Annotated in this window: 107 protein-coding genes, 2 tRNA genes, 1 pseudogene and 2 riboswitches (2 of these 112 cut by a window edge); of the genes and pseudogenes, 54 read left to right on the plus strand and 56 right to left on the minus strand. The window is 75.1% G+C overall.

The window, feature by feature from the left end; translation table 11 throughout:
- The 3 genes from O2V63_RS00530 to O2V63_RS00540 all read right to left on the minus strand — a co-directional run.
- A protein-coding gene (locus O2V63_RS00530) for a hemolysin family protein (RefSeq protein ID WP_269165631.1) crosses the window boundary here: on the minus strand, positions 1–15 show its 5' end (the start). The gene continues 1,377 nt to the left of window position 1, outside the view; the window shows 15 of its 1,392 coding nt (coding positions 1–15); the start codon lies at positions 13–15; the stop codon falls past the left edge of the window.
- Between the two features lie 102 nt (positions 16–117).
- A tRNA-Pro gene (locus O2V63_RS00535) sits at positions 118–194 on the minus strand.
- Between the two features lie 63 nt (positions 195–257).
- Positions 258–1,163, minus strand: a complete 906-nt coding sequence (locus O2V63_RS00540; RefSeq protein ID WP_269165632.1) for a metallophosphoesterase — start codon at positions 1,161–1,163, stop codon at positions 258–260.
- Between the two features lie 66 nt (positions 1,164–1,229).
- Between O2V63_RS00540 and O2V63_RS00545 the strand changes: the two genes are divergently transcribed.
- The gene (locus O2V63_RS00545) at positions 1,230–1,682 is read left to right on the plus strand and encodes a GatB/YqeY domain-containing protein (protein ID WP_269165633.1); all 453 of its coding nucleotides are present in this window, start codon (positions 1,230–1,232) and stop codon (positions 1,680–1,682) included.
- Between the two features lie 74 nt (positions 1,683–1,756).
- On the opposite strand, the gene O2V63_RS00550 is transcribed toward O2V63_RS00545, so the two are convergent.
- From O2V63_RS00550 to O2V63_RS00565, 4 genes are all read right to left on the minus strand, one after another.
- A complete protein-coding gene (locus O2V63_RS00550) occupies positions 1,757–3,979 on the minus strand; it encodes a transglycosylase domain-containing protein (RefSeq protein WP_269165634.1) in 2,223 nt (740 codons plus the stop codon).
- 100 nt (positions 3,980–4,079) lie between these two features.
- Complete coding sequence (locus O2V63_RS00555) at positions 4,080–5,198, minus strand: fatty acid desaturase (RefSeq protein ID WP_269165635.1); 1,119 nt, start codon at positions 5,196–5,198, stop codon at positions 4,080–4,082.
- Positions 5,199–5,341: 143 nt separating this feature from the next.
- Positions 5,342–6,565: an ArsA family ATPase gene (locus tag O2V63_RS00560; protein ID WP_269165636.1), complete on the minus strand. Its 1,224-nt coding sequence runs from the start codon at positions 6,563–6,565 to the stop codon at positions 5,342–5,344.
- Positions 6,562–7,533, minus strand: a complete 972-nt coding sequence (locus tag O2V63_RS00565) for an ArsA-related P-loop ATPase (protein ID WP_269165637.1) — start codon at positions 7,531–7,533, stop codon at positions 6,562–6,564. Before O2V63_RS00565 ends, O2V63_RS00560 begins: the two co-directional genes overlap by 4 nt.
- 112 nt (positions 7,534–7,645) lie before the next feature.
- On the opposite strand from O2V63_RS00565, the gene O2V63_RS00570 reads away from it, so the two are divergent.
- The 3 genes from O2V63_RS00570 to O2V63_RS00580 are packed head-to-tail and all read left to right on the plus strand — an operon-like array spanning position 7,646 to position 9,094.
- Positions 7,646–7,819 carry a hypothetical protein gene (locus tag O2V63_RS00570; protein WP_164700913.1) on the plus strand — a complete coding sequence of 58 codons (174 nt, stop codon included), beginning with the start codon at positions 7,646–7,648 and terminating at the stop codon, positions 7,817–7,819.
- Between the two features lie 7 nt (positions 7,820–7,826).
- A complete protein-coding gene (locus O2V63_RS00575) occupies positions 7,827–8,294 on the plus strand; it encodes a RidA family protein (protein WP_269161326.1) in 468 nt (155 codons plus the stop codon).
- Positions 8,291–9,094 (plus strand): NUDIX hydrolase, encoded by an 804-nt coding sequence (locus O2V63_RS00580; protein ID WP_269165638.1) that lies wholly within the window; start codon positions 8,291–8,293, stop codon positions 9,092–9,094. The genes O2V63_RS00575 and O2V63_RS00580 overlap by 4 nt, the downstream gene beginning before the upstream one ends.
- 202 nt (positions 9,095–9,296) lie before the next feature.
- On the opposite strand, the gene O2V63_RS00585 is transcribed toward O2V63_RS00580, so the two are convergent.
- Both O2V63_RS00585 and O2V63_RS00590 read right to left on the minus strand, forming a co-directional pair.
- Positions 9,297–9,971 (minus strand): Crp/Fnr family transcriptional regulator, encoded by a 675-nt coding sequence (locus O2V63_RS00585; protein ID WP_036335203.1) that lies wholly within the window; start codon positions 9,969–9,971, stop codon positions 9,297–9,299.
- Between the two features lie 165 nt (positions 9,972–10,136).
- On the minus strand, positions 10,137–10,430 hold the full coding sequence (locus tag O2V63_RS00590; RefSeq protein ID WP_269165639.1) for a hypothetical protein: 294 nt from the start codon (positions 10,428–10,430) through the stop codon (positions 10,137–10,139).
- Positions 10,431–10,584: 154 nt separating this feature from the next.
- Here O2V63_RS00590 and nth point away from each other — a divergent pair, with 154 nt between their 5' ends.
- The 5 genes from nth to O2V63_RS00615 are packed head-to-tail and all read left to right on the plus strand — an operon-like array spanning position 10,585 to position 14,468.
- Positions 10,585–11,397, plus strand: a complete 813-nt coding sequence (nth, locus tag O2V63_RS00595) for an endonuclease III (RefSeq protein ID WP_164700915.1) — start codon at positions 10,585–10,587, stop codon at positions 11,395–11,397.
- The gene (locus O2V63_RS00600) at positions 11,394–11,990 is read left to right on the plus strand and encodes a TlpA family protein disulfide reductase (RefSeq protein WP_269165640.1); all 597 of its coding nucleotides are present in this window, start codon (positions 11,394–11,396) and stop codon (positions 11,988–11,990) included. Before nth ends, O2V63_RS00600 begins: the two co-directional genes overlap by 4 nt.
- Positions 11,987–12,751: an NUDIX hydrolase gene (locus O2V63_RS00605; protein ID WP_269165641.1), complete on the plus strand. Its 765-nt coding sequence runs from the start codon at positions 11,987–11,989 to the stop codon at positions 12,749–12,751. The genes O2V63_RS00600 and O2V63_RS00605 overlap by 4 nt, the downstream gene beginning before the upstream one ends.
- On the plus strand, positions 12,748–13,239 hold the full coding sequence (locus O2V63_RS00610; protein ID WP_269165642.1) for a plastocyanin/azurin family copper-binding protein: 492 nt from the start codon (positions 12,748–12,750) through the stop codon (positions 13,237–13,239). Before O2V63_RS00605 ends, O2V63_RS00610 begins: the two co-directional genes overlap by 4 nt.
- Before the next feature lie 47 nt (positions 13,240–13,286).
- Positions 13,287–14,468, plus strand: a complete 1,182-nt coding sequence (locus O2V63_RS00615) for a MarP family serine protease (RefSeq protein ID WP_269165643.1) — start codon at positions 13,287–13,289, stop codon at positions 14,466–14,468.
- Positions 14,469–14,543: 75 nt separating this feature from the next.
- Here O2V63_RS00615 and O2V63_RS00620 read toward each other — a convergent pair whose 3' ends face one another.
- The 3 genes from O2V63_RS00620 to acs all read right to left on the minus strand — a co-directional run bounded on the left by O2V63_RS00620 (position 14,544) and on the right by acs (position 18,311).
- Positions 14,544–15,467, minus strand: a complete 924-nt coding sequence (locus O2V63_RS00620; protein WP_269165644.1) for an alpha/beta fold hydrolase — start codon at positions 15,465–15,467, stop codon at positions 14,544–14,546.
- An 80-nt stretch (positions 15,468–15,547) separates the two neighbouring features.
- Positions 15,548–16,078 carry a phage holin family protein gene (locus O2V63_RS00625; protein WP_269165645.1) on the minus strand — a complete coding sequence of 177 codons (531 nt, stop codon included), beginning with the start codon at positions 16,076–16,078 and terminating at the stop codon, positions 15,548–15,550.
- A 265-nt stretch (positions 16,079–16,343) separates the two neighbouring features.
- Positions 16,344–18,311, minus strand: coding sequence for an acetate--CoA ligase (gene acs, locus O2V63_RS00630; protein WP_269165646.1), 1,968 nt, complete (start codon positions 18,309–18,311; stop codon positions 16,344–16,346).
- A 128-nt stretch (positions 18,312–18,439) separates the two neighbouring features.
- Between acs and O2V63_RS00635 the strand changes: the two genes are divergently transcribed.
- Entirely contained in the window at positions 18,440–19,165 is a 726-nt protein-coding gene (locus O2V63_RS00635; protein ID WP_269165647.1) for a (2Fe-2S)-binding protein, read from the plus strand.
- A 39-nt stretch (positions 19,166–19,204) separates the two neighbouring features.
- Here O2V63_RS00635 and O2V63_RS00640 read toward each other — a convergent pair whose 3' ends face one another.
- The 12 genes from O2V63_RS00640 to O2V63_RS00695 form a co-directional block, all read right to left on the minus strand.
- Entirely contained in the window at positions 19,205–20,536 is a 1,332-nt protein-coding gene (locus O2V63_RS00640) for an esterase (RefSeq protein WP_269165648.1), read from the minus strand.
- A gap of 110 nt (positions 20,537–20,646) precedes the next feature.
- On the minus strand, positions 20,647–21,513 hold the full coding sequence (locus O2V63_RS00645) for an alpha/beta fold hydrolase (protein ID WP_269165649.1): 867 nt from the start codon (positions 21,511–21,513) through the stop codon (positions 20,647–20,649).
- A gap of 40 nt (positions 21,514–21,553) precedes the next feature.
- Positions 21,554–22,750, minus strand: coding sequence for a uroporphyrinogen-III C-methyltransferase (gene cobA / locus O2V63_RS00650; RefSeq protein ID WP_269165650.1), 1,197 nt, complete (start codon positions 22,748–22,750; stop codon positions 21,554–21,556).
- 32 nt (positions 22,751–22,782) lie between these two features.
- Positions 22,783–23,871: a nicotinate-nucleotide--dimethylbenzimidazole phosphoribosyltransferase gene (gene cobT, locus O2V63_RS00655; protein ID WP_269166931.1), complete on the minus strand. Its 1,089-nt coding sequence runs from the start codon at positions 23,869–23,871 to the stop codon at positions 22,783–22,785.
- The gene (gene cobC / locus O2V63_RS00660; RefSeq protein ID WP_269165651.1) at positions 23,868–25,277 is read right to left on the minus strand and encodes an Rv2231c family pyridoxal phosphate-dependent protein CobC; all 1,410 of its coding nucleotides are present in this window, start codon (positions 25,275–25,277) and stop codon (positions 23,868–23,870) included. Before cobC ends, cobT begins: the two co-directional genes overlap by 4 nt.
- A complete protein-coding gene (locus O2V63_RS00665; RefSeq protein ID WP_269165652.1) occupies positions 25,274–26,119 on the minus strand; it encodes an energy-coupling factor ABC transporter ATP-binding protein in 846 nt (281 codons plus the stop codon). Before O2V63_RS00665 ends, cobC begins: the two co-directional genes overlap by 4 nt.
- On the minus strand, positions 26,116–26,850 hold the full coding sequence (gene cbiQ, locus O2V63_RS00670) for a cobalt ECF transporter T component CbiQ (protein ID WP_269165653.1): 735 nt from the start codon (positions 26,848–26,850) through the stop codon (positions 26,116–26,118). Before cbiQ ends, O2V63_RS00665 begins: the two co-directional genes overlap by 4 nt.
- Positions 26,847–27,176: an energy-coupling factor ABC transporter substrate-binding protein gene (locus O2V63_RS00675; protein WP_269165654.1), complete on the minus strand. Its 330-nt coding sequence runs from the start codon at positions 27,174–27,176 to the stop codon at positions 26,847–26,849. The genes cbiQ and O2V63_RS00675 overlap by 4 nt, the downstream gene beginning before the upstream one ends.
- A complete protein-coding gene (locus O2V63_RS00680) occupies positions 27,173–27,889 on the minus strand; it encodes an energy-coupling factor ABC transporter permease (protein WP_269165655.1) in 717 nt (238 codons plus the stop codon). Before O2V63_RS00680 ends, O2V63_RS00675 begins: the two co-directional genes overlap by 4 nt.
- Complete coding sequence (locus O2V63_RS00685) at positions 27,876–29,264, minus strand: cobyrinate a,c-diamide synthase (protein ID WP_269165656.1); 1,389 nt, start codon at positions 29,262–29,264, stop codon at positions 27,876–27,878. Before O2V63_RS00685 ends, O2V63_RS00680 begins: the two co-directional genes overlap by 14 nt.
- A gap of 103 nt (positions 29,265–29,367) precedes the next feature.
- Positions 29,368–29,982, minus strand: coding sequence for a cob(I)yrinic acid a,c-diamide adenosyltransferase (cobO, locus tag O2V63_RS00690; RefSeq protein ID WP_269161352.1), 615 nt, complete (start codon positions 29,980–29,982; stop codon positions 29,368–29,370).
- A gap of 1 nt (position 29,983) precedes the next feature.
- Positions 29,984–32,062, minus strand: a complete 2,079-nt coding sequence (locus O2V63_RS00695) for a putative cobaltochelatase (RefSeq protein ID WP_269165657.1) — start codon at positions 32,060–32,062, stop codon at positions 29,984–29,986.
- Between the two features lie 46 nt (positions 32,063–32,108).
- Positions 32,109–32,220: riboswitch (adenosylcobalamin (AdoCbl) riboswitch) on the minus strand.
- Between the two features lie 78 nt (positions 32,221–32,298).
- Between O2V63_RS00695 and O2V63_RS00700 the strand changes: the two genes are divergently transcribed.
- The 7 genes from O2V63_RS00700 (at position 32,299) to O2V63_RS00730 (ending at position 36,643) form a co-directional block, all read left to right on the plus strand.
- Positions 32,299–32,745 (plus strand): hypothetical protein, encoded by a 447-nt coding sequence (locus O2V63_RS00700; RefSeq protein ID WP_269165658.1) that lies wholly within the window; start codon positions 32,299–32,301, stop codon positions 32,743–32,745.
- Between the two features lie 29 nt (positions 32,746–32,774).
- Positions 32,775–33,224: a hypothetical protein gene (locus tag O2V63_RS00705; protein ID WP_269165659.1), complete on the plus strand. Its 450-nt coding sequence runs from the start codon at positions 32,775–32,777 to the stop codon at positions 33,222–33,224.
- A complete protein-coding gene (locus O2V63_RS00710) occupies positions 33,224–33,724 on the plus strand; it encodes a hypothetical protein (RefSeq protein WP_269165660.1) in 501 nt (166 codons plus the stop codon). The genes O2V63_RS00705 and O2V63_RS00710 overlap by 1 nt, the downstream gene beginning before the upstream one ends.
- Positions 33,721–34,014, plus strand: a complete 294-nt coding sequence (locus O2V63_RS00715; protein WP_269165661.1) for a transcriptional regulator — start codon at positions 33,721–33,723, stop codon at positions 34,012–34,014. The genes O2V63_RS00710 and O2V63_RS00715 overlap by 4 nt, the downstream gene beginning before the upstream one ends.
- 85 nt (positions 34,015–34,099) lie before the next feature.
- The gene (locus tag O2V63_RS00720; protein ID WP_269165662.1) at positions 34,100–35,164 is read left to right on the plus strand and encodes an AbrB family transcriptional regulator; all 1,065 of its coding nucleotides are present in this window, start codon (positions 34,100–34,102) and stop codon (positions 35,162–35,164) included.
- Between the two features lie 66 nt (positions 35,165–35,230).
- The gene (locus O2V63_RS00725) at positions 35,231–36,295 is read left to right on the plus strand and encodes an AI-2E family transporter (protein ID WP_269165663.1); all 1,065 of its coding nucleotides are present in this window, start codon (positions 35,231–35,233) and stop codon (positions 36,293–36,295) included.
- Positions 36,296–36,439: 144 nt separating this feature from the next.
- Entirely contained in the window at positions 36,440–36,643 is a 204-nt protein-coding gene (locus O2V63_RS00730) for a hypothetical protein (RefSeq protein WP_269161360.1), read from the plus strand.
- Between the two features lie 12 nt (positions 36,644–36,655).
- Here the strand turns inward: O2V63_RS00730 and O2V63_RS00735 are convergent, their stop codons facing one another.
- Positions 36,656–37,261, minus strand: a complete 606-nt coding sequence (locus tag O2V63_RS00735) for a type II toxin-antitoxin system PemK/MazF family toxin (RefSeq protein ID WP_269165664.1) — start codon at positions 37,259–37,261, stop codon at positions 36,656–36,658.
- A 230-nt stretch (positions 37,262–37,491) separates the two neighbouring features.
- Here O2V63_RS00735 and O2V63_RS00740 point away from each other — a divergent pair, with 230 nt between their 5' ends.
- On the plus strand, positions 37,492–37,692 hold the full coding sequence (locus tag O2V63_RS00740; RefSeq protein WP_052090506.1) for a hypothetical protein: 201 nt from the start codon (positions 37,492–37,494) through the stop codon (positions 37,690–37,692).
- 48 nt (positions 37,693–37,740) lie between these two features.
- On the opposite strand, the gene O2V63_RS00745 is transcribed toward O2V63_RS00740, so the two are convergent.
- Both O2V63_RS00745 and O2V63_RS00750 read right to left on the minus strand, forming a co-directional pair.
- The gene (locus O2V63_RS00745) at positions 37,741–38,166 is read right to left on the minus strand and encodes a VOC family protein (RefSeq protein WP_269161362.1); all 426 of its coding nucleotides are present in this window, start codon (positions 38,164–38,166) and stop codon (positions 37,741–37,743) included.
- 33 nt (positions 38,167–38,199) lie between these two features.
- Positions 38,200–38,820, minus strand: a complete 621-nt coding sequence (locus tag O2V63_RS00750; protein WP_269161363.1) for an MSMEG_1061 family FMN-dependent PPOX-type flavoprotein — start codon at positions 38,818–38,820, stop codon at positions 38,200–38,202.
- A gap of 53 nt (positions 38,821–38,873) precedes the next feature.
- Here O2V63_RS00750 and O2V63_RS00755 point away from each other — a divergent pair, with 53 nt between their 5' ends.
- Positions 38,874–39,263, plus strand: a complete 390-nt coding sequence (locus O2V63_RS00755; protein ID WP_269165667.1) for an acyl-CoA thioesterase — start codon at positions 38,874–38,876, stop codon at positions 39,261–39,263.
- On the opposite strand, the gene O2V63_RS00760 is transcribed toward O2V63_RS00755, so the two are convergent.
- The 5 genes from O2V63_RS00760 to O2V63_RS00780 form a co-directional block, all read right to left on the minus strand.
- Positions 39,250–40,764 (minus strand): cobyric acid synthase, encoded by a 1,515-nt coding sequence (locus O2V63_RS00760; protein ID WP_331253823.1) that lies wholly within the window; start codon positions 40,762–40,764, stop codon positions 39,250–39,252. The two genes, O2V63_RS00755 and O2V63_RS00760, sit on opposite strands and share 14 nt — an antisense overlap.
- Entirely contained in the window at positions 40,746–41,402 is a 657-nt protein-coding gene (locus O2V63_RS00765; protein ID WP_269165669.1) for a lysophospholipid acyltransferase family protein, read from the minus strand. The genes O2V63_RS00760 and O2V63_RS00765 overlap by 19 nt, the downstream gene beginning before the upstream one ends.
- 89 nt (positions 41,403–41,491) lie before the next feature.
- Positions 41,492–42,214: a PAS and ANTAR domain-containing protein gene (locus tag O2V63_RS00770; RefSeq protein ID WP_269161367.1), complete on the minus strand. Its 723-nt coding sequence runs from the start codon at positions 42,212–42,214 to the stop codon at positions 41,492–41,494.
- Between the two features lie 206 nt (positions 42,215–42,420).
- Positions 42,421–43,884 (minus strand): MocR-like transcription factor YczR, encoded by a 1,464-nt coding sequence (yczR, locus tag O2V63_RS00775; RefSeq protein ID WP_269165671.1) that lies wholly within the window; start codon positions 43,882–43,884, stop codon positions 42,421–42,423.
- 257 nt (positions 43,885–44,141) lie between these two features.
- A complete protein-coding gene (locus O2V63_RS00780; protein ID WP_269165672.1) occupies positions 44,142–45,095 on the minus strand; it encodes a cobalamin biosynthesis protein in 954 nt (317 codons plus the stop codon).
- Between the two features lie 45 nt (positions 45,096–45,140).
- Between O2V63_RS00780 and def the strand changes: the two genes are divergently transcribed.
- Genes def through cobM form a run of 3 tightly spaced genes read left to right on the plus strand, consistent with a single transcriptional unit; the run spans position 45,141 to position 47,643 of the window.
- The gene (def, locus tag O2V63_RS00785) at positions 45,141–45,698 is read left to right on the plus strand and encodes a peptide deformylase (RefSeq protein WP_269165673.1); all 558 of its coding nucleotides are present in this window, start codon (positions 45,141–45,143) and stop codon (positions 45,696–45,698) included.
- Positions 45,695–46,906 (plus strand): precorrin-6y C5,15-methyltransferase (decarboxylating) subunit CbiE, encoded by a 1,212-nt coding sequence (gene cbiE / locus O2V63_RS00790; RefSeq protein WP_269165674.1) that lies wholly within the window; start codon positions 45,695–45,697, stop codon positions 46,904–46,906. Before def ends, cbiE begins: the two co-directional genes overlap by 4 nt.
- Entirely contained in the window at positions 46,903–47,643 is a 741-nt protein-coding gene (gene cobM / locus O2V63_RS00795; protein WP_269165675.1) for a precorrin-4 C(11)-methyltransferase, read from the plus strand. The genes cbiE and cobM overlap by 4 nt, the downstream gene beginning before the upstream one ends.
- A 56-nt stretch (positions 47,644–47,699) precedes the next feature.
- Here cobM and O2V63_RS00800 read toward each other — a convergent pair whose 3' ends face one another.
- Positions 47,700–48,782 carry a cobalt-precorrin-5B (C(1))-methyltransferase gene (locus tag O2V63_RS00800; protein WP_269165676.1) on the minus strand — a complete coding sequence of 361 codons (1,083 nt, stop codon included), beginning with the start codon at positions 48,780–48,782 and terminating at the stop codon, positions 47,700–47,702.
- 101 nt (positions 48,783–48,883) lie between these two features.
- On the opposite strand from O2V63_RS00800, the gene O2V63_RS00805 reads away from it, so the two are divergent.
- From O2V63_RS00805 to O2V63_RS00825, 5 genes are all read left to right on the plus strand, one after another.
- On the plus strand, positions 48,884–49,621 hold the full coding sequence (locus O2V63_RS00805; protein WP_269165677.1) for a cobalt-precorrin-6A reductase: 738 nt from the start codon (positions 48,884–48,886) through the stop codon (positions 49,619–49,621).
- Between the two features lie 178 nt (positions 49,622–49,799).
- Positions 49,800–51,740, plus strand: coding sequence for a family 43 glycosylhydrolase (locus O2V63_RS00810; RefSeq protein ID WP_269165678.1), 1,941 nt, complete (start codon positions 49,800–49,802; stop codon positions 51,738–51,740).
- 129 nt (positions 51,741–51,869) lie between these two features.
- On the plus strand, positions 51,870–52,331 hold the full coding sequence (locus O2V63_RS00815; RefSeq protein WP_269165679.1) for a hypothetical protein: 462 nt from the start codon (positions 51,870–51,872) through the stop codon (positions 52,329–52,331).
- Between the two features lie 53 nt (positions 52,332–52,384).
- Positions 52,385–54,085, plus strand: a complete 1,701-nt coding sequence (locus O2V63_RS00820) for an ABC transporter (RefSeq protein ID WP_269165680.1) — start codon at positions 52,385–52,387, stop codon at positions 54,083–54,085.
- Positions 54,082–55,674, plus strand: coding sequence for a YfjP family GTPase (locus O2V63_RS00825; protein WP_269165681.1), 1,593 nt, complete (start codon positions 54,082–54,084; stop codon positions 55,672–55,674). Before O2V63_RS00820 ends, O2V63_RS00825 begins: the two co-directional genes overlap by 4 nt.
- Here O2V63_RS00825 and O2V63_RS00830 read toward each other — a convergent pair.
- The 6 genes from O2V63_RS00830 to O2V63_RS00855 all read right to left on the minus strand — a co-directional run bounded on the left by O2V63_RS00830 (position 55,671) and on the right by O2V63_RS00855 (position 61,520).
- On the minus strand, positions 55,671–56,909 hold the full coding sequence (locus tag O2V63_RS00830; RefSeq protein WP_269165682.1) for an MFS transporter: 1,239 nt from the start codon (positions 56,907–56,909) through the stop codon (positions 55,671–55,673). The two genes, O2V63_RS00825 and O2V63_RS00830, sit on opposite strands and share 4 nt — an antisense overlap.
- Positions 56,910–57,024: 115 nt before the next feature.
- A complete protein-coding gene (locus tag O2V63_RS00835; protein WP_269165683.1) occupies positions 57,025–57,429 on the minus strand; it encodes a VOC family protein in 405 nt (134 codons plus the stop codon).
- Positions 57,430–57,472: 43 nt separating this feature from the next.
- The gene (locus tag O2V63_RS00840) at positions 57,473–59,002 is read right to left on the minus strand and encodes a precorrin-2 C(20)-methyltransferase (protein ID WP_269165684.1); all 1,530 of its coding nucleotides are present in this window, start codon (positions 59,000–59,002) and stop codon (positions 57,473–57,475) included.
- Positions 58,999–59,619 (minus strand): precorrin-8X methylmutase, encoded by a 621-nt coding sequence (locus O2V63_RS00845; RefSeq protein WP_269165685.1) that lies wholly within the window; start codon positions 59,617–59,619, stop codon positions 58,999–59,001. Before O2V63_RS00845 ends, O2V63_RS00840 begins: the two co-directional genes overlap by 4 nt.
- The gene (locus tag O2V63_RS00850; protein WP_269165686.1) at positions 59,619–60,821 is read right to left on the minus strand and encodes a precorrin-3B synthase; all 1,203 of its coding nucleotides are present in this window, start codon (positions 60,819–60,821) and stop codon (positions 59,619–59,621) included. The genes O2V63_RS00845 and O2V63_RS00850 overlap by 1 nt, the downstream gene beginning before the upstream one ends.
- Positions 60,822–60,887: 66 nt before the next feature.
- Positions 60,888–61,520: a DUF4383 domain-containing protein gene (locus O2V63_RS00855; protein ID WP_269165687.1), complete on the minus strand. Its 633-nt coding sequence runs from the start codon at positions 61,518–61,520 to the stop codon at positions 60,888–60,890.
- A 214-nt stretch (positions 61,521–61,734) separates the two neighbouring features.
- On the opposite strand from O2V63_RS00855, the gene O2V63_RS00860 reads away from it, so the two are divergent.
- Positions 61,735–62,064 carry a tetratricopeptide repeat protein gene (locus tag O2V63_RS00860; RefSeq protein WP_269161388.1) on the plus strand — a complete coding sequence of 110 codons (330 nt, stop codon included), beginning with the start codon at positions 61,735–61,737 and terminating at the stop codon, positions 62,062–62,064.
- Between the two features lie 48 nt (positions 62,065–62,112).
- On the opposite strand, the gene O2V63_RS00865 is transcribed toward O2V63_RS00860, so the two are convergent.
- The 6 genes from O2V63_RS00865 to O2V63_RS00890 form a co-directional block, all read right to left on the minus strand.
- A complete protein-coding gene (locus O2V63_RS00865; protein WP_269165688.1) occupies positions 62,113–63,474 on the minus strand; it encodes an MFS transporter in 1,362 nt (453 codons plus the stop codon).
- A gap of 83 nt (positions 63,475–63,557) precedes the next feature.
- Entirely contained in the window at positions 63,558–65,153 is a 1,596-nt protein-coding gene (locus tag O2V63_RS00870; protein ID WP_269165689.1) for an alanine/glycine:cation symporter family protein, read from the minus strand.
- Positions 65,153–65,590, minus strand: a complete 438-nt coding sequence (locus tag O2V63_RS00875) for a universal stress protein (protein WP_269161394.1) — start codon at positions 65,588–65,590, stop codon at positions 65,153–65,155. The genes O2V63_RS00870 and O2V63_RS00875 overlap by 1 nt, the downstream gene beginning before the upstream one ends.
- A 145-nt stretch (positions 65,591–65,735) precedes the next feature.
- Positions 65,736–66,497, minus strand: a complete 762-nt coding sequence (locus O2V63_RS00880) for an energy-coupling factor transporter transmembrane component T family protein (RefSeq protein ID WP_269165690.1) — start codon at positions 66,495–66,497, stop codon at positions 65,736–65,738.
- Positions 66,497–68,245 (minus strand): ABC transporter ATP-binding protein, encoded by a 1,749-nt coding sequence (locus tag O2V63_RS00885; protein ID WP_269165691.1) that lies wholly within the window; start codon positions 68,243–68,245, stop codon positions 66,497–66,499. The genes O2V63_RS00880 and O2V63_RS00885 overlap by 1 nt, the downstream gene beginning before the upstream one ends.
- Positions 68,242–68,859, minus strand: coding sequence for a hypothetical protein (locus O2V63_RS00890; RefSeq protein WP_269165692.1), 618 nt, complete (start codon positions 68,857–68,859; stop codon positions 68,242–68,244). Before O2V63_RS00890 ends, O2V63_RS00885 begins: the two co-directional genes overlap by 4 nt.
- A 228-nt stretch (positions 68,860–69,087) precedes the next feature.
- Here O2V63_RS00890 and O2V63_RS00895 point away from each other — a divergent pair, with 228 nt between their 5' ends.
- Both O2V63_RS00895 and O2V63_RS00900 read left to right on the plus strand, forming a co-directional pair.
- On the plus strand, positions 69,088–69,582 hold the full coding sequence (locus O2V63_RS00895) for an FKBP-type peptidyl-prolyl cis-trans isomerase (protein ID WP_269165693.1): 495 nt from the start codon (positions 69,088–69,090) through the stop codon (positions 69,580–69,582).
- 11 nt (positions 69,583–69,593) lie between these two features.
- Complete coding sequence (locus O2V63_RS00900) at positions 69,594–70,019, plus strand: VanZ family protein (protein ID WP_269165694.1); 426 nt, start codon at positions 69,594–69,596, stop codon at positions 70,017–70,019.
- Between the two features lie 307 nt (positions 70,020–70,326).
- On the opposite strand, the gene O2V63_RS00905 is transcribed toward O2V63_RS00900, so the two are convergent.
- From O2V63_RS00905 to O2V63_RS00930, 6 genes are read right to left on the minus strand one after another with little or no spacing between them, the layout of a single operon-like run.
- A complete protein-coding gene (locus O2V63_RS00905) occupies positions 70,327–70,899 on the minus strand; it encodes a GNAT family N-acetyltransferase (protein ID WP_269165695.1) in 573 nt (190 codons plus the stop codon).
- Positions 70,896–73,022: a penicillin acylase family protein gene (locus O2V63_RS00910; RefSeq protein ID WP_269165696.1), complete on the minus strand. Its 2,127-nt coding sequence runs from the start codon at positions 73,020–73,022 to the stop codon at positions 70,896–70,898. Before O2V63_RS00910 ends, O2V63_RS00905 begins: the two co-directional genes overlap by 4 nt.
- Positions 73,019–74,860, minus strand: a complete 1,842-nt coding sequence (locus O2V63_RS00915; protein WP_269165697.1) for an IucA/IucC family protein — start codon at positions 74,858–74,860, stop codon at positions 73,019–73,021. Before O2V63_RS00915 ends, O2V63_RS00910 begins: the two co-directional genes overlap by 4 nt.
- Complete coding sequence (locus O2V63_RS00920; protein WP_269165698.1) at positions 74,857–75,450, minus strand: GNAT family N-acetyltransferase; 594 nt, start codon at positions 75,448–75,450, stop codon at positions 74,857–74,859. Before O2V63_RS00920 ends, O2V63_RS00915 begins: the two co-directional genes overlap by 4 nt.
- Entirely contained in the window at positions 75,447–76,808 is a 1,362-nt protein-coding gene (locus O2V63_RS00925; RefSeq protein WP_269165699.1) for a lysine N(6)-hydroxylase/L-ornithine N(5)-oxygenase family protein, read from the minus strand. The genes O2V63_RS00920 and O2V63_RS00925 overlap by 4 nt, the downstream gene beginning before the upstream one ends.
- Positions 76,805–78,313, minus strand: a complete 1,509-nt coding sequence (locus O2V63_RS00930) for a pyridoxal phosphate-dependent decarboxylase family protein (protein ID WP_269165700.1) — start codon at positions 78,311–78,313, stop codon at positions 76,805–76,807. Before O2V63_RS00930 ends, O2V63_RS00925 begins: the two co-directional genes overlap by 4 nt.
- A gap of 108 nt (positions 78,314–78,421) precedes the next feature.
- On the opposite strand from O2V63_RS00930, the gene O2V63_RS00935 reads away from it, so the two are divergent.
- The 6 genes from O2V63_RS00935 to O2V63_RS00960 all read left to right on the plus strand — a co-directional run bounded on the left by O2V63_RS00935 (position 78,422) and on the right by O2V63_RS00960 (position 86,948).
- A complete protein-coding gene (locus O2V63_RS00935) occupies positions 78,422–79,153 on the plus strand; it encodes a siderophore-interacting protein (protein WP_269165701.1) in 732 nt (243 codons plus the stop codon).
- Positions 79,150–80,394, plus strand: a complete 1,245-nt coding sequence (locus O2V63_RS00940) for an MFS transporter (protein ID WP_269165702.1) — start codon at positions 79,150–79,152, stop codon at positions 80,392–80,394. The genes O2V63_RS00935 and O2V63_RS00940 overlap by 4 nt, the downstream gene beginning before the upstream one ends.
- Entirely contained in the window at positions 80,391–81,731 is a 1,341-nt protein-coding gene (locus tag O2V63_RS00945; RefSeq protein WP_269165703.1) for an MFS transporter, read from the plus strand. Before O2V63_RS00940 ends, O2V63_RS00945 begins: the two co-directional genes overlap by 4 nt.
- 27 nt (positions 81,732–81,758) lie before the next feature.
- Positions 81,759–81,839, plus strand: a riboswitch (cobalamin riboswitch).
- Between the two features lie 51 nt (positions 81,840–81,890).
- Positions 81,891–85,508 carry a cobaltochelatase subunit CobN gene (cobN, locus tag O2V63_RS00950; RefSeq protein ID WP_269165704.1) on the plus strand — a complete coding sequence of 1,206 codons (3,618 nt, stop codon included), beginning with the start codon at positions 81,891–81,893 and terminating at the stop codon, positions 85,506–85,508.
- A 79-nt stretch (positions 85,509–85,587) separates the two neighbouring features.
- Complete coding sequence (locus tag O2V63_RS00955; protein ID WP_269165705.1) at positions 85,588–86,667, plus strand: WD40/YVTN/BNR-like repeat-containing protein; 1,080 nt, start codon at positions 85,588–85,590, stop codon at positions 86,665–86,667.
- The gene (locus O2V63_RS00960; protein WP_269165706.1) at positions 86,664–86,948 is read left to right on the plus strand and encodes a MoaD/ThiS family protein; all 285 of its coding nucleotides are present in this window, start codon (positions 86,664–86,666) and stop codon (positions 86,946–86,948) included. Before O2V63_RS00955 ends, O2V63_RS00960 begins: the two co-directional genes overlap by 4 nt.
- A gap of 279 nt (positions 86,949–87,227) precedes the next feature.
- Here O2V63_RS00960 and O2V63_RS00965 read toward each other — a convergent pair whose 3' ends face one another.
- Genes O2V63_RS00965 through O2V63_RS00975 form a run of 3 tightly spaced genes read right to left on the minus strand, consistent with a single transcriptional unit; the run spans position 87,228 to position 89,142 of the window.
- Positions 87,228–88,022, minus strand: coding sequence for an adenosylcobinamide-GDP ribazoletransferase (locus O2V63_RS00965; protein WP_269165707.1), 795 nt, complete (start codon positions 88,020–88,022; stop codon positions 87,228–87,230).
- Positions 88,019–88,582 carry a bifunctional adenosylcobinamide kinase/adenosylcobinamide-phosphate guanylyltransferase gene (gene cobU / locus O2V63_RS00970; protein ID WP_269165709.1) on the minus strand — a complete coding sequence of 188 codons (564 nt, stop codon included), beginning with the start codon at positions 88,580–88,582 and terminating at the stop codon, positions 88,019–88,021. The genes O2V63_RS00965 and cobU overlap by 4 nt, the downstream gene beginning before the upstream one ends.
- Entirely contained in the window at positions 88,579–89,142 is a 564-nt protein-coding gene (locus O2V63_RS00975; protein WP_269165710.1) for a histidine phosphatase family protein, read from the minus strand. Before O2V63_RS00975 ends, cobU begins: the two co-directional genes overlap by 4 nt.
- Before the next feature lie 76 nt (positions 89,143–89,218).
- On the opposite strand from O2V63_RS00975, the gene O2V63_RS00980 reads away from it, so the two are divergent.
- Both O2V63_RS00980 and O2V63_RS00985 read left to right on the plus strand, forming a co-directional pair.
- Positions 89,219–90,016, plus strand: a complete 798-nt coding sequence (locus O2V63_RS00980) for an oxidoreductase (protein ID WP_269165711.1) — start codon at positions 89,219–89,221, stop codon at positions 90,014–90,016.
- A 51-nt stretch (positions 90,017–90,067) separates the two neighbouring features.
- Positions 90,068–91,057, plus strand: a complete 990-nt coding sequence (locus tag O2V63_RS00985; protein ID WP_269165712.1) for an aldo/keto reductase — start codon at positions 90,068–90,070, stop codon at positions 91,055–91,057.
- A 20-nt stretch (positions 91,058–91,077) separates the two neighbouring features.
- Here the strand turns inward: O2V63_RS00985 and O2V63_RS00990 are convergent, their stop codons facing one another.
- Positions 91,078–91,935 carry an HAD family hydrolase gene (locus O2V63_RS00990; RefSeq protein ID WP_269165713.1) on the minus strand — a complete coding sequence of 286 codons (858 nt, stop codon included), beginning with the start codon at positions 91,933–91,935 and terminating at the stop codon, positions 91,078–91,080.
- A 125-nt stretch (positions 91,936–92,060) separates the two neighbouring features.
- Between O2V63_RS00990 and ssd the strand changes: the two genes are divergently transcribed.
- The 7 genes and pseudogenes from ssd to O2V63_RS20760 form a co-directional block, all read left to right on the plus strand.
- A complete protein-coding gene (gene ssd / locus O2V63_RS00995; protein WP_269165715.1) occupies positions 92,061–93,155 on the plus strand; it encodes a septum site-determining protein Ssd in 1,095 nt (364 codons plus the stop codon).
- A complete protein-coding gene (locus O2V63_RS01000; protein ID WP_269165716.1) occupies positions 93,152–94,306 on the plus strand; it encodes a TadA family conjugal transfer-associated ATPase in 1,155 nt (384 codons plus the stop codon). Before ssd ends, O2V63_RS01000 begins: the two co-directional genes overlap by 4 nt.
- On the plus strand, positions 94,303–95,100 hold the full coding sequence (locus O2V63_RS01005) for a type II secretion system F family protein (RefSeq protein ID WP_269165717.1): 798 nt from the start codon (positions 94,303–94,305) through the stop codon (positions 95,098–95,100). The genes O2V63_RS01000 and O2V63_RS01005 overlap by 4 nt, the downstream gene beginning before the upstream one ends.
- The gene (locus O2V63_RS01010; RefSeq protein WP_269165718.1) at positions 95,097–95,831 is read left to right on the plus strand and encodes a type II secretion system F family protein; all 735 of its coding nucleotides are present in this window, start codon (positions 95,097–95,099) and stop codon (positions 95,829–95,831) included. The genes O2V63_RS01005 and O2V63_RS01010 overlap by 4 nt, the downstream gene beginning before the upstream one ends.
- Before the next feature lie 141 nt (positions 95,832–95,972).
- The gene (locus O2V63_RS01015) at positions 95,973–96,209 is read left to right on the plus strand and encodes a DUF4244 domain-containing protein (protein ID WP_269165719.1); all 237 of its coding nucleotides are present in this window, start codon (positions 95,973–95,975) and stop codon (positions 96,207–96,209) included.
- A 6-nt stretch (positions 96,210–96,215) separates the two neighbouring features.
- Positions 96,216–96,602, plus strand: a complete 387-nt coding sequence (locus O2V63_RS01020; protein ID WP_269165720.1) for a TadE family type IV pilus minor pilin — start codon at positions 96,216–96,218, stop codon at positions 96,600–96,602.
- An 8-nt stretch (positions 96,603–96,610) separates the two neighbouring features.
- A pseudogene (locus tag O2V63_RS20760) lies at positions 96,611–96,946 on the plus strand (Rv3654c family TadE-like protein); the annotation flags it as partial.
- A 51-nt stretch (positions 96,947–96,997) separates the two neighbouring features.
- Here O2V63_RS20760 and O2V63_RS01025 read toward each other — a convergent pair.
- Positions 96,998–99,511, minus strand: coding sequence for a DEAD/DEAH box helicase (locus tag O2V63_RS01025; protein WP_269165721.1), 2,514 nt, complete (start codon positions 99,509–99,511; stop codon positions 96,998–97,000).
- 196 nt (positions 99,512–99,707) lie between these two features.
- Here O2V63_RS01025 and O2V63_RS01030 point away from each other — a divergent pair, with 196 nt between their 5' ends.
- The 9 genes from O2V63_RS01030 to O2V63_RS01070 all read left to right on the plus strand — a co-directional run.
- Positions 99,708–101,969, plus strand: a complete 2,262-nt coding sequence (locus tag O2V63_RS01030) for a sodium-translocating pyrophosphatase (protein ID WP_269165722.1) — start codon at positions 99,708–99,710, stop codon at positions 101,967–101,969.
- A 121-nt stretch (positions 101,970–102,090) separates the two neighbouring features.
- Complete coding sequence (locus O2V63_RS01035; protein ID WP_269165723.1) at positions 102,091–102,405, plus strand: hypothetical protein; 315 nt, start codon at positions 102,091–102,093, stop codon at positions 102,403–102,405.
- Positions 102,402–103,931: an alpha/beta hydrolase gene (locus tag O2V63_RS01040; RefSeq protein WP_269165724.1), complete on the plus strand. Its 1,530-nt coding sequence runs from the start codon at positions 102,402–102,404 to the stop codon at positions 103,929–103,931. Before O2V63_RS01035 ends, O2V63_RS01040 begins: the two co-directional genes overlap by 4 nt.
- A 196-nt stretch (positions 103,932–104,127) precedes the next feature.
- Complete coding sequence (gene topA, locus O2V63_RS01045) at positions 104,128–106,992, plus strand: type I DNA topoisomerase (RefSeq protein WP_269165725.1); 2,865 nt, start codon at positions 104,128–104,130, stop codon at positions 106,990–106,992.
- 26 nt (positions 106,993–107,018) lie between these two features.
- Complete coding sequence (locus O2V63_RS01050; protein WP_269165726.1) at positions 107,019–107,762, plus strand: class I SAM-dependent methyltransferase; 744 nt, start codon at positions 107,019–107,021, stop codon at positions 107,760–107,762.
- Positions 107,763–108,110: 348 nt separating this feature from the next.
- Positions 108,111–110,279 carry a dTMP kinase gene (gene tmk / locus O2V63_RS01055; protein WP_269165727.1) on the plus strand — a complete coding sequence of 723 codons (2,169 nt, stop codon included), beginning with the start codon at positions 108,111–108,113 and terminating at the stop codon, positions 110,277–110,279.
- Positions 110,280–110,334: 55 nt separating this feature from the next.
- Positions 110,335–111,513, plus strand: coding sequence for a DNA polymerase III subunit delta' (locus O2V63_RS01060; protein WP_269161430.1), 1,179 nt, complete (start codon positions 110,335–110,337; stop codon positions 111,511–111,513).
- Between the two features lie 71 nt (positions 111,514–111,584).
- A tRNA-Thr gene (locus tag O2V63_RS01065) sits at positions 111,585–111,657 on the plus strand.
- Between the two features lie 401 nt (positions 111,658–112,058).
- On the plus strand, positions 112,059–112,479 hold the 5' portion of the coding sequence (locus O2V63_RS01070) for a TIGR04255 family protein (protein WP_269165728.1). The gene runs 335 nt beyond the window's last position; only the first 421 of its 756 coding nucleotides appear in the window; the start codon lies at positions 112,059–112,061; its stop codon lies off the right edge, out of view.

The raw sequence follows: 112,479 nt of genomic DNA on the forward strand, positions 1-112,479 counted from the left end.
CAGCCATTCGGTCACCGATGGGCAGGTGCCCGCCCCGGGGCCAGCGGAAACGGTGCGGGCGAGTGACGTGGGCCCGAACGCACTCAGGGACCGCCGGATCGGCGGTCCCTGAGTGGCTGGTCGGGGTGACAGGATTTGAACCTGCGGCCTCGTCGTCCCGAACGACGCGCGCTACCAAGCTGCGCCACACCCCGCGGTGCGTCGACAACTGTAACCGACGCACTCGTCGGCGTTGCGACCCCCTGCAGCGGGGCCTCCTACCGTGCGGTGAGGGTGAGCAGCGTCGCCTCCGGGGGGCAGGCGAACCGCACGGGCGCGTACGGACTGGTGCCCAGCCCGGCCGAGACGTGCAGCCAGGTGCCGTTCGGGGCGGCGTCGGAGGGCTGGGCCCACTGGTGGAGCCAGCGCACGTGCTCGCGGTCGATGCCGCAGTTGGTGACCAGGGCACCGTGGAACGGCACCCGCAGCTGCCCGCCGTGCGTGTGCCCGCACAGCAGCAGGTCGTACCCGTCGGCGGTGAACCGGTCGAGCACCCGCGGCTCGGGGGAGTGCACCAGCCCGATCCGCACGTCGGCCGTGGGGTCGGCCGGGCCGGCGACGTCGTCGTACCGGTCCAGCTTGAGGTGCGGGTCGTCGACGCCGGCCAGGGCGATCCGGACGCCGCGCACGGTGAGCGTGCCGGTGTGGTTGGTGAGGTCCAGCCAGCCCTGGGCGGTCATGCCGTCGCGGAGCTCCCGCCACGGGAGCTCGTCACCGTGCACCCGCTTGTGCTCGGTCTTGAAGTACTTGAGCGGGTTCTTCGGCCGAGGCGCGTAGTAGTCGTTGCTCGCCAGCACGAAGGCGCCGGGGAGCTCCATCAGCGGCTCCAGTGCCCGCAGCGTCGCCGGGACGGCGTCCATCCCGGCCAGGTTGTCGCCGGTGGTGATGACGACGTCCGGGTGCAGCGCGGCGAGCCCGGCGACCCAGGCCTGCTTGCTGTGCTGGCCGGCGGTCATGTGCAGGTCGGACAGCTGCAGGACGGTGAGCGGCCGGGAACCCGGTGGCAGCACCGGGACGTCGAAGCGCCGCAGGGTCCAGTGGGTGCGCTCGACGAGGCCGGCGTAGGCGACGGTGGCGGCGCCGGTGGCCAGCAGGGCGGCAGGGACGGCGGTGGTCGCGCGCATCCTCTGAGCGTAGGGGGAGGGGAACTGCGTCGTCCTGGCCCGGGCGGAGGTGGCAGGCTCTGCACCGTGCCTGAGCTGAAGGACCGACTGCGCGCCGACCTGACCACCGCCATGAAGAGCCGCGACGAGCTGCGCACCGCGACGCTGCGCATGGTGCTCGCCGCCGTGACCGCCGAGGAGGTCTCCGGCAAGGAGGCCCGCGAGCTGAGCGACGAGGAGGTGCAGGCGGTGCTGCGCCGGGAGGCGAAGAAGCGCCGTGAGGCGGCCGACGCCTTCGCCGGTGCCGGCCGCGCCGACCAGGCCGAGCGGGAGAAGGCCGAGGAGGGCGTGCTGGCCACGTACCTGCCCGCCCAGCTCGAGGACGCAGACCTGACCGCGCTCGTCGCCGACGTGATCACCACGACCGGTGCGACCGGGATGAAGGACATGGGCAAGGTCATGGGCGCCGTGCAGGGCCGGGTGGCCGGTCGGGCCGACGGCGGCCGGGTGGCCGCAGAGGTGCGCCGACAGCTCGGCTGAGCGAGGGGGCGGGGCTCCGCCCCCAGGAACGGTGAAGGGGCCGGGCCCGCAGGCCCGGCCCCTTCACCGTTCGATCAGCCGCCGTTCGACTCCGGCTGCGGAGCCGCGGGATCCGCAGCCGGCGCCGACTCGGTCGTCGGCGCCGACTCGGTCACGGTGTCGGCGCTGCTGCGGCTCGACGTCTGGTTCCTGCGGCGCGAGTCGTCGTCGTCCCGGTCGTCGGAGGACCCGGTGCGCGCCGGCGGCGCGTCCACCCCGCGCCCGGCGTACTTCGGGTCGGCCTCCGGGAACGCCGTAGGAGCCTGGTTGCTCAGGATCGGCAGCATCGCGTCGTGCCAGATGGTGGCCGGCTTGCCGCCGCCGTAGCCGCCGACGCTGTCGTCGCCGAGGGGGTTGAACACCATCACGCTGGCGGTGTAGTCCGGGGTGGAGCCGACGAAGGTGACCGAGTCGTTGGCGTTCACGGTGCCGGTCTTGCCGGCGATCTGGTGACCGGGGATGTAGGCGGCCCGGCCGGTCTGCATCCGGTTGCCCGGCTCGACGTCCTTGCGCAGCATCTGGTTCAGCGTGTTCGCGATGCCGGGCTCGATGACCTGCTCGCACTGGGAGTCGGGGACCACCGGCTGACCGTCCTCGTCGGTGACCGGCTCGCCGTTGCGGTCGGTGATGCTCAGGACCGGCAGGGGAGCGCACTTCACGCCGCCGGCGGCGATCGTGGCGTAGGCGTTGGCCAGGTCGAGCGGGCTCACCCCGTCGGTGCCGAAGGCGAACGAGGGGCGGTTCTCGGCGATGATCTTCTCGGCGGGGGTCTGGGTCACCGAGTAGTCGAACGTCATGCCCAGCCGCTGCGCCATCGTGACGGCCGGCTCGATGCGGCCCAGCGCGTCCTCCAGCGCCAGGAAGTAGGTGTTGGAGGACATGTACAGCGCCTGGGTCATGGTGAGCGTGTTCGGGTAGTTGTTCCCCACGTTGCCGAGCGAGTACGGCTTGTACTTCCCGGTGTCGGTGTCGAAGTCCTGGTAGACCCGGCTGGTGTAGGGCTCGCTGGTGGTGATGGTGTGGCTGGCCGGCAGCCCCTGCTCCAGCGCTGCCGCGGCGACGAAGGTCTTGAACGTCGAGCCGGAGCCCTTGGTGGGGATGGTGGCGAAGTTGACCGACTCGCAGCCGGCCGCCGGGTCACCGCAGCCGAACCGCCGGTTCACGCTCATCGCCAGCACGTGCCCGGTGCCGGGCTCGATCGCGTCGTAGACCCCGACCACCGGGGCGCCCATGCCCACGGTGTTGAGCACGGCCTGGTCCCCGGCGACCTGCATGTCCGGGCGGAGGGTGGTCTGGATCGTCCAGCCGTTGTCCTTGACGTCGTCCATGCTGAGCCCCAGCGTGCCGGTCAGGTAGCTCGTGACGTAGTCGCAGAAGAAGCCGCCGATCGCGGCGTCGATGCACCCGTTCGGTGCGTTGCCGCCGGGGGCCAGTGGGATGGGGGCGGCGGAGACCTCGGCGAGCTCCTGGTCGGTGATGTGCTCGAGCTGGTGCATCCGGTTCAGCACCTGGTCGCGCCGGGCCGTCGCCTCCGCCGGGTAGGAGATCGGGTCGAACTTGGGGCTCTGCACCAGGCCGGCGAGCACCGCTGCCTGCGGCAGCGTCAGGTCGACGGCGTTCACGCTGAAGTACTTCTGCGCGGCCGACTGGATGCCGTAGGCGCCCTGGCCGAAGTAGGCGATGTTCAGGTATCGGGTGAGGATCTCGTCCTTGGAGTACTCCTCCTCCAGCGCGAGGGCGAGGCGGGCCTCCTTGAGCTTGCGGCCGACCGACTCCTCCTCGGCAGCGGCCCGCTCCTCCGCGTTGTCCGCGGTCTGCAGCAGGGTCTGCTTGACCAGCTGCTGGGTCAGCGTCGACCCGCCCTCGAGCACCTCCCCGGCGGCGAGGTTCTTCGCCAGTGCCCGCGTCGTGCCCTCGACGTCCAGCCCGTTGTGCTGGTAGAAGCGCGAGTCCTCGATGTCGACGATCGCCTGCTTCATCACGTCGGAGATCTGGTCGTGCGTCACCGGCGTGCGGTTGTTGTCGTAGAACTGGGTGATCGGCGTCCCGTCGGCGGCCACCATGGTGGCGTTGCCGTTCGGCGTCTCGTCGGTGAGCTCGACCGGGAGGGCGTCGAGCAGGCTGGCGGAGTTCCGGGCGACGAGCCCGGTCCCCCCGACCCAGGGCAGCAACATGGCAGCGACCAGGGCGCCGGCCACGACGATCGTGACGGCCAGCTTGACCAGGGCACCGAGGCGGGGGCTCGCGGAGTCGGACATCGCAGGCCAAGGTACCTGCCCGGAGGGCGCCCGTCCCGTGCCTCGGACGCAACGCGCGGAGCGGCCCCCGACGACGTCGGCAGGCCGCTCCGCACGGTCGTCAGGACATCTGGTAGCGGTTCGCCCGCTTGAAGGTGCCCATGTCGTTGAACCGCACCCCGTTGGCGGCCAGCACCGGGTGGATGTCCCGCTCCATCAGCTGCCGCACGTAGAACGGGTCGGCCACGTAGAAGTGGTGGATCGGGTGGGTGCTGCCGAAGTTCAGGCAGAAGACCTGGAAGGGCACCAGGTACCAGCGGTTGAACACCTGGGTCTGCTGCAGGACGTTGCCCTGCTCGACGTCCCCCTGGTAGTGCATGTTGCTGCTGATGAAGTGCAGGCAGAAGCCGCGCCAGACGTTCGGGCCGACCCAGACGACGGTCAGCACGGTGAGCACCTGCAGCCAGGACGTCGGCACGGCGGCGCCCAGCCAGCTCGCCACGTGCAGGCCGAGGAACGCGTACCAGATGGTGATCGCCACCGGGGTCAGCCCGATGCTGGCCTTGAGGATGGTGCGGCGCCAGAGCGCGTCCTCGGCGTCCTTCGGCCGGGTGGTGACGATCCGGATCAGCGCGGGCACGTAGGGGTCGAGCAGGCTGTAGAGCCGGACTGCGCCCCACGGCTTCCCGTTGGTGATCGACACCTCCTCGATGTCGTCGGGCAGCCCCGAATAGGCGTGGTGCCGCAGGTGCAGCCGGATCCGGTAGACCGGGTTGATCGTGTACGGCCGGATGGCCCAGACGCCGAAGAGCAGCGCGTACCGCACGGCCTTGCGGCGGCGGAAGTAGAGGGCGTGGATCAGGTCGTGCTCCACCTCGTGCCCGACCGCGGCGAAGGCCGCCGACAGCAGCAGGGTCACGTACCAGGGCAGCGCGCCGGTCAGGTAGAGGGCGCCGCTGCCGACGAAGCCGAGGACGGCGACGGAGAAGGCGGTCAGCCCGAGGGCGTCCTGGTGCCGCAGCACCGGGTGGTCGCGCCGCAGCTCCTGCGACCGACGGCGGATCGCGCTGGTGATGACCTTGGTGCGGGCCTTGTCGTCGGGGGAGAGCCCGACGGTGTCGACCGGGATCTCGACGGGGAGGTCGGCGGCGGCGGGGACGGCGATGCCGGTGCCGAAGAGGCCGGCCGGCTCCGGCGACGTCGTCGCGGTGGTGCGGTCGAGCTCGGGTGCGGTGCTCATGCCTGGTGTGTCATCCCTCCGACGGAACGGTCGGGCGGACGCTAACGGAGCGTCACGACCACGACCAGGCCCTGGGATGACGTGGACACGAACGGGTGACCGGCGCGCCCCTCCTGCCCCTCGAGCCCCACGGAGGGGTGGGGTCAGCCGGCCTGGGAGCGCACCGGCAGCACCCGACTGCGCGGCGTGCCCGTCCCGGTGTCGTCCTCCGCGGCGAGCAGCGCCTCGCCCATCACCCGCAGCCCGTCCAGGTCGTGCACGTCCCCGGCCGCGGCCGGCACCGTCCGCACCGGCACCTCCGGGTGGGCGCTGGTGAACCGGTCGGCCAGCCGCTGCTCGCGGGTCGCGACGGTCATCCGATCGGCGTGCACCCGCAGCGCCCCCGCGGCCAGCTTCGACCCTGGGCCCCCCGCCTCGGTGACGGCCTCGGCGGCACCCTCGGCGCGGGTGGCGGACAGGGCCGTGGTGGCCGGCGGGTGGGTGCGGTTGAGCACCAGCCCGGCCAGCGGCATGCCCTCGGTGGAGAGCCGGTCGACGAAGTAGGAGGCTTCACGCAGCGCATCCGGCTCCGGGGCCGCGACGACGACGAACGACGTCCCCGGCTGGCGGAGCAGCTCGTAGGTCGCGTTGGCCCGCTCCCGGAAGCCGCCGAACATGGTGTCGAGGGCGGAGACGAACGCCGAGATGTCGTTGAGCAGCTGGCCGCCCAGGATCTTGCTGATGATCCGGCTGAACAGCAGGAAGCCGGCCCCCACGAACCGGACCCCCGCCCGCCCGCCGGCCCGCGCCGGGGCGGTCAGCAGCCGGATCATCGTGCCGTCGAGGAAGCGGCTCATCCGGTTCGGGGCGTCCAGGAAGTCCAGCGCCGACCGGGACGGCGGGGTGTCGACGATCACCAGGTCCCAGCGGTCGCTGGCCCGCAGCTGCCCGAGCTTCTCCATCGCCATGTACTCCTGCGTGCCGGCGAAGGAGGAGGAGAGCGCCTGGTAGAAGGGGTTCTCGAAGATCACCTGCGCCCGCTCGGGCGTCGAGTGCGCGGAGACGACGTCGTCGAACGTCCGCTTCATGTCCAGCATCATCGCGTGCAGCTCACCCGGGGCACCGGGCGTCTCGACCAGCCGCGGCTCGTTGTCGAGCTCGACCAGGCCCAGCGACTGGGCCAGCCGGCGGGCCGGGTCGATGGTCAGCACGACGACCTCCCGCCCGGCCTCGGCCGCGGCCAGCGCGAGCGCCGCCGAGGTGGTCGTCTTGCCCACGCCACCCGAGCCGCAGCACACGATGATCCGCGTGCTCCGGTCGCTGACCAGCGCGGCCAGGTCCAGGGGCGGTGCGGGGGTGGGCCGCCGCGGCGGCTGGGCGGCGGTCACGCCGCGACCTCGGCGCGCAGGTGCCCGTCGAGCCGATCGGCCAGCTCGAACAGGCAACCCAGGTCGATCGGGGACGACGACAGCGGCAGCTCCACCAGCGGGCGGCCCAGCGCCTCGACGTCCCCGCGCAGCGCGTCCTGGGCGATCCAGCGACGGGCGTGCTCGACCGCCTCGGCGACCAGCCCGTCCGCCAACCCGTCGACCCCGGCCAACTGGGCCGCGGCCAGCGCGGGCACCAGGTCGGCGCCGGTGAGCCGGCCCTCGGCGGTGCGGGCCAGGCTGGCGGCCGGGAGGAGCGGCTCGGTCGCCATGTTGACGATCACCGACCCGACCGGCAGCCCGGCCGCGGTCAGCTCGGTGATCGCGTCGGCGGTCTCCTGCACCGGCATGTCCTCCAGCAGGGTCACCACGTGCACCGCCGTCTGCGGTGAGCGGAACACCGCCATCACCCCGTCGCTCTGTGCCCTGATCGGGCCGGACCGGGCCAGCCCGGCCACCTCGTTGGTCACGTTCAGGAACCGGGTGATCCGGCCGGTCGGTGGTGCGTCGACGACGACGGCGTCGTAGACCAGTCGGCCGTTCTCCCGCCGGGTCACCGCTTCCTTGATCTTCCCGGTCAGCAGCACGTCGCGGAGCCCGGGCGCGATCGCGGTGGCGAAGTCGATCGCGCCCATCTTGCGCAGCGCCCGCCCGGCCCGCTTCAGGTTGTAGAACATGTCGAGGTACTCGAGGAAGGCAGCCTCGACGTCGATCGCCAGTGCCTTCACCTCACCGCCCCCGCGGGCCACGGCGACCCGCCGCTCCTCGTAGGGGAGGGGTGGGGTGTCGAAGAGCTGGGCGATGCCCTGCCGCCCCTCGGTCTCCACCAGCAGCACGTGGCCGCCGTCGGCGGCCAGCGACAGGGCGAGGGCCGCGGCGACCGTCGTCTTCCCGGTGCCGCCCTTCCCGGTGACGACATGGCACCGCACGGGCACCGTTCCTGCGCGCGACGGTTCCCGGTGCACCGGCTCTGAGCTCACCCGCACCAGCCTACGAGCGGTGACCGACTCCGGCGCGTCTCGGCTGCGCTAGCGTCGCGGCATGAGTGATTCGGCCCGTCGGACCTGGGAGTACGCGACCATCCCGCTGCTCACCCACAACACCAAGGCGATCCTGGACTCCTGGGGCGTCGACGGCTGGGAGCTGGTGGCCGTCGTCCCCGGCCCGGGCGGCGGCGACCAGCTGGTGGCCTACCTCAAGCGCCCGACCAGCTGAGGCCACGATGACCACCCCCGTCTCCTGGCACGCCCGGCTCGCCGAGCTGGGTGTCCGGCTCCCCCCGGTGGCCGCGCCGGTCGCCGCTTACGTGCCGGCCATCCGCACCGGTCAGCTGGTCTTCACCTCCGGCCAGCTGCCGTTCGTGGACGGCGGGCTGCGCCGCACCGGCAAGGTCGGCGGTGCCGTCGACATCGAGGACGCCGCAGCCGACGCGAAGGTGTGTGCGCTCAACGCGCTGGCCGCGATCGACGACCTGGTCGGCCTGGACTCCGTGGCCCGGATCGTGCGGGTCGTCGGCTACGTGGCCAGCGCCGAGGGCTTCTCCGGCCAGCCGCGGGTCGTCAACGGCGCCAGCGAGTTCCTCGGCCGCGTCTTCGGTGAGGCAGGGCAGCACGCCCGCAGCGCCGTCGGCGTCGCCGAGCTCCCGATGAACGCCCCCGTCGAGGTCGAGCTCACCGTCGAGCTGAGATGACCGGGCCGGCGCCGATCCGGCAGGCGGCGACGGTGTTGCTGTTGCGGGACGGCGCCGGGGGACCGGAGGTCTACCTGCTCCGGCGCACGCGGGGCATGCCGTTCGCCGGTGGGATGACCGCCTACCCCGGCGGTGGGGTCGACGACCGGGACGGCGACACGGAGCTGGCCTGGGTGGGGCCGCCGCCGGCCCACTGGGCGAGCGCCTTCGGCTGCGACGAACGACTGGCTCGTGAGCTGGTGTGCGCCGCCGTCCGGGAGACGTTCGAGGAGGCCGGCGTCCTGCTGGCCGGTCCGGCGGACGGCTCCGGGGTCGTCGTGCCCGACGTCTCCGGCGACGACTGGGAGGCGCAGCGGCAGGCCCTGATGGCCCACGACCTCTCCCTCGCCGAACTGCTGGCCGGTCGCGGGCTCGCGCTGCGGGCCGACCTGTTGCGGCCGTTCGCGCACTGGATCACCCCGCCACCGGAACGGCGGCGGTACGACACCAAGTTCTTCGCCGCGCTGCTGCCGGTCGGGCAGGAGGCGCGCGACGTGTCCGGCGAGGCGGACGAGGCGGTGTGGACGACGCCGGCCGCCGCGCTCGCCGAACACGCCGCAGGCACCCGGCCGATGCTGCCGCCCACGATCCACACGCTCGGCCAACTGGTGCCCTTCGCCGACGCCGCGGCGACCCTGGCCGGCTCGCCGCCGGCCCCGCTGGAGCCGATCAGTCCCACCTTCGAACAGGGGCCGGACGGGAACTACGCGGTGCTGCCCGACGGCACCCGGATCCGGATGGTCGCGGCTCTGCCTTCGTGATCCTGGCGGATCACACCGCGGCCAGGAGGCGGTGCCGCCTGCGTTGAGCTGTTGGCCGTGGCCCGGTGAGGGACCCTCCGGGCCCCGTCCCCGGGCCACCCCTCGCTTCGCTCGGGTCCGTACCGGTGGTCGCTCGCCTTGGCCTTGACGCGCGAGGGCCCCGTCCGGTGAACCGGACGGGGCCCTCGTCAGCGCGGTGGTGTCAGCGGGCGCGGCGGCGGAGGCGTTCCTCGTCGAGGACCACCACCGACTTGCCCTGCAGCTGGATCCAGCCGCGGTGCACGAAGTCGGCCAGCGCCTTGTTCACCGTCTCGCGGGAGGCGCCCACCAGCTGGGCCAGCTCCTCCTGGGTCAGGTCGTGCTTGACGCGGAGGCCGTCGGTCTCCCGGCTGCCGAAGCGGTCGGCCATCTGCAGCAGCGCCTTGGCCACCCGGCCGGGGACGTCGGTGAAGATGAGGTCGGCGACCGAGTCGTTGGTGCGCCGCAGCCGCCGGGCGAGCACCCGCAGCAGCTGCTCGCCGATCTCCGGGTGGGCGGTGATCCACGGCCGCAGCATGGTGTTCGGCATCTTGGCCAGGCGCACGTCGGTGACGGCGGTGGCGGTCGCGGTGCGCGGCCCCGGGTCGAACACCGAGAGCTCACCGAACTGGTCGGAGGGCCCCATCACGGCGAGGACGTTCTCCCGGCCGTCAGGCGCGCGGCGGGAGATCTTCACCTTGCCGGACAGGACGACGTAGAGGCTGTCGCCCGACTCGCCCTCGTTGAAGACGACCCGGCCGCGGGGCAGCACCACCGTCTCCAGTGCGCTGGCCACCGGCTCGGCAGCATCCTCCGACAGCCCCTGGAAGAGACCGGACTGGGCAAGGACCTCGTCCACGTGCACCTCTCGCAACGTCCTCACGGGTGCGATGGCGACCCGCGTTACTCGGAGAGTCTAGGGCCTGTGGCCCGCCTCACCAGTGCACTCAGTCAGGGACCTGCCCACTCTGAGTGGTTGCGGGGTCGTGACGGCTTCCTGACGTGCAGGTCGTGTGCCTGGAGGTCAGTCCTCGTCGACCGGGTCGATGTCGTCGTCGGCCGGCCCGTGGGCCGACTCGGTCAGCACCGGACGGGGGGCGCTGCGGGCCCGGCCGCGGCGGCGGGCCCGCCAGCGGCTCATCGCGCGACGGATGCCCGAGTTGGCCAGCGTGCCCACCTCGCCCGGGGTGGCGGAGCCGAGGAAGTCCTCGACCTCCCGCTGCGAGGTCGGGCGTCGCAACGGCTCCTCCACCCGCTCCATGACCAGCAGGAACGCGATCAGCAGCGGAGGGAACAGGATGACGATGAGGGCGACCACGAGCACCTCCTCGGGAGGACGCCCCCGGCGGGGAGGCCGGGTGGGGACCAGGTCGTCGAGCGGTCGGGGCGCGCTCCCGGTCACCGGCCGGGTGTGCACCGCCACCGAGTATGACGGGCGGTGGCTGTCAGCGGAGACGCCTACCCTCACACGCGTGTCCCGGCCCGCCACCTCACCCGACGCCCCGCCGGCCTACACGCGGCCGGCGCGCGCCCGCCGCCCCGCACGCGCCGCCCGGCTGGGCGTGTCCCCGTTCGACCCCGAGGAGAGTCCGCTGGCCCGCACTCGCCGGGCGCGGCGGATGGCCCGCGAGCTGGCGGTCATCCACCCCGACGCGCACTGCGAGCTGGACTTCACCACGCCGCTGGAGCTGCTGGTCGCCACCGTCCTGTCCGCGCAGACCACCGACAAGACGGTCAACAAGGTCACCCCGGTGCTGTTCGCCCGGTACCCCGACGCCGCTGCCTACGCCGGGGCCGACCGGGCCGAGCTCGAGGAGGTGCTGAAGCCCACCGGCTTCTTCCGGGCCAAGGCCAACTCGGTGATCGGCCTGGGGCAGGCGCTGGTCGAGCGCTTCGACGGCGAGGTGCCCGGCCGGCTGGCCGACCTGGTGACCCTGCCCGGGGTCGGCCGCAAGACCGCCAACGTGGTCCTCGGCAACGCCTTCGGCGTGCCGGGCCTCACCGTCGACACCCACTTCGGCCGGCTGGTCCGCCGGTTCGGCTGGACCGCGGAGGAGGACCCGGTCAAGGTCGAGGCCGAGATCGCGGAGGTCATCCCCAAGAAGGAGTGGACGATGTTCTCCCACCGGGTGATCTTCCACGGCCGGCGGGTCTGTCACGCCAAGAAGCCGGCCTGCGGTGCCTGCGGTCTGGCGGCCTGGTGCCCGTCCTACGGGGTCGGCCCGCTCGACCCCGAGGCCGCGGCCAAGCTGGTCAAGACCCCGGCCGCCTCGGACACCGAGTGAGCCGCGCACTGCGCTCCCTCGGCGCACTCGGCCTGCTGGTGGGCGTGCTCACCGGGTGCACGTCCGAGGACGCCGCGACCGAGGAGACCGTCGCGTCCCCGGCCGGCAGCGACGTGGGCACGGTGGAGACCGACCTCGAGCCGTGCCCGGAGCAGGCCGACGTCCCGGCCGCCGACAGCGACCTGCCGGCCACCGTCTTCGACTGCTTCGGCGGCGGCACCCTCGACCTCAGCCGCGCTCCCGGCGTGCCCACGGTGCTCAACCTGTGGGCCAGCTGGTGCGGCCCGTGCCGGGAGGAGCTGCCGCTGGTCCAGCAGCTCGCCGACGCCGCCGGTGACCAGGTGCGGGTGCTGGGCGTGGTCTCCGTGGACCGGGTGCCCGCGGCGGCCGCCTTCGCCGACGACGCCGGGGTGACCTTCCCCAGCGCGTTCGACGCCGACGGCGAGGTGATGGCCGGCATGGGGGTCAACAACCTCCCGTACACCCTCTTCCTGGCCGCCGACGGGTCGGTCGCCCACGTCCAGGTCGGCCCGGTGCACTCGCTGGAGGAGTTCGAGGGGCTCGTGGCCGAACACCTCGGGGTGCAGCTGTGACGGTCTCCGCCGCAGAGCTCGAGGAGCTCCCCGAGCACCTGCAGCGGCTGGTGGCCAACGCCGGGCAGCTGCCGCTGTGGCACCGGCACGGCCAGGCCTCCGACAGTGCGCGTCGCTCGGCGGTGCTCATCCTCTTCGGCGAGGGCCCGGCCGGGCCCGACGTGCTGCTGATCGAGAAGTCGGCGCACCTGCGCAGCCACGCCGGCCAGCCCGCCTTCCCCGGGGGCGGCGCCGACCCGGGCGACGACTACCCGGTGGGGACGGCGCTGCGCGAGGCCCACGAGGAGGCCGGCGTCGACCCGGCCGGCGTGCGCGTGCTGGCCACCCTGCCCGCGCTGTTCCTCGGCCCGTCGGACAACCTCGTCGTCCCGGTGCTGGGCTGGTGGGACGACCCCCGCGACGTCACCACCGGCGACCCGCGGGAGGTGGCGCGGGTGGCCCGGGTGCCGCTGAGCGAGCTGGTCGACCCGGCGAACCGCTTCCGCGTCCGGCACCCCGCCGGCTACGTCGGCCCGGCGTTCGGGGTGGCCGACATGGTCGTCTGGGGCTTCACGGCGGCCCTGCTGGACGCCGTCCTGGAGGCCGCCGGGCTGCACCAGCCGTGGGACGACGGTGACGTGCGCCCCCTCGCCGTCCCGCCGGTGCGGCCCGGCGACGTGCCGGTGGAGCCGGTCGACTCCGACGTCGCCGACCGCGCCGCGCCGACGGTGGCCGAGGACGCCGGGCAGAGCAGCTCCGCGCGTACCGTTCCTGGGCGATGACCACGGCCCCCTCGGGCGCCGGAGGCGTACGACGCCACCGGCCCGCCCGCCCGCTGCCCGGCCCGCTGCTGGCCCTCACCCTCGCCTCGGCCCTGCTCGCGGGCTGCAGCAACTCCCAGCCGGTGCAACCGGAGGTGACCCGCGTCGCCAGCGCCGAGGCCGGGACGGTGCGCACCGCCGCCGACGGCGTCCAGGAGATCACCGTGGAGACCGGCGACGACTACGAGTTCACCCCCGACACCTTCACCGTGGCCCCCGGCGAGGTGCGGCTGACGCTGCTCAACTCGGGGGAGCAGATGACCCACAACCTCCTGTTCACCGAGGGGGCGGGCCCGACCGAGATCACCGAGCAGATCCCGGTGCTCGGCCCAGGGCTGAGCGAGACGATCGAGTTCACCGTCACCGAGCCCGGCGAGTACCCCTTCGAGTGCAGCTTCCACGTGGCACTGGGCCAGGTCGGCACGATGACGGTGAGCTCCCCGGGATGACGGTGCAGGGAACGGGCGGGCTCGCGATCGACCGGGGGCGCTGAGCGATGTCCCTGGTCGACCTGACCCTCATCGTGCTCGCACTCGTCTTCGCGCTGTCCGGGTTCCGGCAGGGCCTGATCATCTCCGCCACCTCGTTCGTGGGGTTCTTCGGCGGTGCCGTGATCGGCGCCCAGCTCTCCGGCCCGATCGCCGACGACCTGGCCAACTCCTCGGTGACCCGGGTGTTCGTCGCCCTCGTCGTCGTCCTGGCCGGCGCGCTGATCGGCCAGCTGCTGGCCGGGCTGATCGGCCGAGCCGTGCGCAGGTGGGTCACCTGGGAGCCGGCCAAGGTCGTCGACTCGGTGGCCGGGGCGGTGGTCTCCGCCCTCGCCGTCCTGCTCGTCGCGTGGATGGTGGCCATCCCGCTGGCCAGCTCCCCGTTCCCCGGCGTGGCCGGCCAGGTGCGCCAGTCGTCACTCGTCCAGGCCGTCGACCGCACCGTGCCCGACGAGGTCCGCACCCTCTACGACTCGCTGCGCGAGGCGATCGACCGGCAGGGCCTGCCCGACGTCCTGGACCCGCTGACCCCCACCCAGGCACGCGACGTCCCGGCACCGGACCAGGCGTTGCTGGCCAGCCCGGTGGTCGACCAGGTGCGGGGCTCGGTGGTGCAGATCCGGGGGATCGCGGCCTCCTGCTCCCGGCAGATCGACGGCTCCGGCTTCGTCTTCGCCGAGGACCGGGTGATGACCAACGCCCACGTGCTGGCCGGGGTCACGGATCCGAAGGTCATCGCGGAGGGTGAGTCCTACGACGCCGTCACCGTGTACGTCGACGAGCCCACCGACGTCGCCGTGCTGGCCGTCCCCGGGCTCCCGCAGGAGCCGCTGGACTTCGCCGACGTACCCGTCGACACCGGCGCGGACGCGATCGTCATGGGCTACCCCGGCGGCGGGCCCTTCTACGTCGGACCGGCGCGGGTGCGCGACCGCGGGGACATCAGCGGCCCGGACTTCCGGGCCACCCGCACCGTGCAGCGCGACGTCTACGCCCTCTACGGGCAGGTGCGGGCGGGCAACTCCGGCGGCCCGCTGCTGGCGGCCGACGGATCGGTGCTCGGCGTGGTCTTCGCCTCGGCGATCGACGACCCCGAGACCGGCTACGCGCTGACCGCCGAGGAGGTGTCCGAGGCCGTGACGGTCGGTGGGGCGGCGGTCGCCGAGGTCGACACCGGCGCCTGCGAGTGAGAGTCGAAGGACCCCGCTGCCCCTCACCACTCGCGAGCTCGCGGCGGGACCCTGCAGCGGGGCCGTTCCAGTGGGCTACCTCGCCCAGGCGGCGATGGCGGCGGTGACCTCGTCGGGGGCCTCCTCGTGCGGGAAGTGCCCTACGCCGGGGAGCTCCCGCCACTCGTAGGCGCCGGCCACGTAGCGGCCCGACCCGCGTGCGGTCGAGGGCAGCACCGCACGGTCGAGTGCCCCGTGCAGTTGGAGGGTGGGGGCGGTGACGGGTGCGGCCATCCGCCGGGCGAAGCGCCACCCGTCCGGGCGCAGCTGCGAGCGACCGGCCCAGCGGTAGTACTCCATCGCCCCGTAGGCCGCCTGGGGGATGCGGCTGGCCGACCGGTACCGGCCGACGGCCTCGGCGAAGTCGGCCGTGTGCACCCAGGAGGGGCCGGCCCAACGGCGCATCAACTCGGCCACCGGGTCGTCGTCGGGCCGGGTCAGGCGCCGTTCGGGCAGCCGGGGGAGCTGGAAGGGCAGCGCATAGGCCAGGGCCCGCCGCTGCCGGGGGTCGGAGACCGAGCTGCGCAGCCGACGGGGGTGCGCGGCTGACACGACGACGAGACTGCGCACGCTCCGGGGGTGCAGCGCGGCCATGGTCCAGGCGACCAGACCGCCCCAGTCGGCGCCGACGACCACCGCCTCCTCCTCGCCGAGCGCGCGCACCACTGCGGCGGCGTCGGCGGCGGCGGTCGGCAGGTCGTACCCCCGGGGCGGCTTGTCGCTGGCCCCGTAGCCCCGCAGGTCGGGGGCGACCACCCGGAGCCCGGCGGCGGCCAGCCCGGTCAGCTGGTGCCGCCAGGACCACCAGAACTGCGGGAACCCGTGCAGCAGCAGCACCAGCGGGCCGCTGCCGGCCTCGGCGGCGTGCAGCCGGACGCCGTTGGCCGAGACGTCCCGGTGCGCCCACGGCCCCGGGAGCAGGACGCTGGTGGCGTCGGGCTGCTCCTCGGGCACCGTCACGGCCGCCGCCGGGCGTTGCTCGGCTCCGGGCGCCACACGGTCGCCGCGCCCGGTGAGGCGGCGGGCCCGCTCTCGCGGGTTCAGCGCAGCGGGGCGTGCGCGTCCTGGCGGACGACCTGGCCGTTCCGCACGGTCGGCAGGTCGTGGGTCCGCCGGCCGGGGGCCTCGCGACGCATCACGTCGGGGAGGTCCTGCAGCGTCTCGATGGTGCGCTCGGGCTTCTTGATCTTCTTGACCAGTCGCCAGCCCACCAGGCCGACGATCGCCGCCACCAGGACCAGCAGGGCGAACACGATGAGGAACGCCGCCCACCGGGGGAGCCAGACCGCGAGCAGTTCGGCGAGGAAGAAGAAGAAGAAGAAACCGGCGAAGGCCAGCATCACGCCGGCTGCGGCGAACGCGGCGGCGCCGGCCCCACCCCGCTTGACCGAGGTGCCGATCTCGGCCTTGGCGAGCTCGATCTCGCTGCGCACGAGGGTGGACACGTCGGCCATGGCGCTCTTGGCGAGCGTGCCGACCGAGGGCTCGGCAGGCCCGGCGGGACGACCTGCGAGCGGGGTCGCCCCGGCGGGACGACCCGCCGGCGGAGTCGTCGAGACACTGTGGGCCACGGATGGCTCCTCCCTGGTCGGTGCCGATCGGACGACGCGGCACGGTGCTGTCCCGGTGATCGTGCCGCATGCGCGTTCCGGCCGCCGTCCCGGATGCCCCGAAGGGGTCCCCGGGGGTGCGTCGTGCACCCCCCGGGGACCCCCTCAGGTCGATCCCCGGACAGCCCCTCGCAGAGGCCCGCCGCGACCGTGCGAACGGCGAGGTCGGGCCCCGTCCAGGGGCCCGGCCCGAGCTCGCGAGGGTCGGGGAGGACGGGCTCCTTCCTCAGTCCTCGCTGGGGGCGGCGGGGAGCTTGGAGCTGATCAGGTCCATCACCGAGGAGTCCGTCAGGGTGCTGACGTCGCCCAGCTCCCGGTTCTCCGCGATGTCCCGGAGCAGCCGGCGCATGATCTTCCCCGAGCGGGTCTTGGGCAGCTCGGCGACGACCATGATCTGGCGCGGGCTGGCGATCGGCCCGATCTCCTTGCGGACGTGCTGGCGCAGCACCTTCACCAGGTCCTCGCCGGAGTCGACGGCGTCCCCGCGCAGGATGACGAACGCCACGATGCCCTGCCCGGTGGTGGGGTCGGTCGCGCCGACGACCGCTGCCTCGGCCACCGTCGGATGGCTGACCAGCGCGGACTCCACCTCCGTGGTGGAGATGCGGTGCCCGGAGACGTTCATGACGTCGTCGACCCGGCCGAGCAGCCAGATGTCGCCGTCCTCGTCGAGCTTGGCGCCGTCGCCGGCGAAGTAGATCCCTTGGCCGTACCGGCTCCAGTAGGTGTCCTTGTAGCGCTCGTCGTCGCCCCAGATGGTGCGCAGCATCGCCGGCCAGGGCTCGGTGAGCACCAGGTAACCGGTGGCGCCGGGCTCGATCGGCTTGCCCTCCTCGTCGACCACGCTGGCCGCGATGCCCGGGAACGGGCGCTGGGCGGAACCCGGCTTCAGGGTGGTCGTGCCCGGCAGCGGGGTGATCATGTGGCCGCCGGTCTCGGTCTGCCACCAGGTGTCCACGATCGGGCAGCGGCTGCCGCCGATGTTCTTGTGGTACCAGAGCCAGGCCTCGGGGTTGATCGGCTCACCGACCGAGCCGAGCAGTCGCAGCGAGGAGAGGTCGAAGCCGGCCGGGACGTCGTCGCCCCACTTCATGAAGGTGCGGATCGTGGTCGGGGCGGTGTACAGGATCGTGACCCCGTACTCCTGCACGATCTCCCACCAGCGGCCCCGGTGCGGGGTCTCCGGGGTGCCCTCGTACATCACCGAGGTCGCCCGGTTGGCCAGCGGCCCGTAGACGATGTAGCTGTGCCCGGTGACCCAGCCGACGTCGGCCGCGGTCCAGAAGACGTCGGTGTCGGGCTTGAGGTCGAAGGTCGCCCAGTGGGTGTACGAGACCTGGGTGAGGTAGCCGCCCGAGGTGTGCAGGATCCCCTTGGGCTTCGCGGTCGTGCCCGAGGTGTACATGATGTAGAGCGGGTGCTCGGCGTCGAAGGCCTCCGCCTCGTGCTCGGCCGACTGACCGGCGACCAGCTCGTGCCACCAGACGTCGCGGCCCTCGGTCCACTCGACGTCGGTCTCGGTGCGCTTGACCACGAGCACGCTGCGCACGCCCTCGGTCTTGGTCAGCGCCTCGTCGACGTTCGGCTTGAGCGGGCTGGGCGCACCCCGCCGGTACCCGCCGTCGGCGGTGATGACCACCTTGGCGTCGGCGTCGGTGATCCGGCTGGCCAGGGCGTCGGGGGAGAAGCCGCCGAAGACCACCATGTGGACGGCGCCGATGCGGGCGCAGGCCAGCATCGAGATCACCGCCTCCGGGATCATCGGCAGGTAGATCGCCACCCGGTCACCGGCGGTCACCCCGAGCTCGGTGAGCGCGTTCGCCGTGCGGCAGACCTCGTCCTTGAGCTGGGCGTAGGTCAGCGTGCGGGTGTCGCCGGGCTCGCCGACCCAGTGGTAGGCCACCTGGTCGCCGTGGCCGGCGTCGACGTGCCGGTCGACGCAGTTGACCGCGACGTTGAGCTTTCCGCCGACGAACCACTTGGCGAACGGCGGGTTGCTCCAGTCCAGCGCCTGCTCCCAGGGCTCCGCCCAGTCCAGGCGGCGGGCAGCGTCCTCCCAGAAGCCGATCCGGTCGGCGGCAGCACGCTCGTGGACGTCGGGTCCGGCGTTCGCGGCCGCGGCCAGCTCGGCCGGGGGCGGGAAGCCACCCTCGGGCAGTTGGTCGGACAGGGCCTGGTCAGTCGTCTCACTCATGCGCACCTCCGTGGTCGGGCGCCGCCTGGACTTCGCGGCGCTGCCTCAGTGCACAACCTATGGCCCCGGTCACCCTGTCGTCAGGTCAGTGCCGCACGCGGTCGGCACGAGGTGGGCAGACTGGGCGGGTGAGCGACGACGGTGCCCAGGCGCTGGTGGTGTCCCGGCTGCCCGGGGCCGCCGCCCTGGGGCTGCTCGCCCCGCCGTCGGCGGCCGTCGTCCCGGGGCCACTGCTGGCCGACCCGGGATGGACGGCGCAGCTGCTCACCACCCGCGCCGTACGGCAGCGGACCGATGACCGGCGGGTGCTGGCCACCGTGTGGTGGTACTCGCTGTCCAGCGTGCTCCTCACCCCCGTGCTGGCCGGGCTGGTGACCGGCGTGGGCCTCTCCGCACGGCTGGTGGACACCACGGTGCACGCGCTGGCCGGTGGGGTGCCGGTCGCGGCGACCACCCGTGGGGGCTCGGGCCCGGACCTGGCCGGCGACCTGCGGACGACGATCGACGCGGTCGTGGCCGCGGTGGCCGAGGCCGGCGGGACCCGGGAGCGGCCGCTGTGGGCGATCGCGACCGACTCGCTGGCCAACCGGCTGCTCGCCCTCGGCCGCGCGGTCGGCGACGTCGCCACGGTGACCGCGCTGGCGGGGCCGCTGGCCGCCGCGATCGGGGCGCCGCTGCCGGTGCCGCGCTACGTTGACGTCGGCCGGCCCGACGGCGGCGCGACCCGGTTCACCCGGCGTGCCTCCTGCTGCCTGCTCTACCGGGTGCCGCACGAGGTGCTCTGCACCTCGTGCCCGCGCCGGGACCCCGGGGAGCGTCAGGTGCTGCTCGAGGACCTGGCCGAGCGGATGTGACCGGTACGGGGGCGCCACGCGGCGCCCCCGTACCGCTGATCAGCAGGCGCCGACGTCGTAGACGCGCAGCGGCACCGTGAAGCGGCAGCCGTACTGCGGGTCGGCGACCACCTCGGCGTCCAGCACGTCGTCGCCGGCCGGCCGCACGCCGTCCTCGACCCAGGCGACCAGGTCGGTGAACGCCTGCTGGTACTCCTGCGCGCTGAAGTCGCAGTGCGCGACGGAACGGATGGCCCGCTGCACGAGCAGGTCGCTGTTCCCCCGGGCCGCGGCGTCGCGGGCGTACTCCTGCTCCATGCTGAACGGCACGAACAGGTCGCCCAAGCCGTGCAGCGAGAGCACGGGGACGTCGAAGCGCCCGTCGATGGTGGGCACCCCGGAGAGGCCGTTGCTGCCGCGGTCGGCCCGCACCCGGAGGACCTCCTCGTTGAGCGCCTGCTCCTCGGCCGTCAGCTGCGGGTCGCCGTCCAGCTGGTAGACGGTGTCGGCGTTGCCGCCGACGGCGCCGCGCTCCTCCCCGAGGCCCGGGAAGACCGGGTACACGGTGAAGAGGAAGTCGGCGAAGGCGCTGAACCCCAGCTCGAACAGCGGCCGGTCCCCGCCGGTCCGCTGCTCGGTCAGGGCGCGCAGGTCCTCGCCGGCCTCGGTGAGCACGTACGGGTAGGGGGTGCCCAGCTCCGCCTTCATCTCCGGCACGGTGGTGGTCAGGTAGTCGGCCGGTGCCGGGTAGACCGGCGGGGTGTCGGTGAGCGCCTGCGCGGCGGCGTTGTAGTCCAGGAACGTGTCGAACAGCCGCCGGTCGCCCATCACGCCGCAGGCCGGCAGCGCGCCGTCGTAGGCGTTCGGGTACTGCTCGATGCTCACCCCGGTGACGTGCCCGCCCATCGAGACCCCGGACAGGTAGGTCAGGTCGGCCTTGCCCACGGTCTTCTCGAAGTACTTCAGCAACCGGTGGGTGCTCTTCACCCCGGAGACGACGTCGTACCCGTTCTCGGTGTAGCTGGAGGCGGCCCAGGCGTAGCCCTCGTCGACCAGGTGCTGCCGGAGGCCCTCGGGTGGGGAGTCGACGGTCAGGGTGGGGCCGGTGCCGCGGTACCCGTGCGCCCACATCACCAGGTCGCCGTTCCAGTCCGCCGGCACCTCGATCCGGTAGCCGGCGTCCTTGAGCACGCCCCAGCTGCGGGTGGTGGTGGTGCCCGGCAGCGCATCGAACGGCAGTGAGGCCTCGTCGACGACGTACTCGATCTCGGGCGACTGCGGGTACTGGGGGGTGGGCTGGTGCTTCGGTTGCGCACCGGCTGGGCCGGCGAGCACGGTGCTGACCAGGGCCAGCGCCATCGGCGCGAGCAGCAGTCGGGTGGGGCGGTGCATGAGGTCCTCCGGGGACGTCGTCGTTGACGGTGACCGGACGCTAGCCGTGCGTGTTGTGGATCACACGGGCGGGTCGGCTGCTCAGCCGGAGGCGGACCGGGGTCCTGCGGTCAGTCCACCTGGACCCGGCGGACCCAGCGCGCGATCTGCTCGGCGGTCTCCTCGGTGCGGGTCAGGGCCACCATGTGGCCGGCGCCGGGCAGCTGGACCAGCTCGCCGTCGGAGAGCTCCGGCATCAGCTCGTCGATCTCCTCCTGCGGCACCTCCGGGTCCAGCTCCCCGTGCACCACGAGGGTGGGGACGGTCAGCGCCGAGGCGTACCGGACGCCGTTGGTGCTGACGCTGGCCAGCGTGGTGCGGGCCAGCGGCACCCGCCGGCTGCCCATGAAGTCCTCCCGCACCTGGGCGACCGCGGCCTTCGGCGCACCCGGCTCGAAGGCGAACTTCCGCACCAGGTGGTCGGCCAGCGGCTCGATCGGCTTCACCCGGTTGGCGACCAGGGCCACCAGGCGCAGGGCGTGCAGCCAGACCCGGCGGAGCAGGCGGCGGGCCACCGGCGGCAGGTCACGGGCGAGCCCGGGGAAGGTGACGCCGGAGCCGCCCGAGCCGGCGAACACCACCGCACCGATGCGGTCCAGCCCGAGGTCCCGGGCGTGCACCACGATGATGCCGCCGCCGAGGCTGCTGCCGACCACCACCGCCTGCTGCCCGTCGGGCACCACCTCGGCGAGCACGGCGGCCAGGTCCTGGGCGTGCGCCTCCAGGCTGTAGTCGTCGGCGGGGGCGTTGCCGCTGCGGCCGTGTCCCCGCAGGTCGTACTGGACCACCCGGTGGCGGTCGGCGAGCAGTTCGGGGACGCGGCCCCAGGAGTCGGTGGTCATGCCCAGGCCGTTGACGAGCACGACGATCGGGCCGTCGGCCGGGCCACGGGTGCGCAGGGTCAGGACGGTGGCATCGGAGGAGACGACGTAGGACACCGAGGAACGGTACGTCGGCCGCGTCCCGTGCGCTCAGCGATCAGCCGGCGCCGAGGGCCACCACGTCACCGACCACCCACACGGCGGGCGGGCGGACGCCCTCGTCGGCGATGGTCCTCCCCAGCCCGGCGAGGGTGGTGCGCAGGGTGCGCTGGGCGGGGGTGGCGCCGTCGCTGACCACGGCGACCGGTGTCTCCGGGGCCCGGCCGTGCTCGACCAGGGCGGCGGAGATCGCCGGGGCGGTGTCCACCCCCATCAGCACCACGACGGTGCCACGCAGCCGGCCCAGCGCCGCCCAGTCGACGAGCGACGCCGGGTGCCCCGGCGGCACGTGCCCGGAGACGACGACGAACTCGTGCGTCAGCCCGCGGTGGGTGACCGGGACGCCGGCCAGGCCGGGGACGGCGATGGCACTGGTCACCCCGGGCACGACCTCGACCGGCACGCCGGCCGCGGTGCACGCCTCGAGCTCCTCGAAGCCGCGGCCGAAGACGAACGGGTCGCCGCCCTTGAGCCGCACCACCCGGCGACCGGCCAGCGCGTGGGACACCAGCAGCTCGTTGATCTGCTCCTGCGCCATCGAGCGCCCGCGCGGCAGCTTGGAGGCGTCGATGACCAGGACGTCGGCGGGCAGCGAGGCGAGCAGCCCCTGCGGGGCGAGGTGGTCGGCGACGACGACGTCGGCCGTGGCGACCGCCTGCCGACCGCGCACCGTCACCAGGCCGGGATCGCCCGGCCCGCCGCCCACCAGGACGACGCTGCCGGCGGCCACCGAGGGGGTGCGGGAGGCGCGGTCGGCGATGGAGCCGTCGGTCAGCCCGGTCAGCACCGCGTCCCGGACGCCGATGGCCCGCTGCGGGTCACCGCCGCCGTGCACGCCGATGACGAGGTCGCCCTGCCGGCCGACCGCCGGGGTCCACACGCTGGAGGCGCCGCGATCGTCGGCGCGCGCGCAGAACACCCGGTCACGCTCGGCCTCGGCGGCGACGGCGGCGTTCACGGCCGGGTCGTCGGTGGCGGCCACGGCGTACCAGGCGCCGGCCAGGTCACCGTCGACCCAGCGCCGCGGGTGCCAGGTGACCGAACCGGGCGCGACGAGCGCCTCGAGGGCCGGGGTGACGTCCGGGCTGACCACGGTGACCTTCGCGCCGGCCTCCAGGAGGCCGGCGACGCGGCGGTGCGCGACCTGGCCCCCGCCGACGACGACGACGCGGCGCCCGGTCAGGCGCAGACCCACCGGGTAGACGGTGCCCGAGGCCGGAGATGCAGTCACTTCTCGGTCACTCCGGCGGAGTCGAAGGTGGCGACGTCGCGCAGCGCGCGGGCCGCGCTGGCCACCAGCGGCAGGCTCAGCAGGGCGCCGGTGCCCTCCCCGAGCCGCAGGTCCAGCCCGAGCAGCGGGCGCAGGCCCAGTGCACGCAGGGCCAGGCCGTGTCCCGGCTCGGCCGACGTGTGACCGGCGAGCGCGTGTTCCAGGGCAGCCGGGCACAGGGCCGCGGCGACGAGGGCGGCTGAGCCGGCGATCACGCCGTCCAGCAGCACCGGCACCCGGGCGGCCGCCGCGCCGAGCACGAAGCCGGCCAGCGCGGCGTGCTCCAGCCCGCCGAGCTCGGCCAGCGCGGCGAGCGCTGCCTCGGGTGTGGCCGGGCGGCCCGCTACGCGGGCCACCGCGCGGGTGACCACCTCGATCTTGCGGGCCAGCGTGGGGTCGTCGATGCCGGTGCCGCGGCCGGTCGCCTCGACCGGGGCGGCGCCGGTGAACGCGCAGACCAGGGCCGCGGAGGCGGTGGTGTTGCCGATCCCCATGTCTCCGGTGACCAGGCAGCCGTGGTCGGCGGCGAGCGTCGTCGCCACCTCGATGCCGACCTCGACCGCCTGCCGGGCCTCGGTGAGGGTCATCGCCGGGCCGCGGGAGAGGTCGGCGGTGCCGCGGCGGACGTTGCGCTCCAGCAGGCCTGCGGCGGGGCCGACCGGGGAGGCCACCCCGACGTCGACCACGACCACGTCGGCGCCCAGCTGTGCGGCGAAGGCGTTGACCACCGCACCGCCGGCGGCGAGGTTCGCCACCATCTGCGCGGTGACCTCCTGTGGCCACGGGGTGACCCCCTGGGCGTGCACCCCGTGGTCGCCGGCGAAGACCGCGACCGCGGCCGGCTCGGGCAGCGGGGGCGGGCACGCCCCGGCGGTGCCGGCCAGCTGCGCGGCGACGTCCTCGAGCACCCCGAGGGAGCCGGGGGGCTTGGTCATCCGGTCCAGGCGCTCCCGAGCGGCCCGCTCGGTGGTGCTGTCCCGCGGGGTGATGGCCGCGATGGTCGCACCCAGCAGCGTGCCGGCGAAGGGGGTCGGGTCGGTGCTCAGCGGACCTCCTCGGTCGTGTCGATCGGGTCAAGGGTCTCAGCCAGGGCCGACGCGAACGCACGCGAGGTCTCCGGGTCGCGGACGGCGACCCGCAGGTGGTCACTGGTCAGGCCGGGGAACGTGTCGCCCCGGCGCACCGCCCAACCGCGGTCGCGCAGCCGCTGGCGCACCTGCGCACCGCCGGGCACGCGCAGCAGCAGGAACGACGACCGCGGCTCGGCCACGACCTGCACCCCCGCGGGCAGCGCGGCGACCAGCGCGGCCCGGTGCTCGGCGAGCCGGTGCGCCACCTCCTCGGCCTCGGCCCGGGCGGCCGGGCCGAGGCAGGCGGCCAGCGCGGCCAGCGCCGGGGTCGAGACCGGCCAGTGCGGTTGCTGCGCGGCCAGCGCGGCGACCAGGTCGGCCGGGCCCAGGGCGTAGCCGACCCGCAGCCCGGCCAGGCCCCAGGTCTTCGTCAGGCTGCGCACCACGAGCAGGCCGGGCAGGTCGCTGCGGCCGGTCAGCGACTCCGGCTCGCCGGGCACGGTGTCGGCGAACGCCTCGTCGACGAGCAGCACCCGCCCGGGGCGGGTCAGCGCGGCGAGGTCGGCGGCGGGGTGCAGCACCGAGGTCGGGTTCGTCGGGTTGCCGACGACGACGAGGTCGGCGTCGGCCGGGACTGCCGCCGGGTCCAGCCGGTACCCCGGCCCGGGCAGCACGAGCCGCTCCACCGGGTGGCCCGCGGCGCGCAGGGCGGCCTCGGGCTCGGTGAAGGACGGGTGGACGACGACCGCCCGGCGGGGGCGCAGCGCCCGCGCGACCAGCGTGAACGTCTCGGCCGCGCCGGCGGTGAGCAGCACCTCGGCGGGGTCGCGGTGGTGCGCGGCGGCGACCGCGGCGCGGGCCGGGCGCGGGTCGGGGTAGCCGGCGCTGGCCTCGACCGCCTCGTGCAGCACGGTGCGCAGCCAGGGCGGGGGCGCGTCGGCGCGGACGTTCACCGCGAGGTCGACCAGGCCGGGGGCGACCTCGACGTCGCCGTGATGCCGGAGGTCGACGTCGTCGACGTCGGGGGAGACGGCCACCGCGACCGTGACCCGGCCGTGCACCCTCTTGCTGACGACGAGCCGCCCACCTCCGAGCAGCGCCGCCGCCTCGGCCACCGACGCCGTGCCGACGGCGGCGGCGACCCGCGCCGACGGGGTGGGCACCGGGACGGCGGCCAGGGCCGCGGCCGGGTGCCCGGTCAGCAGCCAGCCGCGGCGCGCCGCCGCCTCGCGTACCCCCGGCTCGGCGGCCCGGACGTCCAGCGTGGCCAGTCGGACCGGGCCCTCCGGGGCCGGCAGCACGGCGTCGACGGCGGACAGCACCTCCTCGGCGGTCGCCCCGGTGGTGACGCCCACGCCGACGGTGGTCCCCGGAGCGGTCACGTGCGCACGCCGGGGCGGTCGGGGAGGGCGGCCAGCAGCGCGTCGGCGTCGCGGGGGAGGACGCCGTCGGGCAGCAGCCCGAGGGCCTGCAGCCGGGCGCCGACGCTGAGCGCCCACGGGCGGTCCAGCCGGGCCCGGGTCAGCAGCGCGTCGTCGCCCAGGACGACGTCCGGTGCGCCCTGCACCACCCCGCCGTCCACCACGACGGCGACCTCGTCGGCCCAGCGCAGTGCCAGGTCGACGTCGTGGGTGCTCATCACGATCGTCGAGTCGGCCTCCTGCAGCCGGGCGAGGGCGGCCAGTGCCTCGCCGACCGCGGTCGGGTCGAGCCCGGCGGTCGGCTCGTCGAGCATCAGCACGCAGGGCCGCATGGCGACCGCGCCGGCGATCGCCACCCGCTTCCGCTCGCCGTAGGAGAGCTGGTGCGTCGGGCGGCCTGCCAGGTGCGCCACGGCGAGCAGCTCCAGCGCCTCGGTGACCCGCGCCCGTACCTCGTCGTCGGGCAGACCGAGGTTCACCGGCCCGAAGGAGACGTCCTGGGCGACCGAGGCGCTGAACAGCTGGTCGTCGGGGTCCTGCAGCACCAGCTGCACCGCCTGCCGGTGGGCGCGCAGTCCTGAGCGGGTGTGGTGCAGTTCGGCGCCATCCAGGGTGATCCGGCCGCGCACCGGTGCCAGCCCGCCGGACAGGCAGCGCAGCAGCGTCGTCTTGCCCGACCCGTTCGCGCCCAGCAGCGCGAGCCGGCGGCCGGGCGGCACGGTCAGCGAGGCACCGTCCAGCACCCGGGCGCCCCGCTCGTACCCGGCGACCAGGCCCTCGGCCGCCAGCGTCAGGTGGCTCATGCCAGCACGCCCACGGTGACCAGGGCGGCCAGCCCGACGACGGTGCTCGCGACGAACCGGGGGGAGGAGGGCAGCACCTCCGGCAGCACCCGCAGCCCGGTCTCCATGCCGCGGCCGGCCAGCCCGTCGGACAGCCGCCGGGCCCGGTCCCAGGAGCGGGTCAGCACCGCGGCGGCCAGCATCCCCGACGAGCGGTACGAGTTCCGGATGCCCGCGTGCCCCATCCGGGCGGCCTGCGCCTCGCGGATCGTGGACAGGCTGGTGAGCAGCACGAACAGCATCCGGTAGGTCACCGAGGCCACCTCGACCACGGCGTCGGGCACCCGCATCCGGTGCAGCGCCGGCAGCAGGTCCGACATCGGCGTCGTCGTCGCCAGCAGGAGCACCGCCGCGCTGCCGGCGACCGCGTGCCCGACCAGGCCGCCCGCCCGGGTGACGGCGTCCGGAGCCCAGCCGAGGCCGCCGTCCCCGACCTGGACCACGGCCGTGACCGCGCCGATCAGGATGAACGCCAGCGGCAGCCGCACCGCGCGGCCGAACGTGCGCGCCGGCACCCGGGCCGGGCCCAGCGCCAGGACGACGGCGGCCAGCCCGACCAGCAGGCTCCCCGGCCAGGCCGGCAGCACCAGCGCGGCGAGCACCAGCCCTCCGCTGAGCAGCAGCTTGTCGGCGGGGGAGCGCAGCCGCCAGGCACTGGCCCAGGCGGCGTCGTCGATCGCCAGCCCGGTCACGGCGCCACGGGGGGCGTGGCTGCCTCCTCCGCCGTCCGGCGCTGTCGCTCCGCCGTCCGCCGGCCCTTCAGCCGGCCGAGCACGTAGCCCAGCACGCCGCCGCCCAGTGCCGCCTGCATCGCGAACAGTCCGGACTCGATCTCGGCGGAGCCGGGGGAGAAGACCGACTCGAACCACGGCTCGTAGCCGTCGTCGGAGTCCTCGATGAGCTCGGTGGCCTGGCTGTCCGTGCCGGCGTACTCGCTGCCGCCGTCGAGCAGCAGCGGGGTGGCGAACAGGGCGATCACGGCCAGCACCAGCAGTGCGGTGACCAGGTGCCGCCTCATCGCTCACCACCTGCCGTGGACTCGGCCACCGGGGCCGGATCGGGTCCCGGCGTGCGGCGGAGGACGCCGAGGCGCTCCAGCTCGGGGCGGGCGTTGACCACCAGCACCCGGAACAGCAGGACGCCGAGCAGGCCCTCGCCGATCGCCAGCGGCACCTGGGTGAACGCGAAGACGGACAGGAACTTCGCGGCCGCCCCGGCGAAGCCGCTGGCTGCGTCGGGGTGTGCCCAGGCCAGCTGCAGCGCCGTCGTCACGTAGGTGGCCAGGTCGGCCACGGCCATCGCGGCGAAGACCCCGGGGAGCAGACCGCCCCCACTGCGCCGGACCAGCCGGTAGACGGCGTAGCCGGCCCAGGGACCGACCACCGCCATCGAGAAGGCGTTGGCGCCCAGGGTGGTCAGCCCGCCGTGCGCCAGCAGCAGCGCCTGGAACAGCAGCACCACCGTGCCGAGCAGGGCCATCGCCGGTGGTCGGAACAGGACGGCGCCCAGCCCGGTGCCGGTCGGGTGGCTGGAGCTGCCGGTGATCGAGGGCAGCTTGATCGCGCTCAGCACGAAGGTGAACGCCCCGGCAGCGCCGAGCAGCAGGGTCGACTCCGGGTTCTCGCGCACCTCCGTGACCACGGCCCGGGCGCCGTGGACGACGAACGGGGCGGCGGCGATCGTCCAGCCGATGGCGTGCGCGGGTGGCAGGAAGCCCTCAGCGATGTGCATGCCCGACCTCCTGGGGGACCCGCGCGGCGGCGGCGACGAAGCGGGTGGCCATCCCGGGGGACCCGGCCCAGTTCAGGTGCAGGTAGGAGGCGTGCACGTTGCCGGTCACGAAGCCCTCCGGCCCGTCGGCGTTCCACTGCCAGGCGGGGGTCGCCCCGGCGGCCGGACCGGCGGTGGTGCGGTGGAACTCGTGCCCGCGCACCCGGGTGCCGGCCGGGGCCAGCACGCTGTCGGTGAGCGCCACCGCCGCGCGGTAGCCCAGCGTGAGCCGGGGGTGCATCGCCGTCGTCGTCGGCAGCACACCGCACATCGGCTCGCCGTCCAGCTCCTGGGAGAGGTACAGCAGCCCGGCGCACTCCGCGGCGATCGGGCCGCCGCGGGCGGCGAGGTCGGCGATCGCCGTCCGCAGGCCGACGTTGGCGCTGAGCGCGCTGGCGTGCACCTCGGGGAAGCCGCCGCCGACGACCAGCGCCCGGGTGCCCTCGGGGAGTGCGTCGTCCCGCAGCGGGTCGACGGTCACCACCTCGGCGCCGGCCGCGGTGAGCAGCTCGGCGGTCTCGGCGTAGCCGAAGGTGAAGGCCGGCCCGCCGGCCACCGCGACGACCGGGCGGCCCTCGACCGGGGTCACCTCGGCGGCCGGGTCCCAGGGCTCGCCGGTGAGGTCCGGCGCGGTGCGGGCCAGCCGCAGGACGGCGTCCAGGTCGATGCTGGACTCGACGACCGCGCCCAGCGCACGCACCGTGCGCACCGCCTCCGCCGACCGCTCGGCGGCCGGCACCAGGCCCAGGTGCCGGGACGGCGTCTGCAGCTCCGCGATCCGGCGGACCGCGCCGAGCACCGGCACCCCGGCCGTGCCCAGCGCCTCGCGCAGGATCGCCTCGTGCCGGTCGCTGCCGACCCGGTTGAGGACGACGCCGCCGATCCGCACCGTGGGGTCGAAGGTGGCGAACCCGTGCACCAGTGCGGCCACGCTGCGGGCCTGGGACGCTGCGTCGACGACCAGCACCACCGGGGCCTGCAGGTGGGCGGCGACCTGGGCGGTGGAGCCGTAGCCGGGCTCGACGCTGGCGTGCGCGGCGCCGTCGAACAGCCCCATCACGCCCTCGACCACCGCGACGTCGGCGCCCCGCGAGCCGTGCAGGAACAGCGGGGTGATCCGGTCGTCGCCGACCAGCCACGTGTCCAGGTTGCGACCCGGGCGGCCGGCGGCGAGCCCGTGGTAGCCCGGGTCGATGTAGTCGGGGCCGACCTTGTGCGGGCTCACGGTGAGCCCGCGATTGGTCAGCGCGGCGATCAGGCCGGTGGTGATCGACGTCTTCCCGGCGTTCGACGACGGCGCCGCCACCACGATCCGCGGGATGCGGTGGGTGCTCATCGCCCGGCGCTCGTGGCGACTGTGCAGTTGTGGTCGCCGACACGCGCGGACACGCCGGGGCGGGCGACCGCAACTGCGCACTCGACGGGGAAGGGGGCGGTCATCACCACTCGATCCCCCGTTGGCCCTTCTGGCCGGCGTCCATCGGGTGCTTGACCTTGGTCATCTCCACGACCAGGTCGGCGGCCTCGATGAGCGCCGGCGGGGCGTTGCGCCCGGTGATGACGACGTGCTGGCTGCCCGGCCGGTTCGTCAGGGTCTCGACGACGTCGTCGATGTCGACCCAGCCCCACTTCAGCGGGTAGGTGAACTCGTCGAGCACGTAGAAGCGGTGCGCCTCGGCGGCCAGGTCGCGCTTGATCTGCGCCCAGCCCTCGGCGGCGTCACCGGCGTGGTCGGTCTCGTCGCCGTGCTTGCGCGACCACGACCAGCCTGAGCCCATCTTGTGCCAGACCACCGGGCCGCCCTCGCCGGTGGTCTCGTGCACCCGGCCCAGTGCGGTCAGCGCGTTCTCCTCGCCGACCTTCCACTTGGCGCTCTTGACGAACTGGTAGACCGCGATCGACCAGCCCTGGTTCCACGCCCGCATCGCCATCCCGAAGGCGGCGGTGGACTTGCCCTTCATCTCGCCCGTGTGCACCGCGAGCAGCGGCCGGTTGCGGCGCTGCCGGGTGGTCAGCCCGTCGACCGGGACCGCGGTGACCTGTCCCTGGGGCATGTCAGGCCGCCTCTCGCACCGTGCGGACCAGCGACTCCGCGCCCAGCTCCTCGAGCCGCATCGTCTGTGCGCCCAGCGCCGTCCCCAGTGACGCGGCCAGCCCCAGCCGCACCGGCCCGGACTCGCAGTCGACGACGACGCTCGCCGTCCCGGCCGCGGCCAGCAGGCCGGCGGCCCGTCGGGCGTCGGAGAGGTGGTCACCGCCGCGCGGCCCGGTCGCCCGGCCGTCGGTCACGAGGACGAGCAGCGGACGGCGCTGCGGGTCGCGGACCCGCTCCAGCCGTAACGTCTCGTGCGCCCGCAGCAGCCCCGCGGCGAGCGGGGTGCGCCCGCCGGTGGGCAGGCTGGTCAGCCGGGCGGCCGCGGCCTCCACCGACCAGGTGGGCGGCAGGGTCAGCTCGGCGTCCCCGCCGCGGAAGGTGATCAGCCCGACCTTGTCCCGGCGCTGGTAGGCGTCCATCAGCAGCGAGAGGACGGCGCCCTTCACCGCGGCCATCCGGGAGCGGGCGCCCATCGAGCCGCTGGCGTCGACGACGAACAGGACCAGGTTGCCCTCGCGACCCTCCAGCGTCGCCTGGCGCAGGTCCTCGTGCTGCAGGCGCAGCCCGGCGCCGGTGCGGCCGCGGGCCCTCTGGTGCGGTGCCGCGGCCAGCACGGTGTCGACCAGGTGCAGCTTGGTGACGTTGCCCTCGGGGCGCTTCGAGCCGACCACCCGGCCGCGCTCGCTGCGCGCCTTCGACCGCCGGCCGGCCGCGCCCGCACCGATGCCGGGCACCTCCAGCCGCTGCACCCGGAACGCGACGTCCGGGGCGACGGCGGCCTTCTCCGGGGCGGGCGCGGCGTCGGTGTGCCCGCCGCCCTCACCCCGCGGTGCCGTCGTCGGCGGCTGCTCCCCGCCGTCCGGGCCGGTGCCGTCGTCCGAGGGGCCAAGATCGCGACTTTGGCCCCCGGGGGTGCCGCCGTCGGTCGGGCCGCCGGGCGGGTCGTTGCCGTCTGGGCCGCCGTCCGTCTGGTCGCCGTCGGTCGGGTCGGTGCCCTCGGGTGGGGTGGGGTCGTCGTCCGGCGGGGAGCCGGGGCGGGAGTCCTCCAGCGCCTGGTCCAGGGTGTCGTCGTCGAGGCCGGGGGCGTCGAAGGGGTTGCGCCGGCGGCGGTGCGGGAGGGCGAGCCGGGCGGCGACCCGGACGTCGTCCTCGGTGACGTCGGTGCGGCCGCACCAGGCGGCGTGCGCGATCGCGGCGCGGGCGGTGACCAGGTCGGCGCGCAGGCCATCGACGTCGAAGGCGGCGCAGACGCTGGTGACCTGGCGGAGCGCGGCGTCGCTCAGCACCACGCTGGGCAGCAGGGCGCGGGCCGCGGCGATCTGGTCCGCCAGCTCACGCTCGGAGACGGCCCAGGCGGCGGCGAAGGCGGCCGGGTCGGCGTCGTAGCCGAACCGGCGGCGGACCACCTCGGCGCGCAGGTCGGCGTCCCGGGGGGCGGCCACCTCGACGGTGAGGCCGAACCGGTCCAGCAGCTGGGGGCGGAGCTCGCCCTCCTCCGGGTTCATGGTGCCGACCAGCAGGAAGCGGGCGGCGTGCCGCACCGAGACGCCCTCGCGCTCGACGTAGGCCCGGCCCAGGGCGGCGGCGTCCAGCAGCAGGTCGACCAGGTGGTCGTGCAGCAGGTTGACCTCGTCGACGTACAGGACGCCGCGGTGCGCACCGGCCAGCAGCCCGGGCTCGAAGGACTTCACGCCCTCGGTGAGCGCGCGCTCCAGGTCCAGCGAGCCGACCAGCCGGTCCTCCGAGGCGCCGACCGGGAGCTCGACGAGGCGGGCCGGCCGGGTGACGGCGCGGTCGTCGGCGGAGTGTGGGCCGTCCGGGCACTCCGGGTCGGGGGCGGTGGGGTCGCAGGCGAAGCGGCAGCCGGCGACGACGTCCACCGGGGGCAGGACGGCGGCCAGGGCGCGCACCGTCGTCGACTTCGCCGTGCCCTTCTCACCGCGCACCAGCACTCCACCCACGGCGGGGGAGACGGCGTTGAGCAGCAGCGCCAGTCGCATGTCGTCCATGCCGACGACGGCGCCGAAGGGATAGGTCATCAGCAGACCACAGGTCCTCTCCCCGGGTGTCCACGCCCGGAGGTGGCAGGAAGCGACGGCGGGAGTTCCTGACTCCCCGGTCGGGACCGGGTCACAGTGGCGGGACCGCGCCGGAGTCGCACCGGGCTTCCTCCACTGCCGTCGCAGTTGGAGCGTCATTCGACCACGCGCACCCCGGGTGAGGACAGGGGCGTGTCTCTTGACGAAGTGGAAAGTGATGAGGCACTCTTTCCGGCATGGAAAGCGACGGGATCGACCGGGGGGACGCCGCCGCCCAGCTGGTCGCCCTGCAGGCCGACCGGGCGGCGCTGGCTGATCGCGTGATGCAGCCCTGGTGGCACGACGTGGCGTCGGGGCTGTTGCTCTTCGGCTTCCTCGCCTCCTACGTGATCGAGACCTCCTGGGTGCGCGCGATGGCGGTGCTCGTCTTCGCGCTGGGCCTCTGCGCGTTGGCGTGGAGCTACCAGCGGCGCACCGGCGTCTGGGTGTACCCGGACAGCAAGGCCTGGCTCACCTGGGTGCCGCTGGCCCTGGTCGTGTCGGTACCGGCGATGGTGCTGGCGGAGGACCACGGCCAGCTGTGGGCGATGCCCGTCGCCGGCGCCGTCCTCGGCCTCGCGCTCGCCCTGCTGAGCCGCTGGTGGACCCGTCGCTGGATCGCCGAGCTCCGGGGCGAGCTGTGAACGGCGGCGGGTCCCAGGCGGATGGGCCGGTGACCGGCCCAGAGGCGGCGGCCGCGCAGCTCGCGGCGCTGCAGTCGGACCGGGCTGCGCTGGCCGACCGGGCGATGCAGCCCTGGTGGTACGACGCGCTGCTGGGGCTGATGACCTTCGCCTTCTTCGCGTCCTACTCGCTGTGGTTCCCCTGGGGTCCGCTGGTGGCCATCCCCCTCTTCGGCGCGGGCACGCGCTGGCTGATGTCGGTGTACCGGCGCCTCACCGGCACGTGGGTCAGCGGCGACCGGTCCGGTCCGACCCGGCGTGCGTGGCGGGTGTGGATCGTCTGCAGCCTGGCGGTCCTGGCGCCGGCCATGGTGCTGGAGCTGCTCCTGGACGTCCGCGGCGCGATGGCGGTGGCCGGCGTGGTCCTCGGGGTCGGCATCGCGTTCATCAGCCGGTGGTGGTCCCGGATCTACATCGCCGAGCTCCGGGGCGAGCTGTGATGGGTGAGGACGGCGCCCGGGCGGACCCCATCCCGTCGGCCACCGAGCGGGACGCCGCCACGGCCCAGCTCGCCGCGCTCGAGGCCGACCAGGTGGCGCTCGCCGAGCGGATCGTCCAGCCGTGGTGGTGGGACGTCGCACTGGGACTCCTCTTCGCGGGGTTCATCAGCAGCTACTCCACCCACAGCGGCTTGGTGATCGGCGCGGCGCTGCTGGTCTTCCTGACCGGGGTGCGCGCTCTAGAGGCCACGTACCGGCGGATCACCGGGGTCTGGTGGGACGCGCGCGAGGTCGGCCCGGTCCAGGACCGGGTCCGCCGGGCGACACGCTGGTGGCTGGTCGGCTGCCTCGGTGCCATGGCCATCGGCGCCGCTGCTGAGTTCCTGCTCGACGTACGCGGCGCGATGGTCGTCGCCGGCGTGGCGCTCGGCATCGGGGTCGCCCTGAGCTCGCGCTGGGTGACCCGGATCTACGTCGCAGGTCTGCGGGCCGGGCGGTGACCGCCCTCGAACCGCGGTTCGACGCCGTCGTCCACGCCCCACCGCGGCTGCAGATCTGCGGGCTGCTGGCCGCCGTCGACACGATGGAGTTCGCCTCCGTCCGGGACGCGGTGCAGGTCAGCGACTCGGTGCTGTCCAAGCACGTCAAGCAGTTGGAGGAAGCCGGCTACGTGCAGGTGCGCAAGGCGACGATCGCCTCCCGCCAGCGCACCAGCCTGGCGCTCACCAAGGCGGGGCGGGCGGCGTTCGACGCCCACGTCGCCGAACTCCGCCGCATCGCCGGCGTCTGACGAAGGACCCCGCTGCCCCCCACCGCGCGCAGGCTCGCGGCGGGGCCCTGAGGCGGGGCCGACGGGGTCGGGCAGAGTGCCCGCCGTGGCGCGGGAGCGATGGCGGCGGGTGCTCGACTGGGCCGCGGTCCTCCTCGTCGGGACCGGAGCGACCCTGGCGCTCGACGTCCTCGCCGTGCCCTCGGCCGCGTTGTTCGGCGGCCTGGTGGCCGGGCTGGGGCGGGCGCTGCTCGGCTCGACACCGCTGGCGCTCCCGCGGCCGGCTGGCACCGGCGCGCAGGCGGTCATCGGCGTCTCGATCGGCGCGCTGATCCAGGCCGACACGCTGCGCACGGTCGCCGACCACTGGCTGCCGGTGCTGCTGATCACCGTCGCCACGCTCGCCGTCAGCCTGGTCGCCGGGCAGCTGATGCGGTTGCAGCCCGGGATCAGCCCGGTCACCGGCGCCTTCGCGATGATCGCCGGCGGCGCCTCCGGGATCACCGCGATGGCCCGGGACCTGGGCGCCGACGCGCAGGTGGTCGCCGTCCTGCAGTACCTGCGGGTGCTGCTGATCGTGATCGCGATGCCGATCGTGGCCACCACCGTCTACGGCGCCTCGGGTGGCGGCGCGGCCGCACTGGCCGACGACGGCCCCGGCTGGCCGGCCGGGCTGCTGTTCACCGTGGTCTGCGTGGTCGTCGGGGTGCTGCTCGGCCGGGTGAGCCGGTTGCCGGTGGGCGCGTTGCTGGGTCCGCTGACGGTGGCCGCCGTCCTCGACGTGACCGGGCTGTCGCAGGGGGCCACCGTTCCGCCGCTGGTGGAGGCGGCCGGCTTCCTGGCCATCGGACTGCAGGTCGGGCTGGGGTTCACCCGGGCGAGTCTGCGGCTGGTCCGCCGGACGTTGCCCCTGGCGATCGTGCTCATCGTCGGCGCGGTCGTCGCCTGTGCCGGGCTGGGGGTGCTGCTGTCCCGCACCGCCGGGGTGAGCGCGCTCGACGGGTACCTGGCGACCACGCCGGGCGGGCTCTACGCGGTGCTCGCCACGGCGACCGGCAGCGGTGCCGACGCGACGTTCGTGCTCGCGGTCCAGGTGCTGCGGCTGTTCGTGATGCTCTTCTCCGCACCGCTGCTCGCCCGCTGGCTGGGTCGGGGACAGCGACCGGGGTAGCAGCCGCTCGGCAACGATCCGCGGTCGCCATGTGTCAGGCGGCGCAGACGTGGCATGTCCCCGTGCATGGCAGCTGAGGAACCCCGATCCGACCTCGATGACCGGGCCGCCCCCGCCTGGCTGGTGCGCACCGCCGCCGTGGGCGGGCGGCTGCTCGTGCTCGCGGTCCTGGTCTGGCTGCTCGCCGGGCTGGCCGTGAAGCTCACCCTGGTGCTCGTCGCCGTGCTGACCGCGCTGCTGCTCGCCGGGGTGGCCGCACCTGCGGTGCAGTGGGCCAGCAGGCGAGGCGTGCCGCGGTGGGTCTCCGCCGGTGCGGCCGTGCTGCTGCTCCTGGTGGTGCTGGTCGGCGCGCTGCTCGGCCTCAGCGCCCGGGTCGCCTCGCAGCTGCCCCAGCTCCGCGACGCCCTGGACCGGGTGTCCACCCAGTTCTCGGAACGCTTCGGCATGTCGATGCCCTCGATCGGTGACCTGGTGGGCGGCGGAGGGCAGGGCGGCTCCGGCGTCGGCGCGCTGGTCGGGCCGGCGCAGACGCTCCTCGAGGCCCTCCTCGGCGTCTTCCTCGCCCTGGCACTGGCGTTCCTGTTCCTGACCAGCGGTCCGGGCATGTGGCAGTGGCTGCTCGGCAAGTTCGGCGGCCGGGTCCGGGAGGACGTCGACGCGGGCGGCCGGGCGGCGTGGGGCACGGTGGGTGCCTACGTGCGCGGGCTGACCATCGTGGCGCTGTTCGACGCGGTCGGCATCGGGCTCGGTCTGCTGCTGCTCGGCATCCCGCTGGCGCTCACCCTGGCCGCGCTGCAGTTCGTCGCCTCCTACATCCCCACCATCGGCGCCTTCGTCGCCGGGGCGGTGGCCGTCCTGGTCGCCTACGGCGCCGAGGGCCTCGGCACCGCCGCGCTCGTGCTGGGCCTGGTCGTGCTCGTCCAGCAGCTCGGCAACGACGTCGTCGAGCCCTACGTGATGAAGAGCCGGCTGCCGATCAACGCGGCCATGGTCCTGATCGCGGTGACGGCCGGTGGACTGCTGTGGGGACTGGCGGGCGCGCTGCTGTTCGTGCCCCTGCTCGCGGCGGCGTCGGCGGCCGGCCACGAGGTCTGGGCGCGGCACGGATCACGCCCGATCGCCGGGGGCTGACCGCCAGCGCTACGGGACGAGCGGCTCCTCGGTGCCTACCCTGGTCGGGGCCGCCACCCGGCGGGGCACTGGCACCGAGCGAGGAGGACCGCGCTGTCCGAGAACGACACGGCCGCGACCGGCACCCCCGAGGACGAGGGCGCCGTGCTGTTGTTCGTCGGCGGCCCGCTCGACGGTCGGGTCGAGGTCCGCGAGGCCCGGCACGGTGAGCCGCTGCCGACGATCACCCACACCCACCTGCACGGCGGGCCGAAGGTGGTGCACCGGTACGACCTGCGGTCGCTGACCGACTCCGCAGGGGTCTACCACCTGCGGTCCCGCACCCAGCCGGACGACGACGCCGGCTGACGGGTCCCGCCGTCAGCCGCGCAGCCGGCGCACCGCGACGGCGACCTGGTCGAACTGGGCACGGCCCAGCGCCGCGCCCTCGCGCCGGACGTCGCTGGGGTCGATCCGCAGGACCCGGTCGATCCGCGCCTCGCTGGGCCGGCCCTGCCGATCCCACGCGCCGCTGCCCACGTCGACCCAGTGCCGGCCGTGCCGGGCCTCGTCGGCGGCGTCCCGGTCGTGGTCCTTGCTGGTCAGCATGAGACCCAGGAGCGCGTCGCCGTCGCGACCGACGACCAGCACCGGCCGGTCCTTGCCGCGGCCGTCGCCCTCGTCGAAGGGCACCCAGGTCCAGACGACCTCGCCCGGGTCGGGACGGCCGTCGGCCCGCGGCGCGTAGTCCAGTTCCAGCGGTCCGGTGTAGTCGGTCGCCAGGTGCACGCGCCGGGGCGGCCCCGCCGGGGGGAGCGGTGCCCGGGCGGGGAGCTCGGCGCCCGGTGTGGCCCACTCGGGGCGAGCCGGGGAGTGGTCGTCGGGACGCCTGCGCGCCCGGTCGCCCCGCCGGAGACTCCGCGCACCCTCCTGGACGACGACGCCCACCAGTCGCTCGAGTGTTCTCCGCCAGTTGCTGCCCGCCACCCTCGGCACGGTAGGCGATGGCTACCGCGACGCGCCGGGCGAGGACACGCCGGAGCCCGTCGGCGGTTCGGCCGCGCGCACCGCCGTGCAGACGACACGCGTGTGACTTCTGTGACAGATGGTGCCGAGAATGCTGCGAAGTGGTCACGACAACGCTTCACTCGCGGGCTGCCGGGTCACACTCCTGACGGCGACACGATCCGGTCGCCATGGGGGAAGAGGGTCGAGAGATGGCCATGGTCGAGCCGGTGCACCCGGCGGAGATGCTCGTGCCACCGGCGGTGCGCGCGAGCGCCCTCGCCGCCTGGCAGCTGGTCGAGGACGCCCGTTACCGGACGCCGGACCGACAGCGCCGCAACGAGCGGCGGCGCCTGCTGGCCCAGCGCGCCGTGGCCGACCGCAAGGCCGAGCGGGAACACCGCACCGACTGACGGACGACCCCGTGCTCCCGGTTCCGCGGGCTCAGCAGGGGCCCGCGGTCAGGTGAGGCAGAACTCGTTGCCCTCCGGGTCGGCGATCGTCACCCAGCGGTGCGGACCCTGCTGCCCCTCGTGCAGCACGGTGGCCCCACGCGCGGTCAGCCGCGCCACCTCGGCGTCCACGGCCTCCGCGCCCACCGCCACGTCCAGGTGCACCCGGTTCTTCACCGTCTTCGGTTCAGGGACCAGCTGGAACAGCACCCGCGGCGCCCCGCCCGTGGGGTGGTTGATCGCCGCGCCGGCCGTCCAGACGAGCTGGCCGTCGTACTGCATGGTGTCGGCCTCGGTCGCGAGGCCGGCGTCGACCATGCGGCGGATGAAGGCCTCGTCGGTGGGTTCTCGATCCCAGCCCAGGGCCTCGGCCCACCAGTCGGCGAGCGGGTGGGGCGCGACCGAGTCGACGGTGACCTGGAAGGTGTGTGCCATGCCGGGCATGCTGCACCCGGCCACCGACAGGAGCTAGAGCTCCCGGGCGAGGTCCGCGCGGATCGTCGCGTCGTCGGGCAGCGGGGTCTCCAGCGCGCAGTGGTCCTTCAGCACCTGGCCGAACGGCGTCATCGTCGAGCGGTCGACCTGAGCCGAGGGGTCCCACAGCCGCGAGCGCATCACGGCCTTGCCGCACTGGAAGTAGGCGCGCTCCACCTGCACGACCAGCACGGAGCGGGGCTCGCGGCCGAACTCGGTGAAGTCGATGCCCAGGTCGCCGGCGCCGGCCAGCGACGTCGTCCCGTAGACCTTCAGCGTCTCCTCGCAGCCGGGCACGAAGAACAACAGCGCCGCCCGCGGGTTGGCGGCCAGGTTGCGCAGGCCGTCGACCCGGTTGTTGCCCTGCCGGTCGGGCAGCGCCAGGCGGTGCTCGTCGAGCACGTGCACGAAGCCAGGCTCACCGCCGCGCGGGGAGACGTCCGGCCACCCCTCGGCGTCGGCGGTCGCCAGCGTGGCGAACGGCGACCGGCTGATGAAGGCCCGGCAGTGCTCGTCGACCCGGTCGATGACCTTGTCGAGCACCAGCTGGGACGGGGCCCGGTAGCCGGCCAGCACCTCGAGGTCGGCAGCGGTGGTGTCGGGGGCGGCAGTCACGGCCCCGACGGTAACGGCCGGGCCGCCGGAGGTGGTCGGTAACCTGCCCCCTCGTGCCTGCGGTGTGGAGTGCTCCGGTCCGGTTCGTCGAGTGCGACCAGCAGGGCGTCGTCTTCAACGCCCACTACCTGACCTGGGCCGACGAGGCGGTCACCGCCTGGTGGGGCACGGTCGGGGTCCCGCACGGGGCGCTGGACGCCTGGGGCGTCGAGTACCTCGTCAAGGCCACCGCGCTGGACTGGAGCTCCTCGGCCCGGTACGGCGACACGGTCGCGGTCGACGCCGAGCTGACGAAGCTGGGCCGCACCAGCCTGACGCTCCTGCTCACCGTGCGGGTGGGCGAGCGGGTCTGCTGCACCGTGCAGACCACGTACGTGGCGACCACCGGCGGTCGGCCGGTGCCGTGGCCCGAAGTGGTGCGGGCCCAGGTCAGCGCGGGCTGAGCCCGCTGGCCAGCACCGGGAGCCCCGCCGGTGGCCCGGACTCGACCAGCCGCCACAGCGCGTCGGTGTCCGCGTGCTCGGCGATCAGGTCGCCGAGTGCGTCGAGCCGGGCCTCGCGTTGGCGCGCGAAGTCCGTGCCGGGGGCCACGGTGAACCGCCGGCCGGCGATCCGGGCGACCTCGGTGAGGAAGGCCCGGCGGAAGCCGTCGGACTCCAGGGCCCCGTGCCACGTCGTCCCGAAGACCGAGCCGGCGCGGGCGCCGTCCAGGAACGGCTCGGCGCCGTCGTCCAGGCACACCACGCCGTGGTGGATCTCGTACCCGCGGACCGGCTCACCCAGGGCGGAACCGGTCGGCCGGCCCAGCGTCTTCTCCCGGGCGAAGGTCACGTCGGCGGGCAGCAGCCCGAGCCCGGGGACGACGCCGGCCCGGGACTCGACGTCGTCGCTGATCGTGCGGGCCAGCATCTGGTGGCCGCCGCAGATGCCGAGCACCGGGCGGCCCTCGGCGGCCCGCCGGGCGACGGCGTCGGCCAGCCCGGTCTCCCGCAGCCACTGCAGGTCGGCGACGGTGGACCGGGTCCCGGGCAGCACCACCAGGTCGGCGTCGGCGAGCTCCTCGGGACGGGTGGCGTAGCGCAGCAGCACGCCGGGCTCGGTGGCCAGCGCGTCCAGGTCGGTGAAGTTGGACAGCCGGGGCAGCCGGGCGACCGACACCCGCAGCACGTCCTCCCCGTGCGGCGGACCGGCGGGGGCGCGGACGGCGTCGACGCCCAGGGAGTCCTCGACGTCCATCTCCAGGCCGCTGCGCCAGGGGAGCACCCCCAGCGTCGGCCGGCCGGTGAGCGCGGCGAGCTGGTCCAGACCCGGGGCCAGCAGTCGGACGTCGCCGCGGAACTTGTTGACCAGGAAGCCGGCGACCAGCGCCTGGTCGGCCGGGGGCATCAGCGCGACGGTGCCGTAGAGGGCGGCGAACACCCCGCCCCGGTCGATGTCGCCGACCACCACCACGGGCAGCCCGGCGGCGGTGGCCAGGCCCATGTTGGCGATGTCGTCGGCGCGCAGGTTGATCTCGGTGGGGGAGCCGGCGCCCTCGCAGACCACCACGTCGAACCGGGAGCGCAGGTCGGCCAGGCAGGCCAGCGCCTGCTCCAGCAACGCGGCCTTCATCGGCCGGTAGGACAGCGCCGTGACGTCGGCGACGGGCTTGCCGAGGACGACGACCTGGCTGGCGTTCTCCCCGCCCGGCTTGAGCAGCACCGGGTTCATCGCGGCCTCGGGTTCCACCCGGGCGGCGGCGGCCTGCATCACCTGGGCGCGACCGATCTCGGCGCCGTCGGCGGTGACCATGGAGTTGTTGCTCATGTTCTGCGCCTTGAACGGCGCGACCGACACGCCCTGGCGCACCAGCCAGCGGCAGATGCCGGCGGTGACCACGGACTTGCCGGCGTCGGAGGTCGTGCCCGCGACGAGCAGCGCGCCGCTCAGGGCTGTGCTCCCCAGCCGGTCTTCTCCTGGCCGGACAGCTCCGCGATCGCCTCCATCACCTGGTCGGTGACCTCGCGCCGCGCCCTGCCCTTGCCCGCCAGGCCCCGGTGCTCCGGGAAGGTCAGCGGCTCCCCGAAGGTGACCCGGACCCGGTGCGGGCGCGGCCACCTCGCGCCGACCGGCTGGACCTTGTCGGTGCCGTGCACCGCCACCGGCACCACGGGGCAGTCGGCGGTCAGCGCGAGCCAGGCCACGCCGGTCTTGCCGCGGCCGAGCCGGCCGTCGCGGGACCGGGTGCCCTCGGGGTAGACGCCGAACGCCTCCCCGGCCCGCAGCACGCCCAGCGCGGTGTCCAGCGTGGCCTGGGCGGCCCGGGCCTCCTGCCGCTCGACCGGCAGTGCGCCCAGCGCGGTGAACAGCGTGCGCGTGAGCCAGCCGCCGACGCCCGACCCGTGCCAGTACTCGGACTTGGCCAGGTAGCCGACCTTGCGCGGCGCCATCAGCGGGATGGCGAAGCTGTCGATGAAGGAGAGGTGGTTGCTGGCCAGGATCACCGGGCCACTCAGGGGGACGTTGGCCCGGCCGGTGACCTTGGGTCGGAAGGCGAGGACGAACAGCGGCCGGAGCACGAACCGGACGAGCAGGTAGAACACGCCGCAGTCCCCCTTCCTCGTCCCGGCCCATGTGGCGCGGGTCCCGGCATCTTCTCCGACGACCGCCGGCCGGGGACGAGCGGGTGCGCTCAGACGGAGCGGCCGGGCGGGGACGCGTCGTGCAGGATCTCGCGGACGTCGTCGGGCAGCGGGTGGCGGCCGCTGGCCGAGTCGACGATCGCGACGGCCACGTCGCGCACCTTGCGGTGGGTGTGGCTGGAGATGTGCGCCAGCAGGTCGAACGCGACCTGGTCACCGCAGCTCATGAGCAGCATCAGGACGCCCTTGGCCTGCTCGATGGCCGCTCGGCTGGCCATCGCGCTGCGCAGCTGCTCGACCTCGGTCTCCAGCTGGTGCACGTGCTCGTCGGCGGGCTGGGGCGGGCGGCCCTCGGTGATGTCGACGACGAGGCCGGCCAGGGCGACCACCGCGCCGGACGCGTCGGTCTCCGGCTCGCAGGCGAGCACGACCGTCCGCTGCTCGCCGTCGGCGCGCACCACGCGGTGCTCGCGGGTGACGGCGGCGCCGGTGGTGCAGGCGACGGCGAGGGCCTCCTGGACGCCGGGGCGGTCGGCCGGGTGCACGTGGGCGAGGAGGAGCTGGGCACCGGGCAGGGTCGAGCCGTCCGGCATGCCGTAGAGGGCGTGCAGCTCCGGGGACCACCACCACTGCTCGGTGGCCAGGTCACCATGGAAGCGGCCGGTCAGTCGGGCGACGTCGGAGTCGACCGCGTGGAGCGCGCGGTGGACCCGGCCGGTCGCCCCGCTCGGGGTCGGGGCTGCGGGGTGGCGGTGGAGGGCGGAGGGCGACATGGCATCAGCCGGTTTCTCTGCTGGCGCACCGGTTGCTCCGGTGGAGGTCGTCGAGCCGTTGGCTTGACCCGGGCGACCCATCGAGCCCGCAGGCCCGACCGCTCCAGTGCCCGAGAAGTTACCGCTCGTGTGCACGCCGTGCACTCCTGCCCCAGCCCATCGAAAGAGCCACGGGCGGGTCTGACCTGGGGTGACGACCCGATCACTCAGATGACGGTGGGCGCCGGAGTCGTCGGGTGACGGCCTGCCAGGCTGAGGGTCCCGGCGAGGGACGCGAGCACGTCGACCGCGGCGCACAGCTCGTCGGCCGGTCGGGTGAACGGGAGCCGTAGGTGGTCGTCGAAGGCGTGCCCGGTGCCGAAGACCCGCCCCTCGGCCAGCAGGACGCCCCGCGGGGCCGCTCCCGCGGTGAGCGCGGCGGAGCTCAGCCCCGGCGGCAGGGCGCACCACAGGGAGAGCCCGCCCGCCGGCGGGTGCACCCGCCACTGGGGCAGTCGGGCGGCCAGCGCGGCCAGCAGGGCGTCCCGCTGGGTGCGCAGCTGGTCGCGCCGCCAGGTCAGCACGGCGTCGAGGTCCTGCACGAGGGTGATCGCCGCGAGCTGGTCCAGCAGGCCGACGGAGAGCTGACGCCGCCCCAGCACCGCGCTCAGCCGAGCGGCCAGCGCGGCGTCGGCGCGCAGCCAGCCGATCCGCAACCCGCCCCAGACCGGCTTGGCCAGCCCACCGACGGTCACCGTCGCGGTGTCGGGCAGCCCGGCGGCGTACGGCGGCAGCGGGCCGCCGTCCGGGCCCTCGTCCAGGTACAGCTCGGCGCACGACTCGTCCACCAGCGTCAGCACGCCCTGCTGCCACAGGGTCGCGGCCAGTCGGCGGCGCCCGGCGGCGGTCAGCCGGGCACCGGTCGGGTTGGTGAAGTCGGGGATGAGCACGGCCATCCGTGGGCCGCTCTGCCGGGCGGCGAGGTGCGCCGCCTCCACGAGGTCGTCGGGACGGCGCTCATCGACGGGTACCGGCACCAGCCGCGCGCCCACGCTCTCCACCAGCCGCAGGGCGCCGGGGTAGCTGGGGTGTTCCACCAGCACCCGGTCGCCCGGCTCGAGCAGGGCCTCGGCGACCACCGCCGAGGCGTCGCCGACGCCGGAGGTGACGACGACCTGGTCGGGGTCGGTCGGCAGGCCGCGGGCGGTGAACCGGTCGGCGATCGCGGCGCGCAGCTGGGGCAGGCCGCCGGGGGCGTACCCGTGGCCGGCGGTGTAGGCCGGGAGCCGGCGCAACGCCTGCTCGTAGGCCGGCTCCAGCTGAGGTGCGGCCGACGGCGCAGCGTGCGCCAGGTCGACCAGTCCGGGGACGTCCCGGGGCAGCCAGCCGGCCGAGGGTGAGGCGCCGCTGGGCACCTCGACCACCGTGCCCGAGCCCTGCCGGGTGCGCGCCCAGCCGTCCTCCCGCAGCACCCGGTAGGCCGAGGCGATGGTGACCCGGCTGGTGTCCAGGGCCGCGGCGAGGTCGCGCTCGGCAGGCAGCCGGGTGCCCGCGGGCAGCTGGCCGGCCAGCACCAGCTCACGGACCCGCCGGGCCAGCCCGGCGTACCGGGGACCCGGCAGGGCGGTCACCGGCCCGATGAGCGCAGCGACCTCATGCGCCGAGGTGGTCTGGTTCTCGACGACTGGCATGAGGCCACTGTGCCGCATTGGCCTCATTCCCGCGGGTTCACCTGGTGCCAGTCTCGGGCCATGAACCCGACGACTGGTCTCCTCGTCCTGATCGGCCTGTTCCTGGTGCTCGGCGCGCTGGCCGGTCACACGCTCCTGGTCACCCTGCGCGGAGGCCTCGGCCCCGCGGCCCCGCCGGCCAGTCACGAGGAGGCCGACCCGGCCGGCTTCTTCCCTCCGCCTGCGCCGCGGAGGGCACGGCGCTCCCAGCCATCCGGTCAGGCGGAGGCGCCCCGCCGGCGCGCTCGGCTCAGCCCCGCGAGGGCGGCGGCCGCCGTCCACACCGCTCGGGAGAGCCGGACGGCCCGGCGGATGTCACCGCGCACGGGGGGCTGACCGTCGCCCAGCGTGGGCCGCTCCTCCACGCGGGTGCCGTAGACGTTGCGGCCGCCCAGCCGCAGCCCCAGGGCACCGGCCAGCGCCGCCTCGCACCGGCCGGCGTTCGGGCTCGGGTGGGCGGCGCCGTCCCGGTGCCAGGTCCGCCAGGCGCCGGCCGGCGACCCCCCGGCCAGCGGCGCGACGGCGACGGTCAGCAGGGCGGTGAGCCTCGCCGGCAGCCAGTTCAGGACGTCGTCGAAGCGGGCTGCGGCCCAGCCGAACTCGGCGTAGCGCGCCGACCGGTACCCGACCATCGCGTCGAGGGTGTTGGCCGCGCGGTAGCCGAGCAGTCCAGGCAGGCCGGCGACCGCCCCCCAGAAGAGCGGGGCGACGGCGGCGTCCGAGGTGTTCTCCGCGACCGACTCCACGGTGGCCCGCACCAGCTCCGGCTCGCCGAGGCCGCTGGGGTCGCGGCCGGCCAGGGTGGGCAGGTGCGCCCGGGCGGCCGGCAGGTCCCCGGCTCCGAGGTGCCCCGCCATGGTGTCCGCCGCCCGGCCCAGTGAGGTGCCGCCGAGCACGGCCCAGGTGGCTCCGGCGGTCAGCAGGGTCCGGGCGACCGGCCGGTCGGCGGTCGCCCGGTGCAGCACGGCGCCCAGGGTGGTCGCCGTCCCGACGCAGAACGCGGTGTACCCGACGCCGGCCGCCCGGGAGTCCCGCCAGACCCGGCGCTCCAGCGCGGCGGCCGCCCGACCGAAGCCGGCGACCGGGTGGCCGCGGCGCGGATCGGCCAGCAGCAGGTCGGCGAGGGCGCCGAGGGCGAGCCCGGCGGCGGTCGGAGCGGGCCGGGTGCGCATCGCGGTCACTGTAGGCAGCGGGGGCACTCCCTAGGATCGACGGTCATGCGCCTGCCCGGCCGTTACGACGGCGTCGCCCGGCCGATCGTCACCTACGGCAGCAACCCGGTGTTGCACCGGCCGTGTGCCCCGGTGACCGAGTTCGACCGGGGGCTGCGTCACCTGGTCCTGGACATGTTCGCCAGCATGACCGCCGCCGACGGCGTCGGGCTGGCGGCCAACCAGATCGGCGTGGATGCGCGGGTGTTCGTGATCGACTGCCCGGACGCCGACGGCGAGGACGTCATCGGCTACGTGGTCAACCCGGTGCTCACCCTGCTCGACCCGGTCGGGGACGAGCCACCGGTCGAGCTGACCGAGGAGGGCTGCCTCTCGGTGCCGGGCCCCTACGCCGAGCTGGAGCGCGCGTTCCGGGCCCGGGTCGACGGGGTCGACCTGCAGGGGGAGCCCACCGCGATCGAGGCGACCGGCATGGCCGCGCGCTGCCTCCAGCACGAGGTCGACCACCTCGACGGGACCGTCTACGTCGACCGGCTGCCCACCGACCTGCGCGAGCGGCTGCTGGCCGAGGCCGCCGGCCCCGAGGGCGACCTGCCCGCATGAGCGGGTTCTCCGTCACGGTCGTCGGCGTGGGCGCGGACGGCTGGGACGGGCTCTCCCCGGCCGCCCGGCGATCGATCTCGGCGGCGGAGGTGCTGCGGGGGAGCGCCCGTCAGCTGGGGCTGGCCCCTCCGGACGTCGTCGCCGAGCGGGTGCCCTGGCCCTCGCCGATGGGTCCCGCCCTGGCCGACCTGCCCGCGGCCCACCCGGGGCGCCGCGTCGTCGTGCTCGCCAGCGGTGACCCGATGTTCTCCGGCGTCGGCACCTCGCTGGTCCGGCTGTTCGGCGCCGACGCCGTCGAGGTGGTGCCGCACCCGTCGTCGGTGACGCTCGCCTGCGCCCGGCTGGGCTGGGCAGTGGAGGAGACGACGGTGGTCTCCGTCGTCGGCCGGCCGGTCTCGCTCGTCCTGCCGCACGCCACGCCCGGCCGGCGGCTGCTGGTGCTGGGCTCGGACACCCGGACGCCGGCCGACGTCGCCGCCCTGCTCGCCGGGTCCGGCTCCGGCGCCAGCCGGCTCACCGCGCTGGCCCAGCTCGGCGGTCCCACCGAGCGCCGGTTCACCGGCACCGCCACCGGGTGGCCGCACCCGGAGACCGACCCGCTGGTGCTCACCGCCGTCGAGGTGGTCGCCGACCCGGGCGCCGTGCCGCTGCCGACCGTGCCGGGTCTGCCGGACGACGCCTACTCCTCCGACGGGCAGCTGACCAAGCGCGACGTCCGGGCGGTGACGCTCTCCCGGCTCGCCCCGCTGCCCGGCCAGCTGCTCTGGGACGTCGGGGCGGGGGCCGGCTCGATCGGCATCGAGTGGATGCGGGTGCACCCCTCGTGCCGGGCGGTCGCCGTGGAGTCCGACCCGGTGCGCGCCCAGCGGATCGGCCGGAACGCCGAGCGGCTCGGCGTCCCCGACCTGCAGGTGGTCGAGGGAGAGGCGCCCGGCGCGCTGCTCGGGCTGCCCCAGCCGGACGCCGTCTTCGTCGGGGGCGGCGCGACGACGCCGCTGCTGTTGGACACCGTCTGGGAGGTGCTCGCCCCGGGCGGTCGGCTGGTGGTGAACGCGGTGACGGTGGAGAGCGAGGCGGTGCTCGCCGAGTGGCACGGCCGCTGTGGCGGCTCGCTGACCCGGCTGTCGGTCGCGCAGGCCCAACCGGTCGGCGGCTTCACCGGCTGGAAGCCCGCCATGCCCGTGACGATCTGGAGCGTGACCCGATGACCGTCCACTTCATCGGGGCCGGGCCGGGGGCCGCCGATCTGGTCACCGTGCGGGCCGCGCGGCTGATCGCGTCGTCCCCGGTCTGCCTCTACGCCGGTGCGCTGGTTCCCCGCGAGCTGCTGGACACCGCGCCGGCGGGCGCCCGGCTGGTGGACACCGCCGACCTCGACCTGGACCAGATCACCGCGGAGCTGGTCGCCGCGCACGAGGCCGGGCTGGACGTCGCGCGGCTGCACTCCGGTGACCCCTCGGTGTACAGCGCGATGGCCGAGCAGATGCGCCGGCTGGACGCGGCCGGGGTGCCCTACGACGTCGTCCCCGGCGTGCCGGCGTTCGCCGCGGCGGCCGCGTCGCTGAAGCGCGAGCTGACCGTGCCCGGGGTGGCGCAGACCGTCGTCCTCACCCGGACGTCGGCGCGGTCGACGCCGATGCCGCCGGGGGAGACGCTCGCCGCCTACGCGGCGACCGGCGCCACCCTGGTGTTGCACCTGGCGGTGCAGCGGATGGACGTCCTGGCCCCGGAGCTGGCCGCGCACTACGGCGCCGACTGCCCGGTGGCGGTGGTCGCCAAGGCCAGCCGGGACGACGAGCTGGTGCTGCGCGGCACGCTCGCCGACATCGCCGCGCAGGTGGCCGACGCCGGGGTGCGGCGGACGGCGGTGGTGGTCGTCGGCCGGGTGCTGGCCGCCGAGCAGTTCCTGGACAGCCACCTCTACTCGACGACGCGCCAGCGCTGATGGCCCCGGCGCAGGGGCCCGCCGCGAGCCTGCGAGTGGTGGGGGGCGGCGGGGTCCTAGCTGCGGCCGACGATGGTGCCGGCGCGGTCGATCACCACGACGTCGACCTCGACCGGGGCGCCGAGCAGCACCCCCTCCGCGGTGCGGCGGGCGCCGGCGGCGACCAGGTCGCCCAGCGGGAGGCCGGCGGCGGCGCACTGCTGCAGGGCGTCCAGCGCGGTGTTCGCCTGCCGCACACCCTCGACCAGCGCCGGTGCGCCGCCGGCCTCGGCCACGAGCTGGGCGAGCGCGGCGAACGACACCTGCGAGCGGGCCGAGTGCAGGTCCAGGTGCCCCTCGGCGAGCTTGGCCAGCTTGCCGATGCCACCGGCCACGGTCAGCCGCGGCACCGGGTGCCGGCGCAGGTACTTGAGCACCGCGCCGGCGAAGTCGCCCATGTCCAGCAGAGCGTCCTCGGGCAGGCCGTGCAGTTCCTGGGCCACCCGCTCGCTGGTCGACCCGGTGCACCCGGCGACGTGCTCCCGCCCGGCGGCGCGGGCCACGTCGATGCCGCGGCGGATCGAGTCGATCCAGGACGAGCACGAGTACGGGACGACGACGCCCGTCGTCCCGAGGATCGACAGCCCGCCGAGGATGCCCAGCCGCGGGTTCCAGGTCTTCCGGGCCAGCTCGGCGCCGTTCTCCACCGACACCTCGACGACGACGTCCCCGCTGCCGCCGTGCCGCTGCGCGACCGCGGCCACGTGCTCGCGGATGAACTGGCGCGGCATCGGGTTGATCGCCGGCTCGCCCACGGCCAGCGGCAGGCCGGGCTTGGTCACCGTGCCCACGCCCTCGCCGGCGCGGAAGAGCACGCCGCTGCCCGGTGCGCCGTGGGTGACGAGGGCGGAGACCAGCGCGCCGTGGGTGACGTCGGGGTCGTCGCCGGCGTCCTTGACGATGCTGACGGTCGCGGCACCTCCGGCGAGCTCCTCCTTCGCCAGGGCGAAGGACGGGTGCTTGTCGTTGGGCAGGTCGATCGAGACCGGGTCGGGGAACTCGCCGGTCAGCAGCGCGGTGTAGGCGGCGGTGGTGGCCGCGGTCGCGCAGGCGCCCGTCGTCCAGCCGTGTCGCAGCCCGCCGCTGCCGTCCCTGCTCACGGGACCATCGTGCCTGGTGGCGCCACCCGTCGAGGTGCGCCCCGCTGCGGGGTCCGACCGAGCGGACACCGCAGCAGCGCGCATCTCGGCGGCGGAGTGGCGTGACCGGTCAGGTGCTGGTGCTGGGCGGCACCGGGGAGGCCCGGCGGCTGGCTGCCGAGCTGGTCGCCGCGGGCGTCGACGTCCTCTCCTCGCTGGCCGGGCGGGTGGCCGACCCGGTGCTGCCCGCGGGGGACGTGCGGATCGGCGGCTTCGGCGGCGCCGACGGGCTGGCCGCGTGGCTGGCCGAGCACCGGCCGCGGGCGGTCGTCGACGCCACCCATCCCTTCGCCGCGCAGATCACCGCCGCGGCGGCCACCGCAGCGGCCGCGCAGGGCACGCCGCTGCTGCGGTTGCAGCGTCCCGGCTGGACGCCGCAGCCAGGGGACACCTGGCGACATGTCGACTCGCTGACCGCCGCGGCCCAGGCGGTGGCCGGGTACCGCAGCGTCTTCCTCACCACCGGCCGGCAGGGCGTCGGCGCCTTCGCCGCGTTGCCGGGGCGGGTGCTCGTGCGCTCGGTCGACCCGCCCGACGAGCCGCTGCCGGCTGGGGCGACCCTGCTGCTGGACCGCGGGCCGTTCAGCCTCGCCGACGAGCTGGCGTTGCTGCGTGAGCACGCGGTGGACGTCGTGGTCACCAAGGACTCCGGCGGGCACATGACCGAGGCGAAGCTGATCGCCGCCCGGGAACTGGGGGTGCCGGTCGTGCTCGTCCGCCGGCCGCCGCTGCCGGACGGCGTCGTGCTGGTGCCGACGGTCGAGGACGCGCTGGCCTGGTTGGCGGACCTGCGCCGCTGAGCCAGGGCCGAGGGAACGCCAGGAGTGGCCTCGGCCCAGGGCACGAAGGGCGATCGGCGTTGTACGGACAGCGACTTGCATCGTTGTAAATGAGTGACCAGACTCACTCTCGCACCGCGCAGCCCTGGTGCCCCAGCGTCCCCGACGGGGTGGACGCCCGCGTGAAGAGAGTCAGCTCATGACCCGTTCCCTCCTCCGCCGGGCGTGGGTGCCCGCGCTCACGGCAGCCCTGCTGGTCGGCTCAGCAGCGCTCACCGCACCGGCCGCCGCCGCACCGGCACCCGCCGCACCGGCACCCGCCGCCCCACCGCTCGTCGCCGGAGCCGACCGGCCCGCAGACCCGGTCGCGCACGACCCGACGCTGGTCCAGGAGGGGGACTGGTTCTACCTCGCCATCACCGGCGACGCCGCCACCGGCAGTGACTACATCCCGATGAAGCGGTCGAAGGACCTGATCACCTGGGAGGACCTGCCGCCGGTCTTCACCGAGCTGCCCGCCGGCGTCCTGGCCGCCCTCGGCGCGACCCCGGCCGACGCCCCGCAGGACGCCTGGGCCCCGGACCTCAGCTGGTCCGGGAGCGAGTGGCGGCTCTACTACTCCGCCTCCCGCTTCGGCACGACCAACTCCGTCACGGCACTGGCGACGACGGCGTCGCTGGACCCGGCCGACCCCGACTACGGCTGGGTCGACCGCGGCCCGGTGCTGGAGAGCGAGGCCGGCAGCACCGACTACAACGCGATCGACGCCAACCACGTCACCGACGCCGAGGGCGGGGAGTGGCTGACCTTCGGCTCCTTCTTCGGCGGCCTGAAGATCGTCGCGCTGGACCCGGCGACCGGGGAGCTCGCCCCCGGCGCCCCGGTGCTCCCGCTGGTCGACCGGCAGATCCAGTACAACCCCGTCGAGGGTCCCTCGATCATCCGCAACGGCGACCACTACTACCTGTTCGCGGCCTTCGACTACTGCTGCCGCGGCGTGGAGAGCGACTACCGGGTGGTCGTCGGCCGGTCGACGTCCATCACCGGCCCGTACGTGGACCGGGACGGCGTCTCCCTGCTGGAGGGCGGCGGCACCGAGGTGCTGCGCGGCTACAACGAGTTCCAGGGCACCGGCCACCCGGACGTGTACTCCGCCGGCGGTGTCGACTACTTCGTCAACCACTACTACGACGCACTGTCCGACGGCACGCCGCGGCTCAACGTGCGCACGTTGTCCTGGTCCGACGGCTGGCCGACGGTGAGCGACCCGGTCAACCCCAGCCGTTCGGCCGGTCACGGCTCGGCGTACGTGCAGGTGGTCCCGCGGGACGGTGCCGCGGTCGTGTCCAACGCGACCTGCGGCTACGCCGGGGCCGACCTGGCCCTGGCCGCCGCCTCGCCGACCGACCCGTGCCAGCAGTGGCAGATCGACGCCCGGGACGCCGCACAGGTCACCGACGGCAGTGAGACGGGTTCGCGGTTCCAGAACCGGAAGAGCAACATGGCCGCCGACTTCCCCGGCTGCGCGGAGGCGCAGAGCAGCGGCAACGTCGGCCAGTTCGACTGGTTGGGCAGCTTCTTCTACAACGTCTGCCAGCGCTGGCTCTTCTCGCCGGCGCCCGACGGCTACACGACGATCTCCTCCATCGCGGGGCGCAACCTCGTGTGGACCGCCGAGGGGCGGACGCCGGGCGCCAACCTCGGCGTGGCGACGCCGACGGGTGCGGCGGACCAGCAGTTCCGGTTCCAGCCGGTCGGTGAGGTCCTGCTGGGCAGCGCCACCGACCAGACCCGGACCCTGGGTGTGGCCGGGTGCAAGGCGGCCGAGGGCAACGGCAACAAGGTGCGGATGGAGACCCGGGTCGCCGGCTCCTGCCAGACCTGGACGGTGACCTCCACCGGCGGCGCCGGCTACACGGTCACCAACGCCGCCACCGGCTCGGTGCTGGCCTCGACGCCCTGCACCACCGGCAGTGCCCCGGCCCGGCTCCGGCTGCTCCCGGCGGGCAAGGCGGGCAAGGCGGGCAAGGCGGGCAAGGCGGGCGAGTGCAGCACCTGGACGCTCGTCCCGGGCGACGACGGCACGTGGTCGCTGGCCACCGCCGGGACCACCGAGACGGTCCGGCTGCTCATCCCCTGACCGACCCCCGCAGCACCGTCCGGCGGCCGGCGTCCCCTCGCGGGACGCCGGCCGTCGTCGTCCCCCGGCCTCCGGCGCCCGGACTGTCGCACCCACGGTGCACAGTGGGTGCGACGGAGGTGTTGCGCAGTGCTGGGAGAACCGCAGGCGGTCGACCTCGACCCGTTGAGCCTGGAGAGCGCCCTGCTGCGGGCGGCGGTCGGTGACTACGCGGCCGAGGCGGCGGTGCTGCTGCTGGCCGAGTCAGGCCACTGGCTGTCCCGGCTGCAGGCCGCCGGCCTGATCGCCATCGCGCTCGACGCCGACGCGCTCGACGGCGGGCCGTGGGCTGCGGTCCAGTGGGCCGACCTGGACGGGGCTCTCCGCACCGGGGTGATCGGCGGCAGCGGCGGGCAGCTGCGGCTGTTGCGGGCGGCGGCGAGCCTCGCCGAGGGGCAGCCGGTCGACCTGGCCGACCTGACCGCGGGGCTGGACCGCGACGAGCTCGTCCTGCTGCTGGCCGCGGTGGCGCACGCGGCCGGCAGCCACGAGCACGACGACGGCGCAGGGATGTCGATCGGTCCGGTCGTGCCCTGGCCGCGGCGCGACTGACCCGGCTGGTGCGGTCGGGGGTTCGCGGTCGGCGTCCCGGGCAAGATCCGGGCATGACCACCCCGTCCGGGCTGCCCGACGCCCTGCAGCACCTGCGCGATCGGGTCGCCTCGGCACCGCTCGGCCTGGCCACCCCCGGCCGGGACACCGCCGCCCGCACCGCCCGCTCGGTCGTCGACCAGGTCGACGACTACCTGCTGCCCCGGCTGCGCGACCTGGACGCGCCCCTGCTCACCGTGGTCGGCGGCTCGACCGGCGCCGGCAAGTCCACGCTGGTCAACAGCGTGCTGGGCGCCCGGGTCACCACTCCCGGCGTGCTCCGCCCGACGACCCGCGCCCCGGTGCTGGTCTGCGCTCCCGCCGACCGGGCCGCGTTCGCCGGCGACCGGGTGCTGCCCGGGCTGGCCCGCACCACCGGCGGGGAGGCCGGCCCCGGAGGTCTGCAGCTCGTGGTGTCCGAGGCGCTGCCGGCCGGGCTCGCCCTCGTCGACGCGCCGGACGTCGACTCGGTGGTCGAGGCCAACCGCGACCTGGCCGGTCAGCTGCTGGCCGCCGCCGACCTGTGGGTGTTCGTGACGACGGCGGCCCGCTACGCCGACGCCGTCCCGTGGGACCTGCTGCGCACGGCCCAGGAACGGGGGACCGCGCTGGCCGTCGTGCTGGACCGGGTGCCGCCCGAGGCGGTGGCGGAGGTGGCCGACGACCTGGCCGGGATGCTGCGCCGGGCCCGGCTGGACAGCGCCCGGCTGTTCGTGATCGAGGAGCGGGCGCTGGTCGACGGCTTCCTGCCCGACGAGCAGGTCGCCCCGCTGCGCGGCTGGCTGCACGCGCTCGCCGCCGACCAGGAGCAGCGTGCCGCCGTCGTCCGGCAGACCCTGGCCGGAGCGCTGGGCAGCCTGCACGACCGGGTCGACGTCGTCGTCGCCGGCGTCGCCGAGCAGGCGGCCGCCGCCGAGGCGCTGCAGGCCGCCGTGGACGCCTCGTACGCCCGGGCACGGGCGGCGATCGACGAGGGCGTCGGCAACGGCAGCCTGCTGCGCGGGGAGGTGCTCGCCCGCTGGCAGGAGTTCGTCGGCACCGGCGAGTGGATGCGCAGCCTGCAGGGCCATGTCGGCCGGTTGCGGGATCGGGTCACCGCCGCGTTCACCGGCCGCAGCAACCCCGCCGACGACCTGGCCGGTGCGCTGGAGTCCGGGGTCGAGCTGCTGCTGCGGGCCGAGGCCGACCGGGCGGCGGAGAAGACCGTCACCAGCTGGCGGACCCTGCCCGGCGGGATCGCCCTGCTCGACGGCCGGGAGACCGAGCTGGACGGCGTCTCACCGTCGTTCGCCGGCGCCTCCGCCGATGAGGTGCGGGACTGGCAGGGCACGGTGCTGGAGCTGGTGCGCAGTGAGGGCGCAGGGAAGCGGTCGCGGGCCCGGCTGATGTCCTGGGGGGTCAACGGTGCGGGTGCGGTGGTGATGGTCGCCGTCTTCGCCTCCACCGCCGGGCTGTCCGGTGCCGAGGTGGCCATCGCCGGCGGCACCACCGCGGTGGGTCAGCGGGTGCTGGAGGCGGTGTTCGGGGACGCCGCGGTGCGTGAACTGGCCGCCCGGGCGCGGGCCGACCTGGACGCCCGCGCCGCGCGGCTGTTGCGCGCCGAGCAGCACCGCTTCGACGTGCTGCTGGAGGACGTCGCCCCGGCGCCGGGCGCGGACGTCGAGCTGCGGTCGGCGGCGCAGGCGCTGGCTGCTGCCCACGGGGCCGGCGCGTGAGGCTCGGGCGGCGCGGCGAGCTGTCCCTGACCGACCGGCTGGCCGCCCTGCGCGAGGCGGTGGAGGTCGCCGAGGGGCGGCTGGAGGTGCCGGAGGTCGCCAGCGCCCGTGCCCTGCTGGCCAAGGCCGGTGCGCGGGAGGCGCTCGGCGACGCCACCGTGGTCGCGCTGGCCGGGGCGACCGGGAGCGGGAAGTCCACCCTGTTCAACGCGCTCAGCGGCAGCGAGGTGAGCACGCCGGGCGTGCGCCGACCGACCACCGGCGTCGCGCACGCCAGCGTGTGGGGGGAGCACGGGTCCGACCGGCTCCTGGACTGGCTCCAGGTGCCCCGCCGGCACCGGGTCGAGTCGGGTGACCCGGCCCTGGACGGGCTGGTGCTGCTCGACCTGCCCGACCACGACAGCGTCCGGCTGGAGAACCGGCTGGAGGTCGACCGGCTGGTGGAGCTGGTGGACGTGTTGGTGTGGGTGCTCGACCCGCAGAAGTACGCCGACGCCGCGGTGCACTCGCAGTACCTGGCGCCGCTGGCCGGGCACGCGGGGGTGCTGGTCGTCGTCCTCAACCAGGTCGACCGGCTGGACGAGCCGGCCGCCCGCGCCTGCCTGGCCGACCTGCGCGGGCTGCTGGACCGGGAGGGTCTCGGGGCGACCCCGGTGCTGCCCACCGCGGCCCGCACCGGCGCCGGGCTGCCGGAGCTGCGCACCGAGCTGGCCCGCCGGGTCGCCGCCCGCCGGGCGGCCACCGACCGGCTGGCCGCCGACGCCCGGGCCGCTGCCGGTGCGCTCGCCGAGCACTGCGCACCCGACGCCGGCCCGGACCGCAGCCGTGACCCCGACGAGTGGGCGGGGCTGACCGAGGCGCTCGCCGACGCCGCCGGGGTGCCGGCCGTGGTCACCGCGGTGGAGCGCTCGGCCCGCCGTCGCGGCGCCGCGCACACCGGGTGGCCGGTGCTGCGCTGGACGGGGAAGCTCCGGGCCGACCCGCTGGGCCGGCTGCACCTGGGCAACGAGGCGGCCCGCAGCTCACTGCCCCAGGCCGGGGCCGTGCAGCAGGCGGGCGTGGGGGCGGCGCTTCGCCGGGCGCGGGACTCCGCCGGCCACGGACTGCCGCAGGCCTGGCGGGACGAGCTGCGCCGCACCGCCGAGTTCTCGCAAGACCGTCTCGCCGACCGGCTGGACCGCGCCGTCGCCGGGACCGACCTGGGCCCGGACCGCACACCGCTGTGGCAGCGGGCGGTCGGCGGGCTGCAGTGGCTGCTCGTGCTGACCGCCCTGGTCGGCGCGCTGTGGCTGCTCGGCCTGGTCGGCCTGGGGTTGCTCCAGCTGGACGACGTCGTCCCGCTGCCCCGGGTCGAGGGCATCCCACTGCCGACGCTGCTGCTGGCCGGGGGCCTGCTCGCCGGATTGCTGCTGGCGCTGCTGGCCCGGCCACTGGTGCACGTCGGCGCCCGGAGACGGGCCAGACAGGTGCGGCGGCGGTTGCTGGACCGGGTCGGTGAGGTGGCCGACGCGGAGGTGGTCGAGCCGCTCACCGAGGCCCGCGAGGACCACACCCGGTTCTGCGCGGCGGTGACCCGCGCCGGCAGCTAGTCGAGGGCGGCGGCGGGAGCCCGGTGCGCGGGCTCCACGACCGGAGTGGCCGGCCGCCGGGCGTGCAGGGCCAGGCCGCCCACGGCCAGCAGGGCCAGCACGATGACGGCGACGCCGTACACCTGCGCCGTCCGCTCCAGGCCGATGTGCCCGGCCGCCACCCCCGCGGCGATCGCCGGCACGCTGAAGGCCAGGTAGCTGGCGGTGAAGACCGCGGACAGCAACGCGGCCCGCTGCCCGGGGGCGACGCCCTGGGTGACGGTCGCCATCGCACCGAGGAAGGCGGTGCCGAAGCCGAAGCCGGAGACCACCGCGGCGACGAAGAAGAGCGTGAGCGAGCCGGTGGTCAGCGCGGTCACGGTGCCGGCCACCCCGACGGCGAAGACCAGGGCACCGACGACCATCGACCGGGCCGGCGCCACGGTGCGCATGGAGAGCGAGCCGACCAGGCCGGTGCCGTTGAGCGCGAGGATGACCAGGCTGCCCACGACGTGGTCCTGCACGTCGAAGACGCCGGCCACCAGCGACGGGCCGAGCGAGGCGTAGAGCCCGCCCAGCGCCCAGGTGGCGACCAGGCAGGGCAGGACGACGACGAACGCCCGGCGCTGCGACGCGGGCACCTGCACGCTGGGCCGCAGCGACCGTGCCGCACCGGGCAGCCGGGGGGAGGACTCCGGCAGGAACACCCACACCCCGGCGGCAGCGGCCACGCACAGCACGGTGAGGGCGCCGAAGACCCAGCTGGTCGGCGCGGGCAGGAACTCGACCGCCAGCCCGGCGCTCACCGCGCCGACCGAGAGCCCGACCGCGGGGGCCGCGGAGTTGACCAGCGCGCCCAGCGGGCGGTCCGGGTGCTGCAGGTCCAGCAGCGCGGCACCGAACGCGCCGGTCAGGGCCCCGGTGGCCAGCCCCTGGACGATGCGGGCCAGCAGCAGCCACTCCACCCCGTCGGCGGTCAGGAACAGCACCATCGAGACGGCCTCGAGCAGCAGCGCGACGGCGAGCACCGGGCGGCGGCCCACGTGGTCCGACAGCGCCCCGACCACCAGCAGCGACAGCAGCAGCGCGAAGGCGTAGACGCCGAAGACGACGGTGATCAGGCCGGAGCCGAAGCCGAACTCCTCCGCGTAGACGCGGTACAGCGGCGAGGGCACCCCGGAGGCGGCGAGCATCAGGGTCAGCAGCACGGCCACCGACCAGAAGGCGGCGGGCGGGCTGAGCTCACGACGGGGCACGAACCGATGCAAGCACCAACGAAGCCCTGCTGTTCCACGGAGAGGCCGGAGTCGCGACTTCGGCCCCTCCCTCGTCACGCGACGCGCTCGCCGTCCGGGGTGGCGGGCCGACCCGTCACGGCGGGCCGTCCCAGGTGGTCAGGCAGAACGGGTGACCGGCCGGGTCGGCGTACACGGAGCAGTGGTCGTCATTGGGCTGGAACTCGTACTTCTCCGCACCGGCCGCCAGCACCCGGACCTCGGCCGCGTCCCGGTCCGTCACCAGGAGGTCCAGGTGTGACTGCATCGGCACCGGACCGGTCGGCCAGGTCGGCGGGGTGTGCGCGGGCACGGTCTGGAAGTCGATCCGTCCGCCCGGACCGTCGACCCGCGCCCACCCCTCGTGCCGCATGACCACCGCACCGCCGGTGATCTCGGCGTAGAAGGTGGCCAGTGCGCCGGCGTCCGGGCAGTCGAGGGTGACCGAGTTCAGCCGGATCGAGTCGTCCCGGACCTCGCCCACGTCGCGTTGATCGTCCATGCCGTGAGGACCTCCCCAGCGGGCGGAACTCGTCGGTCCTCCGTCAGCCCGGGTAGCGGCGGCTGGTGAAGACCTGGCCGGACGGCGTCACCCGGGTCTGGGTGGAGCCGATCATCACCAGGCAACGCATGTCGACGGACTCGGGGTCGAACTCACCGAGGGTGGTCACGGTGACCGACTCCGCCGCGCCGCCGACGTCCCGGCCGATCACGACCACGGTCTCCGGCTTCCTGACCTCCAGCAGCGCCTGGTGCGCCTCGCCCAGCTGGTGCGGCCGGGCCTTGGAGCGCGGGTTGTACAGCGCGATCACCAGGTCGGCGGCGGCCGCGTGGCGCAGCCGGTCGAGCACGACGTCCCACGGCTTGAGGACGTCGGACAGCGAGAGGATCGCGAAGTCGTGCCCGAGCGGCGCACCCACCCGCGACGCGACCGCCTGCGCCGCGGTGAGCCCGGGCAGCACCCGCACCTCCACGTCGGGGAAGTCGTCCGCCGCCACCTCGAGCACCGCGGCGGCCATCGCGAACACGCCGGGGTCGCCGCTGGATACGACGGCCACGCGCCGTCCGGACCGGGCCAGCTCCAGGGCGTGCGCGGCGCGCTCGGCCTCCACCCGGTTGTCGCTGGGGTGCCGGGTCTGCCGTGGGTTGGCCGGCACCCGGTCCAGGTAGGGGCCGTAGCCGACCAGGTCGTCGGCGCGGGCCAGCGCCTCGGCGGCCTCGGGCGTCGTCCAGCTGCGCTGCCCGGGGCCGAGGCCGACCACCACCACCTCGCCGGTGCGCACCTCGGTCTCACTGGCCTGTTCCGGGCCCGGGACCGGCCCGGTCAGCTCGCTGGGCAGCAGCGCGAGGGAGAAGTAGGGAACGGTGTCGGGGTCCACCTCGGCCAGCGGCATGGTGCGCTGCTGGGCGGTCGTCGCCCGCTCCACGTAGAAGGCGCGGTCGAGCACCCCGGCGGCCTCGAAGGCGTCGCGGACGTTGCGGAACGTGCGGCCGAGCTTCATCACCGCGGCGGAGTCGGTGGTCGACAGCCACTCGGCGAGCTCGTCGGACGGCAGCGTGCCGGGCAGCACGGTGAGCACCTCGTCCCGCTCCACCAGCGGCCGGCCGAGCACCGCGGCCGCGCCGCTGACGCTGGTCACGCCCGGGACCACCTCGGTCGGGTACCGGTGCGCCAGCCGCTTGTGCATGTGCATGTACGAGCCGTAGAAGAACGGGTCGCCCTCGGCGAGGACGACGACGTCCCGGCCGGCGTCCAGGTGCGCGGCCAGCCGGGCCGCGGCGGCCTCGTAGAACTCGTCGATCGCCCCCTGGTAGCCGCCGGGGTGCGCGGTGGTCTCGGTGGTCACCGGGTAGACCAGCAGCTCCTCGACCTGGCCCTCGCGCAGGTACGGCGCGGCCAGCCCGCGGGCGACCGATCGGCCGTGCTGGGCGGCGTGGAAGGCGACCACGTCGGCCGCGCCGATCAGCCGGGCCGCCTTCACCGTCACCAGCTCCGGGTCGCCCGGCCCCAGCCCCACCCCGTACAGCCGCCCCGTCCCCGTCGAGGGGCCAGAATCGCGACTTTGGCCCCTCATTCGGCGGTGCTCGCGATCGCGTTGACGGCGGCGGCGGTGATGGCGCTGCCACCGCGCCGGCCGCGGACGGCGAGGAACTCCAGGTCCGAGGCGGCCAGCGCCTCCTTGGACTCGACGGCACCGATGAAGCCCACCGGGATGCCGATGACCGCGGCCGGGCGCGGGGCGCCGTCGCGGACCATCTCCAGCAGGTGGAACAGCGCGGTGGGGGCGTTGCCGATCGCGACGACGGCGCCGTCCAGCCGGTCGCCCCACAGGTGCATCGCCGCCGCGGTGCGGGTGGTTCCCATCTCCCGGGCGAGGTCGGGGGTGCGCGGGTCGTTGAGGGTGCAGACGACCTCGTTGAACGCCGGCAGCCGCTTGCGGGTCACGCCGGAGGCGACCATCTGGGCGTCGCACAGCACCGGGGCGCCGGACTCCAGCGCCTTGCGGCCGGCCCGGACGACGTCGGGGGAGAAGGCCACGTCGGCCACCAGGTCGACCTGCCCGCAGGCGTGGATCATCCGGACGGCGACCTGGGCGACGTCCTCGGGCAGGCCCGACAGGTCGGCCTCGGCGCGGATGGTGGCGAAGGACTGCCGGTAGATCTCGGCGCCGTCGTGCTCGTAGGAGTACATCAGTCCTCTTCGATCCAGAGTTCGTAGCCGGACGGCGTCGCGACGACGTCGACGACCCCACCCTGCGGTCGGCCGCAGCGGCGCTCGCAGCCGGCCCAGTGCTGTCGGGCGCCGCCGGCGGGCAGCGTCCGGGTGGAGACGGCGGTGACCGCGTCGGCGCGGACGTCGGCCAGCGACTTGGCGCAGCCCGGACGGCCGGCACAGGTGGTGACCTGCAGCCAGGGGCTCGCCTCGTCGAACACCATGCCGGTGCGGAACAGGTCGACGGCGGCGTCGTCCACGGCGTCCTCGGCCAGGTCGGGCACGACGACGCTGCGCCACGGCGTCAGCTGCACTTCGTCGGCCAGCCGGGCGAGCAGGTCGGCCTGGTCGGCGCTGAGTCGGCCCAGCGGGACGACGCCGATCAGCGCCGTCCGGCCGTCCACCTGCGTCGCGGCCCCGACCGGCCCCACCACCGCCGCCCCCGGCACCTCCACCGGACCACCAAGATGGCCATTTTGGTGGTCCGGGAGGGCCAAGCGGGTGGCGACGCGGGTGGGACCGTCGGTGAGCTCGGTCAGGCGCCAGGCGGTGGAGCCCTGGGCCGTGCGCTCGGTGAGGAAGGCGCGGGCAGCGTCGAGGGCGAGCGCCACCGCGTCGGCCGGGGAGCAGCGCAGGCCGGAGTCGACGCCGCCGAGGAGCAGGGCCACGGTGTCGGCGGAGAGGGCCAGCAGGCCGACGTCCCCACCGAGACCGGCGACGTCGCCCCGGCCGTCGTCCAGGGTGAGCAGGAAGCGGCCGGGCAGCTCGGCCAGGGCCGGATCGGCGCAGAGGCCGGCGTCGAAGGCGGCGATCCACGGCCGGACGTCGACGTGCCCGCCCTCGGTGCGCCCGGACAGCGTGCTGGCCAGCACGTTGCGCACCCGCTCGTGCGTGGCGCTGGGCAGCAGCCCGACGGCGGCCAGCCGGTCGCCCAGCTCGACCTCCGCGCCGGCAGGGAGGCCGCGCAGCTGCAGGTTGCCGCGGCTGGTCAGCTCCAGGTGCCCGTCGCCGAGCTCCCGGGCCGCCGCCGCCAGCGCCTGCAGCTGCACCGCGCGGATCGCCCCGCCCGGCACCCGGACCCGGGCCAGCCCGCCGTCGGCGGCGGCGTGGGTCTGCAGGGCGCCGGGGCAGGCGTCGGCGCGGTCGCGCGGAGGGGAGACGGAGGCACCGGATGAGGACATGGCGCTCGCGAGGCTACTTCCCGACGACCCCGGCGCACCGGGGCCGTCGGACCCGCTCCTGCTGGATCAGGTCAGCGACGTCCGGTCGAAGGACATCCAGACCCGCCGCCGGTCGGCCCGGGTGCGCACCTTCGCCATCGCGTCGACCCGCTGCTGCTGCTCGGCGGTGGCGCGGTGCTCCACGACGGCGAGCTCGGCCTGCCGCATGTCCCGCTCGGCCGCCTCCTCCGCCGGGGTCTGGGGGAGCTGCGGGTCGGTGTCCTCGGAGGACATCTCGGGGCCGGTGTCCTCCCGGTACGGGCTGTCGGCCGGCAGGTTGCCGCTGATCCGGCCGTAGGCGCCCAGCGTCAGCAGCACCAGGCCGGCGCCGATGGAGAAGATGACGTTGGCCATCGAGAACGCCAGCAGGTTGAACTCGCTCTCCAGGACCGCCAGGTTGGCCAGCGCCGAGACGAGGAAGAGCGTGCCGATGACCAGCATCGTGTTCGACGCGGCGCGGGGGCCGAGGAATGCGGTGACCACCAGCACCAGCGCGGTGACCACCGAGATCGTGGAGAGCAGGCCGTTGGAGGAGAGGCCGGCCACCTCGCCGCCGTCGGTGGAGAAGTAGGCCAGCCCGTCGGCGAAACCGAGCAGGCCGAAGGCGAGCAGGACCAGGGCCACGACCACCGCGCCGACGCGCTGCACGGTGTGGACCACCGACCCGCCACCCTCGTCGGTCTGGTTCGCGTCGTCTGACCGGTTCGGCCGACGGTCTCGCAGGTTCTCGCGCACGCCCATGGTTTGCCTCCGTCGTGTGGATGACCAGACACCGGGGCTTCGTCGGTGACGGCTCGGACGGATGCGCCGCGTGCACGACGCGCCGGGAAGAGCCGTGGGGACGCCGCTGTTACGGGCCGGTGGAAGGAGCGTCATGACCCAGCCGTACGAGATCGACCTGCACTCGGAGTACCTGCGCGCGGACCTGTTCCTCGCGATGGGGCAGCCCGCGGAGGCCGCCCGCGTCCTGGAGGCGGTGGTCGCCGCCGAGCCGGACAACCAGGCCGCGCTGGAGCTGCTGGCCCGCAGTTGCTTCGGTTCGGCCCAGCTCGGCCGCGCCGAGGACGCGCTGGCCCGGCTGGTGGAGCTGGCCCCGGCCAACGGGTGGGCCCGCCGCGCGCTGGCCCGGACCCTGGAGCGGCAGAGCCGCGGTGCCGACGCCGCCGTCCACCACCGGGTCGCCGACGCACTCGGCGCCGCCTGACGTACGCCGGGGGCGCGTTCCCGATCAGGGACGCGCCCCTGCTCCGTCTCAGGACGAGGCGGAGCGCCGCCGGGACGCGGCCAGGGTGAGCACCGCGACGACGACCGCCAGCGCCAGCGCAGCCCCGATCGACGGCCGCACGCCCGCGCCCAGGCTGGTGCCCAGCGAGTACGTGCCCGCGCCGAGCAGCGAACCCATCACCACAGCGGTGGTCTCGGCGAAGGCGACCGCGGTGGCGACCGCGGCCACCCGGTCGGAGGCCAGGTCGTCGAAGGCCTGCGCGGACAACCGCGGATAGGCCAGCCCCATGCCGAGACCGCCCGCTGCCCAGGCGCCGATGAGCAGGGCCAGCGCGGGCGTGGGGGAGAGCAGTCCGCTCTGGGTGAGGCCGACGGCGGCCAGCGCCGGGCAGAGGACGGCGATCCCGAGGGTGGCCGGATCCGGACGGCGTCCCGGGCGCGGTGGTCGTGCACCGGCCACGGACCACGTGGCCAGCCCGGCCGCGATCGCGACGGCTCCGGCTACCACACTCCGGTCCAGCCCCTCGACGACGGCGAGCGGCACCAGCCCGTCGGCGGTGAAGAAGGCGACCACCAGGCCGGTGAAGCAGATCAGCACCCAGGTGCGCGGGCGGTCACCAGCGGTCGCCTGGTCGAACACCCGGATGCTCCCGGCGGCGGCCAGGACCAGGCCACCGGCCAGCAGTGGGACGCCCCAGCGGCCGCTCCCGCTGGCCAGCGTGGCCAGCACCAGACCGGCGACCACGAGCAGCCCGGTGCCGACGGCGACCGTGCGGCGTCCGGTGCGCCACGGGATGAGGTCGACGTCCCGGCCCATCAGCGCGCGGGCGACGATGACGACCGCCGCCGGCCAGGCCATCGCCCAGCGCCAGTCGGTCCAGACGGCGATCGCGGCGTTCAGTGGCGGGCCCGCCAGTGAGGGCAGCAGCCAGACCAGCGAGAACAGCCCCATGACCCGGGGGCGCAGCGCGTCGTCGAACAGGCCGCCGAGGGCGCTGAGCCCGAACGCGGCCAGCAGTCCGGCGGCCAGCCCGCGGACGGCACTGCCGGCCAGCAGCCAGCCCATCGCCGGTGCGGTGGCCGAGACGATGACGCCGACGACGTAGAGGAGGGTCGCCACCAGCAGGGTGGTCCGTGGACTGAGCCGGGCGGTCAGCCCGGAGCCGGTGGCGAGCACCAGCACGGAGACCAGCGTGCCGGCCGCGAGGGTCGCGCCGTAGAGCCGGCTGCCGTCCAGTTCGCGCGCGGCGAGCGGGAGGACGGTGGCGTAGGCGATCCCCTGCACGGCGGCGGCGAACTCGGCCAGCAGCAGGGCGAACAGCAGCCGCCCGCGGCGACCGGCGAAGACCGCCCGCAGCGAGGTGTCGACCGGGGCCCCGGTGTCGGTCATCGGTCACGCGTCCTCGATCGGGGCCCCGGAGCTCGTCGCTCCGGCGGGTGCTCGAGTTCGGGAGCACCCGCCGGAGCGACTGATCAGCGGTCCTCGACCGAGGGCGGCGGGTTCGGGGTGGTGCCGTCGACGCCCGTGGTGGCGGCGGTGCTGCCGCCCGTCGGGGAGGGCGTGATGCCCCGCTCGGCGACCGGCAGGAGGGCCCCGTCGGCCAAGCGCTCGCGGTAGCCGAACAGCTCCCGCTTCACCACCCGGCTCAGGATGTAGAGCCCGATGATGTTGGGCAGCGACATCAGGAAGATCATGCTGTCGGAGAAGCCGATCACCGCGTCGAGGGTCGAGGAGGCCCCGATGACGACGAAGATGCAGAAGATCAGCTTCCAGGTCCGGTCCACGACCATCGACTCGCCGAACAGGTAGGTCGACGCCTTCAGCCCGTAGTAGCTCCAGGCGAGCATCGTGGAGTAGGCGAACAGGATGACCGCGATCGCCAGCACGATCGGGAACCAGCCCGCGACCGTCTCGAAGGCGGCCGAGGTGGTCTCCACCCCCGGGGCGCTGGCCTCGTCAGCCCAGGTGCCGGTGATCACGATGGCCAGCGCGGTCATCGTGCAGATCACGACGGTGTCGACGAAGGGCTCCAGGACGGCGACGTGCCCCTCGGTCGCCGGCTCGTTCGTCTTCACCGCGGAGTGGGCGATCGCGGCCGACCCCAACCCGGCCTCGTTGCTGAACGCCGCCCGCCGGAAGCCCTGGATGAGCACGCCGACGACGCCGCCGAACCCGGCCTCGGGGCTGAACGCCGTCCGGAGGATCTCCCACAGGGCGCTCGGGATCTCGGTGAAGTTCGAGAACAGGACGGCGAGGCAGGCCAGCACGTAGAAGACGGCCATGAACGGGACGAGCTTGTCGGTGACCCGGGCGATGCTCCGGATCCCGCCGATGATCACCGCCCCGACCAGGATCGCGAGCACCAGGCCGAAGACGGCGCCGGCGGCCCCGAACCCGAGCCAGCCGTCCGCGCCGCCGGTCACCGACTGGGCCTGGGCGAAGGCCTGGTTGGCCTGGAACATGTTCCCGCCACCGACGGCGCCGCCCAGGGTGAAGATGCAGAACAGGACCGCGAGGACCTTGCCCAGCGTGCCCTTGCCCTTCTCCTTCAGTCCCTGGCTCAGGTAGTACATGGGGCCACCGGAGACCCGGCCGTCGGGGTAGACCCGCCGGTACTTGACGCCGAGGGTGCACTCGACGCCCTTGGTGCACATGCCGACGAGGCCGGCGATGATCATCCAGAACGTCGCCCCCGGTCCGCCGAGGGAGATGGCCACCGCGACCCCGGCGATGTTCCCGAGGCCCACCGTCCCGGAGACGGCCGTCGCCAGCGCCTGGAAGTGGGTCACCTCACCGGCGTCCTCGGGGTCGTCGTACTTGCCCTTGATCAGCTGGATCGCATGGCCGAAGGCCCGGAACTGGAACCCCTTCAGGTAGATGGTGAAGAAGATCCCGGCGACGACCAGCCAGACGACGATGAGCGGCAGCTCGACGCCCTCGTCGATGAAGTCCAGCGGGACGGCGGCGAAGACGATGCCGGTGATGAAGTCCGAGATCGGCGCGAAGACGTCGTTGACCTGCTCGTCGAACGTGGCGGCCTGGACGTCGGAGAGAGCGAGCTGGGTCATCACGGCACCACCAGGACGGGGACGGGGGAGAGCTGGATGAGGCTGCTCGGGGTGGACCCGAACAGCAGCGTGCGGACCCGGCTCTGCCCGATCCGACCGACGGTGATCCAGGCTGCGTCGTGCTCCCGGGCCAGGGAGACCAGCGTCTCGGCGGGGTGCCCGTGCCGGACGACGCCGTCGATCTGCAGGTCACCGGCGGCGGACAGCCGCGCGAGCGCCGGGTCGAGGACCCGCTCGCGGGCCGACTTCGCCTCGCGTTCCTTGTCGATCGTGCGGCGCTCGTTCTCCTCCGCCGTGGAGAACGAGTAGGGCGACCAGGGGACGACGCAGGCCAGGACCAGGCGCAGGTCGTGTCTCCGCGCTGCGTCGGCCGCAGCATCGGCTGCACGTCCGCTCGCCTCGCTCCCGTCGAGCCCCACGATGATCGATGCGGACATTGGGTGACCCCCTGCCGTCGCGGACGTTGCCGGAAAGCTAGTGGCCCCGCGGGCGTCTGGCCATCCCAAGCGGCGGATCCTGCCGATCAGGTCACCGTCTGGCTCCGGCCGGTGCCTCCTCGTGTCCCCGGACAGTGTGTCCGGATCAGGTCAGCAGCTCCGACAGCGGTCCCCAGCGGGCCAGGCCCGCAGCGACCAGGACACCGATGGCGACGGCGAGCAGGACGACGTCGGCGGCACTCGGGCGGCCGAGCTGTGGGTCGCTGGCGAAGCCGCGCATCCGCATGGTCGCCATCAGTGTGGGGCCGCGCCGCACGACGGCGAACAGCACCGGCAGGGAGACCTGCAGGGCATCGCGGACGAACTGCACCGGGTGCCGCACCTCCAGCCGGATGCCACGCAGCCGCAGGTGGTCGCTGGTCTGGATCGCTTCGGTGAGCGTCGTGTACAGCAGCCGGTAGGACAGCCCCACGGCGAAGGCGGCCTGGGCGGGCAGCCCGATTCCGCGCAGCCCCCGGGCGGTGTCGTCGGGGTCGATCGCGGAGAACAGGCTGACGCTGACCAGGATCGTGGCGGTCCAGGCCAGGATGAGCCGCAGCTCGGCGCCGGCCGCGTCGACCAGCCCGCCCCAGTCCCCGGCGGTCACCGAGCTCCAGCCGCCGATGAGGATGAGCGCGACGAACGTGGGGATGTGGATGGCCCACAGCACCAGGAGCCAGCGCCACGGGGTGTGCGCGAGCACCGCGGTCAGCAGCCCGGCGACCACCGGCACGAGCATCCACTGCGGGTTCGGCGCGACGAAGACGAAGACGAACAGCAGGACCAGCAGGAGCATCTTCACCCGCGGGTCCCGCCGGTCGACGACCGTGTCGCGGTTGACGTAGAGCACGGGCACCTGTGCGGCCATCAGGAGTCCCTCCCCAGGACGGCGGACGCGGGGACGCTGCCGTTCGGCGGGCCACCATCCGCTCGCGCGGCGGAGAACGCGGCGACCAGGTCGTCGAGCGTGTACGCCTCCAGCCCCACCGACCGGGCCAGCACGCCGACCTGCGGCAGCTCCAGGCGGCGCAGGGTCAGCTGTTCGTGGTGGCGGGTGCCGAACACCTCCCGGACCGGCCCCTGGAGCGCGACCGCCCCGTGGTCGAGGACGGTGACGGTGTCGGCCACCTCGGCGACGGAGTCCACGTCGTGCTCGGTGAGCAGCACGGCGGTGCCGCGGCGGCGAAGCTCCCGGACCGTCGCGACCAGCCGGTGCCGGGCCTCCGGTCCGAGTCCGGAGAACGGTGCGTCGAGGACGACGACGGCGGGCTCGACGACGAGCGCGGCGGCGAGCGCCACCAGCCGCCGGTGCGCGCTGGGCAGCAGGATCGGGTCGGCGTCGAGCAGGTCGGCGGGCAGGCCGACCAGCTTGCGGGCGATCTCCACCCGGGCGTCCAGCTCCCCGGTCCGCTTGCGCCGGCGCAGCGAGAGGGCGATCTCGTCCCGCACCCGGCGGCGGGAGAGGGTCTGGGCGGCACCCTGGGGCAGGGTGGCCACCCGCAGCGCCAGGTCGGCCGGGTGCACCTCGCGGGTGTCCTGGTCGTCGACCACCACGGTGCCGGCGACCGGGCGCAGCAGCCCGGCCAGCAGCCGGACCAGCGTGCTCTTGCCGGCACCGGTCGGGCCCATGACCGCGTGCACCTCTCCCGGTCGCACCTGGAGGCTGATCCCCCGGAGGGCCGGCGAGCGGTCCGGGTAGGCGAAGTCGACGTCCTGCACCTGGATCCGTGCCGGCTCCCCGGCCCACGGTGGCGTCGGCGGCGCGGCGCCGCGGTCCGGCGACGGCGGGACACGGGGCACCCGGGTCCGGCGCAGCACGTCGATGAAGTCCTCCGTGGTGAGCGGCCTCTCCGCGAGGTCCAGGCGGCGGGCGGCCCGCAGCGCGAGCGGTGCGTCCAGGTCCGCGAGGGCCAGGACGTCGTCGTCGGCCAGCAGTTCGGCGAGCGGGCCGTCGGCCGCCACGGCGCCGTCGACCAGCACGATCAGCCGGGCGGCCAGGTCGATCAGCACGCCGGCGTCCTGCTCGACGAGGACGACGGTGCGCCGGCCGGACTCCTCCCGGACCACCCGCAGCAACTCCGCGCGGTGGGTGGGGTCCAGGTGGCCCATCACGGTGTCCAGGACCAGTACCTCCGGGCGGGTGGCGAGCGTGGCGGCCAGTGCGAGGAGGACCTGCTGGCCCTCGGAGAGCTCCCAGACCCAGCGCTGGGCGACCTCCTCGCCGGGCAGGCCGACCCGGTCCAGCAGCCGGCGGGCCTCGGCCTCGGCGTCGGCGGGGGTGAGGCCGCGGGTGCGCAGCGGATCGGCCACCTCCGACAGCACCCGGAGCTGGGTGAGCTGGCCACCCGGGTCCTCGAAGACGATTCCGGCCGGCGCGCCGCCGGCCTCCTCGCTGTCGCCGTCCTCGCCGTCGACGTGGACCTCGCCGGTCAGTCGGCCACCGGTGACCCCGGGCACCAGGCCGGCCAGGGCCAGGCACAGCGTGGTCTTGCCGGCACCGGGTGGGCCGACGAGCCCGACCACCTCGCCGTGGGCGATGTGCAGCGAGACCCCGTCGAGCGCGGGCAGGTCGCTGGCCGGGTAGTGGAAGGTGAGGTCCTGGACGCGGATGCTCATCGGGTCGTCTCCTCCATCGGCTCCAGCCGGGCCCGGGGGACCTGGGGCACCAGGTCGGCGTGCCGGGCCAGGCCGCGCGGTTCGAAGCCCAGGTAGCGGTCGATCCGTCCGTACAGCAGCGGCACCAGGCCCAGCAGCGGGAAGACGCCGAGCAGCAGGCCGTCGGCCAGGGTGTTCCCGATGGCGCTGTAGACCGCGATGCTCAGCAGCTCGGAGTCGAACAGCACCAGCGACGAGGCCTCGATCACCGCGTGCAGCGCGCCGGCCACCAGGGCCGCGACGGTCAGCCGGACCTTGCTCAGCGGCCGGTCGCCGACCAGGTAGCCCGCCGCGACGAAGGCGACGACGTAGCCGAAGGCGCCGATGACGTCGTCGATCTCGTAGCCCTCGAGCATGTCGCGCAGGAACTCCCCGCCCATCGCGCCGATCGCCACCGCGAACACCGGCCGGCCCAGCGGCACGAGCGCGGCCAGGGCCACCGGGATGAAGAACGGTTTGGCGTCGATGTCGACCGGGATCTCCGGCACCGCTTCGAGCAGGGTCAGGGCCAGGAAGAAGGTCGTCGCGCAGAGCACTGCGACGATCGTCATCCGGGAGGAGTCCACGGGGTCCACCGGTCACCACCTCGAGGTCGGTTGGGTGCCGTTCCAGGGTCCGGCGGGCCGGGTGAACGGCGCAGGCATCGCGGGTGACGCCTCCGCGAACAGGCCCGAGCCGCGCTCGGTGACCGCCCCGCCCGCGCCCGACCTACGATGGTCGCGCCGTGGGGGACCGGCGCCGTCGAGGCTCGTCTCCTGTCCCGCGGGCGGATCCGCCGCCCCGGCCACTGGTCAGGAGACCCCGTGCCCCGTCGCTCGCCCACCGGTGCTCTGCTCGCGTTCGTCGTCGCCGGCTCGCTGGTGGCCTGTGGCGGCGGAGACGAGGAGGAAGGCACCGGCCTCGCGGCCGAGATCACCAGTGACCTGAGCGAGGCGCCGGACGTGCCGGCCTCCGACGAGCCCGCCCCGGAGGAGCTCGTCGTCGGCGACGTGGTGGTCGGGGACGGCGAGGAGGCCGTCGAGGGGGCGACCGCGCAGGTCAAGTACGTCGGTGCCTTCTACGAGACCGGCGAGGAGTTCGACGCCTCCTGGGACCGGGGCGAGGACGAGACCCTGCCGGTGCCCCTCGGCGCCGGCCGGGTGATCCCCGGCTTCGAGCAGGGGATCGAGGGGATGCAGGTCGGCGGCCGGCGGGTCATCACCATCCCCAGCGACCTCGCCTACGCCGACCAGCCCCCGGCGGGCATCCCCGTCGACGCGGACCTGGTGTTCGTCGTCGACCTCGTCTCGGTCGACTGACCCTGGGAACAGTGGCCGCCGGGCCCCACCACCCTCCCGGCCCGGGACGGTGGTGGGCCCGCGGCCTGCTCGCCGGCTACCTGGCCGTCGGCGCCTTCGTGACGCTGCGGCCCACCCCGATGGGCCGGTTCTCCGGCCCGATCACGAGGGCGGTGCGGGAGGTCACCGACCTCCCCTGGTCGGTGGCCTCCCCGCTGGTGGAGCGCGGCGGGAACGTGCTGCTGTTCGTCCCGCTCGCGCTGCTGCTGTGCTGGTCGCTGCCCCGCTGGCCCCGGTGGGCGGTCTGGCTGGCGTGCGTGGCCGGCTCGGCCGCCGTCGAGCTCAGCCAGGCGCTGTTCCTCCCGGCGCGCTACCCCTCCCTGGTCGACATCGGCACGAACAGCACCGGCGCCGCGATCGGCGTCGGGCTGCACTGGCTGATCACCCGCCGCCGCTGACCGGTGGGTCGGCAGCACCACGCCAGCTGCCTCACCGAGCGCGCCCGCTGCACGGTGCCGTCGGCTAGCGGTACCACTCGGGGAGCCGGGTGCGCTGGTCCACCCGCAGGGTGACCAGTTGTAGAGCGTGCCGGCGATGTCTCCCTCGACGTCCACCGCCAACGGGACGAACCGCCGGCGTCGGCTCAGCCGGGGCGGGACCTCCGGCACGCCGTGCTCGATGAGCGCGATGCTCTCCGCGAGTGTCGCTCGATCCGCGGATCACCGGCAGCCACCTGCGGCGGCGACGCGAGCACGGCCTCGACCGTCACGCGGCCAGCATCGCCTCGAGGACCTCCCGGCGAAGGAACGCCAGCCGCGCGCGCTTGGTCGGCAGCTCCACCTCGGGACCGAGCTCGAAGCCCGTCCGGCGCAGCCGCTCCAGGGCGCCGTCGTTCGCGGCGTCGGGCTCGACGACGACGCGCCGCACGGTCGGGTCGGCGAGCGCGACCGCACCGAGCGCGGCGGCGAGCCGGAGGGTGAACCCCCGCTCCGGGGACTCCGCGGGGGCCAGCAGCACGTGGATCCCGAGGTCGCCGGGTTCGACGGCGTACACCTCGCTCACCGGGTCGGCGGCCGGCTGGTAGGTCTGCAGCAGCCCGACGGGGCGGCCCTCGACCGACACCAGCCAGGCGTGGTGGGTGTCCAGCGAGTCGACGTAGGCGTAGATCTCGCGCACCTGCTCCTCGGTGTGGTCGGTCATCCCCCAGAACCGGGCCCGCTCCTGCCGCACCCAGGAGTGCACGAGCGGGGCGTCGCGGTCGGGGTCGAGCCGGCGCACCTCGAGGGTGCGGCCGTCCCCGAAGGGGTGGGTGCCCTCGGCGAGGCGGGCATCGGTCACGGGGTCTCCTCCGGTCGGGCGGATGGGACGGGGACGAGAGAGCCACGGGCCCAGAGCGGGGTCTGGTCCTCGGCGTGCGGGCCGGGGACACCGTCGGCGCCCAGCGGGACCACCCAGCGGCTGGCGTCGCGGTCGGCGAGGTCCCAGACGTAGCGGGCCACCGGTCCACGCAGGCACAGGTCGGTGAGCCCGGGCAGGCTCGCGGTCGCGAGGACGCAGTCGGTGTCGCCGTCCAGCGGCAGCCCGTCGGCGGGCCGGTCGACGGTCTCCGCCCAGGGCGTGCCGTCGAGGGAGTGCACCGTCCGCAGCCGGTGCGTCGTCCCCCAGGCCGGCGCGGGCGCGCTCGCGGCGTCGGCGAGTGCGCCGTGGACGAGCGCGTCGACGTCGACGCCATGGCGGGGGAGGACGTCGAGCAGTCGCGCCAGCGCCGACCCGACCCGCTCCACGGGGGACAGCCACGGGGCCAGCACCTCGGGCACCCCGGCCGGGCTGTGCAGGGGGGCGAGCAGCGGGAGGTCCAGGACGCGCCGCACCACGGCGCTCCGCCAGGCGGCGAAGGCCCCGGCGCCGTGGCTGTCGGCGGCCATCCGGCGGTCCCAGGACAGCAGCTCCGTGCGCAGCCGGGCGGCGGGGGTGCAGGCCTCCGGAGCCGGCACCAGCCGGAGGACGTCGAGCAGTCCGGTGGCGGGGGAGGAGACGGTGTCGACGAGCAGCTCGGCGAGGTCGTCGGCGCGCAGGCCGGTGCGGTCGCCGATGAGCGTGCGGAGGCGGGCGGCGCGGTGCGGTGGGGCGAAGACCGTGCCGTACGGGGCGACGTCCGGGCGCGCGTCGTTGGCGGTGACCGCCACGCCGTCCCACGGCGCGGCGTCGGAGACGCGGAGACCCGCTGCGGGCGGGTGGGTCCCGCGCCACGCATGCGCGCGGTCCCACGCCGGCACGGGGTGCCAGCGGTTGACGGCCGCCCGGTCGGGGACCCGGCCGGCGACCAGCTGGCGCACGTCACCGGCGGTGTCGGCGACCAGGACGCTGTTCACCGGCTCGACCCACGACGCGAGCGCGGCCTCGACGTCCCCGGCGGTCCGGGCGCGCAGCAGCAGCGGCAGCGCCTCGAACCCCAGCGCGGCGTCGACCCGGCTGGGTGCGCGCAGGCTCAGCGCCTCGGGCTCCTCGGCGCCGTCGTCGGCGGCCCAGGACGGGACGACGACCGGCCCCCGCGCGGTCTCCACGGTCTCCACGGTCACCGGCTCGCCGTCGCGGACGGCCAGCTGGACCGTCGCCGCCTCGGCCGGCTCCCAGCCGTCCGGCCCGAGGGCCTGCAGCCGGTCGCCGTCCCGGCGCAGCCGCTCCCGGTAGAGGTCCTGGTGGACGGCCATCGCGTTGGTCACCGCCCAGGCCACCGTGCCGGTGTGGCCGAAGTGGGCGACGCCGGGGACACCGGGGAAGGCGAGCCCGACCACGTCGAGGGCCTCGGGCCCGTCCACCACCAGGTGCACCTGCTGGTACACGCCGGGTCGCTCCAGCACCCGGTGCGGGTCGCCGGCGACCAGGGGCAGCCCGGACGCCGTCCGGGAGCCGGTCACCGCGACCGCGTTGCTGCCGTCGGGTGGGCCCAGGCCGAGCGCGGTGGCGAGGTCGGGCCCGAGCCGGGGCCCGAACGAGCGCAGCAGGTGGCCCCGCCAGACCGTCGTCCCCAGGGACCCGAACAGGACGTGGTGGACCAGGAAGACCCCCAGCGGGGTCCACGGCTGCCAGCCGCCGTGCCCGCCGCGGGGCAGGCCGAGCGCCTGCAGCTCGGGTGACCGTGCGGCGCCCTCGGCCAGGCCCTCGCGCACGCCCGCCACGTAGGCGGCCACCCACCGCCGGGTCGCCGGGTCCAGCGAGTCGTGGCAGCGGCGGGCGGTGTCGTCGAGCCGGGCCCGGGCCGCGAAGTCGTCCCAGGACAGCCCGGCCGCGCCGACGTGCGCGGCCAGCGTCGCCTCGCTGCGCCAGCGCTCGACCTCCAGCTGCCACGCGCGGTCGACGGCGGTGACCCGCCCCTGCGCCCAGGCGAGGTCGTCGAGCGACCCGGCCCGCACCGTCGGCACGCCCCACGGGTCCCGGGTCACCCCGGCCGGGGCGGTCACCGGTGCGGGGCCGGTGCGTGCGGCGCGACCGGGTTGGCCAGCGTGCCGGCGTACTGGAGGGAGGACGCCTGGTCGGCCAGGTCGACCATCTGGAGCGTGTTCCGCAGCTGCAGCCGGTTCAGGCAGGAGTGCTGGAACTCCGGGGTGAAGAGGTCGAAGCGCCGGTGCAGGTCGGGGTGGGCGTCCCGGTGCGCCAGCAGGCAGTCGGCGACGCAGCGCCAGACCTCGTCGGCGGGCAGCAGCCCGTCGGCGTCCAGCACGCCGGCGAGGTAGCGCAGGAACCCGTCGAAGACGTCGGTGAAGACCGACAGCAGGCGCACGTCGTCGTCGTAGGCCACGCGCACCCGCTCGACGCCCGGGGGCAGCGGCCTGTCCCCGAAGACGGCGACCTCCTCCCCGACGTCCTTCATCAGGACCCGGGTCGGGACCGAGTCGCGCAGCACGAGGATGACGTTCTCTCCGTGCGGCATGAAGGCGAGGTCCTGGGCGAGCAGGCAGTGCACGACCGGGCGGAGGTAGGCGTCGAGGTAGCGCCGCAGCCAGGTGCGCGGGTCCAGGCCCGAGTCGGTGACGAGACCGCCCACCAGCGAGCGGCCCTCGGCGTCCCGGTGCAGCAGCGCCGCCATGGTCATCGCCCGCTCGTCCGGTGCCAGCCGCGGCACCGGGCTCTCCCGCCACAGCGCCGCGACCATCCGCTGGTACGGCGAGCGCAGCCCGCGGGCGGCCATCCGGTGGTAGGCGTCGCCGGTGTAGCCGACCGAGGCCAGCTCGCGCAGCACGCCGAACCCGCTGGCCACGAGCTCGGGGTCGTCGGTGACGACCTCGGCGACCCAGTCGTTGATCGCCGGGGTCGCCCGCATGTAGGCCGGTGAGAGCCCGCGCAGGAAGCCCATGTTCTGGATCGCCAGCGCCGTCTTGACGTAGTGCCGGTCGGGGCGGTCGAGGTCGAAGAACGTCCGGATCGACTGCTGGGCCTGGTACCGGTCCTCGCTGTGCCCCACCGGCACGAGGTCGCGCCGGCCGACGTCGGCGGCGAAGGTGACCGCCAGCCGGTGGTCCCACTGCCAGGGGTGCACCGGCAGGTAGATGAAGTCGGCCGGGTCCAACCCCAGCGACCGCAGCCGGCCGGCGAAGCGCGCGAGCAGTTCCTCGCCGAGCTGCCCGGCGTAGAGCTGCTGCTCGTCGACGCCGTCGCCGCAGGCGAGGTGGGTGTGCTCGCGGCGCGCCGCCAGCCAGACCAGCCGGACCGGGGCCCCGGACTCGGGGGCGTAGGCGGCGGCGTCGGCCAGCCCGAAGCCGATGCGCCCGTTGTTGGCCACGAACGCCGGGTGCCCCTCGGTCATCGACCGCTCGACGGTCTGCAGGTCGGCGCGGGCCAGCTCGCGGGCGTCGGTGCGGCGGTGGTGCAGTTTCCACGCCGCCCCGGCGAGGGTCGCGCTGACCTCCTCCAGGTAGGTGCCCAGCAGCTGGTCGGGGATCCCGAGGTCGTGCTGCAGTTCGTCGACCAGCGCCAGCGCGTCCAGCGGTGCATCGACGCCGTCGACGGTGCGGGACACCGACGCCGGGTCCACGTCCCAGTGCTCCAGCGGCAGCACCCGCGCGGCGAACCGGTACCGGACGCCCGCGGCGGTGCGCAGCGACCACCAGGTCCGCCCCAGGGCATCGGCCGGCCCGCCGTCCGCCTCGGGCGTGACGAGTCGCTCGTGGCCGAACTCCGACAGCGCCTTGGTGACCACGTGCCGGTGCGCCCGGGCCATCGCCACCGGCTCGAGGTGGGCGGCGCCCAGGTCGGTCTCGTCCGCCACCGGCCCGGTGCGCTCGGTCGTCGGCGCGGTCATGCCAGCACCCGGCCCAGCTCGCTCGCCGCGAAGGACGCCGGGGTGCACGTGCTCAACGCAGCCGTCTTGTGCCCCAGGTCGACCAGGCCGTGCTCGACGAAGCCCGCCGCCTGGTTCTTCGCCCGGATCGCCGCGTTGCGCGCGTCCGGCTCCACGACCACCCGGCGCGCGCCCGGGCGGTCCAGGGCGAAGCGCACGACCGCCGCCATCACCGCCGAGGTCAGCCCGCGGACGGGTGGGGCGCCCTCCGCGGGCGGCGCGACGAGGACGTGCATCCCGACGTCGCCGGGCTCGGCCGCCCACACGCCGACCAGCTCCCGGTGGCGGGGGTCGTAGGTCTCGGCGAGGAACGCCGGGGCACCGTCGACCCGGCCCAGCCACGCGTCGTGGTGCGGGTCGGCGGTGATCGCGGCGTAGGCGGTGCGCACCGCTGCCGGCTCGGCGTCCTGCATCAGCCAGTAGACCGAGCGCGGGTGGGTGACCCAGGAGTGCAGCAGGTCCAGGTCGCGGTCGACGTCCAGCGGTTCCAGCGTCAGCACCCCGACGGTCGTGCGGACCGACCAGGTCGGGGTTGCCGGGGTCGCGCTCACCGGGCGGCCCCCGACGCCGTCAGTCCCGCCTCGTCCGGCAGTGCGTTCGCGGCGCCGGCGTCCTCGAGCTCGACCCCGAACTCCTGGTAGGCGATGTGCTGCTCGACCGGGTAGACCTCCCGGCCGCACATCGCGTTGACGATCACCGAGTTCCGGTAGGGGCCCATGCCCAGGTCCGGTGCGGTGAGGCTGTGGGTGTGCTCCTCGGCGTTCTGCACGAAGACCTCCCGGCCGGTGGTGTCGACCGCGTAGTCCAGCGCCACGTCGTACCGGCCCCGCGCGTCCCATCGGATCCGGTCACGCACCGGGTCGAGGAACGCCGGCACCCGGGACCGGTAGCCGGTCGCCAGGACCAGCCCCTGGGTCGGGCGGGTGACCGTGCGCTCCTGCTCGGCGTGGTGCAGCCGCAGCTCGTAGCGCCGCTGCTCGGCGTCCCAGCGGGCGCCGACCACCTCGACGCCGGTGTGCAGCGACGAGGGCACCGCGCCGCGTCGGCCGGTGCGGTAGAGGGTGTCGTAGATGGCGTCCACGAGCGTGCCGCTGATGCCCTTGTAGAGGTGGCGCTGCTCGCGGGCGAGGGCGTCGCGGCGCCCCATCGGCAGGGCGTGGTGGTAGCGGGCGTACTCCGGCGAGGTCATCTCCAGGGTCAGCTTCGTGTACTCCATGGGGAAGAACCGGGGCGAGCGGGTGAGCCAGTCGACGCGGTACCCGAGCCGGTCGGCGTCGGTGAGCAGGTCCAGGTACACCTCCGCGGCGCTCTGCCCGCTGCCCACGACCGTCACGTGCCCGAGCGTCTGCAGCTCCTCCTTGTGCTCCAGGTAGGCCGAGCTGTGCCAGGCCGGGCCGGGGAGCTCCCGCACCGGCTCCGGGACCCACGGCGCCGTCCCGACGCCGAGGACCAGCCGCCGGCCCAGGTGCACCTCCGTCTCCTCGGAGCGGACGTCGCGGGCGTGCACCCGGTAGACGCCCGCGGCGGCGTCGTGCTCGACCCGCTCGACGCGCCGGCCCCACCGCAGCCCGGGCACCCGCTCGGCGACCCAGCGGCAGTAGGCGTCGTACTCCGCGCGCAGCGGGTGGAAGTCCTCGCGGATGTAGAAGGGGTAGAGCCGGCCGGTCGCCTTGAGGTGCGCCAGGAACGAGTACGGCGACGTCGGGTCGGCCATGGTCACCAGGTCGGCGAGGAAGGGGACCTGGAGGGTGGTGCCCTCGATCATCATCCCGGGGTGCCAGGAGAACTCCTCGTGCTCGTCGAGGAAGACGCCGGACAGGTCGGGCACCGGGGCGGTGAGCGCGGCCAGGCCGAGGTTGAACGGCCCGATGCCGACGGCGACGAAGTCGTGCACGCGGTCGGTGCTCATGCCGGGGCCTGCCCGCCGGCCAGCACCAGCGCAGGGGCCACCGCGGACTCCGCGACCAGGTCCTCGCCGGCCGCCCGGACCAGGTCGACCACCGCGCGGACGTCCGCCCGGGTGGTCGCCGGGTTCAGCAGGGTCAGCTTCAGCCACGGTCGGCCGTCGACGACGGTGCGGGCGACGACCGCCTCCCCCTCGTCGAACAGCCGCTCACGGATGCCGGCGACGAGCCGGTCGGCGGCGGCCGGGTCGAGCGGGCCGTCGGGGCCGATGGGCCGGTGCCGGAACAGGACGGTGCTCAGCGACGGTGCGCTGTGCACCTCGATGTCCGGGGCGGCGCACAGGTCCTCGTGGACCTGCACGGCCAGGTCCAGGCAGGTGTCGAAGGCCTCGCCGATCTCGTCGGCCCCCATGGCGCGCAGCGTCACCCACAGCTTGAGCGCGTCGAAGCGCCGGGTGGTCTGCAGGCTCCGGTCGACCTGGTTCGGCGCCCGCCCGCCGCGCGGGTTGAGGTAGGCGGCGTGGTGGGTGACGTGCCGCAGCGTGGCGGCGTCGCGCACCAGCACCGCCGAGGACGCCACCGGCTGGAAGAAGGTCTTGTGGAAGTCCACGGTCACCGAGTCGGCGCGCTCGATGCCGTCGAGCAGGTGCCGCCGGCGGCGGGACACCAGCAGCCCACCTCCGTACGCGGCGTCGACGTGCAACCACGCGCCGATCTCCGCGCAGACGTCGGCCACCGCGGGGAGCGGGTCGATCCGGCCGAGGTCGGTGGTGCCGGCGGTGACGGACACCGCCATGACGACGTCGCCGGCGTCCCGGACGCGGGCGGCGACCTGACGCAGCGCGGCGGGGTCCATCCGGTGCCCCTCGTCGGTCGGCACCGTCACCACCGCGTCGGTGCCGAGCCCGAGCAGGCGTGCGGCCTTGCCGACGCTGAAGTGGGCCTGGTCGGTGGCCAGCACCCGCAGCCGCGCACCCGGGGGCAGCACGCCGCCCGGCAGCGCGGCGAGCGCCTCGTCGCGGGCCAGCAGCAGCGCGTGCAGGTTGGACTGGGTGCCGCCGCTGGTGAACACGCCGTCCGCGTCGGGGCCCAGGCCCGCGCGGCCGGCGGCCCAGGTGACCAGCCGGCGCTCGATGAGGGTGGCCGTCGTCGACTGGTCGTAGGTGTCGACCGAGGTGTTGACCGCGGAGGCGAGCAGGTCGGCCGCCAGGGCCGGGATCGCGACCGGGCAGTTGAGGTGGGCCACGTAGCCGGGCTCGTGGAACCACACTGCGTGCTCGAGGTAGAGCCGGGAGGTCTCCTTGAGGGCGGAGAACGTGTCCCCGAGAGGGACCTCGAGGTCGACGCCGGCCACGAGCTCCTCGAGGTCCTGCTGCGGCACCCCCGACCGGGGGCGGCGGACCACCCGCACGCGGTCGGTGAGCGCGCCGAGCGCGGCGGTGACGACCGCGGCGTAGTGGTCGACCGTCGACCCCGAGAACAGGTGTGCGGTCGGCGTGTGCTCCGTCACGAACGAGCCCCTCCGTAGGTTAGCCTCGCCTAAACACGGCGGACGGTACACGGGGCCAGGACCCGGTGCGCGGGGGTCCTGCCGGGGTGACGGCGAGAGGGACGAGCGATGCAGCACGGCTGGGAGGGCGTGGTCCTCAAGGCGCTGCGCGGTAAGGACTTCGTCCTCACCGTGCGCGGGAGCGAGCAGGTCGGAGAGCAGTACCAGCGGGTCCGGGTCTCCGACGGCGGGCTGCTCGCCGACTGCCCGCCGCACCCGGCGATGTGGGTCCGGCTGTGGTTCGAACACGACGGGCGACCCCACCAGCGGGCCTACACGCTCGTCGACCCCGACCCGGCGTCGGGCACCTTCGACCTGGAGTTCGCCCTGCACGACGGTCCGGCGGCGCACTGGTCCCAGGCCGTGCAGCCGGGCAGCACCATCGAGGCGACGGTGCAGGGCACCCGCGAGGCCCAGCCGCCCCCGGCGACCCGGGTGGTGCACCTCGTCGGTGACCCGGCGTCCCTGCCGGCGGTGAACTCGCTGCTCGACGCCCACCCGACGACGCCCGCGCGGGTCTGGCTCGAGGCCGGCCACCCGGCCGACCGCGACCTCCCCGTGCGCGCCCGGGCCGGGCACGAGGTGGTGTGGGTCGACCGCGACGGCGCCGCCCCCGGGCAGGCGCTGCAGGCCGCCGTGACGGGGGCCTGGGCCGCGGACGCGGCAGCCGACCCGGCGCGGGACTGGTTCTGGGTGGCCTGTGAGGCCGCCGCCACCCGGGCGCTGACCCGGCACCTGCGCCGCGAGCTCGGCGTCGGCAAGGACCGCGTGTCCTCCCTCGCCTACTGGCGCACGACGTGACCGCCCCGTCCACGCCCACCGTCGCCGAGACGTCGCCGGTGGCGGCGGGCCGGCCGCCGTGGGGGCTGCTCACCACCCTCTGGGTCACCCAGTACGTCGGCATCGGCTTCCTCACCGTCGGGCTGGTCGCGATCCTGCGCGCCGACGGCGTCTCCCTCGCCGACCTCTCGCTCGTCTCGCTGCTGGGCCTCGCCTGGCCGCTCAAGCTGCTCTGGGCGCCGCTGCTGGACCGGTACGGGTCCCGCCGGCTCGGGCACCACCGTTCCTGGCTGCTCGCCCTGCAGAGCGCGATGGTCCTGGCGCTGCTGGCGTTGCTGCCCTTCGACGACCCGGCCGCCTCGCTCGGCCCGCTCGTCGTCGTCTGCGCCGTGTACGTGCTGCTGTCGGCGACCCAGGACGTGGCCGCCGACGCCCTCGCCGTCCGGCTGCTGCGCCCGGAGGACCGCGGCCTCGGCAACGGGGTCCAGGTGGGGGCCAGCTACGTCGGCACCGTGCTCGGCGGTGGTCTCTGCGTCCTGGTGTACGACCGCGCCGGGTGGACCGCGGCCGTGCTGCTGCTCGCCGCCCTCACCCTGGTCGCGCTGGTGGTCGTGCTCCGGTTCCGTGAGCCCGAGCGCGACCCCCGGGTGCCCGGGAGCGCCGCCTGGGCTGCGTTGATCGGGGTGTTCCGCCGTCCCGGTGTGCCGGTCTGGGCGCTGGGCGTCGTGCCGCTCGTCTACGGCGGCGCGGCCGGGGTGTACGCCCTGCCCAGCGCGGCGCTCGTGGACGCCGGGTGGTCCCTGACCCGCATCGGCGTGGTCACCGGCGTCGTCGTCAGCGTGCCCGCGGCGCTGGCCGGCCCGCTCGCGGGGTGGCTGGTCCGCCGCTGGGGCCGGGCCGCGGTGCTCGTGGGCGGCGGCGTCGCCCTGGCGTTGTCGACGGCCGGGCTGGTCCCGCTGCTCCTCGGGTCGGCGCCGCTCACCGGCACGGTGGTCGCGCTCAGCGGCTTCCTCGTCGCCTACACCGCGCTGAACGTGGTGGTCTACACGGTGAGCATGGACCTCTCCCGCCCGGCCACGGCGGGCACCGACTTCACCACGCTCACCACGGTCCCGCTGCTCGCCTCCTTCCTCACCGCCTCCGCCGCGCTCGCCACGGCGGCGCTCGTCGGGTACGTCGTCTCGGCGGCCCTGTGGTGCGGCGTCACCCTGGTCGGGGTGGTGCTCGGCGTGCGGTGGTTGCGAGCCGCGCCGCTCCGGTGACCACGGTCCCGGCCGGCCGGACGGCGGTGGACCCGCCCCGGCGGCTGCCGCTGCTCGCGGTCGAGGCGGCGACCCTGCTCTCCGGCACGGCCAACGGGGTCACCTCCGTCGTCCTGCCGTGGCTCGTCCTCGAGCGGGGCGGCGGCGCGGCCGGCGCCGGCCTCGTCGCCGCGGGGACGGCGCTGCCGCTGGTGCTCACCGCGGTGCTCGCCGGCGTCGTCGTCGACCGGGTCGGCCGGCGGCGGGTGTCGGTCGTCTCCGATGTCGTCTCCGCGGCCGCGGTCGCCGCGATCCCGCTGCTGGAGCTCGCCACGGGTGGGCTGGGGCTGGGTGCGGTGGTCGCGCTGGCCGCCCTCGGGGCCCTGCTGGACCCGGCCGGCGTGACCGCGCGCGAGGCGATGCTCCCCGAGGCCGCTGCGGCCGCCCGGCTCCCGCTCTCCCGGGTCAACGGCGTCCACGAGGCGGTGTGGGGGTCGGCGTTCTTCATCGGGCCGGCGGTCGGTGCCGTGCTGATCGGGCTGGTCGGCGCGGTCCCGGCGCTGTGGGCGACGGCGGCCGCCTTCGCGCTGTCGGTCGTCGTCATGGCCCTCGTCCGGGTCCCCGGCGGCGGGCGGCCGGAGCCCCGCCCGGAGTCCTCCGGCCGCGCGGTCCGGCGCGTCCTCACCGACACCGCCGAGGGGATCGCCGTGCTCCGCCACGACCGCCTCGTGCGGTGCGCCGCCCTGGTCGCCGTCCTCGTCTCGGCGACGTACCTGCCGATCTCGGCGGTGCTGCTGCCGGTGCTGTTCGAGGAGCAGGGCGCCCCCGGCCGGCTCGGCCTGCTGCTCCTGGTGATGAGCGGCGGCTGGGTGCTCGGGAGCCTGCTGCAGGGTGCGCTGGGCCACCGGCTGCCCCGCAGCCTCGTGCTCCGGGTCGCCACCGTGGGGGCGTCGGTCGCGCTGGTCCCGTTCGTGGCCCTGCCGCCCTACCCCGTCCTGCTCGGCTGCGGTGCGCTCGCCGGCCTGCTGTTCGGCCCGATCAACCCGCTGGTCAACCTGGCCTTCCAGCAGCGGGTGCCCACGCACCTGCGCGGGCGGGTGCTCGGGATCGTCGCCTCCGGCGCGTACGCCGCGGGGCCGGCCGGCTACCTGGCGGCCGGCGTGCTCGTCGACACCACCGGGCTGCGCGCGGCCTTCGCCGTGTTCGTCGGCGCCGTCGTCCTCGCCGGCCTCTCCGTGCTGGTGATGCGCCCGCTCCGGGAGCTCGACGACCTGCCGGACGGGGAGGGGGCTCCGCCGGGTCCGCCGGCCGCGGCCGGGCCGGTGCTGCCCGAGCCCCGGGCATCGGCAGCCCGGTAGCGTCTCCGGCACATCACGGCAGTGCGCGAGGAAGCCGGTGCGAAGCCGGCGCGGTCCCGCCACTGTGAGCCCCGGCGTCGTCCAGATGCGGGGGCGAGCCAGACACTCCGGCTGCCGTGCTCGACGACCCGGGGCGCGGACCCCGAGGGAGGCACCGACGTGAGCTCACGCACCTTCACCCTGCTCTCCACCTCCGACACCGACCTGCTGTCGGCCCGAGCCAGCGACTCGTCGTGGCGGCTGGGCAACCCCTACCGCGCCGGCGACCTCGCCGAGTTCGCCGCCGGTACCGATCTCGTCGTGGTCCGCATCCTGGGGTCCCGCCGGAAGTACGAGGACATGGTCGCGCCCCTGTTGGGCCTGGGCGTCCCGGTGGTCGTGCTGGGTGGTGAGCAGCTGCCCGACGCCGAGCTGATGGAGCTCTCGACCGTCCCGATGGGCGTGGCCACCGAGGCGCACGCCTACCTGGCGCAGGGCGGTCCGGACAACATGGTGCAGCTGCACCGCTTCCTGGCCGACACGGTGCTGCTGGACGGCGAGGGCTTCGACGCCCCGGCCGTGGCGCCCGACTGGGGTCTGCTGGACCACAAGACCACTGCGACCGGTCCGCGGGTCGCCGTCCTCTACTACCGGGCGCACCACCTGGCCGGGAACACCGCGTTCGTGCACACGCTCTGCGAGGCGATCGAGACCGCCGGCGGGGTGCCGGTGCCGATCTACACCGCGTCGCTGCGGTCGGTGGAGCCGGAGATGCTCGACGTGCTGCACACCGTCGACGCCATGGTCGTGACCGTCCTGGCGGCCGGCGGCTCCAAGCCGGCCACCGCCTCCGCCGGTGGGGACGACGGCGCGTGGGACGTCGGTGAGCTTGCCCGGCTCGACGTGCCGGTGATCCAGGGTCTGGTGCTCGGCACCCCGCGGGCGACCTGGGCGGCCAACGACGACGGGCTCTCCCCGCTGGACGTGGGCAACCAGGTCGCCATCCCCGAGTTCGACGGCCGGATCATCAGCGTGCCGTTCTCCTTCAAGGAGGTCGACGAGGAGGGCCTGACCTCCTACGTGCCCGACCCGGAGCGGGCCGCCCGGGTGGCCGGCACCGCCGTCGCGCACGCCCGGTTGCGGCACACCGCACCGGCCGACCGCAAGATCGTGGTGATGCTGTCGGCGTACCCGACCAAGCACGCCCGGATCGGCAACGCGGTCGGCCTGGACACCCCCGCCTCGGTGGTCCGGCTGCTGGCCGCGATGGCCGGGCAGGGCTACGACATCGGCCCGTTCGACGGCGAGGGTTCGTTGCCCGGCGTCGCGGACCTGGACGGCGACCGGCTGGTGCACGCCCTGATCGAGGCCGGCGGCCAGGACCCGGACTGGCTGACCGCCGAGCAGCTGTCCGGCAACCCGGTGCGCATCCCGGCCGCGGAGTACCGCCGGTTCTTCGACACGCTCCCCGCCGAGCTGACGGACCGGATGGTCGAGCACTGGGGGCCGCCGCCCGGTGAGCTGTTCGTGGACCCGACCGACGACTGCATCGTGTTCGCCGCGCTGCGCGCCGGCAACGTCGTGGTGATGGTCCAGCCGCCGCGCGGCTTCGGGGAGAACCCGATCGCGATCTACCACGACCCCGACCTGCCGCCGTCGCACCACTACCTGGCCGCCTACCACTGGCTGCGCTCGTCCTTCGGTGCGCACGCGGTCGTGCACGTGGGCAAGCACGGCAACCTGGAGTGGATGCCCGGCAAGACCGTCGGGCTGTCGGCGTCCTGCGCCCCGGACGCCGCGCTGGGCGACCTGCCGATGGTCTACCCGTTCCTGGTCAACGACCCGGGTGAGGGCTCGCAGGCCAAGCGCCGCGCGCACGCGGTGCTGGTCGACCACATGGTGCCGCCGATGGCCCGCGCCGACACCTACGGCGACATCGCCCGGCTGGAGCAGCTGCTCGACGAGCACGCCAACATCGCGGCGATGGACCCGCCCAAGCTGCCCGCCGTCCGGCAGCAGATCTGGACGCTGATCCAGGCCGCCAAGCTCGACCACGACCTCGGCCTGGACGACCGGCCGCACGACGCCGAGTTCGACGAGATGATCCTGCACGTCGACGGCTGGCTGTGTGCCATCAAGGACAGCCAGATCCGGGACGGGCTGCACGTCTTCGGCTCCCCGCCGGAGGGCGACGCCCGGGTGGGGCTGGTGCTGGCGATCCTGCGGGCCCGGCAGATCTGGGGCGGCTCGGTCGCCATGCCCGGCCTGCGCGAGGCGCTCGGCCTGGTCGAGGACGGCTCGGCCGGGCTGCACGAGACCGACGAGGTCGAGGCCCGGGCGCTGGCCCTGGTCACCGCCATGGAGGCGGCCGGCTGGACCGCCGACGCCGTCGAGCCGACCGTCGCCGAGGTGCTGGGCGGGCCGCACGCCGACGTCAGCCGGGTGCTCGAGTTCGCGGTCGCCGAGGTCGTGCCGCGGCTGGCGAAGACGACGGACGAGATCGACATGGCCCTGCACGCCCTGGACGGCGGCTACGTGCCCGCCGGCCCGTCCGGATCGCCGCTGCGCGGGCTGGTCAACGTGCTGCCGACCGGGCGCAACTTCTACTCCGTCGACCCGCGCGCGGTGCCCTCCCGGCTGGCCTGGGAGACCGGGCAGGGCCTGGCCGAGTCGCTGGTCGAGCGGTACGTCGCCGAGACCGGGGAGCACCCGCGCTCGGTGGGGCTCTCGGTGTGGGGCACCTCGGCGATGCGCACCTCCGGGGACGACGTCGCCCAGGTGCTGGCGCTGCTCGGCGTCCGGCCGGTCTGGGACGAGGCGTCCCGCCGGGTGACGACGCTGGAGCCGATCCCGCTCGGTGAGCTGGGCCGGCCGCGGATCGATGTCACGGTGCGCATCTCCGGGTTCTTCCGGGACGCCTTCCCGCACGTGGTGACCATGCTCGACGACGCCGTCACCCTGGCCGCGGGGCTGGACGAGACGCCGGAGCAGAACTACGTGAAGGCGCACGTGGACGCCGACGTCGCCGAGCACGGCGACCGCCGGCGGGCCACCACCCGGGTGTTCGGCTCCAAGCCCGGTGCCTACGGGGCCGGGCTGCTGTCGCTGATCGACAGCCGGGACTGGCGCACCGACGCCGACCTGGCCGAGGTCTACGCGGTGTGGGGCGGCTACGCCTACGGCCGGGACCTCGACGGGGTGCAGGCCCGCCCGGACATGGAGACCGCCTACCGGCGGATCGCGGTGGCGGCGAAGAACATCGACACCCGCGAGCACGACATCGCCGACTCCGACGACTACTTCCAGTACCACGGCGGGATGGTCGCCACGGTGCGCGCGCTGACCGGCAGCTCACCGAAGGCCTACATCGGCGACTCGACCCGCCCCGAGCACGTGCGCACCCGCTCGCTGGTCGAGGAGACCTCCCGGGTGTTCCGGGCCCGGGTGGTCAACCCCAAGTGGCTGGCCGCGATGCGCCGGCACGGCTACAAGGGCGCGTTCGAGATGGCGGCCACGGTCGACTACCTGTTCGGCTACGACGCCACCACCGGCGTCGTCGCCGACTGGATGTACGAGAAGCTCGCGCAGAGCTACGTGCTCGACCCGGAGAACCGGGCGTTCATGGAGCAGTCGAACCCCTGGGCGCTGCACGGCATCGCCGAGCGGCTGCTGGAGGCGGTCGACCGCAAGATGTGGGCCGAGCCCGACCCGGCGCTGCTGGCCGAGCTCCAGCAGGCCTACCTGGACACCGAGGGCGACCTCGAGGGCGGCGAGACCCCGGCCCAGCAGCCGGTCTGAGCCCGGGTGGGGCCAAAGTCGCGACTTTGGCCCCACCGGGGAGCGATGAGTCCGTCGGTGTCCGGCGGTCTACTGGTGCATGGCGACGACTCTGCTGGCGATCGGCACGCGCAAGGGGCTCTGGCTCGCGACGAGTGAGGACCGGCGCAGCTGGTCGCTCTCCGCACCGCACTTCCTGATGACCGAGGTGCCGAGCATCGGCATCGACACCCGCGACGGGCGCACCCGGCTGATGGTCGGGGTGCGGTCGGAGCACTTCGGCCCGACGGTCCTCCACTCCGACGACCTGGGCGCGACCTGGGACGAACCGGCCGGCGGCGCGATCCGCTTCCCGGCCGACACCGGGGCCGCCGTCGAGCGGATCTGGCAGCTGCGCCCGGACTCCGCCGACCGGCCGGGGGTGGTCTGGGCCGGCTGCGAGCCGATCTCGGTCTGGCGCTCGGACGACGGCGGTGAGCACTTCGAGCTGTGCCGCGGGCTGTGGGACCACCCGCACCGCAGCGAGTGGGGCGCGGGCTACGGCGGGGCGGCGGCGCACTCCGTCGTCCCGGGGCCCGACGGCACGGTGCACGTGGCGATGAGCACCGGCGGCGTCTACCGGACGCGGGACGGCGGGGCCTCCTGGCAGCCGCGCAACTCCGGCATCTCGGCGTACTTCATGCCCGGTCCGGCGCCGGAGTTCGGGCAGTGCGTGCACAAGATCGCCCGGGACGCGGCCGACCCACGGAGGCTGTACGCGCAGAACCACCACGGCGTGTACCGATCGGACGACGACGGCGACTCGTGGACGTCGATCGCCGACGGACTGCCCGCCGACTTCGGCTTCGTGATGCTCGCCGACCCGCGCCGCGGCGGGCGGATCTGGGTGGTCCCGCTGGTCGCTGACGGCGAGCGGATCCCGCCGGACGGCGAGCTGGCCGTGCACCGCAGCGACGACGCCGGCTCCAGCTGGCGCCGCCTCGACGCCGGGCTGCCCACGCACGAGTACAACGCGGTGCTGCGCGACGCCGCCTGCGTGGACGCCGGCGACCCGGTGGGCGTCTACGTCGGCACCCGCGGGGGCGAGGTGTACGCCAGCGCCGACGAGGGGGAGTCGTTCAGCACGGTCACCTCCCACCTGCCCGACGTGCTGTGCGTGCGGGCGGCGGTGCTGCCGTGACCGTCCGGGTGCTGCTGCCGCGGTTGCTGGCCGACACCACCGGCGGCCGGACGTCGATGTCGCTGGACCTGCCCGAGCCCGCCACCGTCCGTGCCCTGCTCGACGTGCTGGCCACCGAGCACCCGGTGTTCGACCGGCGGGTGCGGGACGAGACCGGGGCGCTGCGCCGGCACGTCAACGTCTACGTCGACGGCGAGGAGGTCCGCCGGCTCTCCGGTCTGGTCACCCCGGTGCCGGCCGGCGCGGAGGTGATGGTCGTCCAGTCCGTGGCAGGTGGCTGACCGCGACGACGCGCCGCGATCCGGCTGGCCAGCAGGTTACGAGTTGATGACGGCGGTCACACCTCCTCCATGAGCATCCTCGGCAGGTTGATGGGCACGGCAGGGAACACCGCGGCACGGAGCGCGCGTGGCGGGCGCTCGGCCACCCGGGGCACCGCCGGTCGGCGCCGGACCGGGACCGCCGGAGGTGGGATGCGGCGCGGCCGGGCCGCCTCGCCCGCTGCCTCCGGCGGCCTGAGCCGGGTCCTCGGCTCGCTCACCCGTCGACGGTGACCGCGCTCAGCTGAGCAGGACGGCGGCGGTGAGCAGGGTGACCGCCGCCGTCACCTCGCCCATGGCGCCCATGACGTCGCCGTTCACGCCACCCAGCCGGGCCCGGGCCCGGGAGAACAGGGCCTCCGACGACCCCAGCCCGGCGGCGACGGCGGCGACCAGCCCGAGGGCGGCGACCAGGCCGTCCTGAGCGACGAGCAGCGCACCTGCGGCGGCGACCGCGGCGGTGACCAGCGCCGCACCGGCCAGCCAGCCCCGGGACACCGTGCCGGCCACCGCCTGGCCCAGCGACGAGCCCTGCGCGATCGGCACCCCGGGCAGGCCGGTGCGGGCCATCGCCACCCGGGCGGTGACCGTGGCTGCCGGCAGCGCGAGCCAGCCGCCGTCCACGGTGAGCAGCTGAGCCAGGCAGGCGACCTGCAGCAGCAGGGTGAGCACCAGGGTGACGACGCCGAAGGGGCCGACGTCGCCGGCGCGCATCACCGCCAGCGCCTTCTCCCGGCCGCGCAGCGGGCCCAGTCCGTCGGCGGTGTCCGCCAGCCCGTCCAGGTGCAGCCCGCGGGTGAGCGCGGCCAGCGAGGCGACAGCGAGCACCGCACCGACCAGCGGGCTGACCGTGCGGTCGGCGGCCCAGGCGACCGCGGCCGCCGCGCCCCCCAGCACCAGCCCGACCAGCGGCGCCCAGGGCAGCACCCCGCGGGCCGAGGCGGCGGCCGGCACCCGCAGGCTGGTCAGAAGCGCGAACGACTCCGCCGGCCCGGTCCAGGGGCGGCGGGTCGCCGGCTGGTCCGGGGAGCTCATCGCAACCGCTGGGGCAGCCCGGCGACCACGAACCACACCTCGTCGGCGGTCGAGGCCAGCCGCTGGTTGACCGTGCCCAGCGTGTCCCGGAAGAGCCGACCGGCGCGGGTCTCGGGCACCACGCCCAGCCCCACCTCGTCGCTGACCGCGACCACGTGCGCCGGCGTCATCACCCAGTTGTCGACCAGTGCATCGCAGCGCTGGTCCAGCCGGTCGCGGGCCGCGGCGGCGTCCGCGGGGGAGCCCGCGGCGTGCGCCCCGGTCGTGTCGACGGCGTCCCAGATGCCGGTCTCGTCCATCAGCGCGGCCACCCAGGTGGTGACGCTGTCGACCAGCACCGCCCCCCGGCGCAGCAGCTCCGACGGCGCCGTCGTCTCCACCGTCGTCCACCCGGCCGGGCGGCGGGCGCGGTGGGCGGCGACCCGGGCCGACCACTCGGCGTCGGCCTCGTCGACGACGGAGGTGGCGAGGTAGGTGACCTCGTCCCAGCCGGCCAGCAGCTGCTCGGCGTGCGCGGACTTGCCCGACCGGGAGCCGCCGAGCACGAGCACCCTGGTCACGTCAGCACCAGCTTCGTGACCGTGCCGTTGTGCGGGGTGACCCCCGGCAGCTGGTCCGGCCCGAGACCGGCCACCACTGCCTGGGCGGCCCGGATGGTGTCGCCGTGGGTGACCAGGGCGACGACTGAGGCCGGCGGGTCGGCGCGCAGCCGGTCGAGGTAGCCGGCGACCCGGGAGTGCAGCTGGGCGAGGCTCTCCCCGCCCTCGGCCGCCCAGTGCGGGTCGGTCCAGTCGACGACGTCCCAGAGGTCGCGGGAGGGCCGCCCCTCGAGCACGCCGTAGCCCTGTTCGCGCAGTGCCGGGGTGGTGGTGAGCGGCAGCCCGGTGGCCGCGGCGCAGTGCTCGGCGGTCTGCACGGCGCGGTGCAGGTCGCTGGAGACGAGCGCGCCGGGGCCACCGCCGTCCCTGGTGAGCGCGGCGAGCTCGGCCGCGGCCTGCGCCGCCTGCTGGTGGCCGAGCTCGGTCAGCGGCACATGGGCGGTCTGCCCCTGCATCAGTCCGGCGGCGTTCCACTCGCTCTGACCGTGCCGGACGAGGAGCAGGGTCAGGGGAGCGGCCATGGTGGTTGGGAGCGTAGGCGCCGGGTCGCGGAGGGCGGCGGGAGACCTGCCGCCCCGGACTCGTACCGTCGCAGCCGTGACGATCCCGCTGCGCCCCGGCGCCGGCCGGGCCCCCCGGCCCGCCGCGCGACCGACCGGCCCCGACCCGCTCGCCCCGCTGCTGGAGCTGCCCGGCGTCGCCGCGGCGGCCGAGGACGCACGCGCCGCGGTGGACCGGCTGCTCGGCCACAAGGTGCTCCGCCGCGAGTCCGCCGGGGTCAGCGCGGAGTCGGCGCTGCGCGGTGCCCGGGCGTCGGCCGCGCTGGAGGGCGTGGACCGGCCGCTGGCGGACCTGCGGGCGGGTGAGGTCACCGACCCGGTCGTCCAGGGTGCGCTGCGGGTCTCGGTGGGCCTCGGCTCGATGGTGGAGACCTGGGAGCGGGCACCCGGTCAGGTGCTCGCCCGGCTGCACGTCCTCGCCGCCACCGACCTCGCCGAGCCGGCCGACCTGGGCCGGCCCAACGGCGCGGCCGGTCCGCGGTTGGGTGGGCTCTTCTCCCTGATCACCGGTGCGACCACCGTCCCGGCCGTGGTGGTGGCCGGGGTCGTGCACGGCGAGCTGGCCGCGCTCGCCCCCTTCGGGGTGCAGGACGGGGTGGTCGCCCGCGCCGCTGCCCGGCTGGTCATCATCAGCCGGGGCCTGGACCGCAAGGCGGTCTCCGTGCCCGAGGTCGGGTTCGCCGAGCTCGGCCGGGACGCCTACGCGGCCGCGCTGGCGGGCTACCGGACCGGCGGCCCGGCGGGGGTGGCCGGCTGGCTCGTGCACTGCTGCCGCGCCACCGAGCACGGCGCCACCGAGGGCCTGGCGATCTGCGAGAGCCTGCTCCGCGGCTGAGCGCGACAGCGCCGTCCTGCGGCTCCGCTGCAGCGCGACCAGACTGGGCGGATGCGCTTCCTCGAGGTCGACGGTCTGGGACAGGTCAGCCGGGTCGGACTGGGCACCTGGCAGTTCGGCTCCAAGGAATGGGGCTACGGCGACGACTACGCCGTCGGTGCGGCCCGGGACATCGTCCGGCGGGCCCGCGAGCTGGGCGTCACGCTGTTCGACACCGCCGAGGTGTACGGCTTCGGCCGCAGCGAGAAGATCCTGGCCGAGGCGCTCGGCGCCGACCGGGCCGAGGTGGTCGTCGCCAGCAAGGTCTTCCCGGTGGCGCCGTTCCCGGCGGTCGTCCGCAACCGCGCGACCGCGAGCGCCCGTCGGCTGCAGCTCGACCGGATCCCGCTCTACCAGGTGCACCAGGCCAACCCGCTGGTGCCGGACTCGGTGATCATGCCGGGCATGCGCGCCCTCCTCGACGACGGCGTGATCGGCGCCGTCGGGGTCTCCAACTACTCGCTGGAGCGCTGGCAGGCGGCCGACCGCGCGCTGGGCAGCCCGGTGGTGAGCAACCAGGTCCAGTTCTCCCTGGCGCACGCCGGGCCGCTGGCCGACCTGGTGCCCTTCGCCGAGCGCGAGAACCGGGTGGTCATCGCCTACAGCCCGCTCGCCCAGGGCCTGCTCGGCGGCCGGTACTCCGCCGACCACCGCCCCGGGGGCGTCCGGGCGATGAACCCGCTGTTCGGCACCGAGAACCTGCGCCGGGCCGAGCCGCTCCTCCAGCTGCTCCGGGACGTGGCCGCTGCGCACCAGGCGAAGCCGGCCCAGGTGGCCCTGGCCTGGCTGCTCGGCCTGCCACAGGTGGTCGTGATCCCGGGGGCGTCCAGCGTCGAGCAGCTGGAGTCCAACGTGGCGGCCGCCGAGCTGGAGCTGACGCCGGCGGAGCAGCAGGCGCTGACCACCGCCGCGCAGGACTTCCAGCCGGTCTCCACCGCCCGCACGGTCTCGGACCAGGTGCGGGAGAAGGTGGCGGAGCTCCGCGGCCGCATCGGCGGCTGAGACCGGGCCGGTCGGTCCGGTCAGGCGCCGCGGCGCCGACGGCGACCGGTCGGGGGCACCACGACGGGGGCGGCGAGCGCGACGGCCGGGAGCGCCCGCAGCGTGCGCCGCCGGGCGAACCAGGCCAGTCCGGCCACGGCGGCCCCGACGCCGACCGCGGCACTGGTGACCACCGGCGTCCGGGCGCCGGAGAACCGGGAGCGCAGGGTGACCGGGCGGGTGAACTCGAGCACCGGCCAGCCCCGTTCCACGGCGGCCTTGCGCAGCCCCCGGTCGGGGTTGACGGCGGTGGGGTGGCCGACCGCCTCGAGCATCGGCAGGTCGGTGATCGAGTCGCTGTAGGCCCAGCAGTCGGCCAGGTCCCAGCCCTTCTCGGCGGCCACCTCGCGCATCGCGGCGGCCTTGTTCTCGCCGTAGGCGTAGTAGTCGATCTCGCCGGTGTACTTCCCGTCGACGGTGACCATCCGGGTGGCGACGACACGGTCGACCCCGAGCATCTCGCCGATCGGCTCCACCATCTCCGCACCGCTGCTGGAGACGATGACGATCTCCCGGCCGGCCGCCTGGTGTTCCTCGATGAGGTCGGCGGCCTCCGCGTAGACGAGCGGGTCGACGATGCCGTGCAGCGTCTCCCGCACGATCTCGTGCACGACGGCGACGTCCCAGCCCGTGGTCATCGCGGTGATCTGTCGCCGCATCCGCTCCATCTGGTCGGCGTCGGCGCCGGCCAGGGAGAAGACGAACTGCGCGTAGGCGCCCTTGAGGACGGCTCGCCGGTTGATCAGCCCACCCTGGAAGAACGGTCGTCCGAAGGCCAACGTGCTGGACTTCGCGATGACCGTCTTGTCCAGGTCGAAGAACGCCGCAGCGCGGGTCACATCGCACACGGTAAGGGGATCGGCAGTCCAGGGGGTCGGGCACACCGTCGTCCACACCCGGATGGGTTGTCCACAGATGTCGTCCAGGGCTGGGCCGGCGCCGACCGGCCCGCTGCGCTGGGCGGGTGTCCGCTGCCTCGCGAGCCCCCGGCTCCGCGCCCGTCGCCCCCGCCCACCCGCTGGTCCTGAGCACCGACTCCGGCCTGCTCGACGACCTGCTCCGGCTGCTCGCCGCCGCCGGTGCCACCGCTGAGCTGACCACGGGAGGGGGTGCGCTCCGCCGCGCCCACCGGGACGCGCCGCTGGTGCTCCTCGGTGCCGAGGTGCTGGGCAGTGCGCCGGTGCGGGCGCTGCCGCGGCGCCCCGGGGTGCTGGTGGTCGCCGCCGGTGAACCCGCGGCCGAGGTGTGGCCGGCGGCCGTCGAGCTCGGCGCCGAACGGGTGGTGGTGCTGCCCCGGGACGAGGCGTGGCTGGTGGAGCGGGTGGCCGCGGCGGTGCAGGCCCCTGCCCGGCCGGGCTGGCTGACCGTGGTCGGCGGCGCCTGCGGCGGCGCCGGCGCGAGCACCCTGGCGACGGCGCTCGCGGTGGCCGCGGGCAGCGCGGCCGACGGCGGCGTGCTGCTGGTGGACGGCGACGGCTGGGCCGCCGGCCTGGACCTGCTGCTCGGGGCGGAACGAGAGCCCGGGCTGCGCTGGCCGGAGCTGGCCGGGGTGAGCGGACGGGTGGCCGGCCCGGCGCTCGCCGCCGCCCTGCCCGAGGTCGCCGGGGTCGCGGTGCTCTCCGCCTCCCGGGAACACCCCCAGGAGCTGCCGGCCGAGGCCCTGCTCGCCGTCTGCGCGGGCGCCCGGGCCAGCGGGTGCGGCGTCGTGCTCGACCTGCCCGTCCGCAGCCCCGCCGCCGAGGCGCTCCTCGCCGAGGCCGACCTCAGCGTCCTGCTCGTCCCGGCCCGGCTGCGGGCCGGAGCCGCCGCCCGCGCCCTGCTGGAGGGTGACCCGCGGCCCTGGTCGGCGGCGCTCGTGGTGAGCCGGCCGGTCCCCGGGGGGCTGAGCCGCGCCGAGGTGGCCGACGTGGTCGGCCGGCCGGTCTTCGCCGAGCTCGCCGCCGACCGGTCGGCGGCACCCCGCAGCGAACGGGGCGAACCACCGTCCGTCGCCGCCCGGTCCCCGCTCGGCGGGCTCAGCCGGCTGCTCCTCGCCGAGCTGGCCGGGCGCGCGGCGTGACCGGGGAGTCGGCGCCACCGCTGGTGGAGCGGGTGCGCGCCCGGCTCGCCACCGGTGTGGGCGCCCCCAGCCCGGCGGCCGTGGCGGCCCTGGTCCGGGAGGAGTCCGGCGGCCTGCTGGGCGACCGCGGGATGCTCGACGCCGTCCGGGCCGCCACCGACGAGCTCGCCGGGGCCGGTGTGCTGGAGCCGCTGCTGCGCACGCCCGGCGTCACCGACGTGCTGGTCAACGGGCCCGACGAGGTCTGGATCGACCGCGGCGAGGGCCTGGAGCCGGTCGACGTCCGGTTCCCCGACGAGGCCGCCGTCCGCCGCCTGGCGGTGCGGCTGGCCGGCGCTGCCGGCCGCCGGCTCGACGACGCGGCGCCCTGGGTCGACGCCGGCCTGCCCGACGGCACCCGGCTGCACGCGGTCCTGCCGCCGGTGTCCGGGGCGGGCACCTGCCTGTCCCTGCGGGTGCTGCGCCGGGCGGCGCTCTCCTTCGCCGACCTCTCCGACCGGGGTGCCCTGCCCGGCGCCAGCGCCGAACTGCTGGCGGCCGCCGTCCGGGCGCGGCTGGCGTTCCTGGTCACCGGCGGCACGGGCACCGGGAAGACGACGGTCCTCTCCGCGCTGCTCGGGCTGGTGGATCCCGGGGAACGGCTGGTGCTCTGCGAGGACGCACCCGAGCTGACCCCACGGCACCCGCACGTCGTCCGGCTGCTCACCCGGCCGGCCAACGTCGAGGCCGCCGGCGCGGTCACGCTGCGGGACCTGGTGCGGCAGGCCCTGCGGATGCGCCCGGATCGGCTGGTGGTCGGTGAGGTCCGCGGCGCCGAGGTGGTCGACCTGCTCGCCGCGCTGAACACCGGGCACGACGGCGGCTGCGGCACGGTGCACGTCAACCGGGCCGCGGACCTGCCGGCCCGCCTCGAGGCCCTCGGCGGTGCGGCCGGCCTGGGCCGGGCCGCGGTGCACAGCCAGGCGGCAGCCGCGCTCGCGGTCGTCGTGCACCTGCGGCGGAGCCCGGCGGGGCGGGGCGTGGCCGAGCTGGGGGTGGTCCGCCGACAGGGGGAGCTGATCGAGGTCGCCGCGGGCTGGCGGGCCGACGGCGGCCCCACCCCGGCGCGCGGGGAGCTCGCCGACCTGCTCGGTGTCCGGGTGCCCGGATGAGCCCGGCGCTGCTGGTCCTCGGGGTCGCGCTGCTGGCCTGGTCCTCGGGCGCCGCCGGCCGGCCGCGACGGCTCACCGAGCCGGGGTGGCGCGGGGCGCGTCCGGACCTCCGCGCCCTGGCCGGTGGCCCGGCTGGACCGTGGGTGTTCGCGCTGGCGAGCGGGGGAGCCGGGGCGTTGCTGTCCACCCCGGTCGTGGCCGGGCTGGCGGCCGCTTGCGGTGTCGTCGCCGGCCGGGCCCTGGAGGCGCGTGGCCGGGCCGCCGCCGGGGAGCGGCGCACCCGGGCCCTGGTGGAGGCACTCGGCGTGCTGGCCGCGGAGGTGCGGGCCGGGCGACCACTCCCGGAGGTGGCGTCCACCGCGGTCGACGGCTGCCCGGACGCCGGCATGGCGCGGGCGCTCGAGCCGGTCCTGCGACTGGGCGACCCGCCAGCGGGGCCGGCGACGGACGAGTCGGCCCGGGCGCTCGTGCGGATCGCGGCCGCGGTGCGGTTGAGCACCCGCACCGGCTGCTCGCTGGCCGGGGTGGTCACCGCCGTCGAGGACGACCTGCGAGCCCGGCTGCGGGCCGGGGAGGAACTGCGCTCTGCGGTCGCCGGGCCGCGGGCCAGCGCCACCGTGCTCGCCGGACTCCCGCTGCTGGGCCTGCTGATGGGCAGCGGGGTGGGCGCCGACCCGTGGCGGGTGCTCACCACCACCGGCGCGGGGACGGCGCTGCTGGTGCTCGGCGTGGCCCTGGAGCTGGCCGGGCTGACCTGGTCGGCGCGGCTGGTCCGGCGGGCGATGGCGCAGTGAACGGTGCCTGGGCCGTCCTGGTCCTGGCCGGCGCGGTGCTGCTGTGGGTGCCCCCCGGGGCCGGCCGCCGGGACCGGGTGCGGTTCCTGCTCGCCGTCCCCGGAGACGGCGGTCGGCCCTGGCGGTCGACGAGCGGCCCACCCGGGGCGGCCCGGCGCCGGGTGGAGGCGGGCCTGGGCGGGCTGGCGGCCTTCCTGGTGCTCGGTGCCGGCCTGCCGGCCGCGCTGGTCGGGCTCGGCCTGGCCGCGGGGCTGGATCGGCTGCTCCGGCGATCCGGTGCGCCACCGGCCGTCGCCGGAGCCCTCGCCCGGGACCTGCCGGTGGCCTGCGACCTGCTCGCCGTCTGCCTGGCGGCCGGCACCCCGGTCGGGTCGGCCGTCGCGGCGGTCGGGGAGGCGGTGCCCGGTCCGCTCGGCGACCGGCTGGTCGAGGCGGGGGCGCTGTACCGGCTGGGCGCCGCCCCGCGCCGGGCCTGGGCGGGTGCGCCACCGCCGGTCGACGCGCTCGCCCGCACGGTGGTGCGGGCCGGGGAGTCGGGCTCGGCGGTCGTCCCGGCCCTGCAGCGGCTCGCCGCCGACCTGCGCAGCGCCGGCCGCAGTCAGACCGAGGCCGCGGTGCAGCGGGCAGGGGTGTGGGTGCTGGCGCCACTGGGGCTGTGCTTCCTCCCCGCCTTCCTGTGCCTGGGCGTCGTCCCGATGGTGCTGGGCATCGGCAGCGACGTCTTCGGCTGAGTCACGGTCACCGCCGTCGTGCCGGTCGGCGTCCACAACCGCGAGCGTCCTCCACAACCCGGCCGCAGCGACCTGGGCGCGCCCTCGCCGGCGCCAGGCTCGGGTCGACGGACCGGCAGGCGGTCCGGCGGAGGAGGACAGATGGAGATCCAGCCGGAGAACGAGGAACGGTCCACCGGACGCCGGCGCGCGGCGCTGGCCCAGCGGTGGTCGGAGGTCCGCGTAGCGGGAGAGGAGGGCATGAGCACCGCCGAGTACGCCGTCGGCACGGTGGCCGCCTGCGCCTTCGCCGCCGTGCTCTACCAGGTGGTCACCGGCGGATCGGTCGTCGCGGCGCTGGGCGAGCTCGTGCAGACCGCACTCGCCACGCTCGCCTGAGTCGACGTGTCGACACCCGACCGCACCGGCCGGCCCGGCAGCCCCCGGGAGGCCGGGATGGTGACCGCGGAGACCGCCGTCGTGCTGCCCGTGCTCCTGCTGGTGCTGGCCGGGGCGGTGGCGGCGGTCGTCGTGGTCGGTGCCCAGCTGCGCTGCGTGGACGCCGCCCGGGAGGGGGCCCGGGCGGCGGCGCGCGGCGAGCCGGCGGCCGTGGTGCACGAGCTGGCGGCGCAGGCCGCACCCGACGGGGCGACCACGGACCTGGGCGTGGGGGAGACGGTGCGGGTCACCGTCGCGGCCAGGGTCGCCCCGCTGGGGCCGCTGCCCTGGCGGGTGGAGGTCACGGCGACGGCGACGGGCCTCCGCGAACCGGCAGCAGGCGGCCCGCCGTGACCGGGCGCGTGCCGGCCGACGACGGGGAGCGCGGCTCGGCCACCGTGTGGATGGTCGCGCTGGCAGGGTTGCTCGCCCTGGTCGGCGTCGCCACGGTGCTCGTCGGCGCCGCGGTCGTGGCCCGGCACCGCGCCACCTCGGCGGCCGACCTCGCAGCCCTGGCCGCCGCCGGCAGGGCCGTGCTGGGCGACCCGGCCGCCTGCGCGGTCGCCGAGGAGATCGCCGCGGCGAACGAGGCCGTCGTGGACTCGTGTGTCGTCACCGCCGGCGCGGTCGTCGAGGTGCGGGTGCACGTCCCTGTCCGGCTGGGGCCACTCGGCGTCGTCGACGCCCCGGCCCGGGCGCGCGCCGGCCCGGCCCCGCCAGAGACCCGGTCAGCAGAATCAGGGACCCGGTCAGAAGACGAGGTCGTCGGGGTCGGGGCCGGCCGCACCGGTGTCGGCGGCGGGGTCGGTCACGGCCGGGGTGCTGGTGCCGAACAGGCCCGACGACGGCGTCGGCCGACGGGTCACCTCCGCCTCCTCGGCCGTCAGCTCCGGCGCACCGGCCAGCTCGTCGAGCACGACGTCGAGCACCCGCACCGCGCCGGCCTTGTCCAGCGGGTCGTTGCCGTTGCCGCACTTGGGCGACTGCACGCACGAGGGGCAGCCGGACTCGCACTCGCAGCTGGCCACCGTGGCCCGGGTCGCCTGCAGCCAGTCCCGCAGCACCGCGTACCCGCGTTCGGCGAAACCGGCACCGCCCGGGTGGCCGTCGTAGACCACGATGGTGGCTGCGCCGGTGTCCGGGTGCAGGGCGGTGGAGACGCCGCCCAGGTCCCAGCGGTCGCAGGTCGCCAGCAGCGGCAGCAGCCCGATCGCGGCGTGCTCGGCCGCGTGCAGCGAGCCGGGCAGTGCCGCGTCGTCGACGTCGGCCCGGGCGATGGCCCGCTCGTCCAGCGTCAGCCACACCGCCCGGGTGCGCAGCTGGCGAGGCGGCAGGTCCAGCGGGAACTCGGCGAGCACCTCTCCGGTGCCCAGCCGTCGCCGCTGGTAGGCGACGACCTGGTTGGTCACGTCCACGACGCCGGTGTGCGCGGTGACGGTGCCCAGCCGTCTGGTGCGGTCGGTGGCGACGATCGACAGGTCGACGGTGTCGCGGGCCACCGTGGTCCACTCCGGGCTCTCCGGGTGCACCACCGCGCAGGCGTCCTCCACGTCGAGTTCGTCGACCACGTAGGTCTCGCCGCGGTGCACGTAGAGCGCGCCGGTGTGCACGGTCGCGTGCGAGGCGTCGCCGTCGACCGTGCCCAGCAGCCGGCCGGTCGCGCCCTCGATGATCGACACCGGCGCGGCACCGCTGCCGCGGATGTCCACGTCGGGCCGGCCTCGCCCGGCCCAGTACCAGCCGGTGGGCCGGGTGCGCAGCAGCCCCTCGGCGACCAGCTCCGCCACCTGCGCCTCGGCCACCTCGCCGCCGAAGTCCGCCAGGTCGGCGTGGGTGAGCGGCAGTTCTGCGGCGGCACAGCACAGCTGCGGGCCCAGCACGTAGGGGTTGGCCGGGTCGGTGACGGTCGCCTCGACGGGCCGGCCGAACACCGCCCGCGGGTGGTGGGCCAGGTAGTGGTCCAGCGGGTCGTCCCGGGCGACGAACACGACGAGCGACTCGCGCTGGGCCCGCCCGGCGCGCCCGGCCTGCTGCCACATCGAGGCCAGCGTGCCCGGGTAGCCGGCGAGCACGACGGCGTCGAGCCCGGCGATGTCGATCCCCAGTTCCAGGGCGTTCGTGGTCGCCACCCCCAGCAGCACCCCGGTCGACAGCGCCCGCTCCAGCTCCCGCCGCTCCTCGGGCAGGTAGCCGCCGCGGTAGGAGTCGACCCGGGAGACCAGGTCCGACCGGCCGCGGGAACGCAGGATCGCGCGCGCCTGCTCGGCGACGGACTCCGCGCCGCGGCGGGACCGCACGAACGCCAGCGTGCGGGCGTTCTGCTCGACCAGGTCGGACAGCAGCCCGGCCGCGTCAGCGGCCGCCGACCGGCGCAGCGGCGCACCGTGCTCGCCGGTCCGCTCCGTCAGCGGCGGCTCCCACAGCGCGAAGGTCGCCCCCGGACGCGGCGAGCCGTCCTCGGTGACCGCGGTGACCGGGGCACCGACCAGCCGGCCGGCGGCCAGCGCGGGGTCGGCCACGGTCGCCGACGCCAGGACGAACACCGGGTCGGCGCCGTAGCGGCGGCAGATCCGCCGCAGCCGGCGCAGCACGTGCCCCACGTGCGAGCCGAACACGCCCCGGTAGGCGTGGCACTCGTCCACGACCACGTAGGCGACCCGGCGCAGCGTGCTCGACCACTTCTGGTGGGCCGGGAGCACGCCCCGGTGCAGCATGTCGGGGTTGGTCACGATCCAGCGCGAGTGCCGCCGCACCCACTCGCGCTCCTCCATCGGGGTGTCGCCGTCGTAGGCCGCCGGCCGCACCGAGGAGTCGGCCAGCTCGGCGACGGAGGCCAGCTGGTCCCGGGCCAGGGCCTTGGTGGGGGCGAGGTAGAGCACGCAGGCGCGCGGGTCGTCGGCGAGCGCGGTCAGCGCGGGCAGCTGGTAGGCCAGGGACTTGCCCGACGCCGTGCCGGTGGCGACGACGACGTGGCTGCCGGCTCGCGCCAGCTCGGCCGCCTCGACCTGGTGGCTGAAGGGCGCCGGCACGCCGCGCTCGGCCAGCCGGTCCCGCAGCGGCGTCCCGACCCACTCCGGCCACTCCGCCAGCCGGCTGGGGCGGGCCGGGAGCCGGTGGACGTGGGTCACGGGGTCGTCGTCTGCGTCGGTGCCGGACATCAGGGCCTCGAGCAGCTCGGTGCCCGGCAGTGCGCCACCGGCCGGGTCGGGCACCGACTCCGGCGACGCGTCCGCGGATGGCCGGACGGAGCGCAGGGACGTCACCACCCCACTGTCACACCGGTGCGCAAGCCACTGCCCGGGCCACCTGGTCCGATGACGTCCGGTGTGAACGGGATCACACCAGGGTCTGGCGGCGGGCCTGCCTCCTGCGGCACAGTGCGTCCCACGCCGGGCCCTCCCGAGCGAGAGCCCGGGGGCGGCTGGCCGGTGCGCGCCCCGCCTCGCCTCGGAGGAAGCCATGCCCGACGCCGACCTGTCCGGAGGAGACCTCGCCCTGGTGGCGATCGCGCTCCTCATCTCCCTCGCTGCCCTCGGCTTCGCCGCCTGGCTTGTCCGCGCGGTCCTGGCCGCCGACCAGGGCACGGCGTCGATGCAGGAGATCGCGAAGGCCATCCAGGAGGGCGCCGGGGCCTACCTGAGACGGCAGTACCGCACGCTCGCCGTCTTCGCCGCCATCGTCTTCGGGTTGCTGCTCCTGCTCCCGGTGGCCGACGGCGGCCTGGGCACCCGGCTGGGCCGCGCGGCCTTCTTCCTCGTCGGGGCGGCGTTCTCCGCCGCGGTCGGCTTCATCGGGATGACCCTGGCCACCCGCGGCAACGTCCGGGTGGCGGCCGCGGCGGCCGCCGGGGGGCACCGGCCGGCCTTCCGCATCGCGTTCCGCACCGGCGGCGTCTGCGGGATGATCACCGTGGGTCTGGGGCTGTTCGGGGCCTCGCTGGTGCTGTTGCTCTTCCGGGAGACCGCACCGATCGTGCTGGAGGGCTTCGCCTTCGGCGGTGCGCTGCTGGCGATGTTCATGCGCGTCGGTGGCGGCATCTTCACCAAGGCCGCCGACGTCGGCGCGGACCTGGTCGGCAAGGTCGAGGCCGGCATCCCGGAGGACGACCCGCGCAACGCCGCGACGATCGCGGACAACGTCGGGGACAACGTCGGCGACTGCGCGGGCATGGCCGCCGACCTCTTCGAGTCCTATGCGGTGACGCTGGTGGCCGCGCTGATCCTCGGCCAGGTGTTCTTCGGGCCGGTGGGCATGGTCTTCCCGCTGGTGGTCGCCGCGATCGGGGTGGTCGCCTCGGTGGTCGGCATCCTGGCCAGCAACCCGGGCAGCAACGACCGGAACTGGATGTCCCCGATCAACCGCGGCTTCTTCGTCTCCGCCGCCGTCTCCCTGGTGCTGGTCGCAGCCGCGTCCTTCACCGTCCTGCCCACGATCTCCGACGGCCTGGACATCGCGGTCAGCCCACAGGTGCTCGGCTTCCTGTCCGTCCTGATCGGCATCGTGCTGGCCGCCGCGATCCAGCAGCTCACCGGCTACTTCACCGAGACCTCCCGCCGGCCCGTCCGCGACGTCGGCCGCAGCTCGCTCACCGGCCCGGCCACGGTGATCCTCTCCGGCATCTCGCTGGGGCTGGAGTCGGCCGTCTACGCCGCGCTGCTCATCGGCACCGCCGTCTACGGCGCCTTCCTCATCGGCGGCGCCGCGGCGCTGTACGCGGTCGCCCTGGCCGGCTGCGGGCTGCTCACCACCGCCGGGGTCATCGTCTCGATGGACACCTTCGGCCCGGTGAGCGACAACGCGCAGGGCATCGCGGAGATGTCCGGCGACATCGACGAGGAGGGCGCCCAGGTCCTCACCGACCTCGACGCGGTCGGCAACACCACCAAGGCGATCACCAAGGGCATCGCGATCGCCACCGCCGTGCTGGCGGCCACCGCGCTGTTCGGCTCCTACAACGCCAGCCTCATCGTGGCTCTGGACGAGGCCGGGTCTGGCCTCGGCGACGCCCTCACCCTCGTCTCACCGAACAACGTCGTCGGCGCCGTCGTCGGCGCGGCGGTGGTGTTCCTCTTCTCCGGGTTGGCGATCAGCGCGGTGTCGCGCGCCGCCGGCCGGGTGGTGTTCGAGGTGCGCGAGCAGTTCCGCACCCACCCCGGGATCATGGACTACAGCGAGCGCCCCGACTACAGCCGTGTGGTCGACATCTGCACCCGCGACTCGCTGCGGGAACTGGCCACGCCCGGCCTGCTGGCCGTCCTCGCGCCGGTGGCGGTCGGCTTCGGTCTCGGCTTCGGCCCGCTGGCGGCCTACCTGGTCGGCGCGATCGCGACCGGCACGCTCATGGCGGTGTTCCTGTCCAACTCCGGCGGCGCCTGGGACAACGCCAAGAAGATGGTCGAGGACGGCGCCCACGGCGGGAAGGGCAGCAAGGCCCACGAGGCGACCATCATCGGCGACACCGTCGGCGACCCGTTCAAGGACACCGCCGGTCCGGCCATCAACCCGCTGATCAAGGTGATGAACCTGGTCGCGCTGCTGATCGCCCCGGCCGTCGTCGGGCTGTCCGTCGGCGAGGACGCCAACACCGTGCTGCGGCTGGCGATCGCCATCGGCGCGACCCTGGTGATCGTGGTGGCCGTCGTGGTCAGCAAGCGGCGGTCCAGCGTCGTGGGCGGTGAGGCCGACACCCCGGCCGAGACGCTCACCGAGAAGGCGTACTGACCGGCGGGTTGTGGAGAGCGGTGCCGGGTGTGGACGACGGGCCCCGGAGGGAGCGCGGGGCTCCCTAGCGTCCCTTGCGCCGGTCCCGCCCGGGGCCGTGGTCCGCCGCCGGGAGGCACGTGTGTCCGATCTGATCGACGTCCAGCTCGACGCGCTCGGGGAGCTGCTGGGGGAGCTCGCCGCGCTCGGCGCCGAGCTGGGGGAGGAGGAGCGGCTGTGCGCCTCCGCGGGACGGGCGCTGGGCACCGCGCTGGAGGGGCCGGTGGGGGAGTCGGCGGCGGCGACCGGTGCGGCGTGGACCGACCTGGTCACCACGCTCGCGGCGCGCACCCTGGCCGTCGCCGCCACCCTGGCGGCGGCGCTGGAGTCCTACCGGGCCGTCGACGGCAGCATCGCCGGACAGCTCGGCGGTGGTCGGGTCCCGGTGCCGCAGTGACGACGACGGTCGACCTCGCCGGCTGGGACGTCCCGCAGCTGCGGGGAGCGGTGGTCACCCTCGGCGTCCTGGTCGACCGGTTGGTGCCCTGGCGGGGGCGGCTGGACCAGCTGGGCCGTGAGCTGGGGGCCGCGGAGTCCTGGTCCGGGCCGGCGGGGAGCGCGGCCGCCGCCGCCCTCGTCGAGCTGTCCACGGTCGCCTCGGGGGTCGGTGGGGCGCTGGCGGCCTCGCTGGCCGACCTGACCGGGCTGAAGGCCGCCGCGGACGAGGCGCAGGAGCTCGCCGCTGAGGCCCTGGCGGCCGCGGCCGCCGGTGGGGTCGGCCTGGACGGTGCCGGCCGGGCGGTCGGGGTGCCCGCGCCACCCGCCCCGACGATGGCACCGGACCAGCTGGCCGACGTCGAAGCAGCCCGAAGCGCCGCCGTGCTCGCCGAGGCCCGGGCCGAGGAGGCCGGGATCGCCGCGGCCCGGGCGGCGGCGTGTGCCCGGGCCGCCCTGGAACCCCTGACGCAGCTCGGTGCGGTCGCCGTCCCGGTGCCGGACCGCTTCGCCGACCTGGTGGGCCGGTTGCTGCCGGTGTGGACGCCGCAGGTGCCGGCCACGGCCGGCCCCCAGGACGCGGCGGCCTGGTGGGCGGGCCTGACGGCGGCCGGGCAGCTGCTGGCGATCGACGCGCAGCCGGGGGCCGTCGGCGCCCTGGACGGGCTGCCGGCCTGGGCGCGGGACCAGGCGAACCGGGCCAACCTGGCGGCGGCCCTGCAGCACCTCCCGCCGGGCTCGGTCGGTCACGACACCGCCCGCGCCGTGCAGCACACCCTGACGGAGCTGGTGGCCGCCGGCGCCGTGGCCCAGCTGCTGCAGTTCGACCCGGCGGCCGGCCTGGTGGCCCTGACCGTCGGCGACCTGGACACGGCCGCCGCAGTGGGGGTGCTGGTCCCCGGGGTCGAGACCACGGTCGTCGACGACCTGGCCGAGGTGGTCGGCGACGCCCGGGACGTCGCGGCGGCCGCTGCGCTGGCTGCCCCGGGTCTGGCCGTGGCGACGGTCGCCTGGCTGGGCTACCGGACACCCCGGTGGTTCACCTCGGTCTCCGAGCACGCCTCCCAGCGCGGGGGGCGCGATCTGGACCGTGCGCTCGACGGGCTGGCCGGCAGTCGTGGTGCCCGGGGCGCCGGGCCGGCGCCGCGGACGACCGTGCTGGCGCACAGCTACGGGACCGTCGTCACCGGCGAGGCCGCGCGCGCACCGGGCCGGCTGGCCGCCGACGCCGTCGTCCTGCTGGGCAGCCCCGGTACCGGCACGGGCAGGGCGGAGGGGCTGGAGGCGGCGGAGGTCTACGGGGCCTGGTCGCCGGCCGACCCGATCGCCTGGTCCGGCTGGTACGGAGCCGGTCCGTACGACTCCGGGTTCGGCGACGTCCCCCTGCCCACCGAGCCGACCCAGGGACACACCGAGTACTACGACCGCGACCGCCCGACGCTGGCCGCGATCGGCGAGGTCGTCGCCGGCACCCGGGAGCCGCGATGACCTGCCGATCGGCGCCGGGAACAGTGACTGCCGTCATCCGTTGGAGGTGGGACGGCGGGCGCGTTCCGGTTCACCGATCGGCCTCCTGGTCGAGCGGTGGCCTACCGTGGCGTCGCCGAGCGGGTACAGCCCGTTCTGCCCCGTGCGCGACCGGGTCCTCCCCGGCGCCTGCACCAGCACCCCCGACAGGAGTACCGTGCCGCCCACCAAGACCACGAAGTCAGCCCCCAGCACCGGCGACCGCGCGCCGCGCAAGCGTGCCGCCGCGGCCGGAGGCAAGCCGCTGGTCATCGTGGAGTCGCCGACCAAGGCGAACAAGATCGCGGGCTATCTCGGCAGCGACTACGTCGTCGAGGCCAGCGTCGGGCACATCCGCGACCTGCCGCGCAACGCCGCCGACGTGCCGGCTGCGCACAAGGGCGAGTCCTGGGCCCGGCTGGGCGTCGACGTCGACAACGGCTTCGCCCCGCTCTACGTGGTCAGCCCCGACCGCAGGCAGCAGGTGACCCGGCTGAAGCAGCTGGTCAAGGAAGCGAGCGAGATCTACCTCGCCACCGATGAGGACCGCGAGGGCGAGGCCATCGCCTGGCACCTGATCGACACGCTCAAGCCCACCGTGCCCGTCCGCCGGATGGTGTTCCACGAGATCACCCGCGAGGCGATCGCCCGCGCCGTGGCGAACCCGCGCGAGCTGGACACCGCGCTGGTCGACGCCCAGGAGACCCGCCGCATCCTCGACCGGCTCTACGGCTACGAGGTCTCCCCGGTGCTGTGGAAGAAGGTGCTGCCGAAGCTGTCGGCCGGCCGCGTGCAGTCGGTCGCCACGCGGATCGTGGTGGAGCGTGAGCGGGCCCGGATGCGGTTCACCGCGGCGGACTACTGGAGCCTCGACGGCCTGTTCGAGGTCACCCAGCAGCGCGCCGGCGCCGACGCCGGTGAGCCGACGACCCTGCGGGCACGGCTGGTGACCGTGGACGACAGCCGGGTGGCCACCGGCAAGGACTTCGACGCCGACACCGGCTCGGTCACCAGCAACGTCGTCCACCTCGACGAGGCCGGCGCCCGCGGCCTGGCAGCCCGGCTCGAGGGTCGCGCGGTCACGGTCAGCCGGGTCGACGAGCGGGACTACACCCGCAAGCCCTACGCCCCCTTCATCACCTCCAGCCTGCAGATGGAGGCCGGCCGCAAGTTCGGCTGGTCGTCGGCCCAGGTGATGCGGGTGGCCCAGCGGCTGTACGAGAACGGCCACATCACCTACATGCGGACCGACTCGACCAACCTGTCCAGCGAGGCGATCAGCGCCGCCCGCCGGCAGGCTGCCGAGCTGTACGGCGACGCCTACGTGCCGGCCGAGCCGCGCCGCTACGCGACGAAGGACAAGGGCGCCCAGGAGGCGCACGAGGCCATCCGTCCCGCCGGTGACTCCTTCCGCACGCCCGGCCAGTTGGCCGGGCAGCTGGCCCGCGACGAGTTCCGGCTCTACGAGCTCATCTGGCAGCGCACCGTCGCCTCCCAGATGGCCAACGCCGTGGGCAAGACGCTGAGCATCCGGCTCGCCGGCAGCTCCAGCACCGGTGAGGCCGTCGAGTTCACCGCGTCAGGCCGCACGATCACCTTCCCGGGGTTCCTGCGGGCCTACGTCGAGGGCAAGGACGAGGGGTCCGGCAACGACGACGAGGCCGACGACAGCGAGCGCCGGCTGCCCCGGGTGGAGCGCGGTCAGCAGCTGGACACCCGCGAGCTGGACCCCAAGGGGCACACCACCAGCCCGCCGGCGCGCTACACCGAGCCCAGCCTCACCGCCCGCCTGCAGGAGCTGCGGATCGGCCGGCCGTCGACCTACGCGTCGATCATGCAGACCATCCAGGACCGCGGCTACGTCTGGAAGAAGGGCTCGGCGTTGGTGCCGACCTTCATCGCCTTCGCCGTGGTCAACCTGCTCGAGCAGCACTTCGGTCAGCTCGTCGACTACGACTTCACCGCCCTGCTGGAGGAGGAGCTCGACGAGATCGCCGCCGGCCAGCTCGGCCGGGTCGACTGGCTCACCGAGTTCTACTTCGGGGGCGAGGGCCAGCACGCCGGCGGCATCGGCGCCTCCGGTGGGCTGAAGTCCGTCATCGGCCAGCGGCTGGAGGAGATCGACGCCCGCGGCGTCAACTCCATCCCGCTGCGGGCGCTGGCGCCCAACGGCGACCCGGTCGTCGTGCGGGTCGGCCGGTACGGCCCCTACCTGCAGGCCGGCGGCGAGGACGGCGCCCGGGTGAGCATCCCCGAGGACATCGCGCCCGACGAGCTGACGACCGAGCGGGTCGAGGAGCTGCTGAACGCACCCAGCTCGGACCGGGAGCTGGGCACCGACCCGGAGTCCGGGTTCCCGGTGGCGGTGAAGGCCGGCCGCTACGGCCCCTACGTCACCACGCTGGTGCCCGAGGGCAGCAAGGAGACCCCGCGGACGGCCAGCCTGTTCAAGACCATGACGCCGGAGACGATCACCCTCGAGCAGGCGCTGGAGCTGCTCACCCTGCCGCGCACGATCGGCGCGGACGCCGAGGGTGCGGAGATCCAGGCGCTCAACGGCCGGTACGGGCCCTACATCAAGAAGGGCACCGACTCCCGCTCGCTGGAGAGCGAGGACGCGCTCTTCACCATCACCCTCGACGAGGCGCTGGCGATCTTCGCCCAGCCCAAGCAGCGGGGCCGGGCCGCGGCCAAGGCGCCGCTCAAGGAGCTGGGCGCGGACCCGGTCAGCCAGGGCCAGGTCACGGTGCGCGAGGGCCGCTTCGGCCCCTATGTCACCGACGGCGAGCACAACGCCAGCCTGCGCAAGGGCGACGAGGTCGAGACGATCACCCTGGAGCGGGCGGCCGAGCTGCTCGCCGACCGCCGTGAGCGGGCGCCGGTGAAGAAGAAGGCGGCCAAGAAGACCGCCGCCAAGAAGGCGCCGGCGAAGAAGGCGGCCGCCAAGAAGGCCACGGCGAAGAAGACGACGGCGAAGACGACGGCGGCGAAGACGGCACCGACTGCGGCCGAGGTCGAGGACAAGGTCCCGGCCGGCAGCTGAGGGCCGAGGTCGGACGGAGGGCGCGGGTGGACGGCTGGGAGCAGCGGCGGACGTCGTTCGGCGCGGTCGCGGCCGACTACGCCGCCCTCCGGCCGACCTACCCGGCCGACGTGATCGGGTTCCTGCTCGGCGACGCCCCGCGCCGGGTGCTCGACCTCGGTGCGGGCACCGGCCTGCTCACCGACCGCCTGGTGGCCGCCGGGCACGAGGTGGTCGCCGTCGACCTGTCCGGGGAGATGCTGGCCCACCTGCGGGAGCGACTGCCCCAGGTGCGTGCGGCCACCGGGGGAGCGGAGTCGATCCCACTGCCCGACTCCGACGTGGACGCCGTCGTCGCCGGGCAGGCCGCGCACTGGTTCGACGTCGTCCCCGCGGCTGCCGAGCTGCGCCGGGTGCTCCGGCCGGGCGGGGTGGTCGGCCTGGTCTGGAACACCCGGGACGAGCGGGTCCCGTGGGTACGCGACCTCGGTGAGCTGCTCGCCGACGAGGCCCGGGACCACGAGGCCGACCAGACGGTGGTGGACCGGTTCGCTGCCGAGCTGCCCGCCGAGGTGGCGGTGGTCGACTCCGCCGTCGCGCAGCGGGTGACCCCCGAGCAGGTCGTCGCCGGCATCGGCACCCGCAGCTACGTGGCGATGATGGACGGCGCCCGGCGGGCGGAGTTCCTCGGCCAGGTGTGGGAGCTGCTGGCCACCCACCCCGACACCCGGGGAGCCGCGCAGCTCGAGCTGCCGTACACGACCCGGGCGTACCGGCTCACCCCCCGCTGAGCCCGGTCGCCTGCCCCGGTCGGGCGCCTGGCCCGGACGAGTGGGAATCGCCCGGACTCGTCGGTCCCGACCGGTACGGTGACCGGGCCGAGGCCACGACACGGCCACGTCCCGCGGCGCTCCGGTGCCGCCACACCCCGGGGGTCTTCGATCAGCTCCGACCCGACGGGCCGCCCGTCCCCGGGCGGCTCGTCCGATGCGACACCGGCGGCCGACGGGAGCCCCACGCCGTCCGGCGTCGTGCCCGGCTCGGACGGTGTCGACGACGGCGGTCCCGGAAGGGCACCGGCTGCAGTGCCCCCGGACGGGCTCCCGGCGGCCGGCGCACCCACCCCGGACAGCGTCGGAGTGCCGCTGCTCGAGCCGCAGGACGATGCGCCGGGTGTCGACCGGTCCGGTGCGGACGAGGAGGAGCACCCCGGCGCCGGAGCGGTCGGTCAGGTCGCGAAGATCCGCGCGGTGCTGCGGGTGCGCGACTTCCGCAAGCTGTGGCTGTCCATGTCGCTGTCCAGCTTCGGCGACTGGCTCGGGCTGCTGGCGATCACCGCGACCGCCACCACGCTGGTCGACGGCTACATGGCCAGCAACCTGGCCCTCAGCGGCGTCCTGCTCTTCCGGCTGCTGCCGGCGCTCGTGCTCGGGCCGCTGGCCGGGGTCTTCGCCGACCGGTTCGACCGACGCAAGACGATGGTGCTCACCGACCTCTTCCGGTTCGGTCTCTTCGCCTCCATCCCGCTGGTCGACAACCTGATCTGGCTGTTCATCGCGCAGTTCCTCATCGAGGTGATCAGCCTCTTCTGGACCCCGGCCAAGGACGCCGCCGTCCCGAACATGCTCCGCAAGGACCAGTTGGAGCCGGCCAACCAGCTGTCCCTGATCACCACCTACGGGATCACCCCGGTGCTCGCCGGTGGCGTCTACGCGGTGCTCAACACCTCCGGGGGCCGGCTGAGCCAGCTGCTGCCCGGCATGGACCAGATCGCCCTCGCGCTCTACCTGAACGCGCTGACCTTCCTGGTCGCGGCCGTCGTGATCTGGAACCTGCCCTCGATCAGCGGTCGCCGGGCCGCCCGGCCCGAGGCGCCGCAGGAGAGCTTCCTCGGCTCGCTGAAGGCGGGCTTCTCCTTCGCCGGGCACACCCGCCTGGTCCGCGGGCTGATCCTCGGGATCACCGGGGCCTTCGCCGCTGCCGGCGCGATCATCGCGACCGGGCAGTTCTACGTGAACGACCTCGGTGGGGGGCAGGCGGCCTACGGGCTGCTGTTCGGGGCGGTCTTCGTCGGCCTCGGCCTGGGCATCGGCCTGGGCCCCAGCATCGCCCACGACCTCGCCCGGGAGCGGATCTTCGGGGTGGCCATCGTCGGCGCCGGGATCGCCGTGCTGTTCATGTCGTGGATCGCCACGTTGTGGGTGGCGCTGCTGCTGGTCGTGCTGATGGGCTTCTTCGCCGGCATCGCCTACCTGGCCGGCTTCACCCTGCTCGGGACGGAGGTCGACGACGCGATCCGCGGCCGCACGTTCGCCATCGTCCAGTCCCTCGTCCGCGCCTCGCTGATCCTCTCCCTCGCGACGGTGCCGATCGGTGTGGGCGTGATCGGCCAGAACCAGGTCGACGTCGGCGTCCTGACCCTGGCGGTCACCGGGGAGCGGGTCATGCTGTTCGTCGCCGGCCTGCTGGCCGTCGGCGTCGGCGTGGTCGCCTACCGGCAGATGGACGACGGCCGGCCGGTGCCGCTGCTGGCCGACGTCGTCACCGCCCTGCGCCGGGACACCACCGCGCGGCGCCGACTGGCCGGCGGCGGGGTGTTCATCGCCTTCGAGGGCGGCGAGGGGGCGGGCAAGTCGACGCAGGTGCGCCGCCTGCAGGAGTGGCTGACCGGGGAGGGCCTGGTCGCCCGGACCACCCGCGAACCGGGCGGGACGGCGCTGGGCGGGAAGGTCCGGGCGCTCCTGCTGGACCCGGCCAGTGCCGGGCTGTCGCCGCGGGCGGAGGCCCTGATGTACGCCGCCGACCGCGCGCAGCACGTGCACGACGTCCTCCGCCCGGCACTGGACGCCGGCGAGGTGGTGATCACCGACCGGTTCGTGGACAGCTCGCTGGCCTACCAGGGCGCCGGGCGCACGATCCCGATGGACGACGTCCGCTCGATCTCCCGCTGGGCCACCCAGGGGTTGCGGCCGGAGCTCACCCTGCTCCTGGACCTGCCGCCCGAGGTCGGCCTGGCCCGGGCCCGCGGGCGGGCCGCGGCAGACCGGCTGGAGTCGGAGTCGCTGGACTTCCACCAGCGGGTCCGCCGCACGTTCCTCGCCCTGGCCGAGGCCGAGCCCGACCGCTACCTGGTGCTCGACGCCCGCCGGCCGCCGGAGGAGATCGCCGCCGCCATCCGCACCCGGGTGAGCGTGCTGCTGGAGGGCCTGCCGCTGCAGCAGCTCACGGCCGACGTCCCGGTGCCGCACAGCCGCCGCGGCGGCGACCACGTCGTCCAGACCGGGTCGACGCCGGACCTGCACCCCTGAAGGACCCGTCCGACGCACGGGGCGGGGCCGGGAGCGAGTGAGGGAGGATGACCAGGTGACGGTCGCTGGGGTGTGGGCCGACGTGGTGGGCCAGCCGACGGTGGTGGCCGAGCTGCAGGCCGCGGTGGCCCAGCCGGGGGCGATGACCCACGCCTGGCTCTTCACCGGACCGCCGGGATCCGGGCGCTCGGTCGCCGCCCGTGCCTTCGCCGCTGCCCTGCAGTGCCCGGCCGGCGGCGACGGCACCTGCCACGCCTGCCGGACCGTGCTGGCCGGCAGCCATGCCGACGTGCACCGCGTCGTCCCCGAGGGGCTGTCCATCGGGGTCGCCGAGGTGCGGCAGATCGTCCGGACCGCAGGCCGGGCGCCGTCCCAGGGCCGCTGGCAGATCGTGGTGGTCGAGGACGCCGACCGGATGACCGAGCAGGCCTCCAACACCGTGCTGAAGATGCTGGAGGAGCCGCCGCCGCGGACGGTCTTCCTGCTCTGCGCGCCTTCGCTGCACCCCGACGACGTGCCGGTCACCATCCGCTCCCGCTGCCGGGTGGTGGCGCTGCGCACCCCGCGGATCGACGCGGTCACCGAGGTGCTGGTCCGCCGGGACGGCATCGACCCGGCCCTCGCCGCCTGGTCAGCGGCGGCCGCCGGCGGGCACGTCGGGCGGGCCAGGCACCTGGCGCAGGACGAGTCGGCCCGGCTGGCGCGCAAGGCGGTGCTGGACATCCCGCTGTCGCTGGTCTCGCTCGCGGCCTGCCTGCACGCCGCCGACGACCTGGTCGGGACGGCCAAGGACGAGTCGGACAAGACCGTCGCCGAGGTCGACGCGGTCGAGACCGACGCCGTCAAGGCCAGCCTGGGTGTGGGCGCGCGCGGGCCGGGGGTCGCTGCCGCCAGTCGCGGGGCCGGTCAGCTCAAGGAGCTGGAGACACGGCAGAAGCGGCGGGCCACCCGGATCGGCCGGGACTCCCTGGACCGGGCGCTGGTCGACCTGGCGGCGCTCTACCGGGACGCGCTGGTGATCAGCTCGACGAGCGGCGCGGCCGGGGAGCTGACGTTGCCGCTGGCCCACCCGGACCGCCGGGCCGACGCGGTGGAGCTGGCCCGCCGGATCGGCGCCGAGGGGGCGCTGCGCCGGATCGACGCGGTGCTGGCCGCGCGCACCGCCCTGGAGCAGAACGTGAAGCCGCAGATCGCCGTCGAGGCGCTGACCGTCGCCCTCCGCCTGCCCGCCTGAGCCGCCCCGCCACCCTGGCGGGGGTGTCGCAGGAGGGGGGTGGCGGTGCCGTAAGCTCACTCGCGCAGTCCGCCGCCTTAGCTCAGTCGGTAGAGCGTCTCACTCGTAATGAGAAGGTCGTCGGTTCGATTCCGACAGGCGGCTCGCATCTGACCAGCGTATTCGCCGTCTGTCAGCTCGAGCAAGGGCCCGTTCTGGGCCGACTGGGCACGGAATGGGCACGGGACCGTTCGGGGTCACCGTCCGAGCTGGACTGTGGCCACGCGCAGTCGGCCTTGCGCGAGAGCCCTCGGGAACCGTCGGAGCGAGCGGTGACACCGCCAGGGGTCCGTTCGGTCGTCGGTCACGGCAGCCCGCTCGCCCGCTCGGTCTCAGTGGTGGGCTGACGTCGGCGCCCGTCGCGACTCTTGAGCCACTGGGCAAATCCGGCGCTATGCGTCTACCTCCAGTCGGAGCGTCGCTGGCCCTCGTCGCGCCGTGTATCCACGGGCGCCCGACCTGGGTAATATTGAGTACGTGTGGTCTACAGGCAGGCGGAACGCTCAGTGACTGCCCCCGGGCAGAGTCATAGGTACGCCAACCCACCCATCGAGGAGGGGTTGTGTCAGATCACGTTCGCTCAGCCGCTTCCTTGGTCTGTAGCGACGCCTGGCCGCCTGCATGAAGCACTCAAGGGTGCGTATCCAGCGGAGCCTGAGGCGCAGGATCAAGTAGCGGCCTCACTGCAATTGCCTCCGAACGAGACTGGTCCGACGTTCGCGTTCAATCGAGGCCCGCAGCGCTTCGTTTTCAAGGACGAGTCCGGAACGCGACTCCTGATAGCTAGTTCGCATACCTTGAGCGTTAACAGTCTCCGTCCCTATGAGGGATGGGACCGCTTGCGCGTTCGACTCCGAGAAGCTCTGGAGACGGTTACTCGGGTCACTGGTGTACAACCGGTGGGGGAAGTGAGTCTTCGCTATATCA

It is taken from the genome of Modestobacter sp. VKM Ac-2977 (assembly GCF_026968045.1).
In the GTDB taxonomy this organism is placed as follows: Bacteria; Actinomycetota; Actinomycetes; order Mycobacteriales; family Geodermatophilaceae; genus Modestobacter.

What these genes read in the sequence shown, in the direction of transcription:
- O2V63_RS00540 (WP_269165632.1), bottom strand. Translation starts at nt 1,163, where the DNA reads ATGCGCGCGACCACCGCCGTCCCTGCCGCCCTGCTGGCCACCGGCGCC.
- O2V63_RS00550 (WP_269165634.1), bottom strand. Translation starts at nt 3,979, where the DNA reads ATGTCCGACTCCGCGAGCCCCCGCCTCGGTGCCCTGGTCAAGCTGGCC.
- O2V63_RS00555 (WP_269165635.1), bottom strand. Translation starts at nt 5,198, where the DNA reads ATGAGCACCGCACCCGAGCTCGACCGCACCACCGCGACGACGTCGCCG.
- O2V63_RS00570 (WP_164700913.1), top strand. Translation starts at nt 7,646, where the DNA reads ATGAGTGATTCGGCCCGTCGGACCTGGGAGTACGCGACCATCCCGCTG.
- O2V63_RS00575 (WP_269161326.1), top strand. Translation starts at nt 7,827, where the DNA reads ATGACCACCCCCGTCTCCTGGCACGCCCGGCTCGCCGAGCTGGGTGTC.
- O2V63_RS00580 (WP_269165638.1), top strand. Translation starts at nt 8,291, where the DNA reads ATGACCGGGCCGGCGCCGATCCGGCAGGCGGCGACGGTGTTGCTGTTG.
- O2V63_RS00610 (WP_269165642.1), top strand. Translation starts at nt 12,748, where the DNA reads ATGACCACGGCCCCCTCGGGCGCCGGAGGCGTACGACGCCACCGGCCC.
- O2V63_RS00615 (WP_269165643.1), top strand. Translation starts at nt 13,287, where the DNA reads ATGTCCCTGGTCGACCTGACCCTCATCGTGCTCGCACTCGTCTTCGCG.
- acs (WP_269165646.1), bottom strand. Translation starts at nt 18,311, where the DNA reads ATGAGTGAGACGACTGACCAGGCCCTGTCCGACCAACTGCCCGAGGGT.
- O2V63_RS00640 (WP_269165648.1), bottom strand. Translation starts at nt 20,536, where the DNA reads ATGCACCGCCCCACCCGACTGCTGCTCGCGCCGATGGCGCTGGCCCTG.
- O2V63_RS00665 (WP_269165652.1), bottom strand. Translation starts at nt 26,119, where the DNA reads ATGAGCCACCTGACGCTGGCGGCCGAGGGCCTGGTCGCCGGGTACGAG.
- O2V63_RS00675 (WP_269165654.1), bottom strand. Translation starts at nt 27,176, where the DNA reads ATGAGGCGGCACCTGGTCACCGCACTGCTGGTGCTGGCCGTGATCGCC.
- O2V63_RS00680 (WP_269165655.1), bottom strand. Translation starts at nt 27,889, where the DNA reads ATGCACATCGCTGAGGGCTTCCTGCCACCCGCGCACGCCATCGGCTGG.
- O2V63_RS00685 (WP_269165656.1), bottom strand. Translation starts at nt 29,264, where the DNA reads ATGAGCACCCACCGCATCCCGCGGATCGTGGTGGCGGCGCCGTCGTCG.
- cobO (WP_269161352.1), bottom strand. Translation starts at nt 29,982, where the DNA reads ATGCCCCAGGGACAGGTCACCGCGGTCCCGGTCGACGGGCTGACCACC.
- O2V63_RS00695 (WP_269165657.1), bottom strand. Translation starts at nt 32,062, where the DNA reads ATGACCTATCCCTTCGGCGCCGTCGTCGGCATGGACGACATGCGACTG.
- O2V63_RS00700 (WP_269165658.1), top strand. Translation starts at nt 32,299, where the DNA reads ATGGAAAGCGACGGGATCGACCGGGGGGACGCCGCCGCCCAGCTGGTC.
- O2V63_RS00710 (WP_269165660.1), top strand. Translation starts at nt 33,224, where the DNA reads ATGGGTGAGGACGGCGCCCGGGCGGACCCCATCCCGTCGGCCACCGAG.
- O2V63_RS00725 (WP_269165663.1), top strand. Translation starts at nt 35,231, where the DNA reads ATGGCAGCTGAGGAACCCCGATCCGACCTCGATGACCGGGCCGCCCCC.
- O2V63_RS00740 (WP_052090506.1), top strand. Translation starts at nt 37,492, where the DNA reads ATGGCCATGGTCGAGCCGGTGCACCCGGCGGAGATGCTCGTGCCACCG.
- O2V63_RS00745 (WP_269161362.1), bottom strand. Translation starts at nt 38,166, where the DNA reads ATGGCACACACCTTCCAGGTCACCGTCGACTCGGTCGCGCCCCACCCG.
- O2V63_RS00770 (WP_269161367.1), bottom strand. Translation starts at nt 42,214, where the DNA reads ATGTCGCCCTCCGCCCTCCACCGCCACCCCGCAGCCCCGACCCCGAGC.
- yczR (WP_269165671.1), bottom strand. Translation starts at nt 43,884, where the DNA reads ATGCCAGTCGTCGAGAACCAGACCACCTCGGCGCATGAGGTCGCTGCG.
- O2V63_RS00780 (WP_269165672.1), bottom strand. Translation starts at nt 45,095, where the DNA reads ATGCGCACCCGGCCCGCTCCGACCGCCGCCGGGCTCGCCCTCGGCGCC.
- def (WP_269165673.1), top strand. Translation starts at nt 45,141, where the DNA reads ATGCGCCTGCCCGGCCGTTACGACGGCGTCGCCCGGCCGATCGTCACC.
- cbiE (WP_269165674.1), top strand. Translation starts at nt 45,695, where the DNA reads ATGAGCGGGTTCTCCGTCACGGTCGTCGGCGTGGGCGCGGACGGCTGG.
- cobM (WP_269165675.1), top strand. Translation starts at nt 46,903, where the DNA reads ATGACCGTCCACTTCATCGGGGCCGGGCCGGGGGCCGCCGATCTGGTC.
- O2V63_RS00810 (WP_269165678.1), top strand. Translation starts at nt 49,800, where the DNA reads ATGACCCGTTCCCTCCTCCGCCGGGCGTGGGTGCCCGCGCTCACGGCA.
- O2V63_RS00820 (WP_269165680.1), top strand. Translation starts at nt 52,385, where the DNA reads ATGACCACCCCGTCCGGGCTGCCCGACGCCCTGCAGCACCTGCGCGAT.
- O2V63_RS00835 (WP_269165683.1), bottom strand. Translation starts at nt 57,429, where the DNA reads ATGGACGATCAACGCGACGTGGGCGAGGTCCGGGACGACTCGATCCGG.
- O2V63_RS00840 (WP_269165684.1), bottom strand. Translation starts at nt 59,002, where the DNA reads ATGAGGGGCCAAAGTCGCGATTCTGGCCCCTCGACGGGGACGGGGCGG.
- O2V63_RS00845 (WP_269165685.1), bottom strand. Translation starts at nt 59,619, where the DNA reads ATGTACTCCTACGAGCACGACGGCGCCGAGATCTACCGGCAGTCCTTC.
- O2V63_RS00850 (WP_269165686.1), bottom strand. Translation starts at nt 60,821, where the DNA reads ATGTCCTCATCCGGTGCCTCCGTCTCCCCTCCGCGCGACCGCGCCGAC.
- O2V63_RS00860 (WP_269161388.1), top strand. Translation starts at nt 61,735, where the DNA reads ATGACCCAGCCGTACGAGATCGACCTGCACTCGGAGTACCTGCGCGCG.
- O2V63_RS00865 (WP_269165688.1), bottom strand. Translation starts at nt 63,474, where the DNA reads ATGACCGACACCGGGGCCCCGGTCGACACCTCGCTGCGGGCGGTCTTC.
- O2V63_RS00870 (WP_269165689.1), bottom strand. Translation starts at nt 65,153, where the DNA reads ATGACCCAGCTCGCTCTCTCCGACGTCCAGGCCGCCACGTTCGACGAG.
- O2V63_RS00875 (WP_269161394.1), bottom strand. Translation starts at nt 65,590, where the DNA reads ATGTCCGCATCGATCATCGTGGGGCTCGACGGGAGCGAGGCGAGCGGA.
- O2V63_RS00880 (WP_269165690.1), bottom strand. Translation starts at nt 66,497, where the DNA reads ATGGCCGCACAGGTGCCCGTGCTCTACGTCAACCGCGACACGGTCGTC.
- O2V63_RS00885 (WP_269165691.1), bottom strand. Translation starts at nt 68,245, where the DNA reads ATGAGCATCCGCGTCCAGGACCTCACCTTCCACTACCCGGCCAGCGAC.
- O2V63_RS00915 (WP_269165697.1), bottom strand. Translation starts at nt 74,860, where the DNA reads ATGACCGCGCCGACGACCGAGCGCACCGGGCCGGTGGCGGACGAGACC.
- O2V63_RS00925 (WP_269165699.1), bottom strand. Translation starts at nt 76,808, where the DNA reads ATGAGCACCGACCGCGTGCACGACTTCGTCGCCGTCGGCATCGGGCCG.
- O2V63_RS00935 (WP_269165701.1), top strand. Translation starts at nt 78,422, where the DNA reads ATGCAGCACGGCTGGGAGGGCGTGGTCCTCAAGGCGCTGCGCGGTAAG.
- O2V63_RS00955 (WP_269165705.1), top strand. Translation starts at nt 85,588, where the DNA reads ATGGCGACGACTCTGCTGGCGATCGGCACGCGCAAGGGGCTCTGGCTC.
- O2V63_RS00965 (WP_269165707.1), bottom strand. Translation starts at nt 88,022, where the DNA reads ATGAGCTCCCCGGACCAGCCGGCGACCCGCCGCCCCTGGACCGGGCCG.
- O2V63_RS00975 (WP_269165710.1), bottom strand. Translation starts at nt 89,142, where the DNA reads ATGGCCGCTCCCCTGACCCTGCTCCTCGTCCGGCACGGTCAGAGCGAG.
- O2V63_RS00985 (WP_269165712.1), top strand. Translation starts at nt 90,068, where the DNA reads ATGCGCTTCCTCGAGGTCGACGGTCTGGGACAGGTCAGCCGGGTCGGA.
- O2V63_RS01005 (WP_269165717.1), top strand. Translation starts at nt 94,303, where the DNA reads ATGAGCCCGGCGCTGCTGGTCCTCGGGGTCGCGCTGCTGGCCTGGTCC.
- O2V63_RS01015 (WP_269165719.1), top strand. Translation starts at nt 95,973, where the DNA reads ATGGAGATCCAGCCGGAGAACGAGGAACGGTCCACCGGACGCCGGCGC.
- O2V63_RS01030 (WP_269165722.1), top strand. Translation starts at nt 99,708, where the DNA reads ATGCCCGACGCCGACCTGTCCGGAGGAGACCTCGCCCTGGTGGCGATC.